This window comes from Planotetraspora silvatica, from assembly GCF_016863315.1.
In the GTDB taxonomy this organism is placed as follows: domain Bacteria; phylum Actinomycetota; class Actinomycetes; order Streptosporangiales; family Streptosporangiaceae; genus Planotetraspora; species Planotetraspora silvatica.
This window is the reverse complement of the sequence record NZ_BOOQ01000002.1, coordinates 459453-574176: the sequence shown is the minus strand read 5'-3', so window position 1 is coordinate 574176 and position 114724 is coordinate 459453. Positions and strand designations below refer to the sequence as shown.

Sequence of the window (114724 nt, the reverse complement as noted above, 5' to 3'; positions counted from 1 at the left end):
CCCGGCCCGGCGTGGCATGCTGCCAGACATGGCGAACCCAGCTCCCGTGACCCTTGTCGTCGGCGACGAGGAGTTCCTCGTGGACCGCGCCGTCGGGTCGATCGTGTCGGCGGTGCGCGGGACCGACCCCGAGGCGGAGGTGCACGACCTCGTCGGAGGGAAGGTCGAGATCGGGGAGCTGACCCGGCTCGCCTCGCCGTCCCTGTTCGAAGACCGGTCCGTCGTCGTGATCCGCTCGGCCCAGGACCTCCAGAAGGACGTCATCGCCGAGATCGTGAAGTACACCGCACATCCGGCGGACGACACCGTCCTGATCCTGGCCCACCCCGGCGGGGTCAAGGGCAAGGCCCTCGTCGAAGGCGTCAAGAAGGCGGGCGCAGAGGTCGTCACGGTGGCCAAGCCGACGAAGCCGGGGGAGCGGCTGGACTTCATCAAGGCCGAGGTCAGGCGGCACGGCCGGACGATCGCCCCCGCCGCGGCCCAAGCGCTGCTCGACGCCGTGGGCAGCGACCTTCGCGAGTTGGCCGCCGCCTGCGGCCAACTGGCGTTCGACACCTCGGGGAAGAACATCGATGAGGCCGCAGTCGCCCGCTACCACCGCGGCCGGGCCGAGGTCACCGGATTCGCCATCTCCGATCTCGCCGTCGAGGGACGGCTCGGCGAGGCGCTCGAACAACTCCGCTGGGCGGTGGCCACCGGGGTGGCGCCGGTGCTGATCGTCAGCGCCCTCGCGGGCGGCCTCCGCTCACTGGCGAAGGTGGGGGGCGCACCGCGAAACCTGCGCGGAGCTCAGCTCGCCGGCCACGTCGGGATGCCCCCCTGGAAGATCGACAGGGTCAAGCGCCAGCTCAGTGGATGGGGGCCGGAGGGCATCTCCATCGCCATGCAGGCGGTCGCGTCGGCCGACGAGCAGGTCAAGGGCGCCGGCACCGACCCGGCGTACGCCCTGGAACGAGCCGTCCAGGTCATCGCCGCCAGCCGTACCGGCCGCTGAACCGCGTCGTACCAGCCGTACCGGCCGCTGAACCGTCGTACCAGCCGCACCGCCCGCTGAGCCGCCGCACCGGCGGCGGACCCTGGCGGGGCGCGAGCTCACTCGGCCGGAGCCGCTGGACCCGCCGGAGTTGGAGGCCCTTCCACCTGCAGCAACATCCGCTTGAGGAGTGCGGCCAGCACATCCTGCTCGGCCAAGGTGAGAACGCCGACCATGTCCCCCTCGGCCTCGCCTCGCACGCCCATGGCCCTCAGCCAGGTCGCCCGCCCCTGTTCGGTGAGCTCGACGTCCACGCGCCGGCGGTCCTCCTCGCTGCGGACGCGCCGCACGAGACCGGCCTTCTCCAGGGTGTCGAGCCGCCCCGTCATGCCGGCCGGTGACAGCTTGAGGTCCGCGGCCAGCTCTGAGGGAGTGGCTCGGCCGTGCTCGCCACGTGAGGCGAGCCGATGCAGCGTCTCGAACTCGAAGTCCTGGAGGCCGACCATGGCGAGCGCGGCGTCCTTGCCCCGGGAGAGATGTTTCACCAGGAACTGCAGCCTGGTGACGATCGCCTCCGCGCGCTCGTCGAAGGGCGCCTTGCCACGCCAACGGGCGATGTGCCGGTCCACCGAGTCGTCCACCCACCAATCATACGCCGAGATATATTTAGTTGACGAATAATTCGCTGGCGAAATACATTGCGAGACATGATTGCTCGACTCCTCGCCGGACGGGCGGTCGCCGCACTGGCCACCGCACTCATCCCCACCGGGCTGACACTCGCCGTCATCCGGGCCACCGGCTCGGCGCTCGATCTCGGCATCGTGCTCGCCGCCGAGACGATTCCGATGTTGCTGCTGTTGCCGATCGGCGGGGTGGTGGCGGATCGGCTGCCTCCACGACGCGTCATCCTCGTCGCGGACCTGGCACGATGCGCGGCCCAGGTGATGATCGGCGCGAGGCTGCTACTCGGTGCTCCCTCCGTCGCCGAGATCGCCGGGCTGGCGGCGCTGACCGGTGTGGCCGTGGCGTTCGGGATTCCGGCCGTGTCACCACTGGTCGTAGCGGTGGCTCCGCCCGACGGGAGGCTCAGGCTCAACGCGCGACTCGGGATGGTCAACGGGTTCGCCCAGATCGGCGGGCCCGCGCTCGCCGGAGGTCTGACCCTCTGGGCCGGCACGGGCTGGTCCTTCGTGATCACGGGGATCCTGTTCGCCGGCTCGGCCGTCACCCTGGGCGGGCTCGTCACGGCGCCGCCCACCGGCCCGCGGCGGCACTTCTTCGCCGACCTGCATGAGGGCTGGCGTGAGGCCAAGCGGCACCGATGGTTTCTCACCAGCCTGCTCGGTCACGGCGTCTGGCACCTCGCCGCCGGCTTCCTGCTCACGCTCGGACCCATCATCGCGGTGCGCAGCCTGGGCGGGGAGTCCGCGTGGATCGTCATCGCGCAGGCCGGGACCGTGGCGACGGTCGCGGGCGTCTTCCTCGCGCCGAGGCTTCCGATCTCACGGCCGATCGCCGTCGCGAACGGCTCGGCCGCCCTCTACGCCGTCCCCCTGGTTGCCCTGGCTATCCCGGCGCCGCTCGTGGTGGTCGCGTGCGCCTATTCCATCGCCATGTTCGGCCTCGGCCTGCTGATCCCGCTGTGGGACACCGCCATGCAGCGCCGGATCCCGCAGGAGGCGCTCGGCCGGGTCGGATCGTTCGACGCGCTGATCTCGTTCGCGGCGCGCCCGCTCGGTCTCGCCGTCGCGGCTCCTCTCGCCGCCTGGGCGGGGACCGCGATCCCGCTGACCGCCGCGGCGGTGCTCGTCGCCTCGGTCAACCTCGCCGTCATCGCCCTGCCCGAGGTCCGAGAGCGTACGGACCAGGCTCGAGAGCGTACGGACCAGGCTCGAGAGCGTACGGACCACGTCCGCGAAGCGGGTACCCCCATGGCTGCTCCCGAGAGACGAACCGCACGCTAGGAGGCGGCCTCCTCGAGCAAGCCGTCACGCAGCTCGAGCACCCGGTCGGCCAGCGCGATCAGGCCGAGGTCGTGCGTCGCGACGACGGCGGTGACGCCCTCGCTCCTGACAAGGGCGCGGATCAGCTCCATGATCTGGCGCGCCGTCTGCGAGTCGAGTTGCCCGGTCGGCTCGTCCGCGATGAGGACGCGCGGCCGGTTGGCCAGAGCACGGGCGATCGCCACCCGCTGCTGCTGGCCGCCGGACAGCTCGTAGGGCCGCTGGTTGACGTGATCGGCCAGCCCGACCAGCGTCAGCAGCACCCGGATGCGTTCCTCGCGCTCCTGCGCCGCCGCCTTCGCGAGCCGGAGCGGCACGCCCACGTTCTCGGCCGCCGACAACACCGGCACCAGGCCGAACGTCTGGAAGACGAACCCGACCACGTCCCGGCGCAGCTCCACCAGGCCGGACTCCGCCATGCCGGTGACGGAACGGCCCGCGATGGTGACCTGCCCCGCGTCCGGCCGGTCCAGCCCGCCCACCAGGTTGAGCAGGGTGGTCTTGCCCGAGCCCGACCGTCCACGGATGGCGATCAGCTCGCCGGGGAACGCCTCGAACGAGACGTCCTTCAGCGCCGCGACCTCCTTGGGGCCCTTCTGGTAGGTCTTGCGCAGGCCTTCTACGACGACCAGCGGCTCAGTCATTCGGCTCACCTTCGCGATCGGCCGGCCATACTCCGATGTGGTCGCGTTCGAGCTCCAGCCGGACCCGGCGTTCCATCTCGAGCTCGTTCATGAAGTCGCGGGGGAGCTGCAGACGGCCGGCTCGGTCGAGCACGGCGTACTCTTCCGCGATCACTCCGCCGTCCTGTGACGTGCGGCGCAGCGTCTCGCTCGACGTGCGCCCGTCGCGGATGCCGATGGTGCGGTCCACCTGCTCCGACACCGTCGGGTCGTGGGTCACGATGACGCAGGTGACGCCGAGCTCGCGGTTGGCGCCGCGGAGTGCGGAGAAGACGTCCTCGGAGGTGTCGCTGTCGAGCTCGCCCGTCGGCTCGTCGGCGAGGATCACCTCGGGGGAGTTGGCCAGGGCCACGGCGATGGCGACCCGCTGCTGCTGGCCGCCGGACAACTCGCCGGGCCGCCGGGCGGCGCACTCGGCGACGCCCAGAAGCTCCAGCAGGCCGTCGGCCCGTGCCTTGTCGACCTTGCGGCCGGCCAGCCGCATCGGGAGCGTCACGTTCTCCCGCGCGGTCAGGTACGGCAGGAGGTTGCGCGCCGTCTGCTGCCAGATGAACCCCACGATGGAGCGGCGGAAGCGCAGCCGGTCGCGGGAGGTCATCGACAGCAGGTCCATCCCGGCGACCCGGGCCAGCCCAGCGGTCGGGATGTCGAGCCCCGAGAGCACGTTGAGCAGGGTGGACTTGCCCGAGCCTGACGCGCCGACGATGGCGATCAGCTCACCCTTGTCGATCAGCAGGTCCAGGCCCTGCAGAGCGACCACCTCGACCGCGGCGCTCCGATCCGAGCCACGCGATGAGCCTTCGGTCTTGTAGATGCGCACCAGGTTGTCGCACAGGATATGGGCGTTTTCACCGAAGGCGGGGCGTGTGACTCCCGCCTGCGCCTCAAGATCGGCCAGACTTGGCATGGCCACCTCCAAGGTAGGAGCCTACGAGGGCGATGAGGGCGACGCCGGCCGCGAACAGCAGCGCGGGCGTCCGCGGGGCGAGCGACGGGGTGCCGGCCGGCAGGCCCGCGTAGGCCGCCAGGTCGACGCCCGCTCCGAGCAATGCGGGCAGGCCGATGCCCAAAGCGACCCCCGCGCAGGTCGTCAGCAGGAGCAGCGGGGTCACCTCCAGGAGGGTGAGGACCCTCGCCTGCCGTCCGGTCAGGCCGAGCACGGCCAGCAGCGCATGGGCCCGGGCACGCTCCGGCGCGCGGGACACGAAGGCGATGGCCACGCCGATCAGCGCGTACACGGCGAGTGCGAGGGTGACCACCCACAGGCCGGTGACGAGTGCCGACGCGAGCGGTTCACCCGCGATGCCGTCGAGCGCCCCGTCCACGGTCCTGATCACGGCGCCCGACGGCATCCCGGCCTTGACCGCCGATCGGACCGCCTCGGCGTCTCCGCTGATGAGCAGCGTGTTGGCCTTCCCGGCGACAGCGGGGACGACGATGAGATCCTGACCCGCGACGTCCACGCCGGGGAACGACGTGACAATGCCCTTCGGCACCACGGACATCTGCTTCGGCCAACTGATGTCGAAGCTCGACATGGCGGACAGACCGCGGGTGATGAGGGCTCCGGAGTCCGGCGCGCGCGGCAAGGTCAGCGGGCTGCCGGAGACCAGCCGCCGGTAGGCCTCCAGATCGACGGCGACCACGGTTGCCGGAAGCCCGCGGAAGCCCACATCGGCGGTGATCGGGCCCACGGAGGCCGGCACCACCGCGTCGATGCCGGGTGTCCGCCGTAGCTCTTCCACCAGGCGGGTGGGGATGTCCCGATCCACTTCCACCCGGATCTCCGCGCCGATCATCTGCCACGCGGCCTGCCGCTGGGCGGTGTCGATGCCCTGCACGGTGGCCGAGCCGTACGCGCCGATGGACAGGGCGGGAAGCAGCGCCAGCACGGGCAGCGCCACGCCCGCCGCCGCGCGCGCCGCCATGGTCAGGCCCAGATACGACGAGGCGTTGCGGCCTCGTGCGGTCAGCCGTACCAGCAGCCTGAGCGGCAGGGGATAGACCCGCAACGTCACGACCGCGGCGGCGAGGGCGAGAAGCAGGGGAGCCAGCGAGAGGAGCGGGTCGTCGGTGCCGAGCCCGCGGGTGCGCAGCAGTTGCACGCCTCCCACACCCAGCGCGACTACGAGCACCTCCATGGCGATCCGCCGTGGAGAGGGCCGCGCCGCCACGATGTCGTCTCTGCGCTGGTCCAGCGGTTTCCGGTGTGCGCCGGCCACCCAGGCGGCGCAGAAGCCGACGGCCGCCAGGGCGAGCAGCGCGGGCCCGATGTGGACGATCGGCGTGACGGGCCCCGGTACGGCGAAGGAGGCCAGGTAGCCGACGAGAGCCGCGGGCACGGCCATGAGGGCGGCGGCTCCGGTGCCCATGAGGGTGACCTGCCGGAGCGAGGCGCCGCGGGCGCGCATCAAGGCGAGGTCGCCGCGTACGCGTTCGGCGAGCAGGCGTACGGCCAGCGCGATCGTGCCGGCGCAGACCACGATGAGGCCGCCGAGGAGCACCGCGATGAGCGTCCGCGTCAGGGCGAGCCGGTCCAGGAACTGCGTCATGAGCCGGTCGAGGTTGGTCGACAGGGAGATGCCGGAGCCGCTGTCGGAGACGCGGTAGCGGAAGTCGGCGACCCCGCTGCGGACGGCTTCCGCGTTGCGGGCCGTGACCGCGCCGGACTTCACGGTCATGAACCACTGGTAAGTCCGCTTGGTGTTCATGGTCGCCACGCTGTCGCCGTCGGTGAGGCCGGCGAGGTACATCTGCTCTTCCATCGCTCCGACGGGGAGCGCCCTGATGACGCGGCCGAGGCTGTCGTAGTGGGCCCAGAACGCCTTGGCGCCGGTCACCGGCTCGTACAGTCCGGTGACCTTGGCGGAGAAGCCGTCGAGCTGGAGGACGTCACCCACCTTGATGCCGACTTCCGCGGCCGCGGGTGCGGCGAGGCCGACGTCGAACCGGTTGCCCTTCCTGGGCCCGGGCGGCCGGCCCTTGACATAGCGGACGGCGGATTCGGCGGAGGAGACCCATGCGAGCGTCAGATGCTCATTGCGCCTGTTGAGGATCCGCTGCTGCTCGATTTCGACGCTGATCAGCTTCTCGGCGTTCGTCACCTGCCGCAGGGCGGGAGGGAGTTCCGTGCGCCAGTCGTCGTCCTTCGCGACGATCTGCTCGATGCCGCCCAGCGGCTCGGCGTAGTAGCTCGTGCTCAGGACCACGCCGAGCGACGTGAGCTGCGGGGGCGAGTTCGACAGCAACCGCTGGGCGCCCTCGTCGTAGGACGCCTCCAACATCCGTGGAAGGGCCGCCACGAGCAGGGAGACGCTCAGTACCAGCGCGGCCAGCAGGGCCGCCACGCCCCGGTGGGCCGCCAGCAGCCGGATCATCGGTCCTCCCCGGTTCGCAGCACGCCGCCCGGTCCCCGCCGGTGCAGCGACCGGGCCAGGCCGCCGACCACCACCATGAGGCTCACCGCGATCGTCAGGATGAGAACGGTCACGGTCGGCCACGGGATGTCCAGCAGCACCGGAGGCGTGACGGCGGTCGCCTGCCCGGTCAGCACGATGGCCGGCACCACGACGGCGGCGACGACCCCCGCGAGGAGGACTCCGCCCGCCAGGGAAAGGGCGATGACGAACGACTGCTCGACGGCCAGCAGGGCGATCATCTGGCGGAAGGTCACGCCGAGCGCCCTCAGCAGGGCGAACTCCGCCCGGCGTTCCCTGGCCGACACCGCCGCGTTGACGAGGAAGCCCAGCAGGGCGAAAGCCAGGGCGGCGGCGAAGCCCAGCGTCAGCGCCCCCTGGAGGCCGGCCGCCAGCGGGTCGTCACTGAGCCGCCGGGCGAGTGCGCCCAGATCGGTGACGGTCTCCGCGGGATCCGCCCCCAGTGCGGTCACCGCACGCGAGGTGTCATGGCCGCTGATGGAGATCCACCATTCCGTGGGATCGCGGGGGACCTTCGCCGCCCGCAACGCCGACAGGTCGGCGAGCACGGCGGGGGTCCCCGCGGCAGTGCCGGGCATCGCGGCGATCGTTCCCGCCACGTGGACGGGCACCACCTGCGAGCCGATCGTGATCGTCTTGAGCTGGGCCAGGCCGGAGGTGACCACGACCGGCAGCGCCGCGCCCTTCTGCTGAAGCCGTGAGGTCAGCGTGGCCAGCGGGGTGTCCGACAGGTCGGGCCGCAGCAACATGATCGTGCCCAGTTTCGCGGCGTCCGCGCCGAGGAGGGTGACGTCGCCGCCGCCCATGGACGCCACACTCCGGTGGACGCCGGCCACGGCGGTCACTCCGGGTAACGTCTCATAGGCCGCCTGCCTGGCGTCGCCTCCCGGGGGCACCGCGATCCGGAGATCGGCTCCGGCCAGGTGCCGGGCCTGGTCGTCCTGGGAGGCCCGCCAGGTCGAGCCCGTGGCCAGGGAGAGCACCCCGATGGCGACCGCCATGGTCAGCAGCAGGGTGGGGCCGGAGTATCTGGTCGGGCGGCGGCTCACCTGGCGCGACCCGAGAGCCGACGCGAGCCCGGTGCCGCGCGCGGTGAGCCGCTCCACGAGGGCCGACGCCGGTGTGAGCAGGCGGAGGCCGAGCATTCCCCCGCAGAGCAGCGCGAGCGCCGGTCCCGCCACGATCAGCGGGTCGATCCCCAGGCCGCCGCCCGCCGTCGACGTCACCGGTGCCCCGTAGTGGCGCAACTGCCAGATCGCGAGCCCGGCCAGCACGAGCAGCACCAGGTCGGCGCCCGCTCTCTGGAGGATGCCCTGTCGCGCTCCGCGGCCCCGAGCCCCGCGTTCCTCGACGTAGGTGCGGCGGGCGCTCCTGATCGCGGGCAGTGCCAGGAGCACGGCGCAGGCCAGCGCCACGGCCGCGGAGACCGCGAACATGGCCGGCGCCGACGGCGGCGAGAGCCGTACGTCGGTCGGGCTGGTCAGCCGGAGCAGGACGGGTGCGAGGAACGGCGCCGCGACGGCGCAGGGCAGGGCGACCAGCAGCGCCTCGCCTCCGGCCAGTACGGCGAGGCGGACCGAGCCGCCGCCTCTCGACCGCAGCAGTGCGACCTCCATCTGCCGGTGGTCCGACAGCAGGCGGGCGGTGAGCGTCAGCGCGTAGGCCGCGAGGAGCAGCAGTTGCAGGACCGGAACGAGCATCGTCGAGCGGGCCACCAGTGCCGCCCGGTCGAGCTGGGTGAGCATGTCGGGCAGGAGACTGGTGACCGTGCAGTCGGGGCAGCTCGACCTGACCCCCGGTTCGATCGCGGCGACCGATCCGGCGAAGGGACGCAGCCGCTCCCGGGGGAGGCCGCTCAGGTCGGGTACGGCATGCCAGCTCGCGGAGACGGACGTGGTGAACCGGTCCAGGAAGGTGCCGGCGGACACGACGAGTGGGCCGTAGGTGGTGTAGTCGCCGTTCTGGACGCCTGCCAGGAGCAGTTCGTCGCCGATGCCGCTGTCGCCGTACGGGTCGCCGGGACGGAACACTCCCGTGATCCGCACCGTGACCGGGCGGCCGTCGAGCCGTCCCACGACCCTCAGCCGATCACCGGCCGACAGGCTCATCGCCCGGGCGGCGGCTTCGGACACCGACGCCTGGACGGTGGTTCCGGGCGCGGCGCCCGCGTCCGCCGGCCAGGTCCCGCTGAGAAGCGTGGAGTGCCGGTCGAGGCCCTCATAGGTGGCGAACCTGGTCAGCTCGGGCCGCTCGGCCTTCTCCTGGCCCGGCATCGCGTAGGAGTCGGAGAGCGCGCTCGACGTCACCTGGGCGGGCACGTCGCCGAGCCGGGCGGCGACCTGTTCGCGGACGAGCCCGTCGATCCGGGTGAAGTCGGCCGACGTGACGGAGGAGGTGACCGTGACGACCCGGGTGGCGAGCGGAGCGGTCTCCATCGCCCGGCGGACGCCGTCCTCGGTCACGGACACCGCGTAGACCATGAGGGCGACGAGTGTGGTCGTGGCGAGAAGCACCGAGCCGAGTGCCGCGATCAGCAGCAGCGGTTCACTCAGCGCGCGCCGGACAACCATCGGTGTACGCCCCCGCATGAACCGTCCCTGTCCGCGCCGAATCCAGAGCTTGACACTCTAGGGATCCGGAACGGGTCGTGGATGATCGGTGATCGAGCCGATACGGTGCGGGGACGCCGCTGTGATATCGAAATCGTGACATGAACCGGACGTTCCGTGCACACGGGCCGCCATGTGCGGCGGGAACGTCAAAACGCCGCATCCCGAAGACGGGATGCGGCGTGGACGTCCGCTATGGGACTGCTACTTGGCGGCCTGCAGAGCGGCGGCGCGCTTGGCGATCGCCGACTTGCGGTTGGCGGCCTGGTTCTTGTGGATGACGCCCTTGCTGACGGCCTTGTCGAGCTGGCGGGAAGCGGCATGGAGAGCCGCGACCGTCGCCTCGACGTCGCCCTGGTCGGCGGTCTCGCGGAACTTGCGGACCGCCGTCTTCAGAGACGACTTGACGGCCTTGTTGCGCAGCCGGGCCTTCTCGTTCTGCTTGTTGCGCTTGATCTGGGACTTGATGTTCGCCACGAAGAAGCCTCGGTAAGTCTTGGTCGGATGGGGCGCGCGGGCTCGAGAGAGGGCGCGCCACACGCAGATGAATCAGATTACCAACAGTCCGGCTCACCGCTCAAATCGCGCATGAGCAGGGGCCTGTGTCTGGATCCTACCCTGCGTCAGCCGGGCAGGGGCCGAAGCCGGAACCGCGATTCCGGGTGAACGGTGTTTACCCGGGTCGGACCCAGGCCGTCTCGTACTCCTTCCAGTCCTCCTCGGTGGCCGCGAAGTCCACATAGAGGGCGAGGCCGAGGTTGGACCGGGGGCCCTCATCCGTGAGGGCGAGCCGGGCGCCGTCGGCGGCCGCCTCGACACTCTCGGCGAAGTCGCTCAGGCCGACGAGGTGGTCGTGGTAGGCCGGGGCGCCGATGAGGATGGTCTTGTCCTCGGGCACCAGGCCCATGGCCAGCTTCGCCTGCCGTACGACATGGCCGCCGTAGAGCGACGGCAGGGGGGTCCAGGAGTCGTAGGTCATGATGGCGACCTGGTCGGTGAGATCCGCGACCTGCCGGAAGTAGCCGGGCGTCCAGTACTTGTCGTGGCCGACGATGAGGCGGAGGGGGAACCGCATGCCGGGCAGCGGCTCGATCTGCTGTGTGGCCACCGACAGGAGCTTGGAGCCGATCGCCTGCCGCGTTCCGGTCAGCACGTCCAGGAAGGGCCGGTCGCCGTCCGGCACGGGCTCGAAGTCGTAGTGGACGCCGTCGAACCCGAGATCGGACAGCGCCTTCGCCCCCGCGACGATCCTCGTCCGGGTCGCCGGATCGGCGAGGTCGAGGCCGCCTTGGACTCCGCCGTCCACGACCTGGCCGAGCCAGGCGGACACCCGGACTCCGGGGAGCTTCTCCCGCCACCACTTGAGGAAGTTCGCCGCGTTGGGGTACTTGTCGGCAGGGAGCGCGCCGTCGGCGTCGAACGGGCCGCTGTGCACGTATACATCCCGGATCCCGCTCTGGCGTAACCGGACGGCCAGCGCGTCCACGTCGGCGGCCGTCTTCCTGCCGTCCACCCAGGCGTGCCCCATCCACAGCGCGTCGTGTCCCGTCGTCCTGGCCCAGGCCGCCGGAGAGCCGGCGAATTGGAGCCTCAGCGCGCCCGCCGCGATCAGCCCCAGGGCCAGCGCCACGGCCAGGACGATCATCGCCCAGCGGAGAACGTGCCTGATGGTCCGTCTGATGGTCAAGGCAAGCATCCGGACATGCCACCATGGAGGGTGGCTGCTCCGCCAGCCCCGACCGGAGAGCGCGCTGAGCGTGAGGCGAGGCGGTTCGGCCGATCGGGCACACACCTACCTTGTTGAAACGGACTTCGGTGCGCACCCAGCCTGGCCAGACCGACCCCGCGTTGATCCGCAATTTCTGCATCATCGCGCACATCGACCATGGCAAGTCGACCCTCGCCGACCGGATGCTCCAGCTCACCGGTGTGGTCGACGACAGGTCGATGCGTGCGCAGTACCTCGACCGGATGGACATCGAGCGCGAGCGCGGCATCACGATCAAGTCGCAGGCCGTGCGGCTCCCCTGGGACGGCCACGTCCTCAACATGATCGACACGCCCGGCCACGTCGACTTCACCTACGAGGTGTCGCGGTCGCTCGAGGCGTGCGAGGGCGCGATCCTGCTCGTCGACGCGGCGCAGGGCATCGAGGCGCAGACGCTGGCCAACCTCTACCTGGCCATGAACGCCGACCTGCACATCATCCCGGTGCTCAACAAGATCGACCTGCCCGCCGCGCAGCCGGACAAGTACGCCGAGGAGATCGCCGGGCTCATCGGCTGCGACCCGGGCGACGTCATGCGGGTGTCGGGGAAGACCGGCGTGGGCGTCAAGGAACTGCTCGACCATGTCGTCGAGCACGTTCCCGCGCCCGTCGGCGACCCCGACCGGTCCGCCCGCGCGCTGATCTTCGACTCGGTCTACGACACCTACCGCGGCGTCGTGACCTACGTCCGCGTCATCGACGGGCACCTGTCCAAGCGCGAGCGGGTGCTCATGATGTCCACCGAGGCTCAGCACGAGCTCCTCGAGATCGGCGTGATCTCGCCGGAGGCCGTGCCGTCCGACAAGGGCCTCGGCGTCGGCGAGGTCGGCTACCTGATCACCGGTGTGAAGGACGTGCGCCAGTCGCGCGTCGGCGACACGGTCACCAGCGCGGTGAAGCCCGCCACCGACGCGCTCGGCGGCTACGACCACCCGAAGCCGATGGTCTACTCGGGCCTTTATCCGATCGACGGCGACGACTACCCCGAGCTCCGCGAGGCCCTCGACAAGCTCCGGCTGAACGACGCCGCGCTGGTCTACGAGCCGGAGACGTCGGCGGCGCTGGGATTCGGCTTCCGCTGCGGCTTCCTCGGCCTGCTCCACATGGAGATCGTCCGGGAGCGGCTGGAGCGGGAGTTCAACCTCTCGCTCATCTCCACCTCGCCCAACGTCATCTACCGCGTGGTGATGGAGGACGGCAAGGAGCTCGTGGTCACCAACCCGTCCGAGTTCCCGGGCGGCAAGATCGCCGAGATCCACGAGCCGATGGTGAAGGCCACGGTGCTGGCGCCCTCCGAGTTCATCGGCGCCATCATGGAGCTGTGCCAGGGCCGCCGGGGCAACCTCATGGGCATGGAGTATCTCTCGGAGGACCGGGTCGAGATCCGCTACACCCTGCCGCTCGGTGAGATCATCTTCGACTTCTTCGACCAGCTCAAGTCGAAGACGCGCGGCTACGCCTCGCTCGACTACGAGCCGTCGGGCGAGCAGGACGCGGATCTGGTGAAGGTCGACATCCTCCTGCAGGGCGAGCCCGTCGACGCCTTCAGCGCCATCGTCCACCGGGAGAAGTCCTACGCCTACGGGGTCGAGATGGCCAAGAAGCTGAAGGACCTCATTCCCCGGCAGCAGTTCGAGGTGCCCATCCAGGCCGCCATCGGCGCCCGGGTGATCGCCAGGGAGAACATCCGGGCCATGCGCAAGGACGTCCTCGCCAAGTGCTACGGCGGCGACATCAGCCGTAAGCGCAAGCTGCTGGAGAAGCAGAAGGAGGGCAAGAAGCGCATGAAGATGGTCGGCCGGGTCGAGGTGCCCCAGGAGGCCTTCGTCGCGGCGCTGTCCACCGACTCGGGCGCCGCGGCCGACAAGGCCAAGAAGTAGCGCGTCAGCGGGGTCCCGGATCGTCGGGCGGCTCCGCGAGGCCGTGCTCGTAGGCGTACCGCACCGCCTGGGCGCGGTCGCGGAGACCGGCCTTGGCGAACAGGTTGTTGATGTGCGTCTTGACCGTGGCCTCGCTGATGAACAGCTCACGGGCGATCTCGGCGTTCGTCCGGCCCCGGGCGATCAGCCTGAGCACGTCCTCCTCCCGCGAGGTGAGGCCGGCGGTCCTGCTCCGCTGCGGCTCCTTGGCCGTCATGCTCTCCAGCAGGCGGCGCTGGACCGAGGGGTCGAGTTGTGCGTCTCCCTCGTGCACGACGGTGACGGCCTGGGCGATCTCCTCCGCGTTCGCGCTCTTGGTGAGGAAACCTCGCGCGCCGGCCCGCAGCGCGGAGAACACCGACTGATCGTCCGCGTACGTCGTGAGGACCACCACCTGGACGGCCGGGTAGCCCTCGCGGATCCGCCGGGTGGCCTCGACGCCGTCCATCCGGGGCATGCGCAGGTCCATGAGCACGACGTCCGGGCGACGCTCACCGGCCAGACGGACCGCCTCCTCGCCGTCGGCCGCCGCCCCGACGACCTCGACGCCGGGGATCAGGCCGAGAAGCAGGACGAGTCCCTCGCGGACGACCGTCTGGTCGTCGGCGACCAGCACACGGGTCACGCGGGTCACGCGGGCACCTCCAGCCGTACGCGGAAGACGCCGTCGCGCTCGCCCGCCTCCAGGTGCCCTCCGAGCAGTTCGGCCCGTTCGCGCATGCCCACGAGGCCGTAGCCGCTGCCGGGCGTCCCCGGCGAGGCGGCCAGTTCGTTCGTCACCTCGAGTGAGCACGTCTCGGGACCGAAGATCAGCCGGACGCCGGGCGCCACCCCCGGAGCGTGCCGTCGCACGTTGGTCAGGGCCTCCTGGGTGGTACGGATGATCGCGAGCTCGGCCTCCGGATCGAGGCGGCGCCTGTCGCCGGCCATCGTGAGCTCGCAGCCCACACCGGTGGCGGTCTCGAACTCCCCGGTGAGCGTGGAGACGGCGTCGACGAGCGGCGGCATGTCCTCCCGCAGCGCGGTGATCGCCCTGCGGGTCTCCTCCAGGCCCTGTTTGGCCATGTCCCTCGCGAGCTCGACCCGCTCCAGCGCCTCGTCCGACCTGTCCGCCCGCAGCAGGAGCCGGGCACCTTCGAGGTGGACGATCTGGGCGGAGAGGGAGTGGGCGAGGATATCGTGGATGTCCCGTGCGATGCGCGCCCGCTCCGCAAGGACCGCCTCGCGGTCCTCCGCCGCCCGCGCGGCAAGGGTGGTCCGCCGGACATAGGCGAGCAGGTAGATCACTCCGCCGATGGCGATCACGTCCCACGACAGGCCCTTTCCCTCTTCGAGCGTGCCCACCGCCAGTCCGGCCAGGGCCGTGACGGCGGCGGGCAGGGAGAAGGCGAGCGGCAGCCGCAACGCGATGACGCCGATCGCGACGAAGACGGCGGAGATCGCGGGGCCTTCCGGCCGCAGGAGGTGGAGCAGGAGCGCGCTGGCGACCATCCCGTACGACGCGACGATCGCGCGGGCTGTCATCCGGTCGTGCCGTTGGAGGGCGAGGAAGGCCGCCGCGACGAAGCAGACGGACAGCAGGGAGTTCGCCAGGCTCGCGCCGGAGAGCCGTGGCCCCGGGTCGGACTGCAGCAGGGCGATCAGGAACACCACCACTACTGCGATTCGTATGGCGAGCCTGATGGTCCGCTCCCTGTTCACGCCTTGACGGTAGCGGCCGCGGGCGGGGCGGTCGAGCGCGCCCGTGCGACGACCGCCACGGCCTGGACGACCAGCGAGAGGCCGAAGAAGATCAGGATGCTTCCGGTCTCCAGGGCCACGCCTGCCGAGATTCCGGCGGCGACGAACCCGGCGCGGGTGGCGATCGCGACGATCCACGCGGCGATCGTCCAGGGCGTGCCCCTGCGCCAGAGCCTGCCGCTCTCATCGCGCCAGATCCGCATGGTGTAGGCCCGCACGAGGCCGAGCACGACTCCGACGACCAGTTCTCCGGCGAGCAGCCAGATGCTCAGGGCGGCGTGGTCGCCGTCGACGAGGTGGCCCTGGGCCGCGCCCAGGGCTATGAGGACGAGCGGCAGGACGAGGGCGCGGCCTTCCCCGACGGGGCGGGTGCGCATCTGGCGGTAGATCGACAGGGCGAGGACGGCGAGGGCCAGGAGGATGGCGAGCTGTTCGTTCATGGACCTGAAATTAGGCAAACCGGGCGGCGAGAGGATCGGACCACGGGTGGAGATCCAGTTCTCCACCCCCCGGGTGGATCCTCGACGTGCCCCCGGAAAACCGGATGCCCGCGGTGATGCGGATTCATTAGCGTCGGCTCATGCGCATCCTTTCGGTGAACGTGGGCCATGCCGTAGCCGCCGAGTGGGCAGGGAAGCTTCGCCGGACCGCCATCGACAAGAGAGCGGCCGAGGGGCGCGTCGCCGTACACGAAAACGGCCTGGCGGGGGACGAGCGGGCCGACCTCGTCCACCACGGCCATCGTGACCAGGCGGTCTACGCGTACGCGCGGGAGGACCACGACTGGTGGCAGGCGCGGCTGGGCAGGGAGCTCGGCGACGGGGCGTTCGGGGAGAACCTCACCACGTCGGGAGCCGACGTGACGGAGGCGCTCATCGGGGAGCGGTGGCGGATCGGGACCGCCCTCCTCGAGGTGACGGCGCCCCGGATCCCCTGCGTGACGTTCCGCGGATGGATGGGGGAGTCCGGCTGGGTCAGGCGCTTCACCCAGGCCGCCCGCCCGGGCGCGTACTTCCGGGTCGTCGAACAGGGTGAGCTGGGCGCGGGCGACGAGATCGAGGTGCTGGTCCGGCCGCGGAACGGCGCGACGATCCGTGAGGCGTTCGCCGCGTATCACGGGGACAGGGACCTGATGCGCAAGATCCTCGCCTACCCCGGCCACGGCGAGAAATGGGACGCGATCGCGGAAAGAGTGCTGAAGAGCTGACCGTTGTGGATCACGAGGGGGACCGGAGCCCGACCCAGGGGCTCCAGCCCCCCCTCATGCCGCCCGCCCGTGCTGCGGCGGGCGGGCCCACCCCCACAGGTGGGTTCGGGGATCAGCGCAGTACGGAGTACAGCGCCGAGGTGAGTGACGCCTTGGCGTCGTCCTGGTCGATGGACCACAACATGGATCCGCCGAGGCCCTTGAGCCTGATGTAGGCGGCCTTCTCCACCATCACGGCCGGGTCGTCGTAGGACCAGAACTCGTTGCCGTCGTAGAGCCAGAGCGTTCCGGTGAGCAGGTCGCGGTAGCGCTTGCCCGGCTTGGCGACGAGGTTCTTGTAGTCGTCACTGCCGGGGGCCCAGGTGCCCGGAGCGGGTCCGGTGGCCGGGGCGTAGAGGCCGTTGCCCGTGGACTTCACGCCCGTCCAGCCCTGGCCGTACGCGGGGACCCCCACGACGATCTTCTGGGCGGGTGCTCCGCGGCTGATGTAGTCGCGGACCGTCTGGTCGACGCTGTAGCGCACGGGGTTGGGGTCGCGCCGGTCGGTGAACAGGTTGCCGTTGTGGCCGGTCTGGGGCTCCCACGGGCCGTGCAGGTCGTACCCCTGGACGGTGGCGAAGTCGAGCTGGCTGAAGACCTTCTTGACCTCGAAGCCGGCGTCGATCTTGGCGGCCGCCGCGGGGAGGAAGGCGGTGAGCTCCGACTTCCGGTCGGCCGCCTTCATCTGGCGGCGCAGTTCGGTGAGGAACAGCGTGAAGTTCCGCTTGTCCTCCGGGCGGATGACGTTGCCGTCGTTGCCGGAGGAGCCGGGCCACTCCCAGTCGAGGTCGATGCCGTCGAAGACGCCCGCGCCCGCGCCCGCGGGCAGTCCGGGCAGGTTGCCCTTCAGCCACAGGTCGACGCAGGACGCCGCCAGCGTGGACCGCGCCGCGGGGGTGAGGACGGCGTCGGAGAAGTACTTCGAGCCGGTCCAGCCGCCGAGCGAGATGAGCACCTTCAGGCCGGGGTGCTCGGCCTTGAGCTTCTTCAGCTGGTTGAGGTTGCCCTTGAGCGGCTGGGCGTCGGCGTCGGCCACGCCGTCCACGCTCTCCTCGGCGGGTACGCCGCGCTGCCAGTCGGCCCACGGATCGGCGGAGTAGCACGTGCCCTCGGGGCCCACGAACCCGAACGCGTAGTTGATGTGGGTGAGCTTGGCGGCGGCGCCGCTGGTCTCGAGGTCCTTGACGTGGTAGTTCCGCGCGTATATGCCCCACTGGATGAAGTAGGCCACGCGCTTGAAGCGGTCGTTCTTGCCTGTCTGGGCCTGGGCCGCGGGGGGCACGGCGACGGCCGCGAGGCCGACGGCGACCGCCGCGACGAGGAGGTGTTTCAGGAATCGGCGCACGCTGTGTCTCCTGCTGTCGTTGGGACAACTATTAGGAAACTTTCTTGTAAATTGTCGCCGATCGTAGACCGGGGTGATCGGGCCGTCAATGGCACGGCGTCGATGGCACAGGGGGACTGGCGGCAGACTGGGGGTGTGCCTTCCGCCCTTCTCGACGGTGATCCCGTTCCCGCGTCCGGCGACCTGCCGCAGACCGCGCTCGACGGGCTTGGTTCACGCCCGTTCGGTTTTTATGTGCATGTCCCGTTCTGTGCCACGCGGTGCGGCTACTGCGACTTCAACACCTACACCGCCGCCGAGCTGGGCCCGGGGGCGTCGCAGCGGGACTACGCCGCCACGGCGATCGAAGAGGTACGGCTGGCGCGGCGTGTGCTCGGAACGGCCGCCCTGCCCGTGGAGACCGTGTTCTTCGGGGGCGGCACGCCGACCCTGCTGCCCGCGGCCGACCTGGTGCGGGTGCTCGGCGCGATCGACGACGAGTTCGGCCTGGCGCCGGGCGCGGAGGTGACCACCGAGGCCAATCCCGAATCCGTCGACCAGGCCTACCTGGAGGCGTTGCGGGAGGGCGGCTTCAACCGGATGAGCTTCGGCATGCAGAGCGCCAGCGAGCACGTGCTCAAGGTGCTCGACCGCAGGCACAGCCGAGGCCGGCCCGAGCAGGCCGTACAGGAGGCGAGGAAGGCCGGTTTCGAGCACGTCAACCTGGATCTGATCTACAGCACCCCGGGGGAGACCGACGACGACTGGCGCGACTCGCTGGCGGCCGCCCTCGCCGCCGGGCCCGACCACGTGTCGGCCTACTCGCTGATCGTCGAGGACGGCACCCGGCTCGCCGCGCGCATCCGCCGTGGTGAGCTGCCGATGCCGGACGACGACGTCGCCGCCGACCGGTACCTCATCGCCGAGGAGATGCTCTCGGCCGCGGGCCTCGAGTGGTACGAGGTCTCCAACTGGGCGGCCGCCGACGAGGCGCGCTGCCGCCACAACCTGCTCTATTGGACCGGCGGGGACTGGTGGGGCGTCGGCCCGGGGGCGCACAGCCATGTCGGGGGCACCCGGTGGTGGAACGTCAAGCATCCGGCGGCCTACGCGTCCCGCCTGGCGTCGGGCGCCTCGCCCGGGCACGCCAGGGAGGAACTGACCGCCGAGGACCGGGCCGTCGAGCGGATCATGCTGGAGCTCCGCCTCGTCTCCGGGTTCCCGCTGTCCGACCTGCCCACTCAGGCGCGTACGGTGTGCGCCAGGGCGCTGGGGGACGGCCTGCTCGAGGTCGAGCCGTTCAAGCGGGGACGGGCCGTGCTCACCCTGCGCGGGCGGCTGCTCGCCGACGCTCTGGTGCGTGATCTGACGCCGTAGCGGTTTCGTGCATGATCACGGTTGATGTTCCCGCAGGTCGGACGGCCTGGCGCCGAAGGTGTGCATGATCACGACGGAGGTTTGAGCTGGTCGGGTGGCCTCGCGCCGAAGGTGTGCATGATCACGCGGGGGATTGGGCGGTGACGAAGTCGATCAGTTCTTCGACGCGGCCGAGGAGTTCGGGCTCGAGGTCGGCGAACGTCTCGACCCGGCCGAGGATGTGCCGCCACGCCTCCTGAGGGTCCATCCGCCAGCCGAGAGCGGCGATCACGCCCTCCTTCCACGGGATCCCGCGAGGGACGTCCGGCCACCCGGCGATACCGAGCGCCGACGGCTTGACCGCCTGCCAGATGTCCACGTACGGGTGTCCCACGATCAGCACGTGGTCCCCGGTCACCTGGGCCGCGATCCTGCTCTCCTTGGAGCCCGGGACGAGATGGTCGACCAGCACCCCGAGGCGCCTGCCCGGCTCGGGGGCGAACTCCGCCACGATGGCCGGCAGATCGTCGACGCCTTCGAGGAACTCGACCACCACACCTTCCACGCGCAGGTCGTGGCCCCAGATCTTCTCCACGAGGGAGGCGTCGTGCACGCCCTCCACGTAGATCCGGCTCTCCCTCGCCACCCGGGCGCGCAGGCCCTCCACCGCGACGGAGCCCGAGGCGCTCCGCTTGGCGCCCTGCGGCGCGGCGGCCGGCCGCACCAGGGTCACGGGCTTGCCGTCCAGGAGGAACCCGGCGGGCACGAGGGGGAAGACCCGCCGTCGCCCGAACCGGTCCTCCAGGGTGACGGCCTCCTTGTCGCAGGCCACCACGGCGCCGCAGAAGCGGCCTTCCGCGTCCTCGACCACGAGGTCCGGTTCGGCCGGGACCTTGGGGATCTGCCCCCGCTTGGGGCGCCGCCAGTCTCCGGAAAGCACGTCCTGCCCGTACATGCCGGGAACGCTAGCAAATCACGGACAGGCGCGGCGTGAGGTCGGGCTGCTGATCACGGGATCGCGGGTCCTGACGAGAGTCCGGCGAGAGGGCGCGGGGGATCGGGCTCGGACCTTCTGCGGAGGGGTATTCCTGTTATGTGACTTGAGAGTGATTCGTGGATGGTTTGTCCGCGGCATCGTCTGTGTTATCGCACCCCGTGGGCGGTAGCCGTACACTTGGCACTCGGGAACACAGAGTGCCAGAGCGCGTGTTCCCCGCACAGGGAGGTGACACTTTGCTCGACGACCGCAAGCTGGCCGTGCTGCGTGCCATCGTCGAGGACTACGTGTCCACCAACGAGCCGGTGGGCTCCAAGGCCCTTGCCGACAGGCACAATCTCGGCGTCTCACCTGCGACGATCCGCAACGACATGGCCGCGCTCGAGGAGCAGGGGTACATCCACCAGCCTCACACGAGCGCGGGCAGGGTGCCGACCGACAAGGGATACCGCCTGTTCGTCGACCGTCTCTCACAGGTGAAACCGCTCTCGGGCGCCGAACGCCGGGCGATCGAGACGTTCCTCGCGGGAGCGGTCGACCTCGACGAGATCGTCATGCGGACGGTCCGCCTGCTCGCCCAGCTCACCCGTCAGGTCGCGGTGGTGCAGTATCCGTCGCTGACCCGGTCGACGGTCCGGCACGTGGAGATCGTGCCCGTCGGCGAGCGACGGGTCATGCTCGTGCTGATCACCAACACCGGCCGGGTCGAGCAGCGCGTGATCGATCTGGTCGAGGACGTTGCGGAGGACCGGATCGCGAATCTGCGGGCCGTCCTCAACACGTGCCTCGACGGCTGCGGCCTGTCCAACGTCCCGGAGACCGTCGCCGAGCTGCCGGAACGGCTTCCGCAGGAGGACAGGTCGGTGGCGGCGACCATCCTGTCCGTGCTCCTCGAGACGCTCGTCGAGCGGCACGAGGAGAAACTCGTCTTCGCCGGGACCGCCAACCTCGCGGCGGCCGACTTCAGCGTCGGCCTGCGCGACGTGCTGGAGGCGCTGGAGGAACAGGTCGTCCTGATGCGTCTCCTCGGAGAGACAGGCGGACTGTCCGAGCTGACCGTCCGGATCGGCTCGGAGAACCCGTACACCGGACTTCGCGGCACCTCTATCGTGGCCGCGGGATACGGTTCGGGCGACAAGGAACTGGCCCGGCTCGGAGTGCTGGGCCCGACTCGAATGGACTATCCCGTGACGATGGGTGCGGTGCGCGCCGTGGCGCGCTACGTGGGCCAGATCCTGGCGGGGTCATAAGTGGCCCAGGACTACTACGCGACCCTCGGGGTACGCCGTGACGCCAGCCAGGAAGAGATCAAGAAGGCGTACCGCCGTCTCGCCCGGGCGCTGCACCCTGATGTGAATCCGGATCCGGAGACCCAGGAGCGGTTCAAGGAGGTCACCCAGGCGTACGAGGTGCTCTCGGACACGAGCAAGCGCCAGATGTACGACCTCGGCGGCGACCCGTTCAGCAGCGGCGCGGGCGCCGGGGCGGGCGGCTTCGGAGCCGGGTTCCCGTTCAGCGACATCATGGACGCCTTCTTCGGGTCCTCGGGGGCCTCGCGAGGGCCGCGATCACGCGCCAGGCGCGGGCGCAACGCGACGATCCGGGTCGAGCTCGACCTCGCGGAATCGGGGTTCGGCACCACGCGTGAGCTGGTGGTCGACACGGCCGTGTTGTGCGAGGTCTGCCAGGGGTCCGGCGCGGCGGCGGGCACCCATCCGGACACCTGTGACATGTGCCACGGCCGCGGAGAGGTCTCGCAGGTCACCCGGTCGTTCCTCGGCCAGGTCATGACCTCGCGCCCGTGCCCGCAGTGCGGCGGCTTCGGAAGCGTGATCCGCCACCCGTGCATGGAGTGCTCCGGCGAGGGCCGGGTCCGCACCCGCCGGACCATCAAGGTGCGCATCCCCGCCGGTGTCGAGGACGGCACCCACATCCAGCTCGCGGGCGAGGGCGAGGTCGGCCCCGGTGGCGGCCCTGCCGGCGACCTCTTCCTGGAGATCGTCGAGCGTCCGCACCAGATCTTCGAGCGGCGCGGCGACGATCTCCACTGCACGGTCCAGATCCCGATGACGGCCGCCGCCCTCGGCACGTCGCTCACCGTCGAGACCCTCGACGGCGCCGAGGACATCGACGTACGGCCCGGCACGCAGGCGGGCCAGGTCATCCCCCTGTACGGCAGGGGCGTGCAGCGTCTCAACGAGACGGGCCGCGGCGACCTGCTGATCCACGTCACCGTGGAGACCCCCACCAAGCTCGATCCCCAGCAGGAGGAGTTGCTCAAGGAGTTGTCGAAGTTGCGGGGCGAGGAGCGGCCCCCGGGCAAGTTCACGCCCGGGCAGCAGGGCTTCTTCTCCCGGCTGCGAGACGCCTTCAACGGCCGCTGAGGTCCGTTGTGAGCGGCGCATGAGCGTTCCCGTCTTCCTGGCCGACGCCGCCGACCTCGAGGCGGACCGTGTCGTGCTCGACGGCGCGGAGGGACGGCACGCGGCCGCCGTCCGCCGGATGCGCGCGGGCGAGCGGATCGACCTCACCGACGGCGCCGGCCTTCTCGCCGAGTGCGTGGTCGTCGAGGTGGGCAAGGATTCGCTCACCGCCGAGGTGGTCGGGCGCCACCGCGTCGAGGCGCCGGCGCCTCGCCTGGTCGTGGTCCAGGGCCTGCCGAAGGGCGACCGGGGTGAGCTGTCGGTCGAGATGATGACCGAGGCGGGCGTGGACGTCATCGTGCCCTGGTCGGCCGCCCGCTGCGTGACCCAGTGGAAGGGCGACCGGGCGGCCAAGGGGACGGCCCGCTGGCGGAGCACCGCCCGCGAGGCGGGTAAGCAGGCCCGCCGTTTCCACCTCCCCGAGGTGACGGAGCAGGCCACGACCGGCCAGGTCGCACAGCTGATCTCGCAGGCGGCCCTCGGGATCGTCCTGCATGAGGAGGCCACGGCCTCGCTGTCCGGCGTCACGCTCCCCGAGAAGGGCGACATCGTGATCGTGGTCGGCCCCGAGGGCGGCATCGCCGGCGAAGAACTCGACAGGTTCGCGCAGGCGGGAGCCGTACCGGCCCTGCTGGGGCCGACGGTGTTGCGGACCTCGACGGCGGGGGTCGCCGCCGCGGCGGTGCTGCTGTCCCGCTGCGGGCGCTGGTGACGGAGGCCTCAGACGGGCGAGGTCAGGAGGCCACCGCGACCTCGTCGCCCGCGTCGAGCGTGGCCGTCTCCGTCGGGGTGGGTGTCGGCGTGGGCGTGGGGGTGACCGTCGGCGTCGGGGTCGGGCTCGGTGTCGCGGACGTGGTCACCGGAGGAGACGGCGTCTCCTTCTCCGGAGGGCACGACGGAGACGGAGCAATCTTGCCGGGCGGGTGCGTGGCGCAGACCGTCGCCTTGGGAGGCGGCGGCCGCAGGCTCGTGGTCGGCTTGTGCGAGGGAGTCGGCGTCACCTGAGAGTGCGGCGTCCCGCTGGGGGAGATCACGGGGGTGGGAACCGTTCCGGCGGGGGGACGTCCCGTCGAGGAGGTGTCGGGAAGCTCGGAGCCGTCTGCTCCCGCGACCGAGATGCCCGTGCTCTGGCTCACCTGGGTGCGCAGGTCGGGGACCAGCATGACGACCGTGCCGGCCACGAGGACGGCTCCGGCTACGGAGACTCCCGCTCGCCACCAAAACGTCCCCCGCAGGCCGCGCTTCTCGATCCGGCCGCGGATGATGTTCAGTCCCTCGGGAGACGGCACGATGGAGTCCGCCTCCGCGCGCATGGAAGCGCGGAGCAACTCCTCGAAGTCGTCGTCGGGGAAGGTCATGAGAACTGCTCCAGTGCCATCCGTAGTGCGGCCATGCCGCGGGCCGTGTGACTCTTCACCGCGCCCTTGCTGATTCCCATCGCGTTGGCGATCTCAGCCTCGGACAGGTCGCCGTAGTAGCGCAGCACGAGCGCCTCCCGCTGCCTGGTGGGCAGACCACGGAGTGCCTCGATCACCGCAGTGCGCTCCAACTCTCCGATCGCGCCGTTCTCCGCGCTCGGCGCGTCGGGAAGGCCCTTGGGCGCGTATCTCTCGACGACGGCACGATGGCGCAGCACGGATCGTGATCGGTTGACGACCGACTGGCGGAGGTAGGCGAGTGCCTTGTCGGTGTCACGAAGCCGCCGCCACGCGCCATGGATGGCGACGAAGGCGTCCTGCACGACTTCTTCCGCACTGGCCACATCACGGACCAGTAACACCGCGAGACGCACCAATGACCGATAATGGGCGCTGTAAAGCGCCGTCACGGCCATGTCGGCATCCCACCCGACGGGCACCGCCCCCAGCGACCTGTCGGCCACGAGGGTTTCGGTGGTCACGTCAGTAGGACGCTCGTCACTCCCGGGAAGTTTACGTTCTTCCGAATCATTAGGGGGCATGACCCAGTGGTGTCCTCGCCCGACACTAGGGGTGTTTTTTCGGTGCAGTGTCGCACACACAGACTATCTACGGGGATCTTTCCACGGCATCACTGATTGGCAACGGCTACTCTTTCGCTCGTGACCGACTGCCTGTTCTGCAACATAGCGGCCAAGGAGATCCCCGCGGAAATCGTCCTGGAAACCGATCGGGCGCTCGCGTTCCGCGACATCAACCCGCAGGCGCCCACGCACGTGCTGGTGATCCCCAGGGCCCACCACGAGAACGCGGCGGCGCTGGCGGAGGCCGACGACGGCCTGGCCGACGATCTGCTCAAGGCGTGTCACGCCGTGGCCGTGCAGGAAGGCGTGGCCGAATCCGGATATCGCGTGGTCCTCAACACCGGTCCCGGCGCCGGGCAGACCGTCTTCCACGTCCACGCGCACGTCCTCGGGGGCAGGAGTCTCCTGTGGCCACCGGGGTGAGCGGCTAGCATGACGGTAGGAAACTAGGGAGGCGAGCAGGCCGTAGGGCCGCCCATGTCCGAATCACAGGAATTCCATAAAACCCAGGCCAAGGTGGTCATCCCCGATGGGCAGCCGATGGTCAGCCTCCTCGGCTCGCGCGACGAGCTGCTGCGGGTCATAGAAAAGGCCTTCCGCGCCGACATCCACGTGCGCGGCAACGAGATCACCGTCACCGGCAGCCCCGAGGAGAGCGGCGTCGTCGTGCGCCTGTTCGAGGAGCTGGTCGAGCTGGTCACCTCGGGCGCGGTGCTGACGCCCGATTCCGTCGAGCGCAGCATCGCGATGTTGCGGATGACCACCGACCGTCCGGCCGAGGTGCTGTCGCTCGACATCCTCTCCTCTCGCGGCCGGACGATCCGTCCCAAGACGGTCAACCAGAAGCGGTACGTCGACGCGATCGACAAGCACACGGTCGTGTTCGGCATCGGCCCCGCCGGCACGGGCAAGACCTACCTGGCGATGGCCAAGGCCGTGAAGGCCCTGCAGAACAAGCATGTGAACAGGATCATCCTGACCCGGCCCGCCGTGGAGGCGGGCGAGCGGCTGGGGTTCCTGCCGGGGACGCTCTACGAGAAGATCGACCCGTACCTGCGGCCGCTCTACGACGCCCTCCACGACATGCTCGACCCCGACTCGATTCCGCGTCTGATGGCCGCGGGTACGATCGAGGTCGCGCCGCTGGCCTACATGCGCGGGCGCACCCTCAACGACGCCTTCATCATCCTCGACGAGGCGCAGAACACCTCGCCTGAGCAGATGAAGATGTTCCTGACCCGCCTGGGGTTCAACTCCAAGATCGTCGTCACGGGTGACGTGACGCAGATCGACCTGCCCGGCGGACAGGAGAGCGGCCTCAAGGTCGTGCAGACCATCCTCGAGGGCATCGAGGACATTCACTTCAGCAGGCTGACCAGCGCCGACGTGGTGCGTCACCGGCTGGTCGGCGACATCGTGGACGCCTACGGACGCTATGACGCGGCGGTCGCGTCCGAGCCCCGTGAGATCGCCAAGCGAGCCAGGGGCAGACGATGACGAGCACGCGCGCGAAGGAGATCCGGTGAGCATCGAGGTGGCCAACGAGTCCGGCGTCGAGGTCGACGAGTCGGCACTCGTCGAGCTGGCCGGTCACGTGCTCGGCCGCATGGGCATCCACCCACTGGCCGAGCTGTCGATCCTGATCATCGACGAGGCGGCGATGGCCGTCCTGCACGAGCAGTGGATGGGGGAGCCGGGGCCGACCGACGTCCTGGCCTTCCCCATGGACGAGCTGCGGCCCAATTCCGGCGGCGGCCGCGAGGACGACTCCTCCACCGACCCCGCGCTGCTCGGCGACGTGGTGCTCTGCCCCCAGGTCGCCGCCAAGCAGGCCGCGGAGGCCGGGCACGGCGCCCAGGACGAGCTGGAGATGCTCTGCACCCACGGCATCCTTCACCTGCTGGGCTATGACCATGCGGAACCAGAGGAACACGCCGAGATGTTCGGCCTTCAGGGCGAGCTGCTCGAGGCGTGGCGGGAGGTGCGGCGGAAGCCGTGAACAACGGCTGGCTGATTTCGGCCGTCATCCTGATCGTGATCGGCGGCCTGCTGGCGAGTGCGGAAACGGCCCTCACGCGCATCTCCAGGGTGCGCGCTGAGGAGTTCGTCAAGGAGGGCCGCCGCGGTGCGGTGCGCCTCCGGGCGATCGTCGCCGACCCGCCGCGCTATCTCAACCTCCTGCTCCTGCTTCGCTTGAGCTGTGAGCTGGTGGCCACCGTCATCGCCACCCTGCTGACCGTCGACTGGCTCGGCGACCAGGGACAGGCGTACGCGGTGGCGGCCGTCATCATGATCGTGGTGAGCTACGTCATCGTCGGCGTCTCCCCGCGCACCCTCGGCCGGCAGCACGCCGAGCCGGTCGCGCTGGCCGGCGCCCCGATCGTGTACGGCCTGACCCGGATCTTCGGCCCGCTGCCGAAGCTGCTGATCCTGCTGGGCAACGCGCTCACGCCCGGCCGGGGGTTCCGGGAGGGCCCCTTCACCTCTGAGGCCGAGCTGCGCGACCTGGTCGATCTGGCCGAACAGCGCAGGGTGATCGAGCCCGACGAGCGGGAAATGATCCACTCGGTGTTCGAGCTGGGCGACACGCTCGTGCGCGAGGTCATGGTGCCGCGCACCGACATCATCTTCATCGAGCGCGGCAAGACCCTGAGCCAGGCGCTCTCGCTGGCCCTGCGCAGCGGCTTCTCCCGCATCCCCGTGGTCGGTGAGAACGAGGACGACGTCGTCGGCATCGCGTATCTCAAGGACATCGTCAGGCGGATGCAGGACAACGGTGACTCGGGGGCCCGGATCGACGGGTTCATGCGCCCGGCCACCTACGTGCCGGACAGCAAGCCGATCGACGAACTGCTGCGCGAGATGCAGGCGCGGCAGATCCACCTGGCGATCGTGATCGACGAGTACGGCGGCACCGCCGGCCTGGTCACGATCGAGGACGTGCTCGAGGAGATCGTGGGCGAGATCGCCGACGAGTACGACCAGGAGGCGCCCCGGGTCGAGTGGCTCGACGGCGGCGCCGTACGGGTGACCGCGCGGCTGCCGATCGACGAGCTGGCGGAGCTGTTCGACACCGAGATCGAGGTCGAGGACGTCGACACCGTGGGCGGGCTGCTGGCGCACGCGCTGGGACGCGTGCCCATCGCGGGCTCCGAGACCACGGTCGGCGGGCTGCGCCTGACGGCGGAGACCCTGGCCGGGCGCCGCAACCGCATCAGCACCGTGGTCGTCCGCCCGGTCGAGCCCGCCGCGGGGGACGACGACGTCGTCAGGGCCTCGGCTGAGCGAGACTAATCCGCGCCGATTGTCGGATTTGTGTCTCATGTGGCTTGGGCGGCAAGCGTCCGTTAAGCGTTCTGCAAGTGGGCTGGGCCACAGTTCTTGCAAGGCGTCCGGGAGGGGTTCGGGACGCCGGAGGGGGGAGCCCGGCGCGCCGGAAGGGGTTCGCGGCGCACCGGCACCCTCGCTCGGGGGCTCGTGGGGGCTCTCACCCGGCCGGATCGGGTGGGAGCGCCCCATACGTCGTCGCACATCGCCGCTCGTCACTCCTGGTGGTTGTCGATTTCCGTCCGGGGAAGGAACGGGTCGGCGGAGGAGACGACGGGTATGCGGATCATCCAGGCGGCCCTCGTATGCGGACTGATCGCGATGACGGGGGCGTGCGGCACCGAGGACATGATCCACGCACGCGCGAGATCCACGGCCGAGACCGTGCGGCTGCGTGCCGCGCTCGGCACCATGGACGACCTGCCGGCCGGCTTCTCCGATCGAGCCAGAGACGGGTGGCGACCCCCCTTCCGGCCGAAGAAGAAGGCGTGCCGCGTGCTCTTCGACGCCGTGGCGGGCGAGCCGCCCTCGGACGGGCTCGGCGGCACGGCCACGGTCACCTATGAGGGCGACCGCATCGGGGAACTGGCCGGCGTCGGTCTGGCGGTCTACCTGGGCGACGAGGCCGAGGACCACTTCGAGGAGTTGCGCGAGGCCATGGGCGAGTGCGCCACCGCCCAGAGTGGCCGCGCGGGGCGGGGGGACCGGCTCGTGGCGTCCCCGTTCCCGCTCGAGGACGTCGGCGACGACGTCGAGGCCCGCCGGCTGGCCGGCCGCGTCGGGGGATACCCGTACGAGATGCATCTGGTCGTCGTCAACGTCCGGCACACTCTCGTCGCCCTCGTTCACGCCGGTCTGACGGCGCCCGATGCCGGCCGTACGGAGGAACTGGCCCGGTCACTGGTCCGCGAGGTCGGTAGCCTTGACCCGTGACAGAGACGCTGGACCCCGAGGATTCGAAGATCATCACGCTGGCGCGTTCGATTCGCGCCCGTAACGGCTCCGCCGAGGGAGCCGCGGTGCGTGACGAGACGGGGCGGACGTATGCCGCGAGCGGCGTCGATCTGCCCTCGCTCCAGCTGTCGGCTGTCCAGGTCGCGGTCGCGATGGCGGTGTCGAGCGGGGCGAAGGCCCTGGAGGCCGCCGCGCTCGTCTCCGAGGCGGAGGGCCCCGAGGAGCAGGACCTGTCGGTCGTGCGGGACCTCGGCGGCGGCACATTCTTCCTGGCCGGTCCCGACGGTTCCCTGAAGGGCCGGTACGTCTGACGTGAGCGATTTCCGCAGCGACTTCCCTGACGACTTCCACGCCGGGTTCGCCTGCTTCGTCGGCAGGCCGAACGTCGGCAAGTCCACCCTGATGAACGCCCTCGTCGGCACCAAGGTGGCCATCACCTCGTCGAAGCCGCAGACGACCCGGCGGGCCATCCGCGGCATCGTGCACCGGCCCGAGGCACAGCTCGTGATCGTGGACACCCCCGGCTTCCACCGGCCCCGCACGCTTCTCGGCGAACGGCTGGACAGCCTCGTGTTGTCCACCCTGACCGAGGTCGACGTGATCGGCTTCTGCGTGCCGGCCAACGAGCCGATCGGCAAGGGCGACAAGTTCATCACCGAGAAGCTCGCCGCCGTGAAGAAGACCCCGGTGGTCGCGGTCGTGACCAAATGCGACCTCGCCTCGCGCGAGCAGATCGCCCGCCAGTTGCTGGCGGTCTCGGAGCTGGCCGACTTCGCGGAGATCGTCCCGGTGTCGGCCGAGAGCGGGGAACAGCTCGACGTGCTCGCCGAGCAGCTCATCGCCCGGCTGCCGGAGTCCCCGCCGCTGTACGCCGGAGGAGAGCTGACCGACGAGCCGGAGGCGATCCTGGTCGCGGAGCTGATCAGGGAGGCGGCGCTCGAGGGCGTCCGCGACGAGTTGCCGCACTCCATCGCGGTCGTGGTGGAGGAGATGGGCCCGCGAGAGGGCCGCGACGACCTCCTGGACATCTACGCGTTCATGTACGTCGAGCGCCAGTCGCAGAAGGCGATCGTGATCGGCCCCGGCGGCGCCCGGCTGAAGGACGTCGGCACCCGCGCTCGGCAGCAGATCGAGGCGCTCCTCGGCAGCCGCGTCTACCTGGACCTGCGCATCAAGGTCGCCAAGGAGTGGCAGCGCGATCCCAAGCAACTCCGCCGCCTGGGCTTCTACGACTGACGCGCCTCCGCGGCGGGACTTCGTTCCCGCCGCGCCGGCTGCGTCCGGGGCAGGCTCTGGGCCGCGGCGTTCAGCGGCGGCGGATGAGGGAGGCGGCGGCCAGCACGGCGACCACGACCGAGGCGAGCAGTCCCGCGAACCAGCCGTACTCGATCGTGGGATGCACGTCGATCAGCCCCGGGACGCGGAAGTTCAGCCGGTCGGCCAGGTCCTGGGGATCCATGAGGAACATCGCCATGGAGAACGCGGCCACCGCGCCTGGCAGGATCGCGAACCCGGTGAACAGCCAACTCCGCACGACGCCGAGCACTCCGAGCAGCATCGCCACGAGTCCGGCGACCATGACGGCCCAGCCCGCTCCGTCGCCCACGCCCCGCACCACGTGGTTGACCTCGGTGTCCAGCACGCTGAACCGGGCCGTCACCCCCGCCCATGGCAGCAGCGCCGTCACGGCCAGCGCGAGGCCGGCGACGATCACACCGATGGCGAGCAGCAGACTGGGGGTGCTCCGGCCCGGCATTCCGTAGCCCGGCAGGGTGGGTTCCGACACGATCACCAGGCTACGGCCCGGCGTCCACCGCTGGTGTCCGTTGCGGCACGGCAAGCTCCGTTTTCTCCTGCCATGAGGTGGCGTAGACATCGGCCATGCTCTCGGCGCGTTCGAGGCGGGCGCGCAACTCCACGGTGTCCTGGGCGAGGGCGGAGGCGAGCACTCCCGGCCCCGCCAGGGGCAATGTGGCCCACCCGTCGCCGATCGTGGCCCGGCGTTCCCCTTTCTGATCACGTTCGGCATCCCACGCCGGGCCCGCGATGAGGGTGGAGCCGACGCATCGGGCGTCGCCGTACACGGCGGGGCTGGCGTCGACCGCCGGATCCCCGATGAGAAGCTCCTGCCGCAGTAGCGGCCATCCGGCGACGGTGGCGTCGAACCTGGTACGGCAGCGGCCGGGCCGTTCGCCGTGCCGTCCGAAGACGATCTCCTCGCGCCACAGGACCGTGGCGTCCTCCGCGAGCGAGAGCCGTACGGCCATGCGGTGCGAACACCCGGCGGCGAGCACGGTCGGCTCCGGCGAGAAGCGCAACGACGCGCCCGCGCCGACGCGGGCGTCGACCATCATGACCGAGTCGCCGGGGGAGGAGCCGGGCAGCACCAGCGTTGACGCCACCGAACGCACCTCCAGATCGGTGCCGGGGCCGACGTCGATCACCAGTTCCAGGCGGTCTCCGCCGAGCGGGCCCGCCCCGGTCGAGACCAGATGCACCAGGCCGGGACCCGTCTGGCGCAGCGTCAGCGGCGGATCGGACCGCAACGTCTCCAGACGTGTCCGGCCCCCTGCCGCCTCCGTCGTGATGACCGCTCGCGCCGTCACCGACGCCCGAGACGCCGCTGGGCTGCTGGGCGGTGTCGTCATGGCGCTCAGGCGGCCGTCGTCGGGGTCGTGCGCTCGTGGTCGTGGGCGTTGGCGTGCTTCCAGGTGTTCACCAGGCTGGTCACCCATTCGGCGACGGAGTGGGCGCTGCGGTCCTCCCTGAGAGAGGTGAACAACACCGGCCTGCCGTCCCGCACGGCCGCGGCGTCGCGCGACATCACGGTCAGGTCGGCCCCGACGAGCGGGGCGAGGTCGGTCTTGTTGACCACCAGGAGGTCGGCCATGGTGACGCCGGGGCCGCCCTTGCGGGGCACCTTGTCGCCGCCCGAGACGTCGAGCACGAAGATCTGCCGGTCGGCCAGGCCCCGGCTGAAGGTCGCCGTCAGGTTGTCGCCGCCGCTCTCGACGATCACGAGGTCGAGGGGGCCGAAGCGCTCCTCCAGCGTCTCCACCGCGTCGAGGTTGGCGGCGATGTCGTCGCGGATCGCCGTGTGCGGGCAGCAGCCGGTCTGCACGGCGAGGATCCGCTCGGGGTCGAGGACACCCGCACGGCGGAGGAACTCGGCGTCCTCGGTCGTGTAGATGTCGTTGGTCACCACCCCCAGGCGCATCGACGGGCCGAGACTCCTGCACAGTGCCGCCACCAGGGCGGTCTTGCCGCTTCCGACGGGTCCGCCGATGCCGAGGCGCAGCGCGCGCCCGTGCGGGTCGGCCGCGTCGTGGAGGTCGTCGTGCTGAGCGCCCATATGTGGCCCGTCCTTCGGCTTTCGATCTGATGGCGGCTGGGGTGTCGTTTCTCGGCTGGAGATGACCTCGTCAGGAGACGAAGAGTTTCATCGGGTTGTTGAGATGGCCTTCGGCGAGCAGGTCCAGCGCCGGGGCGGTGTGGCCGGGCAGAGCGGGCCATCCCGATCCCCGGGCCTTCGCGGCCGCGCCGTTCGCCGGGGCGCCGTTTTGGATTGCGCTGTTCTGTGCTATTCCGTCGTGGGTTGCGCCGTTCTGGATTGCGCCGTTCTGGGCTGGGCCGTTGGGCACGACGTCGTCGATGAGCGACGCGCAGGCGGCGTGGGCGGCGTCGTTCAGTGCCGGGGCGAGGTCGGCGAGCAGCCGGTGCACGGTCACCGGGTCGAGCCCGAGCAGCCGCACCGCGGCCGTTGCCGGGCCCGTCACCGAGATGTACGCCGCCGCCATGGCCGCCTGGTAGGGGTCGCAGCCCGCCGAGGCGGCCGCCGCTCCCAGGGCGATGGGATGGTGTGCGCCTTCCGGTACGGCTCGCGCCAGCGTGTCGAGCACGGTCGACGGCCAGATCCTGCGGGCGGTGCGGAGGAGCAGCCGTCCCTGGACCCGGCTCGCCTCGCGCTGGGCGGGTGAGGCGGTCCTCGCGTCGGCCTCGGCGTCGAGTCGCCGCCAGGGGTGGGCCGGATCGGCGCCCGTTCCCGCGCCCGTTCCCGCGTCCGGTGGATTCCCGTCGCCGTCGGCTTGGCCGTACGGCCCGGCGGGGTGGTCCGCGGTGGCGGTGGCGAGCTCGCAGGCGGCGGCCGCCAGTGCCGCGGTGACCAGCCCCGCGGTGGCCAGCCGGCCACGGAGGAACCGCGCCAGGTCCTCCGGGCCGGTGATCGTGCCGAGCCGCACCGCTTCTTCGGCGCCGCCCGAGTGGGCGTGGCCGCCCGCGGGAAGCCGCGAGTCGGCCAGCAGCAGCAACGCCGCGTCGCCGGTCGGCTTGTCGCGCATCCCGTCTCCCCTTCCGTCCCCGATGTCCTGGCGCATCCCCCAGCCCCCTGTCGGCTCAGAAGAGGAAGTAGAGCTGCGCCATCGGCAGCCGCTCGGCGGGGGCAGGCTCGATCGGCTCACCGTCGATGCGGACGGTGAACGTGTCGGCATCCACCTCGATCGCCGGCAGGGCGCCGTTGAGGGGCATGGAGTCCTTGTGCCGGCTCCGCACGTCGGCGACCGGCACCAGCCGGCGTCGTACGGCCAGGCGGTCGGCCAGCCCGTCCTCGATGGCCAGGGGCGCCACGAAGTGCAGGGACGTCGCGGCCGCCGTGGCCGGGGCCGCCCCGAACATCGGCCGGGGGAGGACCGGCTGCGGGGTCGGGATGGAGGCGTTCGCGTCGCCCATCTGGGCGTAGGCGATCACGCCGCCCTTGACGACCAGGTCGGGCTTCACACCGAAGAAGGCGGGGCTCCAGAGCACGAGATCCGCCAGCTTGCCGACCTCGACCGAGCCGACCTCGGCGTCCAGCCCATGGGCGATAGCCGGATTGATCGTATATTTCGCGATGTAGCGGCGAGCGCGGAGATTGTCCGCCGGATTGCCCGGTTCGCCGCCCAGTGTGCCACGCCGTGCCTTCATGACGTGCGCGGTCTGCCAGGTACGGATGATCGTCTCGCCGACCCGGCCCATCGCCTGCGAGTCCGAGCCGATCATGGAGATCGCGCCGATGTCGTGGAGCACGTCCTCGGCCGCCATCGTGGTGGGCCGGATGCGCGACTCGGCGAACGCCAGATCCTCGGGGATCGACGGGTTCAGGTGGTGGCAGACCATGAGCATGTCGAGATGCTCGTGGTGGGTGTTGACCGTGTGCGGCCGCGTGGGGTTGGTGGAGGAGGGCAGCACGTTGGCGTGGGAGGCGACCTTGATGATGTCCGGGGCGTGCCCGCCTCCCGCGCCCTCGGTGTGGTAGGCGTGGACGACCCGGCCGCCGATGGCCTTCAGCGTCGACTCGACGAACCCCGCCTCATTCAGGGTGTCCGTGTGGATGGCCACCTGCACGCCGGTGGCGTCGCAGACGCTCAGGCAGGCGTCGATCGCCGCCGGAGTGGTGCCCCAGTCCTCGTGCAGCTTGAACCCGGAGGCTCCGGCGCGCAGTTGTTCCAGCAGGCCCTCGGTGCTGACCGTGTTGCCCTTGCCGAGCAGTGCCACGTTGATCGGATACGAGTCCAGCGACTCCAGCATCCGGGCGAGGTACCACGTCCCGGTCACCGTGGTCGCCTTGGTGCCCTCGGCCGGACCGGTGCCGCCACCGATGATCGTGGTGATGCCGGAGGCGAGGGCCTCGTCGAGGATCTGCGGGGCGATGAGATGGACGTGGGAGTCCACGGCCCCGGCTGTGATGATCTTTCCGTTGCCCGCGAGGATCTCGGTCGACGGTCCGATGACCAGGCTGGGGTGCACGCCGTCCATCGTGTCGGGATTTCCCGCCTTGCCGATGGCGACGATCCGCCCGTCGCGCACGCCGATGTCGGCCTTGACGACGCCCCAGTGGTCGAGGATCACCGCCCCGGTGATCACGAGGTCGGGCGCGCCGTCGGCACGGGTCGTGCGGGCCTGGCCCATCGACTCGCGGATGACCTTGCCGCCGCCGAAGACCACCTCGTCGCCCGCCCCCGAAGGGCCCATCGACAGATCTTCCGTGACCTCGATGAACAGGTCGGTGTCGGCCAGCCTCACCCGATCGCCCGTGGTCGGGCCGTACAGGGCCGCGTAACGCGACCGCTCGATGTCAGGCACGGGCGCCGCCGTCCAGCGGGCCGGCCCACTCGGAGCGCAGCCCGGGAACGATGCGGTTCCCGGCGATCGGCACCAGCGTGACGTCGCGCTCGACGCCCGGCTCGAACCTGATCGCGGTGCCGGCGGGGACGTCCAGGCGCGTGCCCCACGCCGCCTGCCGGTCGAACTCCAGGCCCGGGTTGGCCGCCGCGAAGTGATAGTGGGAGCCGACCTGGATGGGCCGGTCGGCCGTGTTGACCACCCGGACGGTCACGCGTTCCCTGCCCGGGTTCAGCGGGACGGGCGCCTCGCCGTACACGATCTCGCCGGGTGTGCCGGGTGTGCTCGCGCCGCTCATCGGCCGCCTCCCTCTCCGTGCGGTACGGCTCTCGCCGGGCGACCCCGGCCTGTGGCGATGTGCCCCGCAACCGTGCCGCCGCGCGCGGCGCTCGTGCTCATGTGATCGGGTTGTGAACGGTGACGAGCTTGGTGCCGTCGGGGAACGTGGCCTCGATCTGGACGGAGTCGAGCATCTCGGGCACACCGTCCATGACGTCGTCGCGGCGGAGCACCTTGCGGCCCGCGTCCATGAGGTCGGCCACGCTCCTGCCGTCACGCGCACCCTCCAGCAGAAAGGACGCGATCATCGCGGTCGCCTCGGGGTGGTTGAGGCGCAGACCCCGTTCCTTACGGTCGCGGGCCACGCCGGCCGCGACGTGAATGAGCAGGCGTTCCTGTTCGTGTGGAGTGAGCCGCATGGCGGGACGATAGATAATCGCCGTTTCCCCCGCGTTACCTGTTCATTTCCAGCGTGTATCGAGTTCGGCGGGAGCGTCGGCTAATGAGTTGTTAACTTTCCGGAGGTTTTCGAGAAATCTCACGGTATCACCGTGGCCGTAGACGGGTCGGCGTGGGGGCCGTATCGGCAAGAAGGAGTAATTGCGCAATTCGGCCTGTCGGGGCGGAGTCGTCTGCCGCGATTCCGGCGATGGGGTTCGCCGGCTGTGCAGGAGAATCGTCCACCCCCCAAGGGCGGCATTGCAGTACGAAGGCCTGGAAGGCTCGCTGTGCGTTTCTCCTCAGGCCTGACCGAGCACCCGCAGATCATGCCCGGCCTCGACTATCTCAAGGAACAGGGAAATAGGAAACCGTTCCCGGTCGGTGGCGACCACGTGTTCCCCGGAACGGCCGGCGAAATCATCAAGACGAAATCGCCGAGGCCGGCCCGGATGCCGTTTTGCACACTCGGCGCCCTCTATATCGGTGTGCGTACATATGTGCCTATATATTCACGCGGATGGGTCCGCGGCGACTCCTGCGCAGCAGGTACGGACGGCTCCTGCTCGCCGTACGGGACGGTCGAGCGGGTCAGGCCGGATCCGCGGGTACAGGAGATTCATCTGGGACAAGCGCGCGAGGAGGCCGATGATGTTGTCCGTTGAGGGACTCGAGGCCGGGTACGGCGGGGCGCGGGTGCTCTCCGGGGTCTCCGTGGAGGTCGGCGACGGCCGGCTGACCTGCGTGATGGGCCGCAACGGCGTGGGCAAGACGACCCTGCTCAACACCATCATGGGGGTCGTCCCGGCGACGGGCGGATCGGTGACCTTCGAGGGCGGGCCGGTGACCGGCCTCAGGCCGGACGAGCGCGTACGGCTCGGCATGGGCTACGTGCCCCAGGGCCACGACGCCTTCCCCCAGCTCAGCGTGATGGGGAACCTGATGGTCACGCTGGAGGCCTCGCCGCACAAGGACGCGACGGCGGTCGACGACGCGCTGGAGGTCTTCCCCCGGCTCAAGCCGCTGCTGAAGAGGCCGGCCGGCTTCCTCTCGGGCGGGCGGCAGCGACAACTCGCGATGGCCAGAGCCCTGGTGACACGGCCCCGGCTGCTGATCCTGGACGAGCCGACCGAGGGCATCCAGCCGTCGATCATCATCGAGATCGAGGACGCGATCGAGCGGCTGCACGCCTCCGGGCTCGCCATGTTGCTCGTGGAGCAGTACCTCGACCTCGCGCTCCGCCTGGCCGACGACTTCGTGATCCTCGACGCCGGCAGGGTGGTCCGTTCCGGCACCGCGGAAGAGCTCAGGGGAGAGGACGTCCACCGCCTGCTCGCGGTCTGAATCGAAGCCCGGCCGATGCCGGCCGTACGGGGTCGTCGGTGGTTCGGGGCGTCGTCCGGGTTATGGTCGAAGGGAGGAAGCGATCGTATGCCTGAACGCCTTCGGCCTCGCCGGGACTGCTCGATCAAGAAGTCCTGTGGACCTGGCCTTGAGCATGGCCGATTCGCTTCCTCATCGCCGCCGGGCCGTGTCCGGGCTCAGATGTGCAACTGCCACTCGTTCCACACGTCGAGCACCTGGTAGCCCATCTTCTCGTTGATGGCGAGCATGTGACTGTTCGACGTCGAGTTCCACGTCACCACCCGCTCGACGGACGGCTCGCAGGCGTGGAACCAGGCGAGGTTGGCGAGTTTCAGGATGAGACCGAGCCGCCGGCCCCGATGGGGGCGCAGGACACTTGTGTCGTGCTGCCGGGCCCACCCCTCCGGCTCATGGGCGTCGACGGCGATCCGGGTGAATCCGGCGGGCTCGCCGGTCGCCGCGTGCCGCGCGACCATCGTGTACGCCCTGAGTCCCGCCGCTGCCATCACCTGATCGTTCGCCCGGACTCGGGCGGGATCCCAGCGCTGGTCCTCGATGTCCAGATCGCCGAGGGGCTCGTCGTTCATGCCGATCATGAGTGCCGCCATGTCGCCGAGTTGTTCTTCGCCCACCGGGCCGGCCCAGCGTTCGATCGAGTAGTCACGCGCGTGCCGTACCGCGTCGCCTCGCATGAGCTCGAAACCGGACCAGTCGGCCGTGCGCAGGTCGAGCACCCGCCGCGCCTCCGTTGTGGCGGGGGAGAAGCCGTGGGCCTTGGCGAACGGCGCGCCCGGCTGGTCGACGGCGGCCTCCGCGACGATCATCCGCCGCCCCTCGGCTCTGGCCCGGCCGATCGCGTGGGTGACCAGGGAACTGCCCACGCCGTTGCGCCGGTGGCCGGGATGGACGGCCAACGTGCGGATCAGCGCCAGATGCGTGTTGTCCGACTGCGGATAGAGGAGGGCGTACCCGCCGACGATCTCGCCCGCCAGACGGGCCACCCAGGCCTCGGTGCGCTCCTCGGACCAGCCGCGCTCGGTCATGACCCGGAAATGGCGCAACGACATTCCCGGCCCTCGCCTCAGATCGGCGCGGTAGACGGCGTAGAGGCCGGACATGCGATCGTCGGGGACGGCGAAGTCGAGGCGCTCGATCTGCATGCCATCAAGACAATCGCACCGCCGTCCGCGAGCGCGAGTGTTTTTCGGCTGGTGAGACGGCGGAGGACGTCGAGGCGGCTTGGGGTTTACTGCAGGTAGTTCTCGACCTCGCCGACCGGGCGGGCGGCGGCGTCGTCGGGGTCCTCGCCCACGCCGCGGCGGGCCCGGCGCTGGCGCAGCAGATCCCAGCAGCGGTCGAGCGACTCCTCGAGATCGCGAATCCTGGTGTGCTCGTCGTCGGAGTTCAGCTCACCTGCCGCCAGGCGGCGGCGCAGGGCGTGCTCCTCGTCGATGAGCTCACCGATCTGATCAAGGATCTCGTTGTCCTTCATGGCGCAACCCCCTTCGTTGTGAGTCACCCTAGCGTGCGAGGTAATCAGAACATTTGGGCGTATATAAATATCTCGCGGAGGCGGCTCTGTGAGCGGTGGGACGGGCGGGACGGACGAGGATGCGGGACCGGGGTCCCGGTCCGGACGGCGTGCGGATGTCTGCTAGTCTCGGCGGCATGCTGCGCGGGCTCCTTCTTATCCGCCGCGTCGAGGGCCTGTAAGAGGTCGGCTCCCTCGTCGCGGTGAGGCTCACGCGCGTCGGCCGTCAATGATCTCTCTCACTGGCGACGCCTCTCATCTGTTCGGGACTTCGTTTCCCGCGTCGCCGTGTGCCCGATGAGGAGCATGATGAATTCGCAGCAGCCCAGCCCCATGCCTTTCCACCGCTACACGCCGTTCGAGCCGATCCGGCTGACCGACCGCACCTGGCCGGACAAGGTCATCACCAAGGCGCCCCGGTGGTGCGCCGTCGACCTCCGTGACGGCAACCAGGCGCTGATCGACCCCATGGACGCCGACCGGAAGCTCAAGATGTTCGAGCTGCTGGTGCGAATGGGATACAAGGAGATCGAAGTCGGCTTCCCCGCCGCGTCGCAGACCGACTACGACTTCGTCCGCCAGATCATCGAAGAGGACCGCATCCCCTCCGATGTCGTCATCCAGGTCCTCACGCAGGCCAGGCCCGAGCTGATCGAGCGCACCTACGAGTCGCTGCGCGGGGCCCGGCAGGCCATCGTCCACCTGTACAACTCGACCTCGACGCTCCAGCGGCGGGTCGTCTTCGGCCAGGACAAGGACGGCATCACCGCCATCGCCGTCGAGGGCGCCAAGCTGTGCAAGAAGCTGGCCGCTCAGATGGACGGCACCGAGATCTTCTTCGAGTACTCGCCGGAGTCGTTCACCGGCACCGAGCTGGAGTACGCGGTCGAGGTCTGCAACGCCGTCAACGACGTCTGGCAGCCGACGCCCGACCGTAAGGTGATCATCAACCTGCCGGCGACCGTCGAGATGGCCACGCCCAACGTCTACGCGGACCAGATCGAGTGGATGAACCGCCACCTGGCCTACCGGGACTCCGTGGTGCTGTCCCTGCACCCGCACAACGACCGGGGCACGGCCGTCGCCGCCGCCGAGTTCGGGTACATGGCGGGAGCCGACCGCATCGAGGGCTGCCTGTTCGGCAACGGCGAGCGGACCGGCAACGTCTGCCTGGTCACGCTGGGGATGAACCTCTTCTCCCAGGGCATCGACCCTGAGGTCGACATCTCGGACATGGACGAGATCCGGCGCGTCGTCGAGTACTGCAACCAGCTGCCCGTCCACCCTCGCCACCCCTGGGGCGGCGAGCTCGTCTATACGGCCTTCTCCGGCTCCCACCAGGACGCCATCAAGAAGGGCTTCGACCATCTCGAGCGTGACGCGGCGGCCGCCGGAGTCCCGGTGGACGAGTTCACCTGGGCCGTGCCGTACCTGCCGATCGACCCCAAGGACATCGGCCGTTCGTACGAGGCCGTGATCCGCGTCAACAGCCAGTCGGGCAAGGGCGGCGTGGCTTACATCATGAAGGCCGACCACCAGCTCGACCTGCCCCGGCGACTGCAGATCGAGTTCTCCCGCGTCGTCCAGGCCCACACCGACGCCGAGGGCGGCGAGGTCACGGCGGCCGCGATGTGGGAGGCGTTCGCCGACGAGTACCTGCCCAACCCGGACAAGCCGTGGGGCCGTCTCGGCCTGCTGGCCCACCGCCACTCCTCGACGGTCGACGACAAGGACATGATCAGCGCCGACGTGCGGATCTCCGGTCAGATCCGCGAGATCGAGGGCGTCGGAAACGGCCCGATCTCGGCCTTCTGCGACGCGCTGGAGGGCGTGGGCGTCGAGGTGCGGGTGCTCGACTACACCGAGCACGCGATGAGCGCGGGCGCCGACGCGAAGGCCGCGTCCTACGTGGAGTGCGAGGTCATGGGGCCCGACGGCGCCGTCGTGCTGTGGGGAGTGGGCATCGACGCCAACACGACGACCGCCTCGCTCAAGGCCATCATCTCCGCAGCCAACCGCGCCACCCACCCCTGACCGCCCTCCTCCCGCGTGATCATGCACAGGTTCGGGATCATGGCCTTTGACCAGCCCGAACACCGGCCGTGATCATGCACAAGTTCGTGAGGGTGGGGCTTGACCAGCGCACACACCGTTCGTGATCATGCACGCGTTCGGAGATGTGTGCGCTGACCGGCACCGATGTCTGACGTGATCATGCACGCATTCGTGGAGATGCGCGCTGGCCGGCGCGGTTGGCGTTCGTGATCATGCAGCATGGGTGATTCGCGGAGACGAGCGCACGGCAGACGCGTGAGATGTGGTGACGGAGCGGTTGAAGGCGGCACCCCGTAATCGGGATGCCGCCTTCATTGCATGATCACGACTCTCGTTTAAGCAGGTGAGGCGGTGTGCCGCCGAATTCGTGCATGATCACGGCTTGTGTATGCGCAGGTGGGACGATGTCGCGCCGAAAGTGTGCATGATCACGAACGGTGAATGCGCCGGTCAGGGCGCGCCCCCCGAACCTGTGCATGATCACGCGCCGGGGGTGGGGGGTAGGCCGATCAGGTGGGCCAGGCACAGCATGTTGTGCTCGAAGAGCTCTCGCCGGTGGGTGATCACATTGTTGAACTGGCCGAACAACTCGAAGCTCACCATCCCGAACAGTCCGGTCCAGGCGACGATCCCGCGCGCCACCACGTCGTCCGAGACGCCGGGCATGACCTGTCGCACCGCTTCGGCGTCGGACGACAACACCTCGGGAGGTGCCGGGCACATGTCGGGCGGAGTCAGGCGGCCGGCCACGTGGGCCTCCGAGATGATCCGCCCGTAAACCACCGTGTACCGGGTGGCCGGTCCGATCGTGTCCTCGGGCGCCTGGTAGCCCGGCACCGGCGAGCCGTACAGCAGGGCGTGCTCGTGGGGGTGGTCCAGGGCCCAGGTCCGTACGGCATGGCAAACGGCCAGCCAGCGCCCGGTGAAGTCGTCCCGCGCGCATCCCGTGTCGGCGATCTCCACGGCCTCGCCGATGGCGTTGTATCCATCGATGATCAGTGCCGTCAGCAGATCGTCGCGGCTCGGGAAGTACCGGTAGATCGCCGACGAGACCATCCCCATGTCCCGCGCGACGGCGCGGAGCGACAGTCCTCCGGCTCCGTCCGTCGCCAGGTGGCGGCGCGCGATGTCGGTGATCTCCCGGATCAACTCCGCCCTGACCCGCTCTCTCGCGGTACGGCTCGCGTTCATGTCCGCAGGCTATCAGAGCAGTGAGAGAAAATGAGAGCACTGCTCTTGACGACCCGTGCTCTCAAGCGAGAGCATTGCTCTCATAACGAAGTGGTGAGCACGACGGAGGCGGAAATGGCCAAGGCAGCGAATGCCGCACTGATGTTCTTCCTGGAGCTGGGCGTCCTTTTCTCGGTCGGCCACTGGGGATTCACGGTGAGCGAGAGCCTGGCACTGCGTCTCCTGGCCGGCATCGGGGCGCCCGCCCTCTTCATCGCGGTGTGGGCGGTCTTCGGGGCCGCCAACAACCCGCCTGTTCCGCTCAAGGGCGCCGCGCGCGCCGTGCTGGAGATCCTCTGGTTCGGGGGAGGGGCCGCTGCTCTGGTCGCCTCCGGGCTGGTCACCGCCGGCGCCGTCTTCGCCGCCGTCTACATCGTCAACGCCGTGCTGCGGCTCGTCTGGCACCAGGTCTGAAGGAGAAGGTCATCATGGGGAAGCACGTCATCGTCGGGGCAGGACAGGTCGGCGGGCACGTCGCGGAGTCGCTGGCGGAGCAGGGCCACGAGGTGGTCGTCGTCACGCGGTCGGGCTCCGGCCCGAAGCATCGGGGGATCAGCCTGGTCGCCGGGCACGCCGCGGACGCGGCCGCGATGCGCCGTCTCTCGGAAGGGGCCGACGCGCTCTACAACTGCATGAACCCGAAGTACCACGAGTGGGTCCGGGACTGGCCGCCCGTCGCGACCGCGCTCCTGGAGGCCGCGGAGGCCTCCGGCGCCGTCCTGGCCACGATCGGCAACCTGTACGGCTACGGCCCCGTCGACGGCCCGATGACGGAGGACCTGCCGCTGGCGTCGACCGGCACCAAGGGCCGCGTGCGGGCCGAGATGTGGGCGCAGGCACTGGCCGCCCACCAGGCGGGTCGAGTGCGCGTCACCGAGGTCAGGGGCTCCGACTACTTCGGGCCGCGTTCGTCCGACCAGTCGTACCTGGGTGGGCGGTTCCTCGGGCCGGTTCTGGGCGGAAAGCCGGTGACGGTGCTGAGCGACCCGGACATCCCGCACAGCTGGACCTACATCCCCGACGTGTCCCGTGCGCTGATCGCCGCGGCGGCGGAGGAGAAGGCCTGGGGCCGTGCGTGGCACGTGCCGACGAACGCGCCCCTCACTCTGCGGGAGGTCGCCGAGAGCCTGTCGGCGCTCGCCGGAGCCCCCGCGCCGCGCCTGCGGCGCATCCCCGAGTGGGTCCTCAACGCCGCGGGACTCGCCGTCCCGATGCTCAAGGAGATGAGGGAGACCCGCTACCAGTTCGACCGGCCGTTCGTCCTCGACTCGTCGGCCTCGGAGGCCGTGCTCGGCCTCGCCCCCACGTCCACGGACGACGCGCTGAAGGCCACCATCGCCTGGTGGCGTGAGCAGTGATCACAGAACACCGCAAAGGTGAAGACTGTGACAGGGTGATCCGCGTGACTGAACGAGCGACAGAAGCACCGGACGACGCGGATCGGGAACGGCGGGCCGCCGACGCCCGCTACCGGCGCTCGCCCGCCAACCACACGCGGCTGACCGTGGACGACCGGTGACGTCGCCACAGGACGGCGCGAGCCGGCCCCCCATGCGGGTGGCGATGATCGGGCTCGGGGACATCGCGCAGAAGGCCTACCTCCCGGTGCTCGCGGCGACGCCGGGCATCGACCTCCTCCTCTGCACGCGGGACAGGCAGACGCTGGACCGGCTGGGAGACGCCTACCGCGTCCCCGCGAGGTGCACCTCGGTCGGCGAGGTCGTCGCCGCGGGCGTCGAGGCCGCGTTCGTCCACGCCGCGACGCCCGCCCATGTGGACATCGTGACGGCGTTGATCGAGGCGGGCGTCCACGTCTACGTGGACAAGCCGCTCGCGGACCGCCTCCCCGACGCGGACAGGCTCGTACGGCTGGCGGGGGAGCACCGGCGGTCACTCATGGTCGGGTTCAACCGGAGATACGCGCCGGGGTACGCCGCCCTGCGCGACCTGCCGCGTGACCTCGTGGTCATGCAGAAGAACCGCGCCGGCCAGGCGGACGACCCGCGCCGCGTCGTGTTCGACGACTTCATCCACGTGGTGGACACACTGCGCTTCCTCGCCCCCGGCGACGTCTCCGACGTGTCGATCGACGTCCGGGTCCGTGGCGGGCTGCTGGAGCACATCGTCCTCCATCTGCGCGGCGCCGCCGCGACCGGGGAATCGGGGAACGCGGACTTCACCGCGATCGGCATCATGAGCAGGGTCAGCGGCGCGAGCGAGGAGACCTGCGAGGTCCTCGGCGGCGGCGCCAAGCGCCGGGTCGTCAACCTGGCTGACGTGGTCGACTACTCGGGCACGGAGGCGGTCAGCCACCGGGGCGACTGGGTGCCGGTGGCCCGCCAGCGCGGCATCGAGCAGGCCTGTCGGGAATTCCTGTCGTCGGTGCGCGAAGGCCGCCTGATCACCGCCGACGACGCGCTGCGAACCCACGCCCTGTGCGAGGAGATCGTGGCCGCGGCGGGCTAGAAGGACACGGCCCACCCTCGTACGGCTGAGCGCCGACAAGGATGGGCCGTGTCCCCAGATGCCTCGATGCCCTGTGCCCCCGATGCCCCCGGGTGCTCAGCGGGAGGAGAGGTACTCCTCGCCGAGCGTCCGGAGACGACTGTGCGCCGCCCCGTAGATCTCGGGACCGCCGAGGTACGCCTTGGGCAGCTTGGCGACCATCGTGTAGTTGGTGTCGCACACGTTGCCCACGGGGGCCTCGCCGCCCTGGCTGACCAGCTGGTAGGCGTCCAGCTCGTCGAGGCCGGTGAGGGAGGACGCCCAGGTGACCAGGTCGTGCTGGCTGATGCGGTAGGCGTCCTCGAGCGGGCGGGCCGACCCCGTCGACATCAGATGGCCGTCGTCCTCCAGCCGCGGCCACGGCGTCGAGACGCCCTTGACGAGCTCGACGGCCACGACGGTGTTCATCGCGGCCTCGACCGCGGTGCCGCAGACCTCGCCGTGTCCCTGGCGGCAGTGGCCGTCCCCGATGGAGAACAGGCCGCCCTCCACGTTGACCCCGAGGTAGACCGTGACGCCCGCGCGCAGTTCCGGGGTGTCCATGTTGCCGCCGTGGGCGTCCGGGGTGATCGTCATCCGCGCCTCGGACGCGGCGGGCGCGACGCCCACCGTCCCGTGCATCGGGTCGAGCGGCATCTCCACGGTGAAGTCGCCCCTCCGCGCGTGGTAGCGGACGATCCGCTTCTCGGCGTCGACCTCGTAGAGCCACACGACCTCGTCGAGCGGCGGGTGCAACATCGCCGTGGTGTGCGTGGCCGTCAACGCGCCGAAGTGCGGGAACGTGGTCGAGACCGCCCAGTCGCGGGCCGGCTCGATGGAGACGAAGTGCAGCGCGAGGGTGTCGCCCGGCTCGGCGCCCTCCACGTGGAAGGGGCCGGTGACCGGGTTCAGGTACGGGAACTCGCACACCTTCGACGGAAGGTCGTCCAGCCCGCGGACCCGGCCGCCGAAGCAGTCCTCGGTGAACATTTCCACCACCGTGCCCGGGGTGATCCTCGCCACCGCCGGACGGCCGCCGAAGGTGTAGGACAGCTCCTCTGGCGCCGGCCGGTAGGAGAAGACGTTCACTCGCTGACCTCCGTGTTGATCGCGGAAAGGGTGGGACGCCGGCCCAGCAGGTAGGAGCCGACGAGGATGAGGACGCCGATGGCCAGCCAGATCAGGCCGACGGCCTGGGCGGCGATGTTGGCGTTGATCACGACGTAGAGCAGGATCAGGAATCCGATCGCAGGCGCGATGAGGTGGCGCAACCAGTCGCGGCTGCGCTGCCGTACGAGGTAGTGGACGACGACGGAGACGTGCAGCGCGAGGAAGGCGGTCATCGCGCCGAAGTTCACCAGCGTGGTGAGCAGGGAGATGCCGTCGTCGCGCGAGTTCATGTACAGGCCGAGGGCCAGCGACACCGCCGCCACGAGGAAGGTGGCGTTGACCGGCACCTTGCGCGTGGGGTGGATCTTGCCGAGGAAGCTCGGGAGTTGCTTGTCGCGGGCCATGGCGAACAGCAGGCGGGAGGTCGCGGCCTGGGCGACGAGGGAGTTGGCGAAACCCCACGCGATGGCGGTCGCGACGGCGGTGAGCACGCTCAGCCAGTGCCCGCCGGCGTATTCGGCGGTGTCGTAGAACGCCGAACCCGCCGGGTCGCCGTTCGCGATCAGGTCGGCGCGGTTCGGGACGAGCAGCGCCGCGACCCAGGTCTGCACGACGAACAGCACACCCGCGAGCGCGAGCGCGGCGATCATGGAGCGGCCGAGGCGGCGGGTGTTCTCCCGGCTTTCCTCGGCGAGCATCGAGATGCCGTCGAAGCCGAGGAACGAGAGCACCGCCACGGACACGGCTCCGAACACCAGCGACCAGGAGAACGTCGAGGAGTCGAACAGCGGGGTCAGCCCGCCGCCGTGACCCTTGCCCTGAGCGAGGGCGACGACGCCGATGACCAGGAAGATCGCGAGCACGATGAGCTCCGCCACCAGCATGATCTTGTTCAGCCGGGCGGTCATCTCGATGCCGAGGTAGTTGACCACCGTGTTGAGCACGATGAAGCCGATCAGCCACGCCCAGATCGGGATGGCGGGGACGAACGACGCCATCGCGGCGCTGGCGATCAGGTACAGCAGCGAGGGCACGAGCACGTAGTCGAGCAGGATGACCCAGCCGGCGAGGAAGCCGACCGGGGCGGCGATGCCGCGGCCCGCGTAGGTGTAGACCGAGCCCGCCATCGGGAAGGCCTTGGCCATCTCCGAATACGACAGGGCGGTGAAGGCCATCGCCACCATGCCGATGATGTAGACGAGCGCCACCATCCCGCCGGACGCCTGGAAGACGCTGCCGAAGATGCCGAACGGCGCGATCGGGACCATGAAGATCAGGCCGTAGATCAGCAGGTCGGTGAAGCTCAGTGAGCGCCGGAGTTCCTGCTTGTAGCCGAACTGCTCGACTCCGGCGGTGGGTGGTGATGCGGGCGATGGGGAGGCCTCAGAGGGAGAGGGCATTGACGGCTCCTTAACACGCGGGTACGGAGCCGTACGATAGAGCGAACCCTTTAAGACGAAAAGGTTTCGTTTGAAAGTTTTACGCGACGGACATAACGGCCCCAATGCGCCCGGCAGCGGCTCCCCACCGCGGGCGCACCGAGATGATCTAGGCGGACGTGACGAGAGAGAAGTCGAGCCCGTCTGCGCGGCCGACGTAAACGCGCTGCAGCACGTGGCGGTCGCGGAGGGTCAGCCGCCCGCGGCCCGTGGTGACGGTGACGCCGTCGGCCACCGCCTCGACGGCCGGCACGACCAGGGTGCCCGCCCGGCCCGCCAGGGCCGCCAGCATGAGGACCCCCTCGTAGCAGCCGTGCCCGTGCCCGTTGAGCGACGGGGCGTCCGGCCCGAACATCCGGGCGTAACGCTCGCCCAGGCCGAGGTTGGCGTCGGTGGAGAGGCTGCCGAAGTAGCCCATGGCGGCGTAGAGCTCGCCTGTGGTGTCGCCCCCGATGGCGAGCAGGCCATGCTCCTCCAGCGCCCCGCACAGGCGCGCGCAGCGCAGGCCGCTCGCCGCGAAGGCCCGGTTGAACGTGACCAGGTCGCTCCCGATGAGGTTGAGCAGCACCGCGTCGGGCCGTACCGCGGCGAGTTCCTCGATCAGCGCGTCCATCGCCGTCGTGCCGGAGGGGACGAGTCGTTCCCCGACGATCGTGGCGGACCGGGCACGCAGGTGACGCCGGGCCGACGCGTGCACCAGCCGGGGCCAGACGTAGTCGTTGCCGAGCAGGAACCACCGCCGGGCTCTCCGGTGCTCGACCAGCCAGTCGAGTCCCGGTCCCACCTGGAGGGACGCCGGCTCTCCGAGGAAGTACACCCCCGGTTTGCGCGCGCCTCCCTCGTAGGGCGGCGTGTAGACGAAGGGCGCCGAGCCCGACAGCGAACGCTCGACGGCGACCCGCACGTCACTGGCGTGCGTGCCGACGACCGCCTGCACGACACCCGCGCGCACCAGCCCGGCGACCTCACGGGCGACCTCCGCCGGTCGTCTTCCCCCGTCGACCAGCACCAGTTCCACCGGCCTGCCCAGCACCCCGCCCGCGGCGTTGACCTCGGCGGCGCCGAGCATCGCGCAGTTGATCGCGCACGGCCCGAGCAACCCGAGCACGCCGGAGACGGGCACCACCAGGCCGACGCGAAGCGTCTCGGCACGCAGCAGATGCGCTTCGAGGGGGTCGATGACCACCGTGACAGGATCGGCCACGTGCACGAGTATGGCGCTTGCGCGCTCGCGAACGAAGGGAGCCCTCTGTGGTGACGGCGGGACCCGACGGCGGGCGTGAGACCCCCCTTCCCCCGGTGCGTCCGGAGCCCCCTCCGGCGGCCACCGGGCTCGGTTCCTCGCTCGCCTACCTGCTGAGCCGGGCCGAGCGGAGCGTCAACCGGGCGCTCGCCGCCGCCCTCGCGTCCGAGGACGTGTCCGTCGAGCAGTGGCGCATCCTCCAGGCGCTCGCGGACGGGCGCGGGCATTCGATGGGCGACCTCGCCGAGGCCGCGCTGATGCCGCATCCCACCCTGACCAAGGCGGTCGATCGGCTCGTCGAGCGTGCCGTCGTCTACCGGGGACACGATCCCGCCGATCGCCGGAAGGTGGCGGTATTCCTGGCGGATCGGGGCAGTGACCTCCTGGGCCGTCTCGAGGCGGGGATCGCCGAGCACCACCGGGCGATCCTCGCGATGTACGGCACGGCCAGGACGGGAGAGCTCATGCGTGAACTGGAGGTTCTCGTGCGGTCACTGGAAGGCTGACCCGCGACGTCTCCTGTTCTTAACCCGATCCTCCGATCCCCTGAGACCCCCGATCCCCGATCCCCGATCCCGAGGAGGCTACGTGCCCGACTTGCTGGTGGGGCCGATGTTGCGCCACGTCGACGAGACGAGCGCCTCCATCTGGGTGGAGACGAGCGAGCCGTGTGAGGTCACCGTCGGACTGGGCGGCGGACGCAGCACGGAGCACACCTTCACCGTGCACGGCCATCACTACGCGATCGTCGACGCCGAGGGCGCGGGCGAGTACACCGTCGAGCTGGACGGACGGCCCGTGTGGCCGGTCGAGGGCTTCCCGCCGAGCCGGGTCCGCCCGCTCGCGGAGCTGGGCAGGGTCGTCTTCGGCTCCTGCCGTACGAGCGTCCCGCACGACGACGCGCACGAGAGCGTCCACGGCCCCGATGTGCTCAGGGAGTACGGCTTACGCCTGATGGCGGGGGAGGACCCGCCGAGCCTCCTGCTGTTCCTCGGCGACCAGGTCTACGCCGACGAGCCCTCGCCGGAGATGATCGACTTCATCCGGGCCCGCCGGAAGGACGGGCCGGACGAGATCGTCGACTTCGAGGAGTACGCCGAGCTGTACCGGCAGGCCTGGACCGACCCGGTGGTCCGCTGGGTGTTGTCCACCGTGCCCACAGCGATGATCTTCGATGACCACGACGTGCGCGACGACTGGAACACCTCCGACGTGTGGCGGCGCCAGATGGCCGTGGTGTCGTGGTGGCCGTCCCGGGTGGTGTCGGCGCTCGGCGCGTACTGGATCTACCAGCACCTCGGGAACCTCTCGCCGTCCGAGCGGAAGGCCGATCCCACGCTCGCGGCGATCCGGGCGGGCGACGACGACGGCGCGGTGATCCTCGACGCGTTCGCGAAGCGGGCCGACGAGGATCCCCCCTCGACGCGGTGGAGTTACGCGCGCGACATCGGCGGCACGCGCCTGATCATGCTGGACACGCGGTGCGCGAGGAGCCTCGATCCCGGGCGCCGCAGGATGATCGACGACGAGGAATGGTCCTGGTTCACCGATCTGGCCACGGGTGGCGTGGATCACCTGCTCATCGGTTCCTCCGTGCCGGTGTTCCTGCCGAGCGGCATCTTCGACGTGGAGAGCTGGAGCGAGGCCGTCGCCGACGGGGCGTGGGGGCGGCGCGCGGCCGTCTGGGGGGAGAAGGTCCGTCAGGGGCTCGACCTCGAGCACTGGGGCGCGTTCCGCAGGTCCTTCGACGACCTCGGCCGCCTGCTCGTCGACGTCGCCGCGGGCCGGCGCGGGCGGGCGCCCGCCACGATCGTGCTGCTCTCCGGTGACGTGCACTACTCGTATCTGGCGGCGGCGGGACCCGCGTCCGCCGACCTCGACGCGGCCCGCATCTACCAGGCGGTGTGCTCGCCGATCCGCAACCCGCTGAGCCGTACGCTGCGGTTGGCCAACGTGGTCGCCTCGTTCGGCGTCGCGGGTGTCGCGGGTGCCGTCCTGGCGCGCATGGTGCGGCTGCCCCGGCGCTCCTTCCGCTGGAAGATCACCGATGGCCCGTGGTTCCCCAACGCGCTGGCCGCTCTCGACCTCGAGGGCCGTTCGGCCGTCGTCCGCTGGTATGCGGCGCGTCCCGACTTCGGGGAGACGGTCCGGGTACGGCTGGCGCCGTGAGCCCGGCACGGGGGGACGGGGCGGCACGGGGAGGCTCTGCCTGCCGCCTTCGCCGGGGGCCGGCTGCGGACGGAGTGAAGGCTGCAGAGAGGCGCTGTACGGGGGCCGTTCGGCGACCCGCCTGACTGACCCGCCTGACCGACCCGCTGGCTGGCCCGCCTGGTCCGTCCTTGCCTGTCCTTGCTTGCCCGGGCTTGTCTTGCCGCGCTGTCCGGCTGACCCGCCTGGCCTGTCCTGGCCTCGCCATCTGCCGTATCCGAGCTGGCCGGCGGGCCGCGCCCCTTCCTTGTCCCGGTCCCGGTCCCGGTCTCGGGCTTGGTTGGCCGGTCTCCGCGGGGTTGCCTACTACGAGCGAACAGATAGAAATTCTGTTCGAAATTTGTAGTCGATCGGTTACGGAGTGTGAGATTATTCGTACAGGCTTTCGACTCAAATGGACGGGAGGGAGAGGGACGTGGTCAATTCACACGGGCGGCACGTCTCGGGTTCTTCTGGGGCCGATTCCGGTGTCGAGGAGATGCCGTGCGGCCCGAGGTGGTGGGCGGCGGTGGCGGCACAGGCCCAGACGTGGTCGTCCGACGGCAGTTCGGCCTTGAGTCGTCCGCCGTTGGAGGACGTGTGGCACGACTTCTCCGAGCCGAGGGCATCGCGGCCCTACTCGATTTTGCCGGATGCCGACTGGCCGGAATCACCCAGTGCGGAGTCACTCGACCCAGAGTCACCCCACCCTGAGTCGTCCAGCTCAGAGTCGTCCAGCTCAGAGTCGTCCAGCTCAGAGTCGTCCAGCTCAGAGTCGTCCAACGCGGGGTCGTCCAACGCGGGGTCGGCTGAAGCGGCGTCGCCCTCCTGGGGTTTGGGCCCCTGCGCAGCGCGGGCTTCCTCTTCGGACCCGGACCCGGACCCGGCTTCGGCCTCGGACCCGGGCCCGAGATCAGGCTCGGGTTCAGGTTCAGCGAGCAACGGAACGTCGACGTCGGGTTCAGCAGAAGCCGGTTCGGCCCGCTCGGATTCCGCTGGATCCGCTGATGGGCGCGACGCGCCCGACGCACCCGGCGCAGCCGGTTCGGTCGGCTCAGGTGGTGCGGCAGCCGAGTCGGATGTCTTGGTGGCCGCAATCGTCGAGACGGCCTCGGGATTGGCGCTTGCGGGGTTGCCGAGTTCGGTGGCGGGGTGTCTGGAGCAGGTTCAGGAGTTGGTGTTCGCGCGGGATCGGTTGATCTCGGCGATCGCAGCCCGGGTGGAGTGGGCGCATCGGGTGGGTGCGGCCAGGTCGCAGGGGCATGCCAGCACCCGGATGTGGTTGCGGGGCGGGTGTGGGACAAGTTCGGGGTCGGCGTCGCGGCTGGTTGTGTTGGCGACAGAGTTGGCTCGGTTGCCGGTGGTGCGGGTGCGGTTCGCTGAGGGGAGTTTGTCGGAGGGGCAGGTGAGTGCGATCTGCGCGGCGACGAGCGGGCTCACTGATGAGCAGGCAGGGATCGCTGAGCCGATCTTGGTGGGGCTGGCGGATCGGGCGAGCCCGGCCGAGGTGGCCAAGGCGGGCTGGTATTTGCGGGAACTGCTGGATCCCGGCCAGGCGGGCAAGGAGGGAGATGATGATTATGGGCGCCGGTTCTTGGTGGTCCGCCCGACCGGTTCTGGTGGGTTGGAGGGCGAGTTCCGGCTTCCTCGTGAGGCGGCGGCCCGGTTGCGGACATGGCTGGACGCCTATGCCAAGCCCAGGGTCGAGGGTGATGAGCGCCCGTTGCGGGTCCGCAATGCCGATGCGTTGATCGCGCTGTTGGAAAACAAGATCACTACTGAGCTACTCGTTCTGGTCAACGCCGAATCCCTCCCCAAAGACCACCCCGCCCGCAACGACGCAGATGAAGCCGGTGAAGGCGACCATGCCGACAAGGCCACCGTCGGGCATCCGGGGCGCGAGCCCGAATTCGACGAAGGCGACAGCCGGCATACGAGCGACCAGATCACGCCCAACCAGATCACGCCCGACCAGCTCGCAAACGGGCAGACCGTAAGCGGGCAGACTGACGGCGCCCATCACAGGGCTGGTCAGACCGCGGGCAGACAGGACACGAGAAGCCGTCACACGGCTGGGCAGGCCGCAGGCGGACAGGCCATGTATGGCCGTCAGGCGGCGGGACACGCTGCGGATGCTCAGGCCAGAGCTGCTCAGACCGCACGCGGTCAGACCGATCCCAGCGGACCTTGGGGGAGTGTGCCCGGCCGGCCCGGGCTGGGGTGGACGGTGCCGGGATTGTTGCTGGCCACCGGCCAACTCCTGTCCCAGGACGACATCAACCGGCTGGCACGCACCTCCTCGCTGGTCCGGATGGTGATGGACGCCGATGGACAGGTCCTGGACATGGGCCGTGCGGTACGGCTGGCCACCGGAGCCCAGAGAAGAGCGGTCTACGCCCGCTACGCCACCTGCTGGATCGACGGCTGCCCCCTCCCCGCGACCCTGTGCCAGATCGACCACGCCGACAACTGGGTCGACGGCGGCATGACCGACCTGCGCCTGCTCGGACCGGCCTGCCAGTTCCACGACCGCGACCGCTACCGCCACCCCGACCGCTACCAACGCCGCCGCGAAGGCAAAGACCGCTGGGCCTACACCTACACCGGCCGGCGCTACACCACCCGTAGATCGCCTTCCTCGCGTGCGAGCAGATCACGCGACACTCAAGACAGCGCATCAGCGGGTGGGAGGGGGCCGAACGCACCATGACCGGACCGTCGGGCAACGACGCTTCAGGCAGCCCTGACGACTCGTCGACTATCGTGAAGCGCCATGCAGCAGATGCGCCGGGTGGCCGTCGTGGGCTGCGGCGGCAGCGGCAAGTCATACGTCGCACGCGAACTGGGCCGGCTGCTCGGCGCACCGGTGACTCACCTGGACGGCATCTTCTTCGACGACGAGTGGAATTCGCTGCCTCCCGGGAAATTCGAAGCGGCCCAGCGCGAAGTCGTGGCCGCACGGAGCTGGGTGGTCGACGGGAACTACAACTCCACACTCCGGGTACGGCTGGATGCCTGCGACACCGTGGTCTTCATGGATGTGCCGACCTGGGCGGCCCTGTGGGGGATCGTCTCCCGGCAGTTCCGGCATGGCGCCGGCCAGCACTCCGCGGGGGTCTACAACCGCATCAACGTGGCCGTGCTGCGCTACGTGGCGACCTACCGGCGCCGGATGCGCCCACAGGTCCTCACCAAGATCCACGAGCATGGTGGACACGCCACGGTGATTCGCTTGACCAGCCGCCGCCGCACCCGGCGCTGGCTGGAGCAGGTCGCCGCTCAGCGCACCTGACCCGGCGGCCCGGCCTTCACACCGGCGCGCGACCGCCCCCGTCGGGCCCATGCCGACGAGGGCGGTCGCACGTCACCCGTAACTGGGTCCGCCTGCCAGTGATCTAGCGACTCGCGAACTCGGACAGCACGGCGGCGAGCTGGTCGACGGCCCAGCCGAGGTCCTCTTCCGTGACGACGATGGGTGGGGCGAGCCGGATCGTGGAGCCATGGGTGTCCTTGGCGAGCACGCCCCGGCGCATGAGCGCCTCGCTGACCTCGCGGCCGGTGGCGAGAGAGGGGTCGATGTCGACACCCGCCCACAGCCCGCGACCGCGCACGGCCAGCACGGGTGTGCGTCCGTCCGCATCCGGGGCGATCAGCTCACGCAGCCGCGTGTGGAGGAACGCACCGAGATCACGTGCCCTGGTCTGGTACACCCCGGTGTTCAACAGCGTGATGACGGCGTTGCCGACCGCGCATGCCAGGGGGTTGCCGCCGAACGTCGAGCCGTGCTGACCCGGCTTGAGCACTCCCAGGATGTCGGCGTTCGCCGCGACCGCGGAGACGGGGACGACGCCGCCCCCCAGCGCCTTCCCGAGGACGTACATGTCCGGGACGACCCCTTCGTGGTCGCAGGCGAAGGTGTCGCCTGTACGGCCGAGGCCCGACTGGATCTCGTCGGCGATGAACAGGACGTCGTTCTCCGAGCAGATCTCGCGGACCGCCGTCAGGTAGCCGTCCGGCGGCACGAGCACGCCTGCCTCACCCTGGATGGGCTCGATGAGGACGGCCACCGTGTTCTCGTCGACGGCCTCCCTGATCGCTTCGGCCGAGCCGTACTTCACGATCCGGAAGCCGGGCGTGAAGGGGCCGAAACCGCCCCGCGCGTCCGGGTCGGTGGAGAAGCCGACGATCGTCGTCGTACGGCCGTGGAAGTTGTCCTCCATGACGATGATGTTCGCCTGGTCGGCGGGTACGCCCTTGACCTCGTAGCCCCACTTGCGGGCGACCTTGATCGCGGTCTCCACGGCCTCGGCGCCGGTGTTCATGGGCAGGACCATGTCCTTGCCGCACAGGTCGGCGAGGCCGGAGACGAACGTCGCGAACTGGTCGTGCAGGAAGGCCCGGCTGGTGAGCGTCAGCCGGTCGAGCTGCTCACGGGCGGCGGCGATGATCGCCGGGTTGCCGTGGCCGAAGTTCAGCGACGAGTAGCCGGCGAGGCAGTCGAGATAACGCTTCCCGTCCACGTCGGTCACCCAGGCGCCCTCCGCCGACCGGATGACGACGGGCAGCGGGTGGTAGTTGTGCGCACTGCGGCTCTCGCCGAGCCGGATGAGGTCCTCGGTGCTCAGGGGCACATTCGACGGCACGTTCGACGGCGCATTCGTCGGGGCGTTCATCGGCGGATCTCCAGGGTGCAGCACTTCGGGCCGCCGCCGGCCTTGCGCAGCTCGCTCAGGTCGACGGGGACGACTTCGTAACCCCGGGTCTCGAGTTCCAGCGACAGCTCCTTGGCCTCTGCGTTCACGACGATGTGCCGTCCGTCGCTGACCGCGTTGAGACCGAGGACCTCCGCGTCGGCGGCCGTGGCGATGACGGCGTCGGGGAACAATCGCTGGAGCACCTTCTGGCTGCCCGAGGAGAACGCCTCGGGGTAGTAGGCCACGTTGTGTCCGTCGAGGGGGAACAGCGCCGTGTCGAGGTGGTAGAACCGCGGGTCGACCAGCCGGAGCGTGACCACCGGGCGGCCGAGGAACTCTTGGGCCTCCATGTGCGCGGCCACGTCGGTGCGGAAGCCGGTCCCCGCCAAGATCATCTCGTCGAGCGTCAGATAGTCGCCCTCACCCTCGTTGGTGAACGACGCTTCCATCGTCTCGTAGCCGCGGTCCGCGAACCACCGCAGGTAGGCGGGACCTTCCGCCGCCCGCTCCGGGTGGGTGAACCGGGCGCCGTAGACGCGTCCGTCGACGACCAGGGCCCCGTTGGCGGCGAACACCATGTCGGGCAGGCCCGCGATCGGGTCGATCAGGCTGACCGTGTGCCCCAGGCTCTCGTAGGCCTCCCGGAGGCCCTCCCACTGCCGGACGGCGGTCGCGGTGTCGGCCCCCGCCAGGGGGTCCATCCACGGGTTGATGGCGTACGAGACGGCGAAGAACTCGGGTCGGCACATCAGGTAGTGCCGTGCCGTACCGGCTCGTTCACTACGCGTCGTCACGGCCAAAGGTGTGGTCATTCAGGACTCCATGCGGAAAACCGGTCAGCGGTCCCCTTAGCGTAAGAACGCCGAAAGACCAGGCCAATCGGTGCGCGTTGCGCCTTGGCGTGGATTGGTTGCGTCCTTCAGCCTGTTTGCGGTGATCCGTTAACCAGCCGGGAAAGCACGATGGCGCTCTTGGTCCGCACGACGAACGGCTCGGCGGCCAGGCGCTCGATGATGCGTTCCACGTCCCGCACATCGGTCGCGCGGATGTGCAGAAGGGCGTCGGCCTCGCCGGTCACGGTGCAGGCCGAGATGACCTCCGGATGCACGGCGACAGCGGCCCCGATCTCGGCGGGAGAGGTCTTCCCCCGGCAGAACAGTTCGACGTAGGCCTCGGTCGTCCAGCCGAGGGCCGACGGCTCGATCCTCGCGCTGAATCCCGTGATCGCGCCGGTGGCGACGAGCCGGTCGACCCGCCGCTTGACCGCCGGAGCGGACAACCCAACTTGAGCGCCTATTTCGGCATATGTAGAACGGGCATCCTCGACCAGGGCCCGGATGATGGTGCGATCCAGCTCGTCCAACTTCACGTGGACCTGTATACCGGGCGCCGAGCCCGGCACGGCGCCCGCGTGGGTCCCCGATTCCCGTGTCCTGATTTCTACGTCCTGTCCCGTGCTCGCGGCCGTGGGGTACGGCTCAGGTCTGGACCCGGTCGGTGACGACCGGGGTGCCGGTATCGGCCTGTCGCCGGGCGTAGTCGCCCACGCCGTACTCCAGTTGGTCGAAGGCCAGTGTGGCGTCCAGCCGGATGCCCTCCACGACCCGGTCCATGTCCTCGCCGGCCATCCGCCGGATCGTGAAACGCCTGGTCAGGGTACGGAGGACGGAATTCATCTGGGCCGCCACCAGCCACGGAGTGAGGTCGTCCGGGTCGGCGTCCACCGCGTCGGCGAGCGCCCGGGCGAACTGCTCCTCCCGGTTGTAGTCCAGCACGGTGAGGCGCGCGGACAGGGACTGGCTCTCCCGGACCCGCCGCGCGAACAGGTCGCTGCCCTCGTGGATCCCGTATCGCCAGTCGCCGGTGTCGAGCGCGTCGAAGAAGTCACGCCGTACGGCCTGGACCGCCGACTCTCCGGGGCGCCGCTCCTCGATGACCCGTCTCGGCAGGCTCTCGACCTCGTCGCTGCGGTCGAGGAACAGGTCCTCCTTCGTCTGGAAGTAGTTGAAGACGGTGTTCACGGACACGTCCGCGGCCCTGGCCACCTCGGCGACCGTGACGTTGTCGAACCCGCGCTGCAGGAACAGGCCCATGGCGATGTCGGCGATCCGCTGGCGGGTCTCCCGCTTCTTCCGCTCTCGCAGTCCCTCTTCCATGAGGCGGATTCTAGTAGACGACGCAATTTTTAAGTGACTCCAAAATTGATGTTACTCTAAGAAACATGATTCAAGTCAGAGGGCTCACCAGATCCTTCGATTCCGTCGAAGCGGTCCGGGGCGTCGACATCGACGTCGCCAAGGGGGAGATCGTCGGCTTTGTCGGCCCCAACGGCGCCGGCAAGACAACGACACTTCGCATGCTCACCACGCTGTTGCGCCCCACGTCGGGCACCGCCACCGTCGCGGGCCACGACCTGTTCGCCGACCCCGCGGGGGTCCGGCGGCGGATCGGCTACGTCGCCCAGGGCGGCACCGTCGGCCCGTTCTCCGAGGTGGGAGAGGAACTCGTGCTCCAGGCCCGCCTGTACGGCCTGATCCGGGCGGACGCCCGCGACCGGGTGACCCGGCTCCTGGCCGAACTCGACCTGACGGGCGTGGACAAGCGGCTCGCCGGATCGCTCTCGGGTGGTCAGAAGCGCCGGGTGGACATCGCCATGGGGCTGCTTCACCGGCCCGAGTTGCTCTTCCTCGACGAGCCGACCACCGGGCTCGATCCGCAGAGCCGTACGAACCTGTGGGGCCATGTCCGCCGGTTGCGCGAGGAGGCCGGGATGACGGTCTTCCTGACGACGCACTACCTGGAGGAGGCCGACGCCCTGTGCGATCGGATCCTCATCATCGATCAGGGGCGGATCGTGGCGTCGGGCACACCGGCCGAGCTCAAGGCCGCCCACCACGCGGGCACGCTCGACGAGGTCTTCCTCTCGGTCACCGGTCACGAGCTTCGCGAGGGGGCCGCGGCGTGACCGCTCTCGCCGCCCTGACGGGCTATTACCTGCGTGCGAGCTTCAAGAGCAAGTTCGCCGTCGTCTTCGGCGCGGTTCAGCCGGTGTTCTATCTCGTGATCTTCGGCCCGCTGTTCTCCCGCAGCGGCGTCGGCTCCTGGGACACGCTCGTGCCCGGTCTGCTCATCCAGCTCGGCCTGATGAGTTCGGGGCTGGTCGGCTTCGGCATCGTCTTCGACCAGCGGTTCGGGGTCCTCGAACGTCTGCGGGTCACACCGGCCCGCCGATCGACGCTGCTGTTCGGGCGGGTGCTCAAGGACAGCCTCGTCCTGCTGATCCAAGCCATGGTGATCATCGCGCTCGGCTACGCGCTCGGGCTGCACGCGCGGCTCACGGGTGTGCTGCTCGGCCTGTTGCTGCTCACGGTGCTCTCCGTCGGGATGGCCGCGCTGTCGTACGCGGCCGCGCTGACGATCAGGCAGGAGCTCTTCGCCCCGCTCATGTCGACGCTGGTGATCCCGCTGATGTTGCTCTCCGGCGCGCTGCTTCCCATGTCCCTCGCCCCGGCGTGGCTCGACGTGGTGTCCAGGTTCACTCCCTTCCGTTACGCCGTCGAGGCGCTCCGCGCGTTGTTCGCCGGCTCGTACGCGTCACCCACGGTGCTGTGGGGAGTCCTGGTGACGCTGGTGTTCGTCGGCGTGGGGTTCACGATCGGCACGAAGGTGTTCCAAAGGGAAAACACCTGATCAAAGGCTGGAACGGTTCAGGCAATTCGTGGCCGCGCACCTGGGGGTTCCGGAGTCGGGAAGGACTGCGGCGGTCACAATGGGTTGCGTGGCGGACGTCAATTTCACCCTCGTCCAGCTGCGTTACTTCGTAACGGCGGCCGAGCTCGGCAGCATGACCGCTGCCAGCAGGGAGCTGATGGTGGCGCAGTCGGCGATCTCCGCCGCCATCGCCCAGGTCGAGCGCGAGCTCGGCGTGCAGCTCCTGATCCGCCATCACGCCAGAGGGTTGTCGCTGACCCGCTCCGGCGAGCGGTTCCTCGTAGAGGCGCGTGAGTTCCTCTCCCACGCGGCGGCGCTCGCCGCGTCCGCCCGAGGGCTGGCGGGCTCGCTCACGGGCGAGCTCGCCATCGGGTGCGTCACGACCCTCGCTCCCTTCTACCTGTCACGGCTGTTGCGGGAGTTCTCCGCGCGCCATCCGGGGGTGCGGGTCACCGTGGCCGAGGGGGAGGTCTCCGCGATGGAGAGCGCCCTGCTCGACGGCCGGTGCGAGGTGGCCCTCGTCTACGCGATCGATCTCGCTCTGGACCTCGATGTCCAGCCGCTGACCCAGGCCAGGCCGTACGTGCTGCTGGCGCCGGGCCATCCGCTCGCCGGAGCCGAGGCGGTGTCGCTCGCCGACCTGGCGGCCGAGCCCATGATCCTGCTCGATCTGCCGCGCAGCCGCGACTACTTCCGCGCGCTGTACACCGCCGAGCCGCGGGTTCGGTTCCGCACCTCGAGCTATGAGACGGCGCGTTCGCTGGTGGCGGGCGGGCACGGCTACTCGATACTCAACCAGCGGGCCTTGACCGACCAGACCTACGAGGGGGGACACGTCGTCAGCGTGCCGATCAGCGATGACGTGCCGCCGCTCGACGTCGTGCTGGCGTCCGTGCGCGGAGTCCGGCCGACCGCCAGGGCGAGCGCCTTCACCGAAACCTGTCAGGCGTTCTTCACCGCCCTCGCTGACACCTGATGCAGGTCGGCTGGAGGGGTTTCGGGCGGCTCAGGGGAAAATCGCCGACTGGCAACATTTGCACGTGCACGCGTGCTTGCACACGCAAGGTACAGGGCAAGATACAGCGCGACAGGGTTAATCACATCATGTAGTAGGTGACGACCTGAGGGATTGGCGATGACCGCAGATCTGGCAGGCCCTGGAGCCGCGGCGGCGCCTCCATGGTTGACCTCGATGTTCGAACGGGACGACGTCGCCGACCTGCCCGTCCCGCCTCCGGTTCCGCTGTCGGCCACGTGCACCCTCCAGGGGAGGGTGACCTCGGCGGCCGCCGCCCGTGACTTCACCGCGGTGACGTTGGACGAGTGGGGATTTCCCTGCCTCATCGACGACGCACAACTCGTGGTGTCCGAACTGGTCACCAACGCCCTCAGGCACGCCCGCGCCGATGTGGCGGCCGGGCCGCCCATCCAGCTCCGGCTGGTGAACCACCGGTTTCATATCGGCTGTGCCGTCCGCGATTCGAGTGAGCGCGTCCCGGCTCCGGCCGCGGGCGGCGACCTGTCCGAGACCGGGCGGGGCCTCCACCTGGTCGAAGCGCTGACCGCCACCTGGGGATGGATCCTCATCGGAGACGGAAACAGCGGCGGAGGCGGCGGAGGCAAGGTCGTCTGGGCCCTGTTCGAGGCTCGCGCCTCCTGAGCGATCAACCCCGTCATGAGACCGGTGCCGGGATGGCGCGTGGCCACCCCGGCAGAAGTCCTCAGGCCTGGTTCGAGGCCTTCGCGGTCGCCTGGTCGTACAGGGCGTTGACGGCCGTGTTGAAACGGGTCATCGCGTCCGGCTGGTCGGGGCCGAGCAGGTAGGTCTTCAGTTTGCGCCGCGCCCCCGCCATCGTGTCCTCGGGCCGCTCCAGCTCGGCGATGATCTCAGGCAGCTCGCGCAGGGCGGGCCCCAGGAGGTACGCGGCGTCCGCGCTGGGATAGCGCTCCTTGAACTCCTCCTCCGGACGCCCGGCGACGTTCGTCACGACGTACGGCTTGCCGCTGGCGAGGAAGTCGGCCACCACGCTGGAGATGTCGCTGATCAGCAGATCGGCCTCGTTGAAGCACTCATAGAGGTGCGGTTCCGGGCCCGTGACGCTCTTGTGCTTCCCCCCGGCAGAGGCGAGCATCGACATGATCTTCTTGTGGCCCGTCGCGGCGGCGGGGTCGCGGTGCCCGGTCAACGGGTGGGGTTTGTAGATCACCCGGACGCCGGACTTCAGCAGTGCCTTCACGATCTTGGGGCCCATCGTGATGATCGAGGTGTGGAACAGGTCGTCCTGCCAGCCCTCCCAGGTGGGGGCGTACAGGACGGTCTGCTGCTGCCCGCCGGGACGGGTGGTGGAGATCCCGGCCAACTGCGGACGGCCGACCTCGTCGACGTCCTCGTCGCGCACGCCGACCTGCGCCTTGATGTAGCGGTCGCGGCCGGCCTGTCCGGCCACCCAGACCTTGTCGTAGACCTTGGTGAAGGGGTTGAACGAGGCTTCCTTGTCGCTGTCGCCGTGCCCGATGAACACGCTGAGGTGGCCGGGGAGTCGCAACATGTGGATGTTCTTGCCGACGTTGGAGGCGAACAGCGTCACGCGGACGGAGTCGAGGCCGCGGAAGTTCATCAGGTCGGTACCGGAGGGGATGCAGATCACCGGCAGCGTCGTCGGGCCGAGCTTGTCGACCATGCCGCGCTCACGCAGGACGACGATGGCCCGGCGGTCGATGCGCGCCAGCGTGTTCAGCCACATCGAGGCCTGGTACGCGGAGTCGAGCGACCCGGAGAAGTAGAGGGCCACCTCCGGGTCGTAGGCGCGGACCTGCTCGTCCACATGCGCGATCACCTGGTCCCGGTCGCGGAGCGCCGCGGCCCGCCTGAAATGGGGGAGCAGAGCCACGACGGCCCCGGCGCAGACGGCGAGCGCGAGTGCCGCGCCGGCGACGCCGAGCCAGGGGACGCCGGCCGCGACGCCGACGGCCGCGCCGCCCACCGGCAGGATGTCGAGGTAGAGCAGTCGCGCACCCCTGTAGCTGACGAGCGCTGCGGGAGGCGGCGGCGGGATCCGCAGGGCCGTCAGGTCGACGTTGCGGGTCACCACCGGCAGCACGTTGATCCAGCGGTTGAGGTGGAACGCGAGCGTGGTCTGCACCGAACGCGCCCCGTGCAGGAGGAACACCCCGGCCGCGAGCGCGATGAACCACGAGGAGTCGGCCCCCAGGACCCGCACCGCCAGCAGGAGCGTCGCGGTCTCCCGGATCACGAAGCGGAGGGTGGTCCCCAGGTGCACCTTGCTGAGGATGTCGTTGAGCGCCGGCGCCACTCGCGGAGTCTGGTTGTCCGCGGCGTAGGAGACGAGCGCGACGACGACGAACGCCCAGGGCAGCGGCCACAGCGCGGTGACCATCAGCAACGGGTAGGAGAGGAATAACGCGGCGATGGTTGCGCGGCCGCGCCACGATCTTGCTTGCATTAAGGCCCTTATCTGCGGATCCGGACGTCGATTACCTGGCCTGTGAGATCGGAGACCAGCACGTCAAGGGATGTCTCGGCGACGGCCTGTGACGTCAGCAGGGAGCCCTCCGGCTCCTCGCCGAACGCGCGCAGGCGCATGGGGGTGCTGGTCCGCTCGGGATTGATGCAGTTGACGCGCACCCCGAACTCGGTCCACTCGTCCGCCAGGGCCTGGGTCAGGTTGACCACGGCGGCCTTGGCCGAGGAGTACAGGCTGTAGGTCGCCCGGCCTCGTGTGTAGGAGGAGGAGGTGTAGAGCAGCAGTTGTCCGCGGCTCACGCTGAGATAGCGGATGGCGGCGCGCGCCACGTTGATCGGACCGAGGTAGTTGATGTTCATCGCCTCGGCCACCGTCGCGTCGTCGAGTTCGGCGAGGCGGCCGGTGTGCAGCACGCCCGCCGTGTTCACGACGTAGTCGATCGGCTCGCCCACCTTCTCGAACGCCGCCTCGACCGAGGAGAAGTCCTCGACGCGGACGCCGTTCAGCGTGCGTGAGAAGCAGTGGACGTTCGCCCCGTGATCCCGGGCGAGCGCGGCGACGTCGGCGCCGATGCCGGAGCTGCCCCCGAACACCACCACCGTCTTGCCGTCGAGCCCGGCGCGCAGCGCCTCCGGCGAAGCGGCCGGAGCTCCGGCGCTGCCCAGCTGGAAGAGCTTGTCGGCCAGGTAGACGTCGAGCGGGTGCGTCACCTTCATGTTGTGCTCGCTGCCGGGCACGATGGCGATCGGCACGTCCGGCAGGTAACGCAACATCACCCCGCAGTCGTCCGTCGGCGGGTGGAGCAGGAACTCGGGGTCGGCGAAGGCCCGCTGGTACGCCTCGCGGATCGCCGACAGCCGGAAGCACTGCGGCGTCTGGCCGCGCCGCAGGAGCGCCCGATCCGGGATTTCGCGGATGATCTCGCCGTCCGGCGTCGGTTCCGCCACCACCACCGTGTCGGCGCTCGGGATCGCGACGTCCACGCCGGAGTAGGTCTCCAGCGCGCGGACGCACTCGGTGACGATCCGCTGCTCGAGCAACGGACGCACGGCGTCGTGCAGCAGGATGTTGCACTCGCGCTCGCCGAGCTCCTGCAGGGCCCGCCAGGTCGATTCCGTACGGCTGGCGCCGCCCTCGATGACCTTGCCGCCCTTGCCGAGGCGGGCGACCATCTTCTCGGCCTCGGCGGTGTGGCCCGGAGCCATGACGACGAGGATCTCGTCGATCTCGGGCGCGCCGTCGAACAGGGCGAGCGTGTGCTCCAGGATCGGCTTCCCGGCGATCTTCAGCAGCTGTTTGGGCGTGCGCAGGCCGACGCGCTGCCCGATGCCTCCCGCGAGTACCACTCCTACGACGGGCAAGCGCTCTTCCACAGTCATCTCTCCTCTTCGGACTCGGTGCGGCCCCTTCAGTTGCGGTCGGCTCGGCCGGTGAGCTCCTCCGCCGCTTCCTCAGGGGACTGCTCGAGGTCCTGCTCCGCCCTGGCCTGTGCGGAGGCCTTGTCGAGGCGCACCCAGCTGAGCACGCTCTCGACCGAGAACAGCACGAGGAGGTACGCGGTCAAGATCGCGGCCACGACGGTGAGCTGCCCGATGGCCGCGCCCACGCCCAGGATGAGGAGGCGGACCTCCCAGCCGAGCCCCGCCATGAAGAGCCACGCCGGGGGCCAGATGCCCTGCCGGGTCCGGTAGACGGTGTCGTAGGTGTGGTAGCCGACGATGTAGATGAGCACGAAGAGCAGCCACTTGGGGGTGTCCTCGGCCAGCCCGAGAAGGATGATCGTGACGAACTCCGCCGCGCGGAGCAGCGGTGGGGCCAGCCAGTCGAACCGGCCCAGGTGGTCGCGCGAACCGGTCGTCACGACCAGGACGACGAGCACCAGCACGGGGGCGAGCAGGATCGGGCCGTCGCTCAGCGTCCCCGTGACCGCCGGCGCCACGATGGCGAGCAACGCCACGAGGAGCGACGGGATGGGAGGCAGACCACGCCCGACCCGTCCCTTGAGCACGCTGACGAGGGGGCCGTCGTCGCGATAGGCGAGCAGCCGCTCGGTCTGCACGCGGCGCTGCTCCTCCTCGGGATCGGCGGCGATGGCGGGAACATGCGGCTGGGTGATCATGCGAGTGACCTCAGGAGACGTCCGGTGAGGGTGTAGATGGCCGCCACGCCGCCCCAGATGAGCAAGGTGAGGAAGGTGACGCGGGGGTCGAACAGGGCGGCGGTGATCGCGATGGCGGCGAAGCGCTCGCCGATGGGGAACACGATCATCTTTCTGGCCCAGTGCACGGACCTGAACCGGCCGGCGTCGGTCCAGAGCTTGAGCAGGCCGCCGACGCCGCCGCGCTTGACGGCGCTGCGCCGTTCCAGCTCCTCGCGCAGCTTGACGTCGTCGGCGACCTTCAGCTCGAGGGTGGGCAGCGGCGCCGGAGGCTTGCGCCGGTTCGCCGCGCCGAAGGAGAAGTCGAGCAGGTGCCGTCCGGACTGCAGGGCGAGCGCGACCAGCGCCAGCGTCCACACGCCCTCGCCGTCGCCGAACCTGCCCGACACGGTGGCTCCGGCCGCCAGGCCGACGAAGACGGCGTATTCCTTGAACCGGTCGAAGGTGGCGTCCAGCCAGGCGCCGAGGACGCCGAACTTCCGGGCGTATCTGGCGACCTGGCCGTCGACGCAGTCGAAGACGAACGCGAAGTAGATCAGCACCGCGCCGGCGACCGCGCCCCATCGGGTGCCGGTGGCGAAGGCGCCCGCCGACAACAACCCCAGGGCGATCGAGATCAGGGTGACCTGGTTGGGCGTCATCCCCCTGCGGGCCGCCCACCGGGCGATGAACCGCGAGTAGGTGCTGACGAAGAACGTGGTGAAGAAGCCGTCGGCGCCCTTCACCGCGTTGTCGAGGCGGACCCGGTCCTCGTCGTAGCCGGCCATGGCCACCTGGGCCTCGTCGGCCTCCCGCTGGTCGCGGACACGGGCGTAGAACTCGCCGGCCCGCTCGTAGAGGCCGACGGAGACGCCCCTGCGGACCAGGCCGAGCACGAGCAGTTCGGTGACGTCGTCCTCGGGCCCGAACAGGTGGGCCAGGTCGGCGAGCTCGCGGGCGGTCTCGGCGAGGAGGGCGGTGTGCCGCAGGTGCAGGTGCAGCGGGCCGAGGAGCGCGGCGTTCGGCCGGGTGACGGCGTGGTAGGCCGTGCCGACGGAGATGACCCGGCCGAGGCCGACGCGTGTGCGCATCGGCAGGCCCTCCAGGACCTCGCCGCCGATCTCGGGGCGGGCCTCGCCGGGGGAGGGCTCCTCCGCGGCGCTCTCGGGATCCAGGACGATCAGGGCGATGGCGGCGCGCTTGGCCTTGGTCAGCTGGTAGATCAGCTCGTCGTGGGCCATGGAGTCGGCCGGCATGATCAGCATGTTCTCCGTGGCGCCCTCGGCCACGTCGGCCAGTGCGCGCAGATCCCCTGCCAGATCCCGGCTTTCCACGACCTGCCCCGCGTGCGCCCGGTATGCCGGGGCGTCGCCGGGTCTGGCGATCGTCGTCGGCTGCGGGTCCAGCGCGGTGAGCTGTTCCAGGAGCCTGCCGTACACCGTGGGCGCTCCGGGCTGGGACGCCAGCGAGATGTCCGTGGCGGGGACACGCTGGCCGCCTGGCAGGGGAGAACCGATCGGGCCGGGCGGCGAGCCCAGCAGGACCACGCGGGTCATGGCACCCTTTCACATGGCGGGGGGATCAGGCCGTGGGCGGCTTGTCCGGCGCGGGGGAGTTCCGCCGGAGGTCAAAGCTTAGTGACCTTTCGGTGAAGCCGTCGCGTCCCAGGTTTACCGTATGTACACCTGATGTCCAGCTTGACAAGGCTATTCACCCGGTTGTCGTCGCCGGATCCTTACCGAAATTTCACCATTTCTGGTCTCTGGGATGGCCTTACCGGACGGTGAACGCCCGGATACGCCCTGGCTCTCCTACCATTGCGGGGTGAGCCTCTATCGGGATGAAGGCGTCGTGCTGCGGACCCAGAAGCTGGGTGAGGCCGACCGCATCATCACGATCCTCACCAAACGGACAGGCAAGGTCCGGGGCGTGGCCAAGGGCGTGCGCAAGACGATGTCCCGGTTCGGCGCCAGGCTTGAGCCGTTCTCCCACATCGACCTGCAACTGCACACCGGCAGGTCGCTCGATGTGATCACCCAGGTCGAGACCCTCCGCCCGTACGGCGAGGCGCTGGTCTCCGACTATCCCCGCTACACCGCCGGCACGGCGATGCTCGAGACGGCCGACCGGCTGACCGTGGGGGAGAAGGAGCCGGCGCTGCGCCAGTTCCTGCTGCTCGTGGGAGGGCTGCGCACGCTCGTCGAGGGCGGGCACGAGGCACGCCTGGTGCTCGACGCCTACTTCCTCCGCTCGCTCGCGGTCGCCGGGTACGCCCCCGCGCTGTCGGAGTGCGCCCGGTGCGGGGCGGAGGCCGTCCGCGCCTTCGCGATCGCGGCGGGCGGGGTGGTGTGCGGCGCGTGCCGCCCCGCGGGAGCGGCCGTGCCGTCGGCCGAGACGATCGCACTGATGATCGCGCTGCTGCGCGGCGACTGGCAGGCGGCGGACGCCTCCGAGTCCCGTAACCGCACCGAGTGCAGCGGCCTGGTCGCCGCCTACCTCCAGTGGCACCTGGAGCACGGGATCCGGTCGCTCCGCCACGTGGAGAGAGACCAGGCGGACAGGGCGCGGATCGACGCGGAGCGAGGCACGCGAGAAGTGTGGGAATCAGCACAGAATCCGCACATCTCGCGCGCATGAGGAGCGTCTGACACCCAATACGCTCGTGACATGGCCCGTCCTCCTGCCCAGCACCCGTCAGGTGCCACTCCGCCTCCCATCCCACGTGATCTCGTGCCGCGCCATGTCGCGATCGTCATGGACGGCAACGGCCGATGGGCCAAGTCACGGGGGTTGCCGAGGACAGAGGGCCACAAGATGGGCGAGGCGTCGCTGTTCGACGTCATCGAGGGCGCGATCGAACTGGGCGTCCCCTACCTGTCGACATACGCCTTCTCCACGGAGAACTGGAAGCGCTCGCCCGACGAGGTCCGCTTCCTCATGGGCTTCAACCGCGACGTGATCCGCCGCCGGCGCGACCAGCTGAACGAGATGGGGGTCCGGGTCCGGTGGGCCGGGCGTCCGGGGCGTCTCTGGAAGAGCGTGATCAAGGAGCTCGAGGACGCCGAGCGGATGACCGTGGGCAACTCCACGCTGACCCTGCAGTTCTGCGTCAACTACGGCGGCCGGGCCGAGATCGTCGACGCGGCCGTGAAGCTCGCGCAGGACATCGCCGCGGGCAGGGTCAACCCCGCCAAGGTGTCGGAGAAGACCTTCGCCCGCTACCTCGACGAGCCCGAGATCCCCGAGGTCGACCTCTTCCTGCGGTCGTCGGGAGAGCAGCGCACCTCGAACTTCATGTTGTGGCAGTCCGCCTATGCCGAAATGGTCTTCCTCAACCAGTTGTGGCCCGACTTCGACCGCCGGGACCTGTGGCAGGCGTGCGAGATCTACGCCAAGCGCGACAGAAGGTACGGCGGGGCCGTACCGAACGCGGTCTGAGGAGCGGTCTGAGGAGCGCTCTGGGTCAGGCCCGCCTGCGCGCCCGGTAGGCGGCGACGTGGATGCGGTTGCCGCAGGTCCGGCTGTCGCAGTAGACCCGGGACCGGTTGCGCGACTCGTCGACGAACACATGGGAGCAGTCGGGGGCGGCGCAGGTGCGCAGCCGCTCCCACTCGTCCTCGACCAGCACGTGGGCGAGGGCCACGCCGCAGTCGGCGGCCAGGTGCTCGGCGACCGAGGCGCCGGGCGCGAAGTAGTGGACGTGCAGCGGGAAGCCGTCGTGCTCGGTGAGGCTCGGTGTGATCCTCGTACGGCCGAGCAGCGTGTTGAGCCGGGAGACCGCCGTCGTGCGGTCGGGGGCGGTGAAGACGTTGTGGAAGGCCTGCCGCAGCTCCAGCACCTCGGCGAGGTCCTGCCGGGTCAGGGCCGCCACCCCGCTGACCTGGCGGAGCCGTACGAAGGTCTCCAGGTCCGCGAGGTCGGCCAGCCCGTCGTGCTCACCCGCCTCGGGCGAGGTGTTGATCAGGTCGACCACGGTGGACAGCGAGTACACCATGTCATGGCTGAACGGCACGGCACCTCCTTCTGCGGTCGCGACTGTGCATCGCGATCAATCGCTCATGGCCGCCGTGCACGAGGCGCAGGTGCCGAAGACCTCGACGGTGTGGGTGATCTGAGTGAAGCCGTGCTCTGCCCCGACCACCTCGGCCCAGCGCTCGACGTCGGGCCCCGCGACCTCGACGGTGCGCCCGCAGTGGCGGCAGACGAGATGGTGGTGGTGAGCCTGGCTCTGGCACGCCCGGTAGACGGACTCGCCGTCGTCGTTGCGCAGGACGTCGACGCGCCCGTCGTCACAGAGCGACTGGAGGGCCCGGTACACCGTGGTCAGGCCGATCTTGGCGCCGTCGGCCCGCATCTCGGTGAACACGTCCTGAGCGCTCCGGAACCCCGTGTTGTGGCGGAGGATCTCGTGAACGGCGTCGCGGCTCTTACTCATGAGGGACTCCTGTGTACGGCTTGCACTTCGAATCTACCGACCCTGGAGCCGATCGCGAACCATACATGATCCGCACGTGCCGAAGCCGCACGTACACGCCTGCGCCGGGCTCAGAGGAGGCCGAAGCGGGTGACGGCGAACAGGACGAGGAAGGCCAGCACCGCCACGCGCAGCAGGCGGCCGCGCAACTCCAGCGACGGCCAGGACATGTAGGCGAGCCAGGCCACGAAGGCCAGCACGGGGAGCAGGGCGACGCCGCCGCGCCAGTCGGCCACCGCCAGGCCCACCAGCAGCAGCACCACCAGCACGACAGGCATGACCCAGCGCGGCAGCTGGAACAGGAACACCAGCGGAGTCGCGCTCTTGAGCTCGATCGCGCGCCTGAGGCCGGTCGCCCCCGGCGTGAAGAACTGCTCGCCCGCCGGCAGCGGGCGCTTCACCGGTCGCGCCGGCCCGGTTCCCGGAACGGGCTTGCGCGCCAGGGGATGGCTCGGCACCCTGCGGCCCGGAGCCGGGGTGCCGCGCGTCGGATCGGATTCGCTTCCCACGTGCCCGAGCCTAGCCATTCCCGGCCCGGCTCCGCGCGCCGCCACGTGCGGATGGCATCCTGGGCGGCATGCTCGCCCTGATCCGCTACTCGGTTCCCGATGCCCAGACCGAGGAGTTCGCCGCGCACGCCCGCGAGATCCTCGACGTGCTGGCGGCCCAGCCCGGTTACGTGCGCGGGCAGGTCGGCAGGTCCGTCGACGAGCCCGTGTTGTGGGCGCTGGTCACCGAGTGGGAGGGCGCCGGCTTCTACCGCAGGGCGCTGTCGGCCGCCCGCATGGCCATGTACCCGCTCATGATCCTCATGATCAACGAGCCGAGCGCCTTCGAGATCGTGGACGGGCGGCCTGGTGTTTCCGACCGTAGTCGTGAAGGGACTGTGGGCAACGCCTGAGCGAGCCGCCGGGGGATTCCCCTAAGCTTGATGACGGATCAGGGCAGGTGCCGGAGTCTCCGGCCGCCTCCGGCGTGGGATCCCGCCGGAGCGCCCGATCCACCCGAACCCGATCTCAGGGCCGACACCCAGCCGGATGGAGCTCCACTGATGGCACGTCGCACCGACGTCTTGGAAACGATCGTCAGCCTCGCCAAACGGCGTGGGCTGGTCTTCCCGTCGAGCGAGATCTACGGGGGTCTGAAGGCGTCGTGGGACTACGGTCCCCTGGGTGTCGAGCTCAAGAACAACGTCAAGCGCGAGTGGTGGAAGTCCGTCGTGCAGGGCCGCGACGACGTCGTCGGCCTCGACTCCTCGGTGATCCTCGCCCGCGAGGTCTGGGAGGCCAGCGGCCACGTCAAGGAGTTCACCGACCCGCTGACGGAGTGCCAGTCCTGCCACAAGCGGTACCGCGCCGACCATCTGATCGAGGCGTACGCCGAGAAGCACGGCGGCAAGGAGCCGGAGAACGGCCTGGCCGACATCACCTGCGCGAACTGCGGCACCAAGGGCGCGTTCACCGATCCCCGCCAGTTCAGCGGCCTGCTGAAGACCTACCTGGGCCCGGTCGAGGACGAGTCCGGCCTGGCCTACCTCCGCCCGGAGACCGCGCAGGGCATCTTCATCAACTACCTCAACGTGCAGCAGTCGGCGCGCAAGAAGATCCCGTTCGGCATCGGCCAGATCGGCAAGTCGTTCCGCAACGAGATCACGCCGGGCAACTTCATCTTCCGCACCCGCGAGTTCGAGCAGATGGAGATGGAGTTCTTCGTCAAGCCGGGCACCGACGAGGAGTGGCACCAGTACTGGATCGACGAGCGCCTGCGGTGGTACGTCGACCTGGGCATCAGCAAGGACAACCTGCGCCTCTTCGAGCACACCAAGCTCGCGCACTACTCCAAGCGGACCGTCGACATCGAGTACCGGTTCAACTTCACCGGCACCGAGTGGGGCGAGCTCGAGGGCATCGCCAACCGCACCGACTTCGACCTCACCACGCACGCCGGGGCCTCCGGGACGGAGTTGTCCTTCTTCGACCAGGAGTCCGGCGACCGTTACGTGCCGTACGTCATCGAGCCCGCGGCCGGTGTGGACCGGGCCACGCTGACGTTCCTCCTCGACGCCTACACCGTCGACGAGGCGCCGAACGCGAAGGGCGTCATGGAGCAGCGCACGGTCATGCGCCTCGACCACCGGCTCGCGCCGGTCAAGGTGGCCGTGCTGCCGCTGTCGCGCAACGCGGACCTGTCGCCCATGGCCCGCGACCTGGCCGCGCAGTTGCGCCGCCGGTGGAACGTGGACTTCGACGACGCCGGCGCCATCGGCCGCCGTTACCGCCGCCAGGACGAGATCGGCACGCCGTTCGCGATCACGGTCGACTTCGACACCCTGGAGGACCAGGCCGTGACGATCCGCGAGCGCGACACCATGGCCCAGGAGCGGGTGTCCCTCGACCAGGTGGAGTCCTACCTCCGTCAGCACCTCAACGACTGAGCGGCGACTGAGTTCACAGAGCGCGAAAGGCGCCTTCCCGAATTCGGGGAAGGCGCCTTTCCGCGTTCACGGACCATGTTTTCGGATCACGCAAAGCAGGCCGGGAAAAGTGGATTTGCTTAAAGCGTATGCGCTGAGAGTGAAATGTGCCGACGGCGAAAAGACCGGGCTTCCCCCCGATGTTCGGAGTTACTGTCGCCTGAACGATCTGCTACTACGAGGGAGACCACATGACGGATCAGGGACGCCGGGGCGAGCGCAGGGAGCAACTCGGAGACCGCCTGCTGGGCCAGCGCATCATCATTCTCGGCCAGGAGGTCAACGACGAGATCGCCAACAAGATCTGCTCGGAGCTGCTCCTGCTGACGGCGGAGGATTCACAGCGCGACATCAGCCTCTACATCAATTCTCCGGGCGGCTCGGTGTCGGCGGGGATGGCCATTTACGACGTGATGCAATACGTGCCGAACGACGTCGTCACCGTGGCGATGGGATTCGCCGCGTCGATGGGTCAGTTTCTTCTCTGCGCCGGCACCAAGGGCAAGCGGTACGCCCTGCCGCACGCCCGGATCGTGATGCACCAGCCCCTCGGCGGCATCGGCGGCACGGCGGCCGACATCGCGATCCAGGCGGAGCAGATGCGCTACACCAAGAAGTTGATGGCCGAGCGCATCGCCACCCACACGGGCCAGCCGCTGGAGCGGATCGAGGCGGACTCCGACCGTGACCGCTGGTTCACGGCCGAGGAGGCCAAGGACTACGGATTCGTCGACCACGTCGTGGCCAGCCTCGCCGCCGCTCGCGCGACCTGACCCCGGGTCAGCAGGTGAGGCCGTTGGCGGGGACCTTGCCGTCGTTCAGGTAGGCGTTCACGGCGGTGTCGATGCACGGGCTCTGGCCGTACGCGCCGTGACCCTCGCCGTTCAGGGTGAGCAGCACGGCGGTGCGGAGCTGGTTGGCGAGCCTGGGCGCCCACTGGTACGGCGTGGCCGGGTCGTGGGTGACGCCGACGACGACGATGGGGTTGGACCCCGTGGCGTCGACGTGCTGGTTGGTGTCCTCACCCGGCGTCCGCCAGAGGCTGCACATGCCCGCGCTGGCCGCGGTGGCGGCGAAGATCGGGGTGGGCTTCAGCAGCTGCCGCGCCAGCGCGCCCGCCTGGGCGACGGTCGGGCGATCCGTCGTGTCCGCGCAGAGGATGGCGGGGAGGGACGACTGCAGCGTCGAGTAGGTCCCGTTCGGCTGGCGGCCCCCGTACTGGTCGGCGAGCGCGAGCAGGCCGCTCGGATCGCCCTTCCTCGCGTCGACCAGCGCGTCGGTGAGCAGGGGCCAGGTCAGCCTGCTGTAGAGGGCCTGCGTGATGCCGGTCCTGGCGAGCGTCGCGGTGACCTCGCGGTCCCCGACCTTCACCGGGCGGCTCTCCAGGTCGTCGAGGAGGGAGAGGACCGCGCCGTTGGCCGCGGCCTTGTCCGGGCCGAGCGGGCAGCTCTGAGTGGTCTTCGCGCAGTCGGTCAGGTAGTCCTCATAGGCCAGCTGGAAGCCCAGTGCCTGGGTCTTGGACATCTCGAGCATGCTCACCGAGGGGTCCAGCGCGGAGTCCAGCACCATCCGGCCGACGTTCTTGGGGTAGAGCGTGGCGTACGCGGCGCCGAGATGGGTGCCGTAGGAGAAGCCGAAGTAGTTGAGGTGGGAGTCGCCCAGCGCCGCGCGGAGCGCGTCCATGTCCCGTGCGGCGTTGATCGTGCCGACGTACGGAAGGATCTTGCCCGAGTTCTTGTAGCAGGCGTTGGCGAACTCGACGTCGAGGGCGCGCTCCGTGTCGACGTTCAGGCTGGGTTCCTCGGCGAGGAACTGGTCCATCCGCCGGTCGTCGAGACACCTGACCCCGCTGCTGCGATCCACGCCGCGGGGGTCGAAGCTGACGAGGTCGTAGCGGCGGCCGAGGACGGAGAAGGCGGAGGCCGCGTTGAGCAGCGTGGAGACGCCTGAGCCGCCCGGGCCGCCGAAGTTGAACACGAGCGAGCCGAGTCGTCTGCCGGGCTCGGCCGCCTTGAGCCGGATCAGGGCGATGCCGATCTGCTCGCCGTCGGGCTTCGCGTAGTCGAGCGGCACCTGCATCGTCGCGCACTCGAACCCGGACGACGTGGAGACCTGCTCGCACTGCGTCCATGCCAGAGGGTCCAGGCGGGTGGCGCCGGCCGTGGCGACCTCCCGGGATCCGCAGGCCGCCGCGCCCAGCCCCGCCGCGCCGAAGCTCACGATCCCCGCCAGCGTGGCACGCCACAGCCTTCGCGACACGAGTACCCTCCGTAATCGGTTGTATCGGGAGGGTTGCTCTTTTATACCGTACGGTCCCGCGCGATGTGAGCAGACTCACCGGAAACGGCACTCGCCGAAGAAATGGTCTACACCAATTAACCCGATTGAAACGTGAGGTGAATCACCGGCGATGTCGTGAAATTGGTTTATACCACCGGCGGTACAGCGAAAAAATGATCGACTTTTACGTGACTATGCAGTGGATTAGACCTATGCATGCCCTTCTACCAGGGCATATGCCCTATCACTAGAGGTGTGACGTTTCACCCTGTTATTTGTCGGTAGAGTCCGGGCATCTGCGCGTTGGATTTGAAGTCGCGAAGGAGCTCACGTGCCCAAGTACGTTTACGACTTCACCGAGGGCAACAAGGATCTCAAGGATCTGCTCGGTGGTAAGGGCGCCAATCTGGCGGAAATGACCAATCTCGACCTCCCCGTGCCTCCCGGCTTCACGATCACGACAGAGGCGTGCCGCCACTACCTGGGCCACGGCGGCATGCCGGACGGACTCGACGGCGAGGTGGCCGCCCATCTCGCGGATCTCGAGTCCCGGATGCGCAAGCGGTTGGGCGACTCCGACGACCCCCTGCTCGTCAGCGTCCGATCCGGGGCGAAGTTCTCCATGCCCGGCATGATGGAGACGGTCCTCAACATCGGCCTCAACGACGACTCCGTGCTCGGCCTGGCCAAGCAGTCGGGCAACGAGCGGTTCGCGTGGGACTCCTACCGCAGGCTGATCCAGATGTTCGGCAAGACCGTGCTGGACATCGACGGAGACCTGTTCGAGAGGGCGATCGACGAGCTCAAGGGCGACCGGGAGGACACCGACCTCGAGGCGGCCGACCTCCAGCGGCTCGTCGAGACGTACAAGGGCATCGTCCGCTCGCAGAGCGGCCGTGACTTCCCCACCGACCCGCGCGAGCAGATGGACCTCGCGATCAGGGCGGTCTTCGACTCGTGGAACGCGCCCAGGGCCGTGCTCTACCGGCGCCAGGAGCGCATCCCCTCGGGGCTCGGCACCGCCGTCAACGTGGTCGCGATGGTCTTCGGCAACCTCGGGGCGGACTCGGGCACCGGTGTCGCGTTCACCCGGGATCCCGGGTCGGGGCAGCGCGGCGTCTACGGCGACTACCTGCAGAACGCCCAGGGCGAGGACGTCGTCGCGGGGATCCGCAACACCGTGCCCCTGCAGGAGCTGGAGAAGATCGACACGGCCGCCTACCACGAGCTGCTCGAGATCATGGCGACCCTGGAGGGCCACTACCGCGACCTGTGCGACATCGAGTTCACGGTCGAGCGCGGCAAGTTGTGGATGTTGCAGACCCGGGTGGGCAAGCGGACCGCGGAGGCGGCGTTCCGGATCGCGATCCAGCTCGTCGACGAGGGCCTGATCGGCATGGCCGAGGCCGTCACGCGGGTGACCGGCGACCAGCTCGCACAGCTCATGTTCCCCAGGTTCGCGACCGGAGAGGACAACCGGCGGCTGACGACGGGCATGAACGCCTCCCCGGGGGCAGCCGTGGGCAAGGCCGTGTTCACCTCCGCCAGGGCCGTGGAACTCGCCGCGCGCGGTGAGGACGTCATCCTCGTGCGGCGGGAGACCAACCCCGACGACCTCTCCGGCATGATCGCGGCCAAGGGCGTCCTCACCTCGCGCGGAGGCAAGACGTCGCACGCCGCCGTCGTCGCCCGCGGCATGGGCAAGACCTGCGTGTGCGGGGCCGAGGAGCTCGAGGTCGACGTCAGCGCCCGGCGGTTCACCACTCCGGACGGCACGGTCGTCGAGGAGGGCGACGTGGTCTCGATCGACGGCGGCAACGGCGCCGTGTACCTGGGCGAGGTCCCTGTCGTCGCGTCTCCCGTCGTCGAGTACTTCGAGGGAAGGCGGCCGGAGAACGAACTGGTCGCCGCCGTGGACCGGATCATGGCCCACGCCGACTCCGTCCGGGCCCTCGCCGTGCGGGCCAACGCGGACACGCCGGAGGACGCCGCCAGGGCCAGGAGGTTCGGAGCGCAGGGCATCGGGCTGTGCCGTACCGAGCACATGTTCCTCGGCGACCGGAGGCGTCTCGTCGAGGACCTCATCCTGGCCACCACGCCGGAGGAGCGGCAGGCCGCGCTCGACGCGCTCGAACCCCTCCAGACCGCCGACTTCACCGGGCTGTTCGAGGCCATGGACGGGCTACCCGTGACCATCCGGCTGATCGACCCGCCCCTGCACGAGTTCCTGCCGGACCTGACGGACCTGTCGGTCCGGGTGGCCCTGGCGGGTGACAGGGCGGGTGACGAGGCGCGGGACAAGGACCGGAGGCTCCTGGAGGCGGTCAAGCGGCTCCACGAGCAGAACCCGATGCTCGGCCTCCGCGGCGTACGGCTCGGCCTCGCGATTCCGGGCCTGTTCGCCATGCAGGTACGCGCGATCGCCACGGCCGCGGGGCGGACGGGCGCCCGGCACGCGGAGATCATGATCCCGCTGGTCGGGGCCGTACAGGAGCTGGAGATCGTCCGCGAGGAGGCCCAGGCGATCCTCGCCGAGATGGGCGTCGACGCGCTCATCGGCACGATGATCGAGGTGCCCCGGGCGGCCCTGACCGCCGGCCAGATCGCCGAGGCGGCCCAGTTCTTCTCCTTCGGCACCAACGACCTGACCCAGATGACCTGGGGGTTCTCCCGCGACGACGTCGAGAGCGCGTTCTTCGGCAAGTACCTCGACCTCGGGATCTTCGGCGTCTCACCGTTCGAGTCGATCGACAGGGACGGGGTCGGGCGGCTCATGCGGATCGCGGCGGAGGAGGGGCGGCGCACCCGGCCCGGGCTCAAACTCGGCATCTGCGGAGAACATGGCGGCGATCCGGACAGTGTGCACTTCTGCCACGAGATCGGGCTGGACTACGTCTCCTGCTCACCCTTCCGCGTGCCCGTCGCGCGGTTAGAGGCCGGGCGGGCGACCCTCGTCTCGTCGGAGAGTGACACCCGCTGATTGTGAAGTTCCACAGATCCGCCGGATTCATTGTGGAAGGCCCTGGTCGGAAGACAGGACGGTTGACGGAATGGGGCCGTGGATCCGGCGGCTCTTGATGCCCTGAATCGGTTTGATCACTCTACGTACCTACCTTCAGGGAGGACGTGGAGTGAGAAGAGGCCTGTTCCTACCTTTATTAGGCATCCTGACGGTCCTGGCGGCCGTCCTCGTGGCCGGCCCGCCGGCGTCATCGGCCTCTGAGCCGCCCCCGTCGAAGCAATACCAGGTCGACGGCCCGTCGAACGTCACGCAGCGGTCCGCGGTGGCGCGCACGGGTGCGGCGATCGACGAGGTCCACGGCAGGAACCTCGTGGTCACGGCCAACCTCGAGGAGGTCAAGGCCATCCGCAGGCTCGGTTTCACGGCGACCGAGCTCCCGGCGGAGACGGACGACGGGCAGGTCCACACCCTGGACTTCCCGCCGGCCGACTCCGGCTATCACAACTACGCCGAGCTGACGGCCGTGGTGAACCAGCTCGTGGCCGATCATCCGACCATCGCGAGCAAGTTCACCTACGGCACGTCGTACGAGGGCAGGGCACTCATCGGCGTCAAGATCAGCGACAACGTGGGAACGGACGAGAGCGAGCCCGAGGTCCTGTTCACCGCCCACCAGCACGCCCGCGAGCATCTCACCGTCGAGATGGCGATCTATCTGATGAATCTGCTGACCGACTCCTACGGCAGCGACAGCCAGATCACCAACCTCGTGAACACGCGGGAGATCTGGATCCTGCCCGACCTCAACCCCGACGGCGGCGAGTACGACGTCGCGACCGGGTCGTACCGGTCCTGGCGCAAGAACCGCCAGCCCAACTCCGGCTCCTCCAGCGTCGGCACCGACCTCAACCGCAACTGGGCCTACAACTGGGGCTGCTGCGGCGGCTCGTCGGGCAGCACCTCCAGCGAGACCTACCGCGGCTCGGCGGGCGAGTCCGCGCCCGAGGTCAAGGCCACCGCGAACTGGGTGCGCAGCCGGGTCGTCGGCGGCGTCCAGCAGATCAAGACCAACATCGACTTCCACACCTACGGCGAACTCGTGTTGTGGCCCTACGGGTACACCACCGCCGACACCGGCCCCGGCCTGACGGCCGACGACAGGAACGCCTTCGCCACGCTCGGCCGGAACATGGCGGCGACCAACGGCTACACCGCCGAGCAGGCGAGCGACCTCTACATCACCGACGGCTCCATCGACGACTGGTTGTGGGCCACCCAGAAGATCTTCAGCTACACGTTCGAGATGTATCCCGTCGCGAACAACCCCGGCTTCTACCCGGGTGACGAGCAGATCGCGACGCAGACCGCGCGGAACAAGGCGGCCGTGCTCATGCTGCTGGAGTACTCGGACTGCGTCTACCGCGTCATCGGGAAGGAGTCGACCTACTGCGGCGGTGGAGGCGGGCCCGCGCCCACGACCGTCTACTCCGACACGTTCGAGACCGCGACCGGCTGGACCGCCAACCCCTCCGGCACCGACACCGCGACCTCCGGAACCTGGGAGCGGGCGAACCCGGCCGACACCAACTCCAGCGGCGCCAAGCAACTGGGGACGACGGCCGGCGGAAGCTTCGACCTGGTCACCGGCGCCGCGGCCGGAACGAGCGCCGGCGACTTCGACGTGGACGGCGGCGTGACCTCGATCCGGTCCCCGGTGATCACGCTTCCGTCGTCGGGCACCCTCACCCTGTCGTTCTCGTGGTACCTCGGGCACGGGTCCAACGCCTCCAGCGCCGACTACCTGCGCGTGCGGGTCGTGGGCAACACGACGAGCACCGTCTTCCAGCAACTCGGCGCCGCGACGGACCGGGACGCCGCCTGGAGCACGGCGACCGCGACGATCACCGGTTTCGCGGGGCAGAGCGTGCGGATCCTCGTCGACGCGGCCGACGCCTCCGGCGCCAGCCTCGTGGAGGCAGGCGTGGACGAGGTGAAGATCACCCAGTCCTGACCCCCGTCCCTGTCCCTGTCCCTGTCAGACCCACTCCCATCGGATCCCGCGGGCGCCCGGACGGGCGTCCGCGTCGATGAGGTGGACCGTCCCGTACGCGTCGACGTGCAACTCGCCCGCGTCCCCCGGCTCCCCCCACGGGTCGGGGGACCAGGTGTGGAAGCAGCGGACCGGCAGCGTCGGGCCTTCGAACCGGATCTGCACGACGTGCTGCTGGACGGGGACGTGCAGGAGGCGGACGTGGTGGTCCGCGTCGAGCGCGCCCCCGGAGAACCCGGTCGAGTACTCCAGTATCCGCGTCTCCCCGGCGGCCAGCGGCCGGTCGAAGATCAGCTCATCGAGTGTGGTGGTCCCCGTCTCGTCCGTGCCGCTGCGCCCCGGCCTGCAGCAGTCGGTGCGGAGCAGTCGGATGCCCGTCGGGTGCGCGACCACGCAACGATCGGCGCCCGCCGCCGTCGCCCGCAGGACCAGCCGGGCACGGGCCAGCCGCCGCCTCCGGTCCGCTCCCACGACCACCTGCTCGTGCTGGCTGAGGACCGTGATCACGCCAGGAGACGCGTCCGTACGGCGTCCGCGCGGGCGGGGCGGTCCCAGCAGGCCGATCAGCGAGTACGCCGGAAGCGCCAGGATGGTCTCGAGTTCGCGCAGGGCCACGAGTGAGGCGGCACGCTCGGGACGTGACCGGCCCCGCTGCCAGTAGCTCAGGCTCGACAGGCTGATGTGCACGCCCCGCTCGCGCAGACGGGCGTGGATGCGGTCGAGACTCAGTCCCCGCGCCCGGATCGCCACCCGCAGGGCGTGCTCGAAGGGTCCGGAACGGAGAACCTCCACGAGCTCACGATCGGCCACCGAAGCTCCTTCTCAGGCGTGACGGAATCCCCGACTTTTCCCGAGTTCCACTCATGGTGCTTGACCCGACCAAAGTCATCAATGTCGAAATATGTGTTAGTCGACCAACATTCCGGCCAAGATGCAGACCGGCATTCAGACCGGCATTCACCGGTGGGCCGGGCCGAGCGGCCCGAAGTGTTCCCAGGGTGTTCGTCGTGAGGTCGGGTTCCGAGGGGTACGGTTCTCTCCCCGTCTCCGGAGCCGCGGGAGAGGTACGGGGCCGGGGGAGGGGAAGGGGGAGGACGGATGACCCGTTACGACGAACACGACCAGGCGCGATGGGCGCCGGAGCCGCCGGGGAACCCCGAGCGGAGCGCGTTCGAGCGGGACAGGGCGCGGGTGCTGCACAGCGCCTCGCTGCGCCGGCTCGCGGCCAAGACCCAGGTGGTGACCCCCACCGACTACGCCAGCATGCACAGCCCGCGCACCCGGCTCACGCACTCGCTCGAGTGCGCCCAGATCGGCCGCGAGATGGGCAAGGCCCTCGGCCGCGACCCCGATCTCGTGGAGACGGCCTGTCTCGCCCACGACCTCGGCCACCCGCCCTTCGGTCACAACGGCGAGATGGCGCTCGACCGCATGGCCGTCCGGTGCGGCGGTTTCCAGGGCAACGCGCAGAACCTGCGCCTGCTCACCCGCCTGGAGGCCAAGGTCATGACCGAGGACGGCCGCAGCGCCGGGCTCAACCTGACCCGCGCGACCCTCGACGCGGTGTGCAAATACCCCTGGACCAGCCACTCCTTCCAGGCCCCCGGAGTGCCCCACGCCTGTGAGGGCCGGCCGTACTGCGTCTATCCCGACGATCTCGCGGTCTTCCAGTGGATCCGGGAGGGAGCGCCCGGCGACTCGATCAGCTTCGAGGCGCAGATCATGGACTGGGCCGACGACGTCGCCTACTCCGTCCACGACCTGGAGGACGCCCTGACCTCCGGCCACGTCACCCTCGAGGCGCTGCGGGACCCCGAGGAGAGGGCGGCCGTCTGCCGCCTGACGCGCGACTGGTACGTGCCCGACGCCGACCTGAACGAGCTGGCGGAGATCTTCGCGAGGCTGGTCGCGGACCCGCTCTGGCCGGGCCGTTTCGACGCCGGCCTGGTCGACCTGGCGGGGCTCAAGCGCCTCACCAGCGGGCTGATCGGGCGCTTCTGCACGTCCGCGCAGGTCGCCACCCGCGACGTGTACGGCTCCCGCGCCGTCCGCGGGGCACGGGCCGGGGGAGAGCCGGCCGGTCGCCATTCGACGGATCTCGTCGTGCCGGCGGCGACGCGGCTGGAGTGCGCGCTCCTCAAGGGGGTGACGGCCTATTACGTGATGTCCAGGGACGACCACCATGCCACTCAGGCCAGGCAGCGCGACCTGATCGCGGAACTCGGATCGCTGATCATGCTGGGCGCTCCCGCGACGCTCGAGCCCGCCCTGCGCCCCCGGTTCGAGGAGGCCGCCGACGACGCGGGGCGGTTGCGCGCGGTCGTCGACCAGATCGCCTCGCTCACCGACGCCTCGGCGCCGGCCTGGCACCGCCGGTTGTCGGCCCATGCGTGACCGGGGTGATTCGGTCGCTTGACGGAAGTCCCATGGGCGCCGGACGGCCTGAGATAGTTTCGACGGCGTGCGACCCGTCGTGGGCGCGAGGACCGGTCGAGGAGGATCCATGCCCGTTTACGTGATCATCGGCGCGGGGCTGGCCGGGGCGAAGGCCGCCGAGACCCTTCGTGCCGAGGGCTTCACCGGGGACATCGTGCTCGTCGGAAGCGAACGGGAGCGTCCGTATGAGCGCCCGCCGCTCTCCAAGGGCTACCTCCAGGGATCGACCGAGCTGACCAAGGTCTACGTCCACGATCCCGAGTGGTACGACGCCCAGGGGGTCGACCTGCGGCTGGGCACCACGGCCACGAGCATCGACCCGCGGGCGCGGGTGGTGAGCCTGACCACGGGGGAGGGGCAGGACGTCGTCGCGGCACAGCCGTACGACAAGCTGCTGATCGCGACCGGCGCGAGCCCGCGGCCGCTGCGCGTGGAGGGCGCCGATCTCGGCGGCGTGCACTATCTCAGGACCGTCGCCGACAGCCAGGCGTTGCGGAACACCTTCGCCCGCGGCGGCGACGTGGTGATCGTCGGGGCGGGGTGGATCGGCCTGGAGACCGCGGCCGCCGCCCGTCAGGCGGGGTGCGCGGTCACGGTCGTCGAGCCCGATCCCACGCCCTTGTACCGGACCTTCGGGCCGGCCGTCGGTGAGATCTTCGCGTCGCTGCACCGGGCGCACGGGGTCGAGTTCCGGCTGGGCGCCTCGGTCCAGGCGCTGCGCGGCACGTCAGATGTCCGGGAGGTGGTGACCTCGGAGGGTGAGGTGCTGCCGGCGACGGACGTCGTGGTCGGCATCGGCGCCTCGCCCAACGTCGAGATCGGCAGGACCGCCGGACTGGAGATCGCGGACGGGATCGTCGTGGACGCGTCGCTGCGCACCTCGGACCCGGACATCTACGCGGCCGGCGACGTGGCGGAGGCGGTCAACCCACTGCTCGGCCGCCGGATCCGGGTGGAGCACTGGGCCAACGCGCTCAACGGAGGCCCGGCCGCGGCCCGCGCGATGCTGGGGCAGGACGTCGTCTACGACCGCGTGCCGTACTTCTTCACCGACCAGTTCGATCTCGGCATGGAGTTCTCCGGGGACGTCGCCGGTCATGACCAGGTCGTGTACCGCGGTGACCCGGCGATCCACAGGGCGGTCACGCCCGAGTTCCTGGCCTTCTGGGTCGAGCAGGGCCGCGTGCTCGCCGGGATGAACGTCAACGTGTGGGACGTCACGGAGGAGATCCAGGCCCTCGTACGGGCGGGGCAGGCGGGCAGGGCCGTGGATCTCGGCCGGCTCGCCGACCCCAAGATCCCTCTCAGCGACCTCCTGAGCTGAGCCGAGCTGACCTGAGTTGGCCTCACCTGCGCCGGCCTGACCCGCCCGCCGTCGCCGTACGGGCTAGTTGGTGGTGGTGGCGGCCTGCGAGTTCTGCGGGTCGGGCTTGTTCACGGGCTTGGGCACGCAGAGCACCGTGCACTTGGGGAGCGCGCCGACGCGCCTGCGCTCGTTGATCATGGTCTGCTTGGGGGACAACGTACGGTTACCGTTGCGCCACGCGTCGAGGAAGGTCCACGGCTCGACCATGCCCCGGCGAATCCACCAGTTCTTGGGGTCGGTCGGCCACGACATGCCGAAGTAGAGGTTGCTCGCCGTGTCGACCGCGTTGCCGGAGTTGCCGATCGATCCCAGCCGCTGCCCGGCGCTGACCTGGAGGCCCGGCTTCAGGCCCGGCGCTACGGTGGCGAGGTGGCCGCCCAGGTAGAGCACGCCGTCCTTGCCGAGGATCGTCACGAAGACGCCCTCCCGGTCCGCGCCGGCGTCCGTCTCGGGCTTCCACGTGCTCTCGGCGTTCACTTCGCGCACGACGCCGTCGACCGGGGAAACGAAGGCACATCCCTTGGCCGCCCAGATCGTGCTCTTGGGCAGGCCGGCCAGCAATTTGCGCGCGTAGGTCACCCGGCATCCCTTGACCGGGAACGCATAGGTGAAAGGCGACACCTTGGGGGGCAGGACCCGCACCGGGGTGCCTCCGGCGGGGACCACCCCGGCCGCGGGCCGCGGTGTGGGGGTGGCTTTCGTGGACGTGCCGCCTGTGGACGTGGCCGACGACGATTGCGCCGCAGTCGCACCCGCGTCCCCGGCCGGGCCGCTGCAGGCCGCGACAAGACATCCGGCACCCGCGAGGAGGGCCAATTTCCCCGATCGCATGATCTCCACCTGGTTGACCTTACTGAACTTCTCCTTTGTAACGGACCGCCGCATTCGTCACGACCCGTTCGATGAAGTCACCCCGCCCCGTCTCGGGCGGAGATCGTCCCGTCGCCCCCCGCCATGCCGGCCGGAACCGTGTGGGGAGGGGAGCCCACGGTACCGCCGGCAGGGCCTAAACTCGCCAGAGTGGCAGGGCGGATCAGTGACGAGGACATCGCGATCGTTCGCGAGCGATCACCGATCGCCGATGTGGTCGGTGAGCACATTCAGCTGCGCAACGCGGGCGGCGGCAACCTGAAGGGCCTGTGTCCCTTCCACGACGAGAAGTCGCCCTCCTTCAACGTCACCCCGGCCCGCGGTTACTACTACTGCTTCGGCTGCGCCGAGGGCGGCGACGTGATCACGTTCGTCCGCAAGATCGAGAACCTGACGTTCACCGAGGCCGTCGAGCGGCTCGCGCAGCGGGGCGGGATCCAGCTCCGCTACGAGCAGGGCGGTTACGTGCCCGGCCGCGAGCAGGGGGAGCGGACCAGGCTCATCGAGGCGCACCGGGCGGCCGCCGAGTTCTACGCCGAGCGTCTCGCGGCGCCGGACGCAGCGCCGGGACGGCGCTTCCTGTCCGAGCGCGGCTTCGAGCGCGTCGACGCGGAACGCTTCGGCGTCGGCCACGCGCCCGCCGAATGGGAGGCGTTGTCGCGGCACCTCATGGGCCGTGGTTTCACCGCACAGGAGCTGATCCGGGGCGGCCTCGCCCGGGAGGGCCGCAGGGGACCGATCGACCGGTTCCGCGGCAGGCTCGTGTGGCCCATCAGGGACATCACCGGCGACGTCATCGGCTTCGGAGCGCGCAAGCTGCTCGAGTCCGACGACGGCCCGAAGTACCTGAACACCCCCGAGAGCCCGATCTACCACAAGAGCTCCGTCCTCTACGGTGTCGACCTGGCCAAACGCGAGATCGCCAAGCGGTCCCAGGCGGTCATCGTCGAGGGCTACACCGACGTGATGGCCTGCCACCTCGCGGGTGTGCCGACGGCGGTGGCCACCTGTGGCACGTCGTTCGGGGAGGAGCACATCAAGGTCCTGCGGCGGCTCCTGCTCGACCAGGCGGAGTTCCGCGGTGAGGTGATCTTCACCTTCGACGGTGACTCCGCCGGGCAGAAGGCGGCCCTGCGGGCGTTCCAGGACGAGCAGAAGTTCGTCACCCAGACCTTCGTCGCCGTCCAGCCGGACGGGCTCGACCCGTGCGACCTGAGGGTCAAGCAGGGCGACGCGGCCGTGCGAGACCTCGTGGCCAGCCGCGAGCCCCTGTTCGCGTTCGCCATCCGCAGCGTCCTGTCCCGGTACGACCTCAACACCAATGAGGGACGCCTGGGCGCGCTCGACGCGGTCGCCCCCGTGGTGGCCGCCATCAAGGACCCGGGCCTGCGGAAGACCTACGTCGTCGACCTGGACCGCTGGCTCGGCTTCATGGACGAGGGTTTCGTCATCCGGAGAATCCAGCAGGTCATCGGGAAGGACCGGGGCCCCGGCCAGGCGCGCGCGCCGAGGCAGGAGGCGGTCGACCCGGCGGTGCGACTGGAGGCCGAGGTGCTCAAGCTCGCCGTCCAGCGGCCGGCCCTCCTCGGCCCGGAGTTCGACGCGCTCGGCGCGGAGACGTTCACGTTGCCGGAGCACGTCGGCCTGTACGCGATCATCATGGCCGTCGGCGGGACCGCCGTGGGAGGTCCCGGCGGCCGCGAATGGGTCGACCGGCTGCTCGAGCAGGCCGGCTCCGCCTCGGGCGAACAGGGAGCGGATCTCCGGTCGATGACGACCCGGTTCGCCGTCGAGGCGCTGCGCGCCGACACCGCCGTGGAGGAGCGGTACGCCTCGGCGATGCTGGCGAAGCTCCACGAGACCGCGGTGGGCCGGGCGCTGGCCCAGGTGAAGTCACGATTGCAACGGCTCAATCCGGTCGAGGAGCAGCAGGAGTACAAGCGGCTCTTCGGCGAACTGGTGGCTCTCGAGCAGCAGCACCGTGTGTTGAGAGAACGCGCCGCAGGGGCCTGAATAAACCTTCCTGTCCACATCTCGCGATGGTCAAACATTATTTTTGATCTCAATACGGTGTTGGATTCTGTCTTACCTTGAGTGCCAAAAATAGGCCTGCCATTTTCCCGTATCTATATTGCAGACTGTGTTCCGTGGGTGCATCGGTGCTGCCAAGCAGGCCGCCATCGGTAGACCAGGTGGCGGAGCTCGTCGCTAAGGGAAGGGAACGCGGAAGCGTCACGATAGATGACGTGGCCTCCGCGCTCGACCGGTCAGAGCTGCCTGCCGACGCGCTTGAGCGCGTCGTGCGCATGCTCGCTGAGAACGGCGTTGAGGTCCTCGAACCGCAAGGGGATGAGGAGCCCAGCAAGCCCGACGAGGAGGACGTTGCCAAACGAGCTCCAACGAGTGACCTGGTCAGGATCTACCTGAGGGAGATCGGCCGAGTTCCGCTGCTGACGGCTGAGGAGGAGGTGGAGCTCGCCAAGGCCATCGAGGCCGGGCTGTTCGCCGAGGACAAGCTGTGCGAGAACACCGCGCTCCGGCTCGCCCGTCCGGAGTTCGAGGATCTCGTCTGGGAGGGCGTCCGGGCCAAGCAACGGCTCATCGAGGCGAACCTCAGGCTGGTGGTCTCGATCGCCAAGCGATACGTGGGCCGCGGAATGCTCTTTCTCGATCTCATCCAGGAGGGCAATCTCGGGCTCATCCGCGCCGTCGAGAAATTCGACTACACCAAGGGTTATAAGTTCTCGACGTATGCCACCTGGTGGATTCGTCAAGCGATCACCCGGGCGATAGCGGATCAGGCGCGCACGATCCGAATTCCGGTCCATATGGTCGAAACGATCAACAAATTGGTCCGGGTGCAACGCCAGCTTCACCAGGATCTCGGCAGGGAGCCCGCTCCCGAGGAGATCGCGGGGGAGATGGGTCTGCCCATCGACCGTGTGGTGGAGATCCAGCGGATCGCTCAGGAGCCGGTCTCGCTCCAGTCGCCGATCGGTGAGGAGGACTCCGACCTCGGCGACTTCATCGAGGACGCCGACGCCGTGGTGCCGATCGAGGCGGCGGCGTTCATCATGCTGCAGGACCAGCTCGACGACATCCTGGCGACGCTGTCCGAACGTGAGCAGCGGATCATCCAGCTCCGGTTCGGCCTGGCCGACGGCCATCCGCGGACGCTGGAGGAGGTCGGCCGCGAGTTCGGCGTGACACGCGAACGGATCCGGCAGATCGAGTCCAAGACGCTGGCCAAGCTGCGCCACCCGACCCGGGCGCAGATGCTCCGGGACTACCTCGACTGACCCCGTGCGGGGTCTCGCCTGCCTCAGGCGGGGCCCCGCGCCTCGGGTCCCGCGTCCCGGCCTGCGGCCCGGCGTCCCCCCGTGCCCGGGCTCGGCGCCGCCGGGCGGATTCGGCCACGGGCCGCGCGCCGGATAGCCTGCCGGTATCAATGGTCGTGCTCAGTGGCGGTGCTCGTTGGCTGGTTCGAAGTTGTCTCTTTTCGGCCTATCCGGGGGACGGTTCGGGTCTCGCCGTCTGCCCTCCGAGGTCCGTACGGCTCTCGCCCTGGATCCGCGTGAGCGGGTGATCAGCCACGCACTGGTAGCCGAAGGTGACCATGTTGTGGCCACCACGCACGCGCTGCACCTGCCTGACGGCCAGCGGCTTCCGTGGCACCTCATGGACAAGGCGGTCTGGGACGAGGAGGGCGTAACGGTCACGATGACCGACGGCGTCTCGCACCGCGTTCTGCTGCCCGAGCCCGGCCTGCTGCCTGAGACGGTCCGTGAGCGGGTCACCGCCTCGATCGTGGCCAGCAGACGGGTCCAGCTCGACGCGCGCGGGGGAGTGCGGCTGGTCGCCCGGAGGGTGCCGGGATACGACACCCCCCGGTGGGAGTTCATCTTCGATCCGGGCCTTGATTCGTCCGACCCCGGACTGCGGGCGCTCGCGGAGCAGGCACTGGAAGAGGTACGGCGGAGCCTCGGCGTCTGAGAACGCGGGCCCGGACGAGCGCAAGCCCCCGGCCTGGGCCAGGGGCTCGTCGTGCTGTGCGGGTCGCTCAGGTGATCCGGTCGGGGTCGGCGTTCGGCCAGCCGGTCGCCACGCCCACCCTCTCGTCCTCCCAGGCGTCCTGCCTCTTCAGGAACTTGCCGCCGAACTTGTCGCCGGCCAGATCCTTCGCCTTGCCCGCCACCTTGGAAGCCTGAGCGCCGACCAGTCCCGCCGCCTCCTGGACGCTCGGGCTGTCCGCCACCCGCTGTGCGGCGCGCTTGATCTGCTCGTAGCGCTCACGCCCGGCTCGGGTTCCCAGGACGTAACCGATGGCCAGCCCGGCGGCGAACATCGCCTTGTACCGCATCTTCCACCTCCGCGCTCGTGCTCTCCGCCCCTTCTACCCCGGAGGCCTGCATCTATCCAAGCGGAATGGACGTGACAGACTCCCCCAGGAGTGCGCTAATCTAGTTCCGCGCCGCAAGATGGACCGCAAGGCCCGATCAGGCGGTGTCACCGCAATCCCGTGTAGCTCAATCGGCAGAGCAGCCGGCTGTTAACCGGCAGGTTATAGGTTCGAGTCCTATCGCGGGAGCGCTGACCCCGGTCACATGGCGACCTCAGATCGCCGGGCCGGGGTTTCGTGTGTCTGGGGTTCGCGGCCGTCGCCGATCCCCCGAACCCTCCCGTTACCCCTGTGGCCTGCGCGGCGACTCCGCGGCGACTGTGCGACGGCCCGCTCACCCCCCGGCGGCGCCGAGAGGGGCTCCGGACGTTTCTCCCGAAGATTGCCCCCTTGTATCCAAATGCGGGGGACAAATCACGGGACTTCGCCGAAAATGTGAGGCGCTGCGCCTTTTCTGAGAGGTCGTGGCTGCCGCGGACCACAAACGCGCAGTGGGGTGAGGGCCACTGCGGCAGAGGGCGTCATCGCCACCCCGGAACCGGCGTGATGTCCGTGAGTACGAAGTGTGTGGCGGTCGTGCTGACATGGTTCAGGTCCAAGCAGGTTACGGAAGCCGTGCAGGAACCAGGATGCGAGGAGGGCATCGACAAGGGGGAGGCTGAGGATTTCATCCGGCTCTACCACGCGGAGAACCCGTCCGCGGGGTCGGTCAAGCCCAGGCTTCGCGAGGTCGCCCGAGAGATCTCCCAGACAGGCACCTACACGCACACGCCAGGGGAGCTCGCCTTCGGGGCTCGGGTGGCGTGGCGCAACAGCAACAAGTGCATCGGCCGGCTCTACTGGAAATCCCTCCGTGTCCGAGATCGCCGGCACGTCGACACGGCCGACGGTGTCGCGGAGGAGTCCGTGGAACACCTCCGGGTGGCCACCAACAAGGGCAAGATCCGGCCCACGATCACCGTGTTCGCGCCGGACAGGCCCGGCGAGCAGGCCCCGGTGATCTGGAACGACCAGCTCATCCGGTACGCCGGGTACACGCGGCCCGACGGATCGGTCGTCGGCGACCCCGCGAACGCCGAGTTGACCGAGGCCGCCATACGACTGGGCTGGCGCGGGCGCGGCACCAGATTCGACGTCCTTCCACTCATCATCGAGGCCAAGGGCACACCTGCCCTGCGAGGTCTGCCCCCCGAGGTCGTCCTCGAAGTCCCCCTCCGGCACCCGACGTTCCGGTGGTTCGCCGAGCTCGGGCTGAAATGGCATGCCGTACCGGTCATCTCGAACATGTGCCTGGAGATCGGCGGCATCCGCTATCCGTGCGCGCCCTTCAACGGCTGGTACATGGGCACCGAGATCGGCGCCCGCAACCTCGCGGACGCGGACCGGTACGACCAGCTCGGAGTGGTCGCCGAGCGGCTCGGCCTGGACATGTCGCACGACCGCACGCTCTGGCGCGACCAGGCCCTCATCGAACTGAACCTGGCCGTCCTGCACTCCTTCGAGGAGGACGGAGTCGCCGTGACCGATCACCACACCGAGGCCAGGCGCTTCATGATCCATCTGGAGAAGGAGGAGCGCAGCGGCCGTGTCTGCCCGGCGGACTGGTCCTGGATCGTGCCACCCCTGTCGGGAGCGGCCACCCCCGTGTTCCACCGTTACTACGACGACGTGCAGTTGACTCCGACGTTCACCCGCCGCCTGCGGCAGTAGCGACCCGGGAGGTTCACGGAGGGACCCCTCCCGGTGTAGAACATAATTCGGTAGGGGAGGTCGACATGGTGGTGCTGTCCGAGGACGACGGTGGTGTGCGGATTCTCACGTTCAACCGGCCGGAACGGCTGAACGCGTGGACCGACGAGATGGGACGGCGCTACTTCGACCTCCTCGAGGAGGCCGAGCGGGATCCGTCGGTCAGGGTCATCGTGGTCACCGGCGCGGGGAGGGGTTTCTGCGCCGGCGCCGACTTCGCGACCCTGACAGCCATACAGACGGGGGATTACGACGGCAAACCGGACGCCCGGCCCAACACCTTCCCCGTGACGATCCGCAAGCCGGTGATCGCCGCGGTGAACGGCGCCTGCGCCGGGCTGGGCATGGTCCACGCCCTTGTGTGCGACATCGTGTTCACCGCCGCCGACGCCAAGTGGACGACCGCCTTCTCGCGCCGGGGCCTCGTCGCCGAGTACGGCCTGGCCTGGATCCTCCCCAAGCTCGCCGGGCAGGCCAGGGCGATGGACCTGCTGCTGTCCGGCCGCGTGTTCACGGGTTCGGAGGCGTACGAGCTCGGCCTGGCGGGCCGGGCCGTACCGCGTGACCGGCTCATGGACGAGACCCTGGCCTACGCGAGGGAGCTGGCCACATGGTGCTCGCCCGCGTCGATGGCGGTGATGAAACGGCAGGTGTGGGGCGACTGGAGCGGGTCTCTCGACGAGTCGAGGGAGGCGGCGGAGGGACTGATGCGGGAGTCGTTCGAACGGGCCGACTTCGCCGAGGGCGTGGCCAGCTTCCTCGAACACCGCCCACCGGACTTCCCGCCGCTCGGCTGAGCAGCGGAAAGCCGGACCCGTTCGACCGGGATCGCGGCCGTGGCTAGGCGAGCCTGCGCGCGCCGGCCGCTGCCGGCGCCAGGAAGATCGTCGGAGCGGCCCAGCCGCGCTCGTCGTAGGCGCGGAGAACCTCCTCCCGCACCCGATCCGCCTTCTCCTCGGCGACCAGGGCGATGGCCGAGCCGCCGAAGCCGCCCCCCGTCATCCTGGCGCCCCTCGCTCCGCCCTTGACCGCCGCCTCGACCGCCACGTCCAGCTCTGGGCAGGAGACCTCGAACTGGTCACGGAGCGAGAGATGGGAGGCGATGAGCAGGGCCCCGATCTCCGGTACGGCTCCCGCGCGCAGCAGCCCGATGAGGGCCTCGACCCGGTGGTTCTCCGTCACGACGTGCTGCGTCCTCTTGCGCTCGTCGCCCGTCAGCTTCTGGAGGGCGCCCGCGAGGTCGGTGACGTCTCGCAGGGAGGCGACGCCCAGGTGCTTGGCGGCGTTCTCGCAGTCCTGGCGGCGGCGGGCGTACTGGCCGTCGGCCAGCTCGTGATGGACGCCGGTGTTGATGATCAGCAGCTGCAGCCCGTGCGCGGCCAGGTCGAGCGGGACCGCGCGGGAGGCCAGCGATCGGCAGTCGAGGAACAGCGCATGGCCCTGCTTGCTGAGGACGGAGGCCGCCTGGTCCATGATCCCGCACGGCATGCCGACGAAGTCGTTCTCGGCCTTCTGCGCGATCCTGGCCAGCTCGATCTTGGGCCGGCCCAGGCCGTACAGGTCGTCGAGGGCGACCGCGACGGCGACCTCGAGGGCCGCGCTGGACGACAATCCTGCGCCCTGCGGCACGTCGCCGTCGATCACGATGTCGGCACCGCGGATGGGGAGGCCCTCCTGGCGCATGACCCAGAAGACCCCGGCCGCATAACGCGCCCAGCCCTCGGCCTGGTCGATCTGCTCGAGGACCTGGGGTTCGGCGGACGCCTGGAGCGACCTGAGACGGACGGTGTCGTCCTCGCGCGGGCGCACCGCGGCCGTGACGCCCCACGGAACGGCGAACGGCAACACGAACCCGTCGTTGTAGTCGGTGTGCTCCCCGATCAGGTTGACCCGGCCCGGTGCGTGCCACACCCCTGCGGGCTCGCCGCCATAGGTCTGCCGGAAAGCATCAACAACGCGCACAATCCCACACTCCTGAACATTTTCGACCTTTCGTAGGTTACCGAGTCCCGGCTCGGCAACCCACTTGGCGAGATGTCCCCTATGGCTCGGGCGTCCCGTCAGGCCAGACGCAGGGGGAGGTGGCGGCGAGATAGAGGTGGTTCCCCTCCGCCCAGCCCAACGCCAGGATGAAACCATCGGGACGCGTCTCGCCCGAGATGTTGGGGTGCCCGGCCTCCACGCCGCCTGTGCCGGTGATGACGTGTCCCTGCTGTTTCCAGTGATCCATGACCTGGCGGGCGATGGCCGTGTTGGCTGAGGCGGGAACGTCACGCAGCCAGTACGCGCGGCTGATCACCACCTGCTTCGAGGATTCCGCCGGGCCGGGATCGAGGCATGAGGAGGCGGTCGGAAAGATGGCGTTGAGCTCCAGTCGCGGGCCGGGATCAAGGACGGAAGCGGTGCTCGTCAGGAGCTGTTCCACACGCGTCAGGGCCTGCGTCGGAGTGATCGTTTGGGGCATGGAAGACCTTGGTTCCGTGCAGCCGGCCAGCATGGCCAGCAGGAGGGCGCCCATTGAGGCGTGCTGCCGGAGGGATGTCATCTGTTGAGCTCTCTCACCGCCGGGGGAGCGAGTTCGGGCATCAGCAACTGCGGTTGCGACAGAGGCTCGGCCTTGATCAGGTGTGTGGACTGGCTGTTGACGATCATCGCCATGTTGCGCAGGGAAGCCGAATAGGGTTTCCAGTAGTTGGAGTGGGCTTCGGTGATCACGCTGCGCTCGACGAGGAATCGCCGGGCGCCGAAGCCGGTGTCGCCCGGATCGGCCGCGAACCTGCCGAGATAGGCGACCGGATCGTTACCTGCCTCGCCGACCCAGACATGGCCGGGCGCGAGTCCGAGATCGCTCGCGTGCTCGACCCCGACGCCGGGGCTGCCCACGAAGATGATGTCGTCGGCCAGGAGCCCGGGACGCAGGACGGCGGCCTTTCCTGTGACCAGGGAGCCGTAACTGTGCCCGAGGAGCACGTTCCTGGCGGAGGCGACCGGCTGATGGGCGGCGTGCAGGCCGTCGACGAAGGCGGCCAGTGCGCCCGCGCCCCTGTCGGCGGCGCCTCCCATCGCGACCGAGCGGCTGGGCGACACGATCCCAGGATCGAGCTGGGGAGCGTCGTAACCCAGCCAGGCGATCGAGGCGACCCGTCTGTCGCCCGCGGTCGTCTGGCACTGCTGCCAGAGGCGCCGGGCACGCTCGACGCCCTCGTCGAAGGTGTCCAGCCGCGTACCCAGCCCGGGGACGTAGGTGACGGTCGTATCCGCCGTGTCGGGATCGCCCCAGGAGACGACGAGCCGGCCGAGCCCCGCGTGGTTGAAGGAGAGCAGGAAGACGGGCGGATGGCCGTCGGCGCCGCCGAGCGCCAGCGTCCGCTCGATCATGTCGATTCTCTTGAGCGCGCTCAGGACGGCGTCGAGCGGCAGGAACATGGTGGGCTCGCCCGACTCCGCTATCTGGCGGGTGAGGCGGGCGGACTCGGTCCGCAGGCGGGCCTTCTCCATGGCGAGGAACAGCCGGTTGGCCCGGTCGCGGATCGAGGCGGGCAGGCCGTTGAGCGACCCGACCCCCTGCGGCATGGCGGAGACCAGTTGCTCGCGCAGCCCGCGGGGGAGTCCGCGCCACCAGGTGTGGACGCGGGCCGCCAGGCCCGGGTCCTGCCCCTGCTCCTGGAGCGCGACCACGGCCATGAGCGCCGTGTGGTCTCCGGCGGCGATCCTGCGCAGCAGTGCCGCCGCCATGCCGGGGTCGGGGGCGAACGCCTCGAAGAGACCGAAGCCGATCACGCCGGAGGGCACCACGCCGCTGTCCCAGGGGGTCCAGGCGTCCGGCTCGGCCCGCTGGATCCAGGACAGGCGCCGCTTCAGGTCGCGAGCCTGCCCGCGGGCCCAGTCGGCGCTGTGCGCCACGTCCCATCCCGCGTTGGTCGGCAGGCAGAGCACGGCGAGCTCGGCGTGCAGCCGCACGGAAAGATCGGACATCCGCTCCGCGGCCCGTTCGAGTGCGCAGACCAGTCCGTTCATCGTCTCGACGTTCACGCCGCGGAAGGCGCTCGAGGTGGCGGTCATGCTCGTCACCGACGTCTGGGCGGAGGGCATCCCCGGCGGGAGCATGCCGTGCCGTACGACCAGCCGGGAGATCTCCGCCAGAGCGGTCTCCAGGCACGACTGCAGTATCGCGCGGTGCCTGGACAGCTCGGCGGCGAAGCGGGGCGCGCCGCCGCCGACCCACGCGTGGGCGGCCATCAGATGCACGGCCTGGTCGAGGTCGGCGCGGTGGTCGGCGACGAGCGCGGACGCCCGGCGGAACGCCTCACGCACCTCACCCGTGTCAGACATGACGGTCAGCATGGCAGGGGGCGGTTACGGCCCACAGAGAATCGGCAGTTCACGGTGCTATGTAGCGATACGGGCCGCTTGGGGCGTGCTACTCGCCGCGTTCCTCCTCGGGGACGTGGCCATGCTCGGCCGATCGCTCCAGGGACTTCCGCGTTCGTTCGCCCAGGTGGTCCGTTTTGGCGATCATGCTGGCGAGCAGCGCCAGACTCTGGGCGGTGGGGCTTCCCGGCTCGGCATGCTTGACGACCAGAAGCTGGCCGTTCGCGCCGCTGATCGAGAGTTTCTCGAAGCGGAGCTCCAGCGGGCCGACCTGAGGGTGATCGATGATGCTGGACCCGCACCGCCGGGCCCGGACGTCTTGGCGCGCCCACAGGCGGCGGAAGAGCTCGCTGCGCACGGAGAGCTCGCCGACGAGATCGGTGAGCCTGGGGTCGTCGACGTCGGGCCCGGCGAGCTCGCGCAGCGTCCCCACGGTCCCCGAGGTGATCTTCTCCCAGTCGCGGTAGTACTCGCGGACTCCCGGGTCGAGGAACAGGGCGCGCAGGACGTTGACACCGGGACGGTAGACCGGCGACAGGGCGCAGGCCAGCGGGTTGGCGGCGAGTACGTCGAGGAAGCGGCTCTGGACGTACGCCGGGGTGTCCGACCACGTCGCCAGCAGTTGCCGGATGCCGGGCTGCACCCGCTCCGGGTGGTCGGGGAAGCGGCGGCGGCGCCGCTTGGGCCGCGCGAGCTGATGGAGATGCGCGGTGGCGTCCTCGTCCAGTTGCAGCGCCCGGGCCAGGGCTTCGAGGACGTGCTCGGAGGGATGCTGGTCGCGCCCCAGCTCCAGCCGCAGGTAGTAGTCGGTGCTGATGCCCGCCAGCATGGCGAGCTCCTCGCGCCGGAGCCCGAGCGTCCGTCCGCGCCCGAGATCGGAGAGCCCGACGTCCTCCGGGCGCATCAGCTCTCGCCTGGCGCGGAGGTATTCGCCGATCCGGCCTTCCGTCTCCACGTCTTCGACGATACGTGCGCGAAGGTGGGGTCACCTGGCCCTGTCACACCCAGGACCGGGGAAGCCCCCGACACCGACACCGACACCGACACCGGGACCGGGAACCGTGCCGGCCGGAGCCGGATTTCAATTTACGATGATATATCCGTTTTCGGATTAATGCGTATTAAGTGGATTCAATGAGGCTCCGCGCGATGTCTTCCTGTTATTAGGAATGCTTCATCAATAATCCAATCAGGCCGGTTAAAGACGGATCGGTGCTCGGGTAGGACGTGCGGCATGAGTCAGATGACCGCAGCTAGGAGCATTAACCCGGTCGTCGAGGTGGTCGTTCCCGTTTACAACGAACAGCGTGTGCTGGATGACAGCATTCGCCGCCTACACGACTACTTGGCGACGACGTTTCCGTACGGATATCTCATAACGATTGCCGACAATGACAGCACCGACGGGACGTGGCCGCTCGCCATGGACCTCGCGGGCGACCTGCCCAACGTCCGGGCCGTGCGCCTGGAGAAGAAGGGGCGGGGCCGGGCACTGCGCAGGGTGTGGGCGGACAGCGAGGCGGACGTGGTCGCCTACATGGACGTGGACCTTTCCACGGACTTGAACGCCTTCCTGCCATTGGTCGCGCCTCTGCTGTCCGGGCACAGCGACCTGGCGATCGGCACCCGGTTGTCCCGTGGGTCGAACGTGACGCGTGGTGCCAAGCGTGAGTTCATCTCGCGGGGCTACAACCTGCTCCTGCGGTCGACCCTGGGGGTGCGGTTCTCCGACGCCCAGTGCGGCTTCAAGGCCGTGCGCGCCGATGTCGCCCAGGTGCTGCTGCCGGCGGTCGAGGACGAGGAGTGGTTCTTCGACACCGAACTGCTCCTCCTGGCCGAACAGCACGGGTTGCGCATCCACGAGGTGCCCGTGGACTGGGTCGACGATCCCGACAGCCGTGTGGACATCCTCAGGACGGCCCGCGACGACCTGCGCGGAATGGTCCGGGTCGCCCGCAAGACCCTTTCCGGCGCGGCGCGGCTGCCGATCCCCGCGAAGGTGCAGCAGGCCAGGCTGCCCGCCGGCATGGCGCGGCAGTTGTCGAGCTTCGCGATCGTCGGCCTGATCAGCACGCTCGTCCATCTCGCGCTCTACATGGGCCTGCGGACCGTCATGGCCGCGTTCGCCGCCAACGGGCTCGCCCTCGCCGCCACCGCGATCGCCAACACCGCCGCGAACCGGCGCTTCACCTTCCTGGTGACCGGCCGGGCCAGAGCCGTACGGCATCAGCTGGAAGGCGGGATCGCCTTCCTGGTCGGCCTGGTGCTCAGCACGGGCGGCCTCGCGATGCTCCATCTGCTCGTGCCCGGGCCGTCGACCCATGCGGAGCTCAGCGCCGTGGTCGTCGCCAACGGGCTGGCCACCTTGGTCCGTTTCCTGCTGCTGCGCGCGTGGGTGTTCAACCCGCGCCGGGCGCGCGAGGCCGTCGGCTGAGCACGTCGTGAACCCACCCTGCGACCGCCGATGAACGGGATGAAAGGAAGGGCGATGCCCGTCATCCTGACCGACTCACGTCCGGGCACCGGGACCGGGCGCCGTCTCCGCGACCGGATGCCGGTGGAGGTCGGCGCTCTCGGGCTGCTGGCACTCGCCCTCGCCGTGCTCATGACGTGGCCCGCACTGGCCCACCCGTCCCGCACCATCCCGGGGGACTTCGGCGACCCGCTGTTCTTCGCGTGGGAGATCTCCTGGTACGGCCACGCGCTGCTGAGCCAGATCGGCCACCCGTTCGACGCGAACGCCTACTGGCCGCTGCCGCACACCGGCGTGTTCAGCGACACCCTGCTCGGCCTGGCCCCGTTCGGCATCGGGGTGTCCGACATGGGGGACGCCCTCGTCCGCTACAACGTGGCGTACGTCCTGGCCTCGGCCTTCAACTTCGCAGGCGCGTACCTGCTCGCCCGCCAGCTCGGCAGCGGCCGGATCGGCGCCCTCGTGGCGGGCGCGGCCTTCGCCTTCTGCCCGTGGCGCCTCTCCCACGCGATCCACCTCAACATCCTCGTCAGCGGCGCCATCCCGCTGTCGATCGCGCTCCTGCTCAGGGGAAACGGCATCGGGCGGAGAGGCTGGTTCGCCGCTCCGGCGCGGCCCTGGCTCGTGGTCGCCGCCTGGGTGCTCGCGGCCTGGCAGCTCAGCCTGGGCTTCGCGATCGGGTTGCCCGCGCTGTACATCCTCGTCCTCCTCGTGGCGGCGGGGGTCGCCGGCTGGTTGCGGGCCGGGCGGCCGCGCCTGCCGCGCGGGCTGCTGGTCGCCGACCTCGCGGGCGGCGCCGGTTTCGCGGCGGCCACGCTCGCGCTCGGCAGCGTCTACATGCGGGTGGCGAGGGACAACCCGGAGGTCGCGGAGGCCCGCAGCGAGAAGGCCCTCGCGTTCTTCTCCCCTCCGCTCCGCGCGTTCTGGGCCGCCCCCGAATACTCCGCCGTGTGGGGGCGGCTGACCGCGGGAGCGCGCGCGGGTTTCGTCTGGCCGATCGAGACCTGCCTGTTCCCCGGCCTGATCGTGGTGGTCGTCGCGCTCGTGGGCCTGGGGGTGACGATCTGGGCTCCGCGTACCCGTCTCCTGCTGCTGATCGGCGTCGCGGGCACCGTGGTGCTGGCCCTCGGCACGACGTTCCTGGGCGGGGCCGTGACGTGGTTGCCCGCCCGGCACCTGCTTCCGGGGATCGAGGCGCTGCGGACGCCGGGCAGGTTCGTCATGTACACCGTTCTCCTGCTCGGGCTGCTGGCCGCGGGGGCCGTGACCCGCCTCGCCGTCCGGGCGGGCCGGTTCCGCCACGTTCTGCTGGCGGTGCCGCTGCTCGTCTGCGCCGAGGGACTGCCGGCCGTCGCGCATCCGGAGGTGCCGCGCCCGCCCGCCGCGCTTTCCCAGGTCCGGGGGCCCGTGCTGACGCTCCCCGACGAGTTCGGGCAGGACAGCCTGTCGCTGATCTGGTCAGTGGGCCGGTTCTACCCGATGGTGAACGGGGCGGCGTCGTTCACGCCCGCGATGATGACCGAGGTCCTCGACGTCACGAGGGCGTTCCCCGAGCCGTATTCGATCGCCTATCTGCGGAACATGGGCGTGCGCGAGGTCGTCGTGCCCCGCGAGCGTGCCGCCGGGACCGCGTTCCAGAACGCCGTCGAACGGTCGGTCGACGGGCTCGAGGTGGAGCGGCGCGACATGGGCGACAGCGTGCTGTACATCCTGCGCTGAGGACTCCGGCCGGGCGGGGGGGAGCCGCCCGGCCGGAGTGCTGTGACGAGTTCTGGACGAGTTCTATATGAGGGACTTCTCGAACGAGTGCTCGCCGACCGTCTCGGGGTCGGCGGTCACGTCGTAGAGCGGGCGGTAGCCGGTCGCGAGATAGAGGGCGGTCGCCTCCGGCTGGCGGGGACCCGTGGTCAGGACGACCCGCAGGTATCCGCGCCCGGCCGTCTCGCGTTCCAGTTCCCGCATGACGAGGCGGCCGAGCCCGCGGCGGCGGTGACCGGGATGCGTCCAGATGCGCTTCAGTTCGGCCGTGGTCTCGTCGTAGCGGCGGAAGGCGCCGCCCGCCGTGGTCTCACCGTTCTCGACGAGGATCAGGAAACCGCCGTCCGGCGGCGCGAAGTCGGATGCGGGGAAGCGGGTCAGCTCGTTGTTGGCCCCGTATCGGCGGTGATACTCGATCGCGAGATCGTCGAGAAGCGGGCGGAGCGCGGCGTCCCCCGGCGCGACCAGACGGAACTCCTGCGCGTGCTCGATCGTCATCTGCTCTCTCTCAATGGGTCGGACGGGGGTCCTCCCGCCCGCGGACGCCCGGGAGCCGCATCCTATTGACCTGGTGGTTCTCCTCAGCAGGTCGGCCCCCGGCGGCGTGGCCGTCCGGGGGACCGAGGGTGTTCTGTGACAGAATTTGTCGCGTCATGCGCGCCTATCTGCCCTTTATGGCTCGCGGAAAGTGTGGCGGCTCACGCCTTCTTCACGCGTTCGGAGTTGGTCCCATGAAGTTCTCCGCCATCAAGGCGACGCTCGTCCTCTTCCTGGGGGGCGTGCTCGTGGCGGCACTCGCTCCACCCGCTCTCGCCCATGACAGCCTGAAGAGCAGCTCACCCGCCAGGAACGCCGTCGTCTCCACCCTCGACCGGATCGAGTTGGAGTTCAGCGCGCACGTGACCTTCCCGGTCGTGATCCTCCACGACGCCGCCGGGCACCGTTTCGAGTCGGGCACCCCGCGCGCCGACGGGCCGAAGGTGGTCCAGGGCGTCGCCGGACCTCTCCCGTCCGGGAACTACGTCGTCGCGTGGCGGGTCGTCTCCTCGGACGGTCATCCCGTCGAGGGGGAGATCCCCTTCACGGTGAAGGCCGCTTCCGACGCGGCGGCGGCCGGCACGCCCTCGACTCCCGCGCCCCTGTCGGCGACGGCCCCTTCCACGTCCGTGGCCGACGACAAGGGCTCGAACAATCCCCTGCTGCTCTGGGGCGGGCTCGCGCTGCTCGTCGTCGCCGGGGCGGCGGCCCTGTTCGGCCGCCGCAAGAAGCCCGAGCACGAGGCGGACACGGCCTGATCCCCGCACGTGCCCGGGGAGCCCGCATGGCGCGGCGGATCGGCCGTACGGCGGTGGGCGGAGGGGTAGAGGGGCCGGTGAGCCGCCGTAAGATCGGCGATCGGCGACCGGCTGACATGCTTGCTCACCGGCCCCTCCACAGCACGGATCCGGCGCGAGTGGACGGCGGCCGTCGGCCCGGCGCACCATCGCACTTGCCCCGAATCAGGACTGTCAGGCGCAGTTAACATTGGATGTATTGACCAGTCAATAGACGTCTCACGGGCCACTGTGTCAGCGGGATCGCCCCAGAAACCCGCCCGTGCCGCCGATCAGGCAAGAGTTTTGTCGTTTCGAATTCGAAATTCAAAGATCTTGATCTCCGACACATCCGATGTATGAAGATCAATAATGCTCATCTGGATCACTGCCGGGTGTTATCCGTCCGACCGACCCGACGAATATTGACGCTTTCGTTTCGATGTGCCAATCTTTCGTCGACGGCGACAAAAGTATCCCTGTAGTCGTTGATTCTTTTTCACCCAGGTGCGGCGGCGCGCTCCTCTTTCTCCAGAAGGAGTACCGCATGTGCCCATGTGTGCCCGCCTTCGTCCCTCTCTCGGTGTCCCGGCCCGTGCCGGTGACATCCCGTCTCGCGTTCACCGGTTGAGAGGGGCCGGCTCATGCGTGCGATCATCCGGACCGTTCTCGCGCTCGTCGTCGCCGCCGCGGCCGTCCTGACCGTGCAGGCCGCCGCTCTCTCCGCCCCGCTGACCAAGATCCTCGTCTTCTCCAAGACGGCGGCCTTCCGGCACTCCTCCATCCCGAACGGCATCGCGGCCATCCAGCAGCTGGGCGCCGCCAACGGGTTCACGGTGGTCGCCACCGAGGACGCGGCGGCGTTCACCACCGCGAACCTGGCGCAGTACCAGGCCGTCGTCTGGTTGTCGACGACCGGTGACGTGCTCAACGCCGCCCAGCAGACGGCGTTCCAGTCCTACATCGCGTCGGGCGGCGGATACGTCGGCGTCCACGCGGCCGCGGACACCGAGTACGACTGGCCCTGGTACGGCGGCCTCGTCGGCGCCTGGTTCAACTCGCATCCGGCGACCCAGCAGGCGGTCGTCCGGGTCGAGGACCGGGCCAACGTCTCCACCTCGCACCTGCCGCCGACCTGGACGCGCACCGACGAGTGGTACAACTACCGCACCAATCCCCGGGCGAACGTGAAGGTGCTGGCCAGCCTCGACGAGTCGTCGTACTCAGGCGGGGCCATGGGCGACCACCCGATCACGTGGTGCCAGGACTACATGGGCGGCCGATCCTGGTACACCGGCCTCGGCCACACCGAGGAGTCCTACGCCGACCCCAACTTCACGAAGATGTTGCTCGGCGGCATCCAGATCGCGTCCCGAGCCAAGCCGGCCGACTGCCGTCCCGAGACCGGTTACACCCCGCTGTTCGACGGCACCCAGGCGAGTTTCAGCCGGTGGCGCATGGCGGGTCCCGGCGGCTTCACCCTGGCCGACGGCACGCTGACCTCCTTCGGCGGCATGGGCCTGCTGTGGTATCCGGTCAGCACGTTCTCGAACTACTCCCTCAAGCTCGACTGGATGATGCCGGGCGACGACAACGGCGGCGTCTTCATCGGCTTCCCCGACCCGCAGGGCGACCCGTGGAAGCCGGTCGACGCGGGTCACGAGATCCAGATCGACGCCAGCGACGCGGATCCCACCCGCACCACCGGCAGCGTGTACAGCTTCAAGGCGCCTGACACGGCGCTGCGCGCCGCGGCGCTCAACCCGCCGGGATCCTGGAACACCTACGAGATCGCCGTGCACGGCCAGCACGTCGAGATCTTCCTGAACGGCGTCAAGATCAACGACTACACGAGCACGCGGAACATCGCGGCCGGCTACATCGGCGTGCAGAACGACGGCGACGGCGCCGACATCAACTACCGCAACATCCGGATCAAGCAGGACGGCGGCCCGCCGCCGGCGGCCGACCTGGCGCAGGGCCGCCCGACGGCGCCGTCCAGCGTGCAGAGCGGCAGCACACTGACCGGATCGCTCGCGGTGGACGGCGACGCCGCCACCCGCTGGGGCAGCGCGTACGCCGACCCGCAGTGGATCTCGGTCGACCTCGGCGCCTCCTACGCGCTCAACCGCGTCAGGCTGAACTGGGAGGCGGCGTACGGCAAGGCGTACCAGATCCAGACATCTCCGGATAACGCCAACTGGACGAACGTGTACTCCACCACCACGAGCGACGGCGGCGTCGACGACCTCACCGTCTCGGGGACCGGCCGGTATGTGCGGGTCTACGGCACGCAGCGGGCGCTGACGCAGTACGGCTACTCGTTGTGGGACCTCAACGTCTACGGCACCCCCGCGAGCGGTGGCGGCACGCTGCTGTCACAGGGGCGCCCGACGGCCACCTCCAGTGTCGAGACCGGCAACGTGCTGGTCGGGGCCAACGCGGTGGACGGCAACACGGTGACCCGCTGGGGGAGCCTGTACGCCGACCCGCAGTGGATCTCGGTCGATCTGGGCTCGTCCCGCTCGATCAGCCGGGTGCGGCTGAACTGGGAGGCGGCGTACGGCAAGGCGTACCAGATCCAGACATCTGCGGATAACGCCAACTGGACGAACGTGTACTCCACCACCACGAGTGACGGCGGCGTCGACGACGTCACCGTGTCGGGCAGCGGCCGGTATGTGCGGGTCTACGGCACGCAGCGGGCGCTGACGCAGTACGGCTACTCGCTCTGGGAACTGCAGGTCTACGGCACCTGAGCCTCTCGGAACCACGACATGACCGTCGGGGGGCTTCAGGTCCGCCGCGGACCTGAAGCTCCCCGGAACCACGCACATCCGCCTCCGCACCCCCCAGGAGACTTCGTGTTCGGTTTCGCGCGCCTTCGGACAGCCGTCGGCGCCCTCATCCTCGCGCTCGCGGGGACCGCCGTCGCGGGAGCGCCCGTTCCCGCCTCCGCCGCGGTCCCGGCCCTGACTGCCACGGCCGCTCTCGCCCCGCCTCCCACGAGCGGGTTCGAGAAGGTCAAGCTGGACGGCGGGCTCTCGATGGGCGAGCCCATCGAGTTGTCGGTCCTCCCCGACGGCAAGGTCCTCTACATCAACCGGGGCAGCACCACCGGCGGCGGCCAGGTCCGCCTGTACAATCCCGTCACCAAGGCCACGACGGTGGCGCTGACCGTGCAACTCGACGCCCGGTTCGAGGACGGCCTGATCGGCATCACGATCCACCCGCAGTTCGCCGCCAACCACTGGGTGTACCTCTTCTATTCGCCGAAGGTGACGCCGCTGGTCAACCGGATCTCCCGGTTCACCTTCAACACCACGGGAGGAGTCCTCGACCCCGCCAGCGAGGACATGATCATCGAGTGGCCGACCGAGCGTGACCTGTGTTGCCACTCGGCCGGGTCCATGACCTGGGACTCCAACGAAAACCTGTACTTCGCGGTGGGCGACAACACCAACTCCGGCGGCGACTCGGCGGGCATGGCGCCCATCGACGAGCGGCCGACCAGCAACCCCCAGTACGACGCCCAGCGCACGGCGGGCAACACCAACGACCTGCGCGGGAAGATCAACCGGATCCACCCGGAGAACAACGGCACCTACACGATCCCGGCCGGCAACCTCTTCGCGCCGGGCACCGCGAAGACCCGTCCCGAGATCTACATCATGGGCGACCGCAACCCGTACCGGATCTGGGTCGACAAGAAGGCGAACAACACCCTCTACTGGGGCGAGGTCGGACCTGACGCGGGCGCGACCGTCGCCAACCGCGGCCCGGCGGCCTACGACGAGTTCAACAGGGCGACGGGCCCGGGCAACTACGGCTGGCCGTACTGCGGCGGTCCGAACGTGGCCTACAACGACTGGGACTTCGCGGCCAACGCCCCACGCGGCTGGTTCCCGTGCGGCGGCACGACCGGCCCGGTGAACAACTCGCCGCGCAACACCGGCCTCCAGCAGCTTCCCCCGACCAAGCCCTCCCTGGTGTGGGAGCAGCACGGCGGCAGCAAGGAGTGGCCCGCCCTGGACAACCCGGGCGGCTGCGGAGCGCCCAACCACGCCGAGGTCTACCACTACGACCCGAACCTGGTCTCGGACGCCAAGTGGCCCGCGTACTACGACAACAAGTGGCTCATCTCCGAGTACTGCCGCAACTGGATCAAGGAAGTCCAGTTCGACAACGGCAACCCGGCCACCGGGAACCCGACTGTGATCGAGCCCGTCCTGGCCGGGATGAACCTCGTCCACCCGATCGACATGGAGTTCGGGCCCGACGGGTCGCTGTACCTGCTGGAGTACGGCAGCGGTTACTTCTCCGGCGCCGCGGACGCCGGGCTGTACAAGATCAATTATGTCCAGGGTGGGCGCTCGCCCGTCGCGGCGGCCACGGCCGACAAGGACAACGGCCTGACGCCGCTCGCGGTGACGTTCTCCAGCGCGGGCTCGTCCGATCCCGACGGTGATCCGATCACCTACGCCTGGGACTTCGACAACAACGGCACCACCGACTCCACGGCCGCCAACCCGTCGTTCACCTACACCACCAACGGCGACAAGCGGGCGCGTCTGACCGTACGGGACCCCGCGGGTCACACGGGCACGGCGGTGATCCCCATCGTGGTCGGCAACAACCGGCCCGCGGTCACCCTGGCGGGCATCCCCGCGGGCGGCATGTGGAGTTGGGGGGAGAACCTCACCTCGACCGCGAGCGCGACCGATCCGCAGGACGGCACGATCAACTGCGCCGACGTCGTGATCCGGGCGGCGCTCGGACACCAGGAGCACGCCCATGAGGAGGGGCAGGGCACCGGCTGCGGGTTCACCGTCAACACCGGTCCGGTGCACGCCGGCCCCGACGCCGTGCAGTTCTTCGTCCTGCGCGCCTCCTACACCGACCGCGGCGCCTCCGGCACGGTGGCGCTGACGGGGGAGAAGGAGATCTCGGTCTGGCCGAAGCAGTGGCAGGCCGAGCACTTCGTCCAGCTCAACGGTCCCAAGGTCGTCGACCAGGCCGCGGCCGAGGGCGGCAAACGTCTCGGCGACATCCAGAGCGGCGAGTGGGTGAGGCATCACGCGGTGAGCCTGAAGGGCATCACCGGGGTGAAGGCCCGCGTGTCCTCGGCCAACGCCGGCGGCACCCTTTCGTTCCGTTACGACTCGCCCACGGGTCCCGAGGTCGCGCGCGTCGCGGTCGCCGGCACGGGAGGCTGGGACAACTACGCCGAGGTGACCGCGCCGGTCACCAGGCCCGATGACGGCACCCACGACCTCTATCTGGTGTTCACCGGGAACAACACCGGCACGAACGCGCTGTTCGACCTCGACAGCTACACCTTCACCGGCCCGGGCGTCAGCACGCCGCCGATCACCACGAGCGACCTCGCCCAGGGGCGCCCGACGGCGACGTCCAGTGTGGAGCCGAACAACGGCCGGGTGGGTTCCATGGCGGTCGACGGCAACGCCGCCACGCGGTGGAGCAGCGACTACAGCGACCCGCAGTGGATCTCCGTCGACCTGGGCTCGTCCCGCTCGATCAGCCGGGTGCGGCTGAACTGGGAGGCGGCGTACAGATCCAGACATCTGCGGATAACGCCAACTGGACGAACGTGTACGCCACCACGACGAGTGACGGCGGCGTCGACGATCTCGTCGTCTCGGGGACCGGGCGTTATGTCCGGATGTACGGCACGCAGCGGGCGCTGACGCAGTACGGCTACTCGCTGTGGGAGTTCGAGGTCTACGGCACCTGAGTGACGGCCGGGCCGGAGTTCCTGGCGGACCCGGCCCGGCCCTGTCTCTCCGGGAGGTCCGATGTTCTTTTGACTCTCCCGCCTAACACGGCCTCTGGAAGCCAAGTTATCCGATGTATTCCTGCCGGAAACCTCTTGACTTGCACGCAACCAGCGGACATTCTTGGCGAAACATCGGATGTATTGGAGGCGTTGTGAAGCTGCTGCGGGTTGGTCCGAGTGGCGTCGCTCATCCACGCTCGGCCACGTCCATCGGCTTCTCGCAGCTGGATCACCGCGGTGCGGCGACTTTCCCGGCACCGGTGGAACCGGCCTCCCGTGCTCTCGCGGGTGCCTCTTTCGGGGAGAATAACCCAAAGGCGTTCTTTGAGATGAGGATGGCGGCGTCCATTGGTCGGATGGATCGCTCCCACGAGGCCGGGGCCGGCCGGACGGCGGGACAGGCGTGAAGATCACCTCCCTGGAGACGCATGACATCCGCTTCCCCACGTCGCGGGAGCGGGACGGCTCCGACGCCATGAACCCCGATCCCGACTACTCCGCCGCCTACGTGGTGCTCAGGACCGAGGACGGTCACGAGGGGCACGGGTTCGCCTTCACGATCGGCCGCGGCAACGACGTGCAGACGGCCGCGATCAGGGCCCTCGAGCCCTACGTGGTGGGGCGTGACTGCTCCGACATCGGCGCGCTGTCGCGCGGCATGGTGGGCGACTCGCAGCTGCGCTGGCTCGGCCCGGAGAAGGGCGTCATGCACATGGCGATCTCCGCCGTGGTCAACGCCCTGTGGGACCTCAAGGCCAAGCGGGAGGGCAAGCCGGTCTGGCTGCTGCTGAGCGAGATGTCGCCCGAGGAGATCGTCGGCCTCGTCGACTTCCGCTACATCACCGACGCCCTCACGCCCGACGAGGCGCTGGAGATCCTCCGTAAGGCCCAGCCGGGCCGCCAGGAGAGGATCGCCCACCTCCGGGCGAACGGCTACCCCGCCTACGCGACCTCGCCCGGCTGGCTCGGCTACGACGACGACAAGCTGCGCCGCCTCTGCAAGGAGGCCCTGGACGACGGCTTCACGCAGATCAAGCTGAAGGTCGGCGCCGACCTCGACGACGACATCCGCCGCATGCGGGTCGCCCGTGAGGTGTGCGGCGTCGGGTTCCCCATCGCCGTCGACGCCAACCAGCGCTGGGACGTGGACACGGCGGTCCAGTGGGTCGAGGCGCTGGCCGAGTTCGACCCGTGGTGGGTGGAGGAGCCGACCAGCCCCGACGACGTGCTCGGCCACGCCGCCATCGCGCGCAGGATCGCGCCCATCCCGGTCGCCACCGGCGAGCACGTGCAGAACCGAATGGTCTTCAAGCAGTTGCTCCAGGCGGGCGCGGTCTCCTACCTCCAGCTCGACGCGGCCAGGGTCGGCGGGGTCAACGAGAACCTCGCGATCCTGCTGCTCGCCGCCAAGTTCGGCGTGCCCGTCTGCCCGCACGCCGGCGGCGTCGGGCTGTGCGAGCTGGTGCAGCACCTGGCGATGTTCGACTACGTCGCGGTGAGCGGATCCACGGAGGGCCGGGTCATCGAGTACGTCGACCACCTGCACGAGCACTTCGTGGACCCTGTCGTCATCCAGGGCGGCAGGTATGTCGCGCCCGCCGCACCGGGCTTCGGCTCCACGATGCACCCCGAGTCGATCGCCGAATTCTCCTACCCCGACGGTCCCGTCTGGAGGGGCGCGAATGGTTGAGTTCGGTGAGTCGTGTTCTCCGGCCGGATGCGGTCCCACACCGTCGCGCCGGCCGGTCCGCTTGTCGGTGCCACCCAGGCACCTGACCTGCCGCGGGCGGGGGCACCTCGTGTCCTCGCCTTCTACCCCCCACGTCATGAAAGGCCAAATGGCATGAAACATTTCCTCAGCGCCGCGGGCGTCGCCGCCCTCGCGCTCGCGCTCGCCGCCTGCGGTTCCACCTCGGACAACTCGACGGCGACGGGCGGCGGTTCGACCGCGGCCGCCGGCGGAAAGGTCGGTGTCGACTTCCCCCGGGCCGACTCCGACTTCTGGAACTCCTACAACAAGTACGTTCCGGAGATGGGCAAGGAACTCGGCGTCGACCTGATGCCGCCGACCAACTCGCAGAACGACATCGCCAAGGTCGTGGCGAACACCCAGGCGCTCGTCAGCCAGGGCGCCAAGGCCATCGTGATGGCTCCGCAGGACACCGGCGCGATCGCCTCGACCCTGCAGTCGCTCGAGAGCAAGAAGATCCCCGTCGTCTCGGTGGACACCCGCCCGGACACCGGCAAGGTCTACATGGTCGTCCGCGCCGACAACCGGGCGTACGGCCAGAAGGCGTGCGAGTTCCTCGGCGACAAGCTGGGCGGCAAGGGCAAGATCGTCGAGCTCATGGGCGCGCTGTCCTCGATCAACGGCCGTGACCGCGCCGAGGCGTTCCGCGAGTGCATGAAGACCAAGTTCCCCGGAATCACCGTCTTCGAGGAGCCGACGGAGTGGGACGGCACCAAGGCCGCGTCCATGCTCCAGACCCGCCTCGAGCAGAACCCCGACATCAAGGGCATCTACATGCACGCGGGCGGTGTGCACCTGGCCCCGACCCTGCAGGTGCTGAAGGCCAAGAACCTGATCGTCCCGCCGACGGACCCCAAGCACATCTTCGTCATCTCCAATGACGGCATCCCGCAGGAGTTCGCCGCGATCCGTGACGGCTCGATCGACGCCACCGTGTCGCAGCCGGCCGACCTGTACGCCAAGTACGCGCTCTTCTACGCCAAGGCCGCGGTCGAGGGCAAGACCTTCCAGCCCGGCCCGACGGACCACGACAGCACGATCATCCAGCTGCCCAACGGCCTGGAGGACCAGCTTCCGGCTCCGCTCGTGACCAAGGACAACGTGGACGACCCCGCGCTCTGGGGCAACCAGGTCAAGTAATGACAGTTACTGAAACGGCGGCGGTCGAAGCGCGTGGCATCACCAAGCGCTTCGGCCCCACCGTCGCCCTCAACGACGCCGGAATCGTGATCGCCCCCGGTGAGACGCACGCGCTGGTCGGCCGGAACGGCGCAGGCAAGTCGACCCTTGTCTCCATCCTGACCGGGCTCCAGCGCCCCGACCTCGGCGAAGTCCTCTTCGCCGGTGAGCCGTCGCCGCCGCTGACCGACAGGGACGCCTGGCGTCGCCGCGTGGCGTGTGTGTACCAGAAGTCGACGATCATCCCCTCCCTGACCGTCGCCGAGAACCTCTTCATCAACCGGCAGACCGAGCGCGGTCCGATCAACTGGCGCGCCCTGCGCGCCCGCGCCCGGCAACTGCTCGACCAGTACGGCGTGGCGGTGGACGCCGACTCCCTCGCGGGAGACCTCAACGTCGAGGAACGCCAACTGGTGGAGATCGCCAGGGCGCTGTCCTTCGGCGCGAGGTTCATCATCCTCGACGAGCCCACGGCCCAGCTCGACGGCCCGGCCATCGAGCGGCTCTTCGAGCGGATGCGCGACCTGCGCAACCAGGGCGTGACGATGATGTTCATCTCGCACCACCTGGAGGAGGTCTACCAGGTCTGCCAGAGCGTCACGGTCTTCCGCGACGCCCGGCACGTCGTCACCGCCCCGGTGGCCGATCTCCCGCACGACGAGCTGGTCAAGGCGATGACCGGCGAGGAGACCCAGGCGTACGAGTCCAAGGCCCGGGAGATCGACGGCGCGGCGAAGGTCGTGCTCTCGGCGTCCGGCCTGCGGTTGAAGGACCGCTACGAGGACGTCGACCTCGCCGTGCGCTCGGGAGAGATCGTCGGGCTGGCGGGCTCCGGCAGCAGCGGGAAGGTCGGCCTGGCGGAGACGCTGGTCGGGCTCCGCAAGCCGGACGGCGGCGACGTCACGGTCAACGGGACGGCGATCCGCCCCGGAGACGTGTCCGCCGCGTTGAAGGCGGGCCTCGGGTTCGTCCCGCAGGACCGTCACCACGAGGGTTTCGTGCCGCTGCTGTCGATCGCGGAGAACGCGACCATGCCCATCGCCCACAAGCTGGGCAGGTTCGGCATGATCTCCGGAGAGCGCCGCAAGGCCCGGGCCACGACGATGATCCAGGATCTGGACATCAAGACCACCGGGCCGGACCAGCCGGTCGGCGACCTGTCCGGCGGCAACGCCCAGAAGGTCGTGCTCGCGCGCGCGCTGGCCGACAGCCCGGCGGCGCTCGTGGTGATCAACCCCACCGCCGGCGTCGACGTCAAGGCCAAGCAGTCGCTGCTTGGCGCGGTCGAGGACGCGACGGCCGGGGGAACGGGCGTCCTGCTGGTCTCCGACGAGCTGGACGACCTTCGGATCTGTGACCGGGTGCTGGTCATGTTCCACGGCAAGGTGGTCAAGGACGTGCCACGAGGCTGGAGTGAGAACGATCTCGTGGCGGCAATGGAAGGTATCGACTCATGACCGAATCGGCCGTGCCCGACTCCCTGGCCGTCAGGTCACGCGGGACGGGTCTGAAGCTCGGCAGGTTCAGGGACCTCACGCTGGTCCCGGTTATCATCTTGCTGCTGATCGTCGGCTCCTTCGCCGATCCGGTCTTCATGACCACGGGCAACCTGACCAACGTGCTCCAGCAGCAGTCGGCGCTCGCGCTGGTCGTGCTCGCCGAGGCGCTGGTCCTCATCGCGGGCAAGTTCGACCTCTCGCTGGAGTCGACCGTCGGCCTGGCCCCGGCCCTCGCGGTGATGCTGGTCATCCCGACGTCGGCGGGCGGCTTCGGCCTGGGGGTGCCCGTCGCGCTGGCGATCCCGCTGTGCCTGCTGATCGGGGCCGCGGTCGGCGCGTTCAACGGCTTCCTGATTCTGCGTTTCCAGTTGTCGGCGTTCATCGTCACGCTGGCGATGCTGATCGTCGTCCGCGGCCTCCAGACCGGCATCACCGGAGGCAAGAGCCTGTTCGCCCTGCCCCCGTCGTTCCTCTACCTCGGCAGCGCCACCTGGCTGGGCATCCCCGCGGCCATCTGGATCACCGCGGTGCTGTTCGCGGCCGGCATCGTCGTGCTCCGCTTCTTCCGCACCGGCCGGGCGCTGTACGCCATCGGCGGCAACGCCGACGCGGCACGGGCGGCGGGCATCCGGGTCGAGCGGGTGACCTGGGTGGTCTTCGTGATCTCCGGCACCCTCGCGGCGGTGGCGGGAATGCTGGAGACCGGCAGGCTCGGCGGCATCAGCGCCAACCAGGGCGACGGCTGGATCTTCATGGTCTTCGCCGCCGCCGTCATCGGCGGAGTCAGCATGGACGGCGGCAAGGGCACCATCCTCGGCGCCCTCACCGGTGTCCTCGTCATCGGCCTGGTCGAGAACATCCTGACCCTCAAGGGTGTCCCCGGCGAGTGGAGGAACCTCGTCTACGGCGCCATCATCCTGGTCGCTCTCATGATCAGCCGGCTTGCCGGAGGCAAGGCGCAAGATTGAACGGCCGGCCGTACGGGCTCCGGAGGACGTGCGGCCGCCGCTGGAGGACATGAGGAAGGGCACCGGTGCGATGCGCCGGTGCCCTTTCTCATGCGCCGTACGGCCGTCAGGAGGCGTAGGCCTCCAGTTCGAAGATCCGGGCGGCCTTGTCGGAGTCGCTGGTCGGTGTGATCACGTTGACCCGCACGTACCGGGCGTCGAGCGGAGTGAACGTGTGGGTGGTGACATTCGAGGTGTTGCCGCGCACCGTCGCCACCGTCGTCCAGGTCGTGCCGTTGACACTGGTCTGGAGGTCGAAGTCGCGGGTGTTCCAGCTCGTCTTCTCACCGCCCGCACCCGAGTGGCGCACGACCAGCCGCCCCACCTTGGTGGTGGACTGCAGGTCGACCCGCAGCCACTTGCTCGTGCCCAGCGAGCACCACTTGTCGGACGTGCCGCCCGTCCAGCTGCCGTTGACCGCCTTGGCCGGGCTCTCGGCGGCCGCGCACTGGCTGTCCGCGGTGGCGGGCCTGTTCAGCGCGAGGTTCGTGGTGCTCGCCTGCTGGGGGACGTAGAGCCGGATGTCGGTCAGGCTCGCGCTGCCCTCGTAGACGTTGGTGTACAGGTCGCCGATGACGAAGTAGTCGGGGTACTGCGACCCGGCCGGCCACTGGTTCGGCCACGTCGTGCCGCCGTGGGCGTCGTTCTGCACCAGGCTCGCGTTGTACCTGCCGTCGTACTCGCCCGGCTTGACGTTGTAGTGCCAGATCGGGTCGTTGCCGACGATGAAGTTCCGGTGGAAGCGCAACGTCTTCTGCCCCGCGCGGGCGAAGTTCCCGCTGGCCTCCAGCGTGTAGCCGGTGGCGTCCCGCTCGATCGCGAACGTGTAGAACTGGTTCGGCATGAGCTCGGGCTGCAGCTCGGCGGCCGACGACAGTTGCTGCTCGGCGACGCCGCCCGAGCAGCTCGTCATGAACCACTGGGAGTTGCCGGCCAGGCCGCCGGGGCCGGGGGTCCAGTTGGGCAGCCCGCTGATCCACATGTTGACCGTGTTGAAGCTGCTGTCGCGGTAGTTGTAGTACGTGTTGTTCGCCGAGTTGCAGACCCGGCCGCCGGTGCCGGTCCCCACCCGGTCGGGGTGCTGGGAGAAGGCGTCCATCAGCACCTTGCGGTGGTAGTGCCAGAAGTGGTTGTTCCGCGGCGCGGGGTTGGCGAAGTCGACGATCGACAGGAAGTGGTAGCCGTTGTAGCCGTAGTTCCCCTCCCTGACGTTCTGCCATTCGCAGTAGGGCACGGACGCGTCGCCGGTCCAGCCGGGTGACCGCGAGCCCTCACCCCAGGGATGCTGGGTCTTGCAGCCTGCGGTGGAGTACCCGTTGACCCGGCCGCCGTAGTTGATGGTGCCGTTGCGCTTGCCGCCGAAGTCGAGGGTCTTGAGCTTGTACTCGATGCGGTACTGCTCGGGCAGCTTGTTGGTGGGCCGGAAGATGGCGCCGCCGGTGGACTCCGGCACGTTGAGCACCGCGACGTGTTCGGACCCCAGTGCCTGGGTGGTGATCGACGGCGGTGATTCGAGCACGCCGTCCTTGTTGAAGTCGCGGGCCGACAACGAGGCCGTCAGCCAGCCGTTCTGGCCGACGGTGAACTCCTTGCGGTAGGTCGCGAAGGAGTTGAAGGCGGTGTTCCACGCCGGGCCGTAGTCGTTCTGGTACCACAGCCCCGAGTCGTCCATGATCGTGTCGAACGGCTGGCTGTAGGTCTCCTTGACCCACGGGGCGTTCGCGCCGGTGAGCGGTGCGGAGAAGTCCTCCGAGTAGAGGAGGGTCCATCCCGGGCGGGTGGGGTCGTCGGCCGAGGCGGGGACGCCCGCGGCGAACGTCGCGAGGCTGATGACGGTGGAGGCGATCGCGGCGAAGGTCGTCGCGCGCACGACCCTCCTGGCTTTCCTTCGCATGGTGCTGCCCTTCGGTCGGGGAGCGTCGCTCCTGCGTGACGCCGGAGGCGTCGTGTGGCCGGTCGGGGGTGGCGTCGCCGCACGCCACCTGACCGCGGGCTGATCGTCAGAAACTTCCGTCGGGGTTCTGGTACTTGGCCGCGTTCTCCTTGGTGATCATCGGGGAGGGCACCACGGTGTCCTTCTCGACCTGGGCGCCGCCGAGGATCTCGACCGCGCGGTCGAGTCCCATCGCGCCGATGACGTCGGCGTCGTTGAGGCCGGTCACGAGGTAGTTGGTGCCGTCGAGGATCGCCTTGAGCGCCTCGGCCTGCCCGTCCACGCCGGCGATGATGATCTGGTCCGACTTGCCGGCGTCCGCGATCGCGCGCTGGGCGCCCAGGCACATCGCGTCGTTCTCGCAGAACACGGCCTTCAGGTCGGAGTCGGTCGCCAGCAGGCTCTCCATCACGGTCAGCCCGCCGTCGGATCCCCAGTTGCCGAAGTCGGGGGCCTCGACCAGGGTGATGCCCGTCTTGCTCTGGAGCACCGACTTGACGCCGTTCGTGCGGGCCAGGCCGATGCTGTTGTCGGCGGGGCCGCCCTTGATGATGGCGACCTTGCCTCCGTCGGGCAGTTTCTGCGCCAGGAACTCCCCGTTCTGCCGTCCGATCGCCTCGTTGTCCGGGCCGATCCAGCTCGTGTACTCGCCGGTCTGGAACTTGCGGTCCACCAGGACCACCGGCTTGCCCGCCGTCTTGATCGCGTTGAGCGCCGCGGGCGCCGACTCCAGCGGGCCGCCGGAGATGATCACCGCGTCGACGTTCTTGCTCAGCAGGTCCTCGACGTTGGAGGCGAGCTTGGCCGCGTCCCCGTTGGCGTCGGTGCTGATGACCTCGATCTTGCCCTTCTTCTTGGCCTCCGCGGCGATCGCCTTGTCCATGCCGCTGAAGTAGGGCCCGCCCAGCGTGAAGTTGGCCACGCCGATCGTGTAGGAGCCGTCGCCGCCCGCCGTGGCGGTGTCGTCCGACCCGGATGAGCAGCCGGCCAGCCCGGCGGCGAGGACGCCGGCGACCAGTAGACCGCTGAGTTTCTTCCCATTCATGTAGGGGCCTCCCATTGGTGGTGACTTATCAGGAGCGCACCCGGTTGGTGCGCTGGACAAGGATGACGGCGATGATGATCAGTCCCTTGAGCACCTGTTGCCAGAAGCTCTGCACGCCGTACAGGTTGAGCAGGTTGTTGATCAGGACGAGGACGAGCACGCCGCCGAACGTGGCGCGCACCGAGCCGCGTCCGCCCGCCAGGCTCGCGCCGCCGATGACGCAGGCGGCGATCGCGTCGAGCTCGAACGCCACCCCGACGCTCGGCTGGGCGATGCCCACCCGGCTCGCCAGGACCACGCCCGCGAGCCCGGCGCACGCGCCGCTGATGGTGTAGGCCAGCACCACGTGCCTGCGCACGTTGATGCCGGCGAGCCGTACGGTCTCGGCGTTGCCGCCGATCGCCACGATGGAGCGGCCCGGGGGAGTGCGGGTCAGGAAGACGCCCCCGACCAGGAAGACGGCCAGCATGATGAGCGTGCTCACCGGAACGGGCCCCAGCGTCGCCGATCCGAGCGTGAAGAACCCCGGGTCCTCGGGCGCGATGGGCACCTCGGAGTAGACGAAGGCGAGCCCCCGGATCGTGGTCAGCGCGGCCAGCGTGACGACGAACGGCGCCAGCTCGAACCTGGCGATCAGCGCGCCGTTGACCAGGCCGAAGCCGATGCCGGACACGACGCCCACCGCCATGGCCACCGGGATCGGCAGGCCGGAGACGAGGCCGGCGGTGACGATGCCGGAGAACGCCACGATCGAGCCCACCGACAGGTCGATGCCGCCGGTGAGGATGACGACGAGCATGCCGAACGACAGCAGGCCGGTGGTGACCATCTGCTTGAGCAGGTTGGTGAGGTTGGTCGGGGTGAGGAAGGTGTCGGCGGTGAGCGCCGCCACCAGGACGAGCACGGCGATGAGCGTGATGAACGCCGCCGCCATCGTGACGTCCCGTCCGCCCACCACCAATCGGGGGACCCTGCGGCCCCGGGGATCGGTCGTGGTCGGCGCCGGCTCGGTGAGCTGCCCGGTCATGCGGCCTGTCCAATCGCGTGCGCGAGGATCTCGTCCTCGGTGGTCCGGTCCGAGCGCAGCTCGCCGGTGACGCGGCCCTGGTTCATCACGAGGATCCGGTCGGTGGCGCCCAGCACCTCGGTGAGGTCGGAGGAGATGAGCAGGACGGCGAGGCCGTCGCGGGCGAGATCGTCGATCATGCGGTAGATCGCGATCCGCGTCGACA

At 69.5% G+C, this 114724-nt stretch carries 102 protein-coding genes, 1 tRNA gene and 1 pseudogene (1 of these 104 running past the window's edge); 53 read left to right on the top strand and 51 right to left on the bottom strand.

Annotation, left to right across the window (positions count from 1 at the left end; all coding sequences use genetic code 11):
- The first annotated feature begins 28 nt into the window (after positions 1–28).
- Positions 29–994: a DNA polymerase III subunit delta gene (holA, locus tag Psi02_RS02930; RefSeq protein WP_203971450.1), complete on the top strand. Its 966-nt coding sequence runs from the start codon at positions 29–31 to the stop codon at positions 992–994.
- Between the two features lie 98 nt (positions 995–1092).
- Here holA and Psi02_RS02925 read toward each other — a convergent pair whose 3' ends face one another.
- On the bottom strand, positions 1093–1614 hold the full coding sequence (locus Psi02_RS02925) for a MarR family winged helix-turn-helix transcriptional regulator (RefSeq protein WP_203971448.1): 522 nt from the start codon (positions 1612–1614) through the stop codon (positions 1093–1095).
- A gap of 66 nt (positions 1615–1680) precedes the next feature.
- On the opposite strand from Psi02_RS02925, the gene Psi02_RS02920 reads away from it, so the two are divergent.
- Positions 1681–2940 carry an MFS transporter gene (locus Psi02_RS02920; protein WP_203971446.1) on the top strand — a complete coding sequence of 420 codons (1260 nt, stop codon included), beginning with the start codon at positions 1681–1683 and terminating at the stop codon, positions 2938–2940.
- Here the strand turns inward: Psi02_RS02920 and Psi02_RS02915 are convergent.
- The 6 genes from Psi02_RS02915 to Psi02_RS02890 form a co-directional block, all read right to left on the bottom strand.
- Positions 2937–3623 (bottom strand): ABC transporter ATP-binding protein, encoded by a 687-nt coding sequence (locus tag Psi02_RS02915; protein WP_239094551.1) that lies wholly within the window; start codon positions 3621–3623, stop codon positions 2937–2939. The two genes, Psi02_RS02920 and Psi02_RS02915, sit on opposite strands and share 4 nt — an antisense overlap.
- Positions 3616–4569 (bottom strand): ABC transporter ATP-binding protein, encoded by a 954-nt coding sequence (locus Psi02_RS02910; protein WP_203971444.1) that lies wholly within the window; start codon positions 4567–4569, stop codon positions 3616–3618. The genes Psi02_RS02915 and Psi02_RS02910 overlap by 8 nt, the downstream gene beginning before the upstream one ends.
- On the bottom strand, positions 4547–7039 hold the full coding sequence (locus Psi02_RS02905; protein WP_203971442.1) for an ABC transporter permease family protein: 2493 nt from the start codon (positions 7037–7039) through the stop codon (positions 4547–4549). Before Psi02_RS02905 ends, Psi02_RS02910 begins: the two co-directional genes overlap by 23 nt.
- On the bottom strand, positions 7036–9669 hold the full coding sequence (locus Psi02_RS02900; protein ID WP_203971440.1) for an FtsX-like permease family protein: 2634 nt from the start codon (positions 9667–9669) through the stop codon (positions 7036–7038). The genes Psi02_RS02905 and Psi02_RS02900 overlap by 4 nt, the downstream gene beginning before the upstream one ends.
- A gap of 243 nt (positions 9670–9912) precedes the next feature.
- On the bottom strand, positions 9913–10185 hold the full coding sequence (gene rpsT / locus Psi02_RS02895; protein ID WP_203951221.1) for a 30S ribosomal protein S20: 273 nt from the start codon (positions 10183–10185) through the stop codon (positions 9913–9915).
- A gap of 196 nt (positions 10186–10381) precedes the next feature.
- Positions 10382–11395, bottom strand: coding sequence for a glycoside hydrolase family 18 protein (locus Psi02_RS02890; RefSeq protein ID WP_239094550.1), 1014 nt, complete (start codon positions 11393–11395; stop codon positions 10382–10384).
- 128 nt (positions 11396–11523) lie between these two features.
- Between Psi02_RS02890 and lepA the strand changes: the two genes are divergently transcribed.
- Positions 11524–13356, top strand: a complete 1833-nt coding sequence (gene lepA, locus Psi02_RS02885) for a translation elongation factor 4 (protein WP_203951219.1) — start codon at positions 11524–11526, stop codon at positions 13354–13356.
- Between the two features lie 4 nt (positions 13357–13360).
- On the opposite strand, the gene Psi02_RS02880 is transcribed toward lepA, so the two are convergent.
- From Psi02_RS02880 to Psi02_RS02870, 3 genes are read right to left on the bottom strand one after another with little or no spacing between them, the layout of a single operon-like run.
- Positions 13361–14029 carry a response regulator transcription factor gene (locus tag Psi02_RS02880; RefSeq protein ID WP_203971436.1) on the bottom strand — a complete coding sequence of 223 codons (669 nt, stop codon included), beginning with the start codon at positions 14027–14029 and terminating at the stop codon, positions 13361–13363.
- A complete protein-coding gene (locus tag Psi02_RS02875) occupies positions 14026–15096 on the bottom strand; it encodes a sensor histidine kinase (RefSeq protein ID WP_203971434.1) in 1071 nt (356 codons plus the stop codon). The genes Psi02_RS02880 and Psi02_RS02875 overlap by 4 nt, the downstream gene beginning before the upstream one ends.
- The gene (locus Psi02_RS02870) at positions 15093–15575 is read right to left on the bottom strand and encodes a hypothetical protein (protein WP_203971432.1); all 483 of its coding nucleotides are present in this window, start codon (positions 15573–15575) and stop codon (positions 15093–15095) included. Before Psi02_RS02870 ends, Psi02_RS02875 begins: the two co-directional genes overlap by 4 nt.
- A 140-nt stretch (positions 15576–15715) precedes the next feature.
- Between Psi02_RS02870 and Psi02_RS02865 the strand changes: the two genes are divergently transcribed.
- The gene (locus tag Psi02_RS02865; RefSeq protein ID WP_203971430.1) at positions 15716–16342 is read left to right on the top strand and encodes an MOSC domain-containing protein; all 627 of its coding nucleotides are present in this window, start codon (positions 15716–15718) and stop codon (positions 16340–16342) included.
- A 112-nt stretch (positions 16343–16454) separates the two neighbouring features.
- On the opposite strand, the gene Psi02_RS02860 is transcribed toward Psi02_RS02865, so the two are convergent.
- Positions 16455–17726 carry a glycoside hydrolase family 18 protein gene (locus Psi02_RS02860; RefSeq protein ID WP_203971428.1) on the bottom strand — a complete coding sequence of 424 codons (1272 nt, stop codon included), beginning with the start codon at positions 17724–17726 and terminating at the stop codon, positions 16455–16457.
- Between the two features lie 135 nt (positions 17727–17861).
- Here Psi02_RS02860 and hemW point away from each other — a divergent pair, with 135 nt between their 5' ends.
- Positions 17862–19082 carry a radical SAM family heme chaperone HemW gene (gene hemW, locus Psi02_RS02855; RefSeq protein ID WP_203971426.1) on the top strand — a complete coding sequence of 407 codons (1221 nt, stop codon included), beginning with the start codon at positions 17862–17864 and terminating at the stop codon, positions 19080–19082.
- Between the two features lie 121 nt (positions 19083–19203).
- Here hemW and Psi02_RS02850 read toward each other — a convergent pair whose 3' ends face one another.
- Positions 19204–20016: a DUF3097 domain-containing protein gene (locus Psi02_RS02850; protein WP_203971424.1), complete on the bottom strand. Its 813-nt coding sequence runs from the start codon at positions 20014–20016 to the stop codon at positions 19204–19206.
- 278 nt (positions 20017–20294) lie between these two features.
- Between Psi02_RS02850 and hrcA the strand changes: the two genes are divergently transcribed.
- From hrcA to Psi02_RS02835, 3 genes are read left to right on the top strand one after another with little or no spacing between them, the layout of a single operon-like run.
- The gene (hrcA, locus tag Psi02_RS02845) at positions 20295–21308 is read left to right on the top strand and encodes a heat-inducible transcriptional repressor HrcA (RefSeq protein WP_203951296.1); all 1014 of its coding nucleotides are present in this window, start codon (positions 20295–20297) and stop codon (positions 21306–21308) included.
- On the top strand, positions 21309–22442 hold the full coding sequence (dnaJ, locus tag Psi02_RS02840; protein WP_203971422.1) for a molecular chaperone DnaJ: 1134 nt from the start codon (positions 21309–21311) through the stop codon (positions 22440–22442).
- Between the two features lie 19 nt (positions 22443–22461).
- On the top strand, positions 22462–23193 hold the full coding sequence (locus tag Psi02_RS02835; protein WP_203971420.1) for a 16S rRNA (uracil(1498)-N(3))-methyltransferase: 732 nt from the start codon (positions 22462–22464) through the stop codon (positions 23191–23193).
- Between the two features lie 22 nt (positions 23194–23215).
- On the opposite strand, the gene Psi02_RS02830 is transcribed toward Psi02_RS02835, so the two are convergent.
- Positions 23216–23839 carry a hypothetical protein gene (locus Psi02_RS02830; RefSeq protein ID WP_203971418.1) on the bottom strand — a complete coding sequence of 208 codons (624 nt, stop codon included), beginning with the start codon at positions 23837–23839 and terminating at the stop codon, positions 23216–23218.
- A complete protein-coding gene (locus Psi02_RS02825; protein WP_203882703.1) occupies positions 23836–24315 on the bottom strand; it encodes a SigE family RNA polymerase sigma factor in 480 nt (159 codons plus the stop codon). Before Psi02_RS02825 ends, Psi02_RS02830 begins: the two co-directional genes overlap by 4 nt.
- Before the next feature lie 246 nt (positions 24316–24561).
- Here Psi02_RS02825 and Psi02_RS02820 point away from each other — a divergent pair, with 246 nt between their 5' ends.
- The 7 genes from Psi02_RS02820 to era all read left to right on the top strand — a co-directional run bounded on the left by Psi02_RS02820 (position 24562) and on the right by era (position 30000).
- On the top strand, positions 24562–24906 hold the full coding sequence (locus Psi02_RS02820) for a histidine triad nucleotide-binding protein (RefSeq protein ID WP_203971416.1): 345 nt from the start codon (positions 24562–24564) through the stop codon (positions 24904–24906).
- Between the two features lie 54 nt (positions 24907–24960).
- Positions 24961–25980, top strand: a complete 1020-nt coding sequence (locus Psi02_RS02815) for a PhoH family protein (protein ID WP_203971414.1) — start codon at positions 24961–24963, stop codon at positions 25978–25980.
- A 25-nt stretch (positions 25981–26005) separates the two neighbouring features.
- The gene (gene ybeY / locus Psi02_RS02810) at positions 26006–26482 is read left to right on the top strand and encodes an rRNA maturation RNase YbeY (RefSeq protein ID WP_203951206.1); all 477 of its coding nucleotides are present in this window, start codon (positions 26006–26008) and stop codon (positions 26480–26482) included.
- Positions 26479–27777: a hemolysin family protein gene (locus Psi02_RS02805; RefSeq protein ID WP_203971412.1), complete on the top strand. Its 1299-nt coding sequence runs from the start codon at positions 26479–26481 to the stop codon at positions 27775–27777. The genes ybeY and Psi02_RS02805 overlap by 4 nt, the downstream gene beginning before the upstream one ends.
- A gap of 312 nt (positions 27778–28089) precedes the next feature.
- Positions 28090–28743 carry a hypothetical protein gene (locus Psi02_RS02800; RefSeq protein ID WP_203971410.1) on the top strand — a complete coding sequence of 218 codons (654 nt, stop codon included), beginning with the start codon at positions 28090–28092 and terminating at the stop codon, positions 28741–28743.
- Positions 28740–29075, top strand: a complete 336-nt coding sequence (locus Psi02_RS02795) for a cytidine deaminase-like protein (RefSeq protein WP_203971408.1) — start codon at positions 28740–28742, stop codon at positions 29073–29075. Before Psi02_RS02800 ends, Psi02_RS02795 begins: the two co-directional genes overlap by 4 nt.
- Position 29076: 1 nt before the next feature.
- Positions 29077–30000, top strand: coding sequence for a GTPase Era (gene era, locus Psi02_RS02790; protein ID WP_203971406.1), 924 nt, complete (start codon positions 29077–29079; stop codon positions 29998–30000).
- Positions 30001–30070: 70 nt separating this feature from the next.
- Here the strand turns inward: era and Psi02_RS02785 are convergent, their stop codons facing one another.
- From Psi02_RS02785 to Psi02_RS02755, 7 genes are all read right to left on the bottom strand, one after another.
- Entirely contained in the window at positions 30071–30550 is a 480-nt protein-coding gene (locus Psi02_RS02785) for a hypothetical protein (RefSeq protein WP_203971404.1), read from the bottom strand.
- 10 nt (positions 30551–30560) lie between these two features.
- Positions 30561–31412 carry an urease accessory protein UreD gene (locus Psi02_RS02780; RefSeq protein WP_203971402.1) on the bottom strand — a complete coding sequence of 284 codons (852 nt, stop codon included), beginning with the start codon at positions 31410–31412 and terminating at the stop codon, positions 30561–30563.
- Positions 31413–31417: 5 nt separating this feature from the next.
- Positions 31418–32116 (bottom strand): urease accessory protein UreG, encoded by a 699-nt coding sequence (gene ureG / locus Psi02_RS02775; protein ID WP_203971400.1) that lies wholly within the window; start codon positions 32114–32116, stop codon positions 31418–31420.
- 70 nt (positions 32117–32186) lie between these two features.
- Positions 32187–33137: an urease accessory protein UreF gene (locus tag Psi02_RS02770; protein ID WP_239094549.1), complete on the bottom strand. Its 951-nt coding sequence runs from the start codon at positions 33135–33137 to the stop codon at positions 32187–32189.
- 19 nt (positions 33138–33156) lie between these two features.
- A complete protein-coding gene (locus Psi02_RS02765; protein WP_203971398.1) occupies positions 33157–34881 on the bottom strand; it encodes an urease subunit alpha in 1725 nt (574 codons plus the stop codon).
- The gene (locus Psi02_RS02760) at positions 34874–35218 is read right to left on the bottom strand and encodes an urease subunit beta (RefSeq protein ID WP_203971396.1); all 345 of its coding nucleotides are present in this window, start codon (positions 35216–35218) and stop codon (positions 34874–34876) included. The genes Psi02_RS02765 and Psi02_RS02760 overlap by 8 nt, the downstream gene beginning before the upstream one ends.
- Before the next feature lie 97 nt (positions 35219–35315).
- Complete coding sequence (locus Psi02_RS02755) at positions 35316–35618, bottom strand: urease subunit gamma (protein WP_203971386.1); 303 nt, start codon at positions 35616–35618, stop codon at positions 35316–35318.
- Between the two features lie 309 nt (positions 35619–35927).
- On the opposite strand from Psi02_RS02755, the gene Psi02_RS02750 reads away from it, so the two are divergent.
- Positions 35928–36302 carry a hypothetical protein gene (locus tag Psi02_RS02750; RefSeq protein ID WP_203971384.1) on the top strand — a complete coding sequence of 125 codons (375 nt, stop codon included), beginning with the start codon at positions 35928–35930 and terminating at the stop codon, positions 36300–36302.
- Positions 36289–36981, top strand: coding sequence for an ABC transporter ATP-binding protein (locus Psi02_RS02745; RefSeq protein WP_203971382.1), 693 nt, complete (start codon positions 36289–36291; stop codon positions 36979–36981). Before Psi02_RS02750 ends, Psi02_RS02745 begins: the two co-directional genes overlap by 14 nt.
- Positions 36982–37178: 197 nt before the next feature.
- On the opposite strand, the gene Psi02_RS02740 is transcribed toward Psi02_RS02745, so the two are convergent.
- Together Psi02_RS02740 and Psi02_RS02735 are read right to left on the bottom strand one after the other, a co-directional pair.
- Positions 37179–38162 (bottom strand): GNAT family N-acetyltransferase, encoded by a 984-nt coding sequence (locus Psi02_RS02740; RefSeq protein WP_203971380.1) that lies wholly within the window; start codon positions 38160–38162, stop codon positions 37179–37181.
- A gap of 86 nt (positions 38163–38248) precedes the next feature.
- A complete protein-coding gene (locus Psi02_RS02735) occupies positions 38249–38494 on the bottom strand; it encodes a DUF2630 family protein (RefSeq protein ID WP_203971378.1) in 246 nt (81 codons plus the stop codon).
- Between the two features lie 345 nt (positions 38495–38839).
- Here Psi02_RS02735 and leuA point away from each other — a divergent pair, with 345 nt between their 5' ends.
- On the top strand, positions 38840–40567 hold the full coding sequence (gene leuA / locus Psi02_RS02730; protein WP_203971376.1) for a 2-isopropylmalate synthase: 1728 nt from the start codon (positions 38840–38842) through the stop codon (positions 40565–40567).
- A gap of 501 nt (positions 40568–41068) precedes the next feature.
- Here leuA and Psi02_RS02725 read toward each other — a convergent pair.
- Positions 41069–41779 carry a TetR/AcrR family transcriptional regulator gene (locus tag Psi02_RS02725; protein ID WP_203971374.1) on the bottom strand — a complete coding sequence of 237 codons (711 nt, stop codon included), beginning with the start codon at positions 41777–41779 and terminating at the stop codon, positions 41069–41071.
- A 114-nt stretch (positions 41780–41893) separates the two neighbouring features.
- On the opposite strand from Psi02_RS02725, the gene Psi02_RS02720 reads away from it, so the two are divergent.
- From Psi02_RS02720 to Psi02_RS02710, 3 genes are all read left to right on the top strand, one after another.
- Positions 41894–42232, top strand: coding sequence for a YrdB family protein (locus tag Psi02_RS02720; RefSeq protein WP_203971372.1), 339 nt, complete (start codon positions 41894–41896; stop codon positions 42230–42232).
- Positions 42233–42246: 14 nt separating this feature from the next.
- A complete protein-coding gene (locus Psi02_RS02715) occupies positions 42247–43176 on the top strand; it encodes an NAD-dependent epimerase/dehydratase family protein (protein ID WP_203971370.1) in 930 nt (309 codons plus the stop codon).
- A 157-nt stretch (positions 43177–43333) separates the two neighbouring features.
- On the top strand, positions 43334–44284 hold the full coding sequence (locus Psi02_RS02710) for a Gfo/Idh/MocA family protein (protein ID WP_239094548.1): 951 nt from the start codon (positions 43334–43336) through the stop codon (positions 44282–44284).
- Between the two features lie 96 nt (positions 44285–44380).
- Here the strand turns inward: Psi02_RS02710 and Psi02_RS02705 are convergent, their stop codons facing one another.
- The 3 genes from Psi02_RS02705 to Psi02_RS02695 all read right to left on the bottom strand — a co-directional run bounded on the left by Psi02_RS02705 (position 44381) and on the right by Psi02_RS02695 (position 48055).
- Entirely contained in the window at positions 44381–45391 is a 1011-nt protein-coding gene (locus tag Psi02_RS02705; RefSeq protein WP_203971368.1) for an acetamidase/formamidase family protein, read from the bottom strand.
- Entirely contained in the window at positions 45388–46812 is a 1425-nt protein-coding gene (locus tag Psi02_RS02700; protein WP_203971366.1) for an APC family permease, read from the bottom strand. Before Psi02_RS02700 ends, Psi02_RS02705 begins: the two co-directional genes overlap by 4 nt.
- 148 nt (positions 46813–46960) lie before the next feature.
- Entirely contained in the window at positions 46961–48055 is a 1095-nt protein-coding gene (locus Psi02_RS02695; protein ID WP_203971364.1) for a substrate-binding domain-containing protein, read from the bottom strand.
- A 50-nt stretch (positions 48056–48105) separates the two neighbouring features.
- On the opposite strand from Psi02_RS02695, the gene Psi02_RS02690 reads away from it, so the two are divergent.
- The 4 genes from Psi02_RS02690 (at position 48106) to Psi02_RS02675 (ending at position 53573) form a co-directional block, all read left to right on the top strand.
- Positions 48106–48600: a MarR family winged helix-turn-helix transcriptional regulator gene (locus Psi02_RS02690; protein WP_239094547.1), complete on the top strand. Its 495-nt coding sequence runs from the start codon at positions 48106–48108 to the stop codon at positions 48598–48600.
- An 82-nt stretch (positions 48601–48682) separates the two neighbouring features.
- Positions 48683–50263: an alkaline phosphatase D family protein gene (locus tag Psi02_RS02685; RefSeq protein ID WP_203971362.1), complete on the top strand. Its 1581-nt coding sequence runs from the start codon at positions 48683–48685 to the stop codon at positions 50261–50263.
- A 1105-nt stretch (positions 50264–51368) separates the two neighbouring features.
- The gene (locus Psi02_RS02680; RefSeq protein WP_203971360.1) at positions 51369–52991 is read left to right on the top strand and encodes an HNH endonuclease signature motif containing protein; all 1623 of its coding nucleotides are present in this window, start codon (positions 51369–51371) and stop codon (positions 52989–52991) included.
- A 63-nt stretch (positions 52992–53054) separates the two neighbouring features.
- Positions 53055–53573 carry a P-loop NTPase family protein gene (locus Psi02_RS02675; RefSeq protein ID WP_203971358.1) on the top strand — a complete coding sequence of 173 codons (519 nt, stop codon included), beginning with the start codon at positions 53055–53057 and terminating at the stop codon, positions 53571–53573.
- 103 nt (positions 53574–53676) lie between these two features.
- Here the strand turns inward: Psi02_RS02675 and rocD are convergent, their stop codons facing one another.
- The 4 genes from rocD to Psi02_RS02655 all read right to left on the bottom strand — a co-directional run bounded on the left by rocD (position 53677) and on the right by Psi02_RS02655 (position 57131).
- On the bottom strand, positions 53677–54954 hold the full coding sequence (gene rocD, locus Psi02_RS02670; protein ID WP_203971356.1) for an ornithine--oxo-acid transaminase: 1278 nt from the start codon (positions 54952–54954) through the stop codon (positions 53677–53679).
- On the bottom strand, positions 54951–55787 hold the full coding sequence (gene ddaH / locus Psi02_RS02665; protein ID WP_239094546.1) for a dimethylargininase: 837 nt from the start codon (positions 55785–55787) through the stop codon (positions 54951–54953). Before ddaH ends, rocD begins: the two co-directional genes overlap by 4 nt.
- A 107-nt stretch (positions 55788–55894) precedes the next feature.
- The gene (locus Psi02_RS02660; protein WP_203951179.1) at positions 55895–56344 is read right to left on the bottom strand and encodes an Lrp/AsnC family transcriptional regulator; all 450 of its coding nucleotides are present in this window, start codon (positions 56342–56344) and stop codon (positions 55895–55897) included.
- A gap of 109 nt (positions 56345–56453) precedes the next feature.
- Positions 56454–57131: a TetR/AcrR family transcriptional regulator gene (locus tag Psi02_RS02655; protein ID WP_203971354.1), complete on the bottom strand. Its 678-nt coding sequence runs from the start codon at positions 57129–57131 to the stop codon at positions 56454–56456.
- Positions 57132–57196: 65 nt separating this feature from the next.
- Between Psi02_RS02655 and Psi02_RS02650 the strand changes: the two are divergent.
- From Psi02_RS02650 to Psi02_RS02635, 4 genes and pseudogenes are all read left to right on the top strand, one after another.
- Positions 57197–57859: pseudogene (locus Psi02_RS02650) on the top strand (ABC transporter ATP-binding protein); the annotation flags it as partial.
- A 77-nt stretch (positions 57860–57936) separates the two neighbouring features.
- The gene (locus Psi02_RS02645) at positions 57937–58665 is read left to right on the top strand and encodes an ABC transporter permease (RefSeq protein WP_203971350.1); all 729 of its coding nucleotides are present in this window, start codon (positions 57937–57939) and stop codon (positions 58663–58665) included.
- A 79-nt stretch (positions 58666–58744) separates the two neighbouring features.
- Positions 58745–59662: a LysR family transcriptional regulator gene (locus Psi02_RS02640; protein WP_239094545.1), complete on the top strand. Its 918-nt coding sequence runs from the start codon at positions 58745–58747 to the stop codon at positions 59660–59662.
- A 159-nt stretch (positions 59663–59821) separates the two neighbouring features.
- Positions 59822–60346: an ATP-binding protein gene (locus tag Psi02_RS02635; RefSeq protein WP_203971346.1), complete on the top strand. Its 525-nt coding sequence runs from the start codon at positions 59822–59824 to the stop codon at positions 60344–60346.
- A 61-nt stretch (positions 60347–60407) separates the two neighbouring features.
- On the opposite strand, the gene Psi02_RS02630 is transcribed toward Psi02_RS02635, so the two are convergent.
- From Psi02_RS02630 to Psi02_RS40620, 4 genes are all read right to left on the bottom strand, one after another.
- Complete coding sequence (locus tag Psi02_RS02630) at positions 60408–62084, bottom strand: CDP-glycerol glycerophosphotransferase family protein (protein WP_239094544.1); 1677 nt, start codon at positions 62082–62084, stop codon at positions 60408–60410.
- 74 nt (positions 62085–62158) lie between these two features.
- Entirely contained in the window at positions 62159–63550 is a 1392-nt protein-coding gene (locus tag Psi02_RS02625; protein WP_203971342.1) for a bifunctional cytidylyltransferase/SDR family oxidoreductase, read from the bottom strand.
- A gap of 29 nt (positions 63551–63579) precedes the next feature.
- On the bottom strand, positions 63580–64290 hold the full coding sequence (locus Psi02_RS40625) for a DUF5941 domain-containing protein (RefSeq protein WP_203971340.1): 711 nt from the start codon (positions 64288–64290) through the stop codon (positions 63580–63582).
- Entirely contained in the window at positions 64287–65864 is a 1578-nt protein-coding gene (locus Psi02_RS40620) for a CDP-alcohol phosphatidyltransferase family protein (RefSeq protein ID WP_203971338.1), read from the bottom strand. Before Psi02_RS40620 ends, Psi02_RS40625 begins: the two co-directional genes overlap by 4 nt.
- 268 nt (positions 65865–66132) lie before the next feature.
- Between Psi02_RS40620 and recO the strand changes: the two genes are divergently transcribed.
- Both recO and Psi02_RS02605 read left to right on the top strand, forming a co-directional pair.
- Positions 66133–66945, top strand: a complete 813-nt coding sequence (gene recO / locus Psi02_RS02610; protein WP_203971336.1) for a DNA repair protein RecO — start codon at positions 66133–66135, stop codon at positions 66943–66945.
- Between the two features lie 30 nt (positions 66946–66975).
- Complete coding sequence (locus Psi02_RS02605; protein WP_203971334.1) at positions 66976–67746, top strand: isoprenyl transferase; 771 nt, start codon at positions 66976–66978, stop codon at positions 67744–67746.
- Positions 67747–67771: 25 nt separating this feature from the next.
- On the opposite strand, the gene Psi02_RS02600 is transcribed toward Psi02_RS02605, so the two are convergent.
- From Psi02_RS02600 to Psi02_RS02590, 3 genes are all read right to left on the bottom strand, one after another.
- Positions 67772–68320, bottom strand: a complete 549-nt coding sequence (locus Psi02_RS02600; RefSeq protein WP_239094543.1) for a CGNR zinc finger domain-containing protein — start codon at positions 68318–68320, stop codon at positions 67772–67774.
- A 36-nt stretch (positions 68321–68356) separates the two neighbouring features.
- Positions 68357–68743 (bottom strand): Fur family transcriptional regulator, encoded by a 387-nt coding sequence (locus Psi02_RS02595; protein WP_203971332.1) that lies wholly within the window; start codon positions 68741–68743, stop codon positions 68357–68359.
- A gap of 110 nt (positions 68744–68853) precedes the next feature.
- Complete coding sequence (locus tag Psi02_RS02590) at positions 68854–69291, bottom strand: DUF6703 family protein (RefSeq protein WP_239094542.1); 438 nt, start codon at positions 69289–69291, stop codon at positions 68854–68856.
- A gap of 68 nt (positions 69292–69359) precedes the next feature.
- Between Psi02_RS02590 and Psi02_RS02585 the strand changes: the two genes are divergently transcribed.
- The 3 genes from Psi02_RS02585 to Psi02_RS02575 all read left to right on the top strand — a co-directional run bounded on the left by Psi02_RS02585 (position 69360) and on the right by Psi02_RS02575 (position 72028).
- Positions 69360–69683 carry an antibiotic biosynthesis monooxygenase family protein gene (locus Psi02_RS02585; RefSeq protein WP_203971330.1) on the top strand — a complete coding sequence of 108 codons (324 nt, stop codon included), beginning with the start codon at positions 69360–69362 and terminating at the stop codon, positions 69681–69683.
- A 150-nt stretch (positions 69684–69833) separates the two neighbouring features.
- The gene (locus tag Psi02_RS02580) at positions 69834–71216 is read left to right on the top strand and encodes a glycine--tRNA ligase (protein WP_203971328.1); all 1383 of its coding nucleotides are present in this window, start codon (positions 69834–69836) and stop codon (positions 71214–71216) included.
- Between the two features lie 230 nt (positions 71217–71446).
- Positions 71447–72028: an ATP-dependent Clp protease proteolytic subunit gene (locus Psi02_RS02575; protein WP_203971326.1), complete on the top strand. Its 582-nt coding sequence runs from the start codon at positions 71447–71449 to the stop codon at positions 72026–72028.
- 7 nt (positions 72029–72035) lie between these two features.
- Here the strand turns inward: Psi02_RS02575 and Psi02_RS02570 are convergent, their stop codons facing one another.
- Positions 72036–73514, bottom strand: coding sequence for an alpha/beta hydrolase (locus tag Psi02_RS02570; RefSeq protein ID WP_203971323.1), 1479 nt, complete (start codon positions 73512–73514; stop codon positions 72036–72038).
- A 352-nt stretch (positions 73515–73866) separates the two neighbouring features.
- On the opposite strand from Psi02_RS02570, the gene ppdK reads away from it, so the two are divergent.
- A complete protein-coding gene (gene ppdK, locus Psi02_RS02565) occupies positions 73867–76515 on the top strand; it encodes a pyruvate, phosphate dikinase (protein WP_203971321.1) in 2649 nt (882 codons plus the stop codon).
- 151 nt (positions 76516–76666) lie between these two features.
- Positions 76667–78508 (top strand): M14 family metallopeptidase, encoded by a 1842-nt coding sequence (locus Psi02_RS02560; protein WP_239094541.1) that lies wholly within the window; start codon positions 76667–76669, stop codon positions 78506–78508.
- A 24-nt stretch (positions 78509–78532) separates the two neighbouring features.
- Here the strand turns inward: Psi02_RS02560 and Psi02_RS02555 are convergent, their stop codons facing one another.
- Positions 78533–79357 carry a hypothetical protein gene (locus tag Psi02_RS02555; RefSeq protein WP_203971319.1) on the bottom strand — a complete coding sequence of 275 codons (825 nt, stop codon included), beginning with the start codon at positions 79355–79357 and terminating at the stop codon, positions 78533–78535.
- A gap of 288 nt (positions 79358–79645) precedes the next feature.
- Here Psi02_RS02555 and Psi02_RS02550 point away from each other — a divergent pair, with 288 nt between their 5' ends.
- Positions 79646–80941, top strand: coding sequence for a deoxyguanosinetriphosphate triphosphohydrolase (locus tag Psi02_RS02550; RefSeq protein WP_203971317.1), 1296 nt, complete (start codon positions 79646–79648; stop codon positions 80939–80941).
- Positions 80942–81050: 109 nt separating this feature from the next.
- Positions 81051–82307: an NAD(P)/FAD-dependent oxidoreductase gene (locus Psi02_RS02545; RefSeq protein ID WP_203971315.1), complete on the top strand. Its 1257-nt coding sequence runs from the start codon at positions 81051–81053 to the stop codon at positions 82305–82307.
- A gap of 63 nt (positions 82308–82370) precedes the next feature.
- Here the strand turns inward: Psi02_RS02545 and Psi02_RS02540 are convergent, their stop codons facing one another.
- Complete coding sequence (locus tag Psi02_RS02540) at positions 82371–83180, bottom strand: M23 family metallopeptidase (RefSeq protein WP_239094574.1); 810 nt, start codon at positions 83178–83180, stop codon at positions 82371–82373.
- 189 nt (positions 83181–83369) lie between these two features.
- Between Psi02_RS02540 and dnaG the strand changes: the two genes are divergently transcribed.
- From dnaG to Psi02_RS02525, 3 genes are all read left to right on the top strand, one after another.
- Complete coding sequence (gene dnaG, locus Psi02_RS02535; protein ID WP_203971313.1) at positions 83370–85232, top strand: DNA primase; 1863 nt, start codon at positions 83370–83372, stop codon at positions 85230–85232.
- A 146-nt stretch (positions 85233–85378) separates the two neighbouring features.
- Entirely contained in the window at positions 85379–86518 is a 1140-nt protein-coding gene (rpoD, locus tag Psi02_RS02530; protein WP_203951287.1) for an RNA polymerase sigma factor RpoD, read from the top strand.
- Positions 86519–86840: 322 nt separating this feature from the next.
- Positions 86841–87212, top strand: coding sequence for a hypothetical protein (locus tag Psi02_RS02525; protein WP_239094540.1), 372 nt, complete (start codon positions 86841–86843; stop codon positions 87210–87212).
- 67 nt (positions 87213–87279) lie between these two features.
- Here Psi02_RS02525 and Psi02_RS39910 read toward each other — a convergent pair whose 3' ends face one another.
- Positions 87280–87579, bottom strand: a complete 300-nt coding sequence (locus tag Psi02_RS39910; RefSeq protein ID WP_239094539.1) for a YtxH domain-containing protein — start codon at positions 87577–87579, stop codon at positions 87280–87282.
- 155 nt (positions 87580–87734) lie between these two features.
- Between Psi02_RS39910 and Psi02_RS02515 the strand changes: the two genes are divergently transcribed.
- The 3 genes from Psi02_RS02515 to Psi02_RS02505 all read left to right on the top strand — a co-directional run bounded on the left by Psi02_RS02515 (position 87735) and on the right by Psi02_RS02505 (position 90164).
- Positions 87735–87807, top strand: a tRNA-Asn gene (locus Psi02_RS02515).
- A gap of 426 nt (positions 87808–88233) precedes the next feature.
- Positions 88234–89328: a nitric oxide synthase oxygenase gene (locus Psi02_RS02510; RefSeq protein ID WP_239094538.1), complete on the top strand. Its 1095-nt coding sequence runs from the start codon at positions 88234–88236 to the stop codon at positions 89326–89328.
- A gap of 65 nt (positions 89329–89393) precedes the next feature.
- Complete coding sequence (locus Psi02_RS02505; RefSeq protein ID WP_203971308.1) at positions 89394–90164, top strand: enoyl-CoA hydratase-related protein; 771 nt, start codon at positions 89394–89396, stop codon at positions 90162–90164.
- Between the two features lie 43 nt (positions 90165–90207).
- On the opposite strand, the gene galK is transcribed toward Psi02_RS02505, so the two are convergent.
- From galK to Psi02_RS02485, 4 genes are all read right to left on the bottom strand, one after another.
- Complete coding sequence (gene galK / locus Psi02_RS02500) at positions 90208–91329, bottom strand: galactokinase (protein WP_203971306.1); 1122 nt, start codon at positions 91327–91329, stop codon at positions 90208–90210.
- Between the two features lie 79 nt (positions 91330–91408).
- The gene (locus tag Psi02_RS02495) at positions 91409–91831 is read right to left on the bottom strand and encodes a hypothetical protein (RefSeq protein WP_203971304.1); all 423 of its coding nucleotides are present in this window, start codon (positions 91829–91831) and stop codon (positions 91409–91411) included.
- A 77-nt stretch (positions 91832–91908) separates the two neighbouring features.
- Positions 91909–93699 (bottom strand): alpha/beta hydrolase, encoded by a 1791-nt coding sequence (locus Psi02_RS02490; protein ID WP_203971302.1) that lies wholly within the window; start codon positions 93697–93699, stop codon positions 91909–91911.
- A gap of 88 nt (positions 93700–93787) precedes the next feature.
- A complete protein-coding gene (locus Psi02_RS02485; RefSeq protein ID WP_239094537.1) occupies positions 93788–94693 on the bottom strand; it encodes a helix-turn-helix transcriptional regulator in 906 nt (301 codons plus the stop codon).
- A 279-nt stretch (positions 94694–94972) separates the two neighbouring features.
- Between Psi02_RS02485 and Psi02_RS02480 the strand changes: the two genes are divergently transcribed.
- A complete protein-coding gene (locus tag Psi02_RS02480) occupies positions 94973–96172 on the top strand; it encodes a bifunctional glycosyltransferase family 2/GtrA family protein (RefSeq protein WP_203971300.1) in 1200 nt (399 codons plus the stop codon).
- A gap of 54 nt (positions 96173–96226) precedes the next feature.
- Positions 96227–97930, top strand: a complete 1704-nt coding sequence (locus Psi02_RS02475; protein WP_203971298.1) for a putative glycosyltransferase family protein — start codon at positions 96227–96229, stop codon at positions 97928–97930.
- Between the two features lie 63 nt (positions 97931–97993).
- Here Psi02_RS02475 and Psi02_RS02470 read toward each other — a convergent pair whose 3' ends face one another.
- Positions 97994–98467 (bottom strand): GNAT family N-acetyltransferase, encoded by a 474-nt coding sequence (locus Psi02_RS02470; protein WP_203971296.1) that lies wholly within the window; start codon positions 98465–98467, stop codon positions 97994–97996.
- A gap of 233 nt (positions 98468–98700) precedes the next feature.
- On the opposite strand from Psi02_RS02470, the gene Psi02_RS02465 reads away from it, so the two are divergent.
- From Psi02_RS02465 to Psi02_RS02420, 7 genes are all read left to right on the top strand, one after another.
- Positions 98701–99264: a copper resistance CopC family protein gene (locus tag Psi02_RS02465; RefSeq protein ID WP_203971294.1), complete on the top strand. Its 564-nt coding sequence runs from the start codon at positions 98701–98703 to the stop codon at positions 99262–99264.
- A gap of 662 nt (positions 99265–99926) precedes the next feature.
- Entirely contained in the window at positions 99927–102041 is a 2115-nt protein-coding gene (locus Psi02_RS02460) for a ThuA domain-containing protein (RefSeq protein WP_203971292.1), read from the top strand.
- Positions 102042–102146: 105 nt separating this feature from the next.
- Positions 102147–104990 (top strand): carbohydrate-binding protein, encoded by a 2844-nt coding sequence (locus Psi02_RS39905; RefSeq protein WP_239094536.1) that lies wholly within the window; start codon positions 102147–102149, stop codon positions 104988–104990.
- Positions 104991–105482: 492 nt separating this feature from the next.
- Positions 105483–106769 (top strand): L-fuconate dehydratase, encoded by a 1287-nt coding sequence (locus Psi02_RS02435; RefSeq protein ID WP_203971290.1) that lies wholly within the window; start codon positions 105483–105485, stop codon positions 106767–106769.
- 153 nt (positions 106770–106922) lie between these two features.
- A complete protein-coding gene (locus Psi02_RS02430; protein ID WP_203971288.1) occupies positions 106923–107969 on the top strand; it encodes a sugar ABC transporter substrate-binding protein in 1047 nt (348 codons plus the stop codon).
- Entirely contained in the window at positions 107969–109465 is a 1497-nt protein-coding gene (locus Psi02_RS02425) for a sugar ABC transporter ATP-binding protein (protein WP_203971286.1), read from the top strand. Before Psi02_RS02430 ends, Psi02_RS02425 begins: the two co-directional genes overlap by 1 nt.
- On the top strand, positions 109462–110475 hold the full coding sequence (locus Psi02_RS02420) for an ABC transporter permease (RefSeq protein ID WP_203951136.1): 1014 nt from the start codon (positions 109462–109464) through the stop codon (positions 110473–110475). The genes Psi02_RS02425 and Psi02_RS02420 overlap by 4 nt, the downstream gene beginning before the upstream one ends.
- A gap of 106 nt (positions 110476–110581) precedes the next feature.
- On the opposite strand, the gene Psi02_RS02415 is transcribed toward Psi02_RS02420, so the two are convergent.
- The 4 genes from Psi02_RS02415 to Psi02_RS02400 form a co-directional block, all read right to left on the bottom strand.
- Positions 110582–112384, bottom strand: coding sequence for a discoidin domain-containing protein (locus Psi02_RS02415; RefSeq protein WP_203971284.1), 1803 nt, complete (start codon positions 112382–112384; stop codon positions 110582–110584).
- Between the two features lie 130 nt (positions 112385–112514).
- Entirely contained in the window at positions 112515–113492 is a 978-nt protein-coding gene (locus tag Psi02_RS02410; protein ID WP_203971282.1) for a substrate-binding domain-containing protein, read from the bottom strand.
- Positions 113493–113520: 28 nt separating this feature from the next.
- Positions 113521–114519, bottom strand: a complete 999-nt coding sequence (locus Psi02_RS02405; protein WP_203971280.1) for an ABC transporter permease — start codon at positions 114517–114519, stop codon at positions 113521–113523.
- On the bottom strand, positions 114516–114724 hold the 3' portion of the coding sequence (locus tag Psi02_RS02400; protein ID WP_203971278.1) for a sugar ABC transporter ATP-binding protein. Its footprint extends 1279 nt past the window's final position; 209 of the gene's 1488 nt are visible here — the last part of the coding sequence; the start codon falls outside the window, past its right edge — the gene reads right to left on this strand; it ends in the stop codon at positions 114516–114518. Before Psi02_RS02400 ends, Psi02_RS02405 begins: the two co-directional genes overlap by 4 nt.

Coding starts and splice junctions, on each gene's coding strand:
- Psi02_RS02585 (WP_203971330.1), top strand. CDS start 69,360: ATGCTCGCCCTGATCCGCTACTCGGTTCCCGATGCCCAGACCGAGGAG.
- Psi02_RS02470 (WP_203971296.1), bottom strand. CDS start 98,467: ATGACGATCGAGCACGCGCAGGAGTTCCGTCTGGTCGCGCCGGGGGAC.
- Psi02_RS02760 (WP_203971396.1), bottom strand. CDS start 35,218: ATGAGCGGCGCGAGCACACCCGGCACACCCGGCGAGATCGTGTACGGC.
- Psi02_RS02480 (WP_203971300.1), top strand. CDS start 94,973: ATGAGTCAGATGACCGCAGCTAGGAGCATTAACCCGGTCGTCGAGGTG.
- Psi02_RS02490 (WP_203971302.1), bottom strand. CDS start 93,699: ATGTCTGACACGGGTGAGGTGCGTGAGGCGTTCCGCCGGGCGTCCGCG.
- Psi02_RS02595 (WP_203971332.1), bottom strand. CDS start 68,743: ATGAGTAAGAGCCGCGACGCCGTTCACGAGATCCTCCGCCACAACACG.
- Psi02_RS02800 (WP_203971410.1), top strand. CDS start 28,090: ATGCGGATCATCCAGGCGGCCCTCGTATGCGGACTGATCGCGATGACG.
- Psi02_RS02545 (WP_203971315.1), top strand. CDS start 81,051: ATGCCCGTTTACGTGATCATCGGCGCGGGGCTGGCCGGGGCGAAGGCC.
- Psi02_RS02745 (WP_203971382.1), top strand. CDS start 36,289: ATGTTGTCCGTTGAGGGACTCGAGGCCGGGTACGGCGGGGCGCGGGTG.
- Psi02_RS40625 (WP_203971340.1), bottom strand. CDS start 64,290: ATGATCACCCAGCCGCATGTTCCCGCCATCGCCGCCGATCCCGAGGAG.
- Psi02_RS02495 (WP_203971304.1), bottom strand. CDS start 91,831: ATGCCCCAAACGATCACTCCGACGCAGGCCCTGACGCGTGTGGAACAG.
- Psi02_RS02405 (WP_203971280.1), bottom strand. CDS start 114,519: ATGACCGGGCAGCTCACCGAGCCGGCGCCGACCACGACCGATCCCCGG.
- Psi02_RS02460 (WP_203971292.1), top strand. CDS start 99,927: ATGCGTGCGATCATCCGGACCGTTCTCGCGCTCGTCGTCGCCGCCGCG.
- Psi02_RS02605 (WP_203971334.1), top strand. CDS start 66,976: ATGGCCCGTCCTCCTGCCCAGCACCCGTCAGGTGCCACTCCGCCTCCC.
- Psi02_RS02700 (WP_203971366.1), bottom strand. CDS start 46,812: ATGCCCTCTCCCTCTGAGGCCTCCCCATCGCCCGCATCACCACCCACC.
- Psi02_RS02825 (WP_203882703.1), bottom strand. CDS start 24,315: ATGGCCGTGACGGCGCTTTACAGCGCCCATTATCGGTCATTGGTGCGT.
- Psi02_RS02430 (WP_203971288.1), top strand. CDS start 106,923: ATGAAACATTTCCTCAGCGCCGCGGGCGTCGCCGCCCTCGCGCTCGCG.
- holA (WP_203971450.1), top strand. CDS start 29: ATGGCGAACCCAGCTCCCGTGACCCTTGTCGTCGGCGACGAGGAGTTC.
- Psi02_RS02630 (WP_239094544.1), bottom strand. CDS start 62,084: ATGGTCACCGCGCTGTGGCCGCTGCCCTGGGCGTTCGTCGTCGTCGCG.
- Psi02_RS02865 (WP_203971430.1), top strand. CDS start 15,716: ATGCGCATCCTTTCGGTGAACGTGGGCCATGCCGTAGCCGCCGAGTGG.
- Psi02_RS02870 (WP_203971432.1), bottom strand. CDS start 15,575: ATGAACGAACAGCTCGCCATCCTCCTGGCCCTCGCCGTCCTCGCCCTG.
- Psi02_RS02540 (WP_239094574.1), bottom strand. CDS start 83,180: ATGCGATCGGGGAAATTGGCCCTCCTCGCGGGTGCCGGATGTCTTGTC.
- Psi02_RS02720 (WP_203971372.1), top strand. CDS start 41,894: ATGGCCAAGGCAGCGAATGCCGCACTGATGTTCTTCCTGGAGCTGGGC.
- Psi02_RS02815 (WP_203971414.1), top strand. CDS start 24,961: ATGTCCGAATCACAGGAATTCCATAAAACCCAGGCCAAGGTGGTCATC.
- Psi02_RS02505 (WP_203971308.1), top strand. CDS start 89,394: ATGGTGGTGCTGTCCGAGGACGACGGTGGTGTGCGGATTCTCACGTTC.
- Psi02_RS02735 (WP_203971378.1), bottom strand. CDS start 38,494: ATGAAGGACAACGAGATCCTTGATCAGATCGGTGAGCTCATCGACGAG.
- Psi02_RS02910 (WP_203971444.1), bottom strand. CDS start 4,569: ATGCCAAGTCTGGCCGATCTTGAGGCGCAGGCGGGAGTCACACGCCCC.
- Psi02_RS39910 (WP_239094539.1), bottom strand. CDS start 87,579: ATGCGGTACAAGGCGATGTTCGCCGCCGGGCTGGCCATCGGTTACGTC.
- Psi02_RS02920 (WP_203971446.1), top strand. CDS start 1,681: ATGATTGCTCGACTCCTCGCCGGACGGGCGGTCGCCGCACTGGCCACC.
- Psi02_RS02475 (WP_203971298.1), top strand. CDS start 96,227: ATGCCCGTCATCCTGACCGACTCACGTCCGGGCACCGGGACCGGGCGC.
- Psi02_RS40620 (WP_203971338.1), bottom strand. CDS start 65,864: ATGACCCGCGTGGTCCTGCTGGGCTCGCCGCCCGGCCCGATCGGTTCT.
- Psi02_RS02550 (WP_203971317.1), top strand. CDS start 79,646: ATGACCCGTTACGACGAACACGACCAGGCGCGATGGGCGCCGGAGCCG.
- Psi02_RS02915 (WP_239094551.1), bottom strand. CDS start 3,623: ATGACTGAGCCGCTGGTCGTCGTAGAAGGCCTGCGCAAGACCTACCAG.
- Psi02_RS02640 (WP_239094545.1), top strand. CDS start 58,745: ATGGGTTGCGTGGCGGACGTCAATTTCACCCTCGTCCAGCTGCGTTAC.
- Psi02_RS02635 (WP_203971346.1), top strand. CDS start 59,822: ATGACCGCAGATCTGGCAGGCCCTGGAGCCGCGGCGGCGCCTCCATGG.
- Psi02_RS02780 (WP_203971402.1), bottom strand. CDS start 31,412: ATGACGACACCGCCCAGCAGCCCAGCGGCGTCTCGGGCGTCGGTGACG.
- Psi02_RS02830 (WP_203971418.1), bottom strand. CDS start 23,839: ATGACCTTCCCCGACGACGACTTCGAGGAGTTGCTCCGCGCTTCCATG.
- Psi02_RS02715 (WP_203971370.1), top strand. CDS start 42,247: ATGGGGAAGCACGTCATCGTCGGGGCAGGACAGGTCGGCGGGCACGTC.
- Psi02_RS02575 (WP_203971326.1), top strand. CDS start 71,447: ATGACGGATCAGGGACGCCGGGGCGAGCGCAGGGAGCAACTCGGAGAC.
- Psi02_RS02905 (WP_203971442.1), bottom strand. CDS start 7,039: ATGATCCGGCTGCTGGCGGCCCACCGGGGCGTGGCGGCCCTGCTGGCC.
- Psi02_RS02655 (WP_203971354.1), bottom strand. CDS start 57,131: ATGGAAGAGGGACTGCGAGAGCGGAAGAAGCGGGAGACCCGCCAGCGG.
- Psi02_RS02755 (WP_203971386.1), bottom strand. CDS start 35,618: ATGCGGCTCACTCCACACGAACAGGAACGCCTGCTCATTCACGTCGCG.
- Psi02_RS02420 (WP_203951136.1), top strand. CDS start 109,462: ATGACCGAATCGGCCGTGCCCGACTCCCTGGCCGTCAGGTCACGCGGG.
- leuA (WP_203971376.1), top strand. CDS start 38,840: ATGATGAATTCGCAGCAGCCCAGCCCCATGCCTTTCCACCGCTACACG.
- Psi02_RS02900 (WP_203971440.1), bottom strand. CDS start 9,669: ATGGTTGTCCGGCGCGCGCTGAGTGAACCGCTGCTGCTGATCGCGGCA.
- Psi02_RS02835 (WP_203971420.1), top strand. CDS start 22,462: ATGAGCGTTCCCGTCTTCCTGGCCGACGCCGCCGACCTCGAGGCGGAC.
- Psi02_RS02410 (WP_203971282.1), bottom strand. CDS start 113,492: ATGAATGGGAAGAAACTCAGCGGTCTACTGGTCGCCGGCGTCCTCGCC.
- Psi02_RS02625 (WP_203971342.1), bottom strand. CDS start 63,550: ATGACTGTGGAAGAGCGCTTGCCCGTCGTAGGAGTGGTACTCGCGGGA.
- Psi02_RS02465 (WP_203971294.1), top strand. CDS start 98,701: ATGAAGTTCTCCGCCATCAAGGCGACGCTCGTCCTCTTCCTGGGGGGC.
- Psi02_RS02740 (WP_203971380.1), bottom strand. CDS start 38,162: ATGCAGATCGAGCGCCTCGACTTCGCCGTCCCCGACGATCGCATGTCC.
- Psi02_RS02725 (WP_203971374.1), bottom strand. CDS start 41,779: ATGAACGCGAGCCGTACCGCGAGAGAGCGGGTCAGGGCGGAGTTGATC.
- Psi02_RS02850 (WP_203971424.1), bottom strand. CDS start 20,016: ATGTACGGGCAGGACGTGCTTTCCGGAGACTGGCGGCGCCCCAAGCGG.
- Psi02_RS02675 (WP_203971358.1), top strand. CDS start 53,055: ATGCAGCAGATGCGCCGGGTGGCCGTCGTGGGCTGCGGCGGCAGCGGC.
- rocD (WP_203971356.1), bottom strand. CDS start 54,954: ATGAACGCCCCGACGAATGCGCCGTCGAACGTGCCGTCGAATGTGCCC.
- ddaH (WP_239094546.1), bottom strand. CDS start 55,787: ATGACCACACCTTTGGCCGTGACGACGCGTAGTGAACGAGCCGGTACG.
- Psi02_RS02425 (WP_203971286.1), top strand. CDS start 107,969: ATGACAGTTACTGAAACGGCGGCGGTCGAAGCGCGTGGCATCACCAAG.
- Psi02_RS02770 (WP_239094549.1), bottom strand. CDS start 33,137: ATGCGCCAGGACATCGGGGACGGAAGGGGAGACGGGATGCGCGACAAG.
- Psi02_RS02580 (WP_203971328.1), top strand. CDS start 69,834: ATGGCACGTCGCACCGACGTCTTGGAAACGATCGTCAGCCTCGCCAAA.
- ureG (WP_203971400.1), bottom strand. CDS start 32,116: ATGGGCGCTCAGCACGACGACCTCCACGACGCGGCCGACCCGCACGGG.